Raw genomic sequence first — 115343 nt, 5'->3', positions numbered from 1 at the left:
TACGGGTACAAATGGATAATTTTTAACTAATACATCTCTAATATCATCACCATATGAATAAGAGTGATCAAACTGTTGTAAGGCCATATTAATATCCATCCGATAATCAATTAAGATTTGGCCACTATTGTCAATAAGTAGTGGTAACTCATTTCCAAAATAAGGGGTTCTTACAGTTGGTGCTTCTTTGTATTTAAGTTTATCAAATTTTAGTGTAAACAATCCTGTATCAATCATTTCATCAATTGGCGCCAAATCATTTTTACGCATGTATTGATTTAATTCCATTTGTAACTTTTGAATCTCACGCATTACAGATAAATCAATAAGTTTAACTTCAGCCTCGTCTTCTTCGACATTTACTAATACATACTGATACACTCCACCATTTTCAAACGAATTTCCAGGTGGATTTTGTAAATAACGAGGCACTAGTTGTCTAAAATCGACAGGATACTTCTGGTAGACTGGTGTATCCATTTCTCGATTTTGAATCGGTAGCACTCCTGTATCAGCTTTATATTGATTAACTGCCTGTTGGACGGACATTAATTGATCTGGATACGGAACTTGATTTTCTACTCGCTGTTCACTCGGATAAAGACACCCCGTTAATAAAAATGTTACTAATATCATAATAATGATTCCGTCGAATTTCTTCATAATATATCCATCCTATTTTTTTATAATGTAGCCGTTGGTCCTCCAATTACAATTAAAAATACGATGAGACCTGATACCATAAGACAAATAAAAGAAAATGCAAGAACAATTCCTTTAAATACCCCTTTTAGTTTTAATCTGCTAAAAACAGCTGTAGCAACTGAAACAAACATCAAGAACATGGCAAAAAAGGATATATACATATTGATCATCGCTTGTGACATTCTCTCAGACCTCCTTAATAAACAAAATCTATTATATCATAGCAAAACTTTTCGATGAAGACTTGTCCAAAAAGAAAAAAGCTGGAGAATAGGGGCACCTATCTCCAACCTGACTAAATACTCCACCCTCGGGTTACAGCCTTCATGATAGCCGTTCGTTACATTATATGCTATAGGTGCTTTCTTGTCTTACACAGGAGCCTATTGTTCCACCTATTTCTTACCAAACATTTTCGATAATGAGCCTAAATCCATCGGCATGTTATTATTAATTATTGCATTTACGATTTGATCTTCTTTTTCTTTGGATACAGGTTTATTTGCTAGGCGAGCCACTTGTGCAATTAATTGTCGAACTGTTTTCTCATCTTTTAGGTTAGCATTACTTACTGATTGAGCCAGTTTAAAAATATCTTCTTGCTTAACATTTGTTTTCTTTTCGATATTATCAAAGAAATTAGACAATGTATTGTCCTCCCTCATGAGTATTGTCATCATATCGTATGCGAACCAAATTTCGCATGTGCATGACTACTCATAAATAGGAAAAGCGGCCCGCTAAGCATTACCATTACTAGTATTAGGAAGAAGACCTGATAAGTCCTCTCCTTCATGCTTCTTTACACGGCCCATTAATTCTTCAACTGCGTCTTCAGGTTTTTTACCATTGAATAATACATCGTACAATGCACTTGTAATGGGCATATCAACATCAACCTTTTTTGCAAGTAGATGCGCAGCCTCTGTCGTTCGTATTCCCTCAACGACCATCCCCATATGTTCAAGTACTTCATCGATCGATTTTCCTTTACCTATCATGTTTCCCGCTCGCCAATTTCGACTATGAACACTCGTGCAAGTTACAATAAGATCACCTAATCCAGATAGTCCTGAAAAAGTTAATGGGTTCGCCCCTAATTTAATTCCAAGCCTTGCAATCTCCGCTAACCCTCTTGTCATAAGAGCTGCTTTTGCATTATCTCCAAATCCTAGACCATCAGTTAACCCAGCACACAATGCTATTATATTCTTGAGTGCTCCTCCAAGTTCCACACCAATTAAATCAATATTTGTATAAACACGAAAACTTTGGTTCATAAATAAATCTTGAACATATTCAGCGGCATCCATATTTATTGACGAAACGGTTACAGTCGTAGGCTGTCTGCAACTAACTTCTTCTGCATGACTAGGCCCCGATAAGACGACAACAGGGTTTGGATATTCTGATGTTAACTCCTCTTCAATCATCTCAGAAATTCGCTTTGATGACGATGGTTCAATCCCTTTACTCGCATGAATAATTGGCACGCCTACCCGTATATGAGGAAGAATTGCTTTTACAACCGTTCGTATTGATTTCGTCGGTACAACGAGTAAGATGGCCTCACTCTCAAATAAAGCCAATTCGATATTTGTGAATGCTGTAATATTTTGAGGGAGATCCACCCCAGGTAAATACTGTTTATTTGTATGCAGTTCATTGATTTCTGTTACTTGATCCTCTCTTCTTGCCCAAAGACGAACGTTATGACCATTATCAGCTAAAACCATTGCTAAAGCTGTACCCCAACTCCCTGCACCTAATACTGCTATTTTTGACATATAACAACCCCCCTAACATTCAAATCCGTTGAACTAAGTCGTAAAGAGAGGGAGAAAAACGTAATCTCTCCCTAGCTATGAATGTTATTTTATAATATCAACTTGTCGCTTTTTTACCTAGTTTATTTTCTTTACCTTGGAAAAGGCGAACAACATTTTGACGATGTCGCCAAAATGATAAGATTGTTACAACCAAGCTTAAATAAAAATAGGCCATTGGGTACTCATATATGTTCGATAATGCTATCGTAGCAATCGTTGTAGCTACCATAAACAATAATGAGCCTAGAGAAACATACCGAGTTAAAGCAATACTAACGATTGCAATTACTCCACCAATTAACGCTGGAATAAAAACGATGGCAGCCATAACACCAATTGTAGTCGCAACACCTTTCCCACCACGAAACCCATAATAAATAGGCCAGTTATGTCCGAGTATTGAAGCTAGTCCAGCTAGAGCAGGTGCCCAGCCAGGACCGACAATCCATAATGTGACTAAAACAGCAAAGATCCCCTTAGCCATATCTAATAATAAAACTGTAACTGCTGGACCTACACCAAGTACGCGTAATGTATTCGTCGCTCCAGCATTACCACTACCATGTTGACGGATATCAACTTTTTTAATCTTTTTCGTTATAATATAACTAAAACTAATTGAACCAATTAAGTAAGAAATGACAATTGCAATAAAAATTTCCATTCAACTCTCCCCTACTAACGATAAAGTGAAACAACACGTGAGGTATCCTTTGTAGTCTTACATTGTAGTTTAACTGCTATTAAACTACAGAGAAAATCAGAATTCATCAATCACTTTTCTTTCGAGCGAAAATTTTAATTGGTGTTCCTTCAAATTCAAATGTTTGTCTTAAACGATTTTCTAGAAAACGTTGATAAGAAAAATGCATTAGCTCAGGCTCATTCACAAAGAAAACAAAAGTTGGAGGACCTACAGCTACTTGAGTCGCATAATTAATTTTCAGACGCTTTCCTTTGTCCGTCGGTGTTGGATTCATCGCAACAGCATCCATAACCATATCATTCAACACACTTGTAGGTACACGTAGGTTGTGGTTTTCTGACACTTTTTGAACCGTTGGCAGTATATGTTGCAGCCGTTGTTTTAGCTTCGCTGAAGTAAACAAGATTGGCGCATAACTTAAAAATAAAAAGTGATCACGAATTTTTTGTTCGAAATTTTGCATCGTCTTGTCATCTTTCGCAATCGCATCCCATTTGTTAACAACAACAAGAACTGCTCGACCTGCTTCGTGGGCATAGCCAGCAATTTTTTTATCTTGTTCGATAATACCTTCCTCAGCATTTAACACAACAAGAACAACATCTGAACGTTCAATTGCCTTTAAAGACCTAAGGACACTATACTTTTCTGTTGTTTCATATACTTTTCCACGCTTTCTCATTCCAGCCGTATCGATCAACACATATTCTTGACCATCTCTTTGGAATGGAGTGTCTATCGCATCCCTAGTCGTTCCTGGAATATTGCTAACAATGACTCGCTCTTCACCAAGTAATGCATTGACTAACGAAGATTTCCCTACATTCGGACGACCAATCAAAGAAATACGAATAGTATCTTCATCATATGGATCTTCTTCTTCATCCGGAAAATGTTTAATTACTTCGTCGAGCAAATCGCCTAGCCCTAAACCGTGTGACCCAGAAATAGGTATAGGATCCCCTAGTCCCAAAGAATAAAATTCATAAATTTTCTCTCTTTGTTCTGGATTATCAATTTTATTCACACCTAAAACAACAGGTTTTTTCGACTTAAACAACATTTTGACTACTTCTTCGTCAGCACCTGTAATTCCTTCTCTTCCGTTTACAATAAAAATAATTACATCAGCTTCTTTTATCGCTAGTTCAGCTTGTGCACGCATTTGAACTAATAATGGTTCATCACTAAGCTCAATTCCACCGGTATCGATTAAATTAAAGTCGCGATGTAACCATTCACCTGAACTATAAATTCGATCACGAGTCACTCCCGGCATATCTTCTACAATTGCAACTCTTTCTCCAACAATTCGGTTAAAGATCGTTGATTTTCCTACGTTAGGACGTCCAACAATGGCAACCACTGGTTTGGGCATATCCTCACTACCTTTCTTTCTATAATTGCACTTACGAATAGTGTTGTATTGTAATTGTCCTACGGATGATTTTGGTAACACAACTAATCTATTCTAACAAATTTACACACCATTCGACAATTAGATTATTTTTTTCACACACTGATATAAAGGAACGGCCTCTAATATCATAAGTTCAAGTAAGACATCCACTAATAGTATTAACGAAAAACACGGATATCTTTCCCTCTCGTCGTAGGTAGTTTTTTTACATAATGACTCATATACTCACAGAATTGCTCAAACATGTGCCAACTAATAATAAACACACAAGAAAACGCAATTAAATCAAAGAAAGTACCTGTTCCAATCGTTTGTACCCCATAAATGGTCGATAGAAATTTTTTAAACAAAAATTCACCTTGAATAAGACCTGACATCGAGATTGCAAGTCTCCCACGGAAATCCTTAACTAAAATAATTGTTACAATAACAACTAAAGTAGAAATAACCCACCTTTTATCAACGATTAAATACATTACTGGATCATAAAGTTCTATTAAATGAAGGCCTGCAAATAAAAATGTAATAATCATGGAAATAAATAGCAAATATAAAATCGTCAATGACTTATATTTTGATAAACACCAATAACAAAGAAGCGCTGCTATCATATAACCTAAAGAAACTTTGTATATAGCAACGGAAATATATTTATTAAATACAATTATGAGAACGAGTAACCAAAAGGCTAACCACGTACGTTTTTTAGATTTTTTTAGATAAAAGGTACATATTATCCAGCTTATCCACATAAACCAAATAAACCAAATCCCCTCCATGCGCTCACCACCTTATCTTTAACATTATGTACAATTCTAAAAATACTAATCATCGATGTATAAAATAAGACAGTCTGTGAGACACTACACAAGATTCATAGTAAGAAGGAGGAATAGTAAATGGGAAAAGATCGTCAAGAGACAAAACTAAGGAAGTCTAATAAAGTCGAACTTGACCGAGATCAAGATTTAAAGTATAGCGGCGCAACAAAGCTAGAAGGGCCGGATGAAGCACGAAAACGCCAACGAAGCTGACAGAAAGAATAATTTTTATCAAAACCTTCAAAGTAAAAAATTATAACGCGACTACTAACGTCCTAAGTGAAGTAAACCACTTGGGACGTTTTTTGATAGCAGACTACTATTACGGCTTTTGAATTTTCCTATGCAAAAAAGAGACTGAATCAGCCTCTTTTCTGCTTGTCTTCAATTTGATTACCTTCTACTGTATTCCTCTGTTGCAAATCCTCTTTGCTTCAGCCAATGGTCTGTTGGACCACTAATGACAAGGGGAACCTTTTGCAAATCAGCAATCGTATTCACACCAAGCGCTGTCATTAACATTCTAATTTCTTGATGCATATCTTCCAGTTCTTGAACGACACTTTCTTCACCTTGATCGATTAAAATTTTCAAGAGAAAACCAGCTAATCCTGTAGCTGATGCACCTAGAGCAATCGACTTGACGATATCAAGAGAATTTTGTATACCACCTGAAGAAATGACATTCAAACCTGGCTGACTTTTTACGACTTCAACGATAGAAGCTGTTGTTGTGATACCCCAATCATTAAAAAAACGAAGCGCCTTTTCACGTCTCTTATTTTCAATTTTTGAAAAGTTAGTACCCCCAAAGCCACCAACATCAACAACAGATACGCCAACATCAGCTAATTTTTTAGCTGTTTCTTTACTCATCCCATATCCGACTTCCTTAACAATGATAGGAATGGGTAGTGCATGAACGATTTTTTCAATTCGGTCAAGAGCTCCTATAAAACTTCTGTCACCTTCAGGCATAACCAGTTCTTGCACGACATTAAGATGAATTTGGAGCGCATCGGCTTCAAGCATATCTACAGCGACCTTTGCTTGTTCAACCGTTGCTTCACTACCTAAATTTCCAATCACAATTCCTTTAGGATTTACTTTTCTAACAATACTGTATGTATCTTTTTCTTCATCATTTTTGATAGCCGCCATTTGTGATCCAAGCGCCATACCAATATTTGCAACTTTTGCAATTTCAGCTAATCGCTTATTTATTTTTTTCGTACGGTCCCCACCACCACCGGTCATTGCATTGATAAAAATCGGCGAACTCATAGTAAGTTCGCCGACATTTGTAGAGATATCAACACTTTGGGTGCTACTATTTGGTAGGCTTTGGTGAACAAGCTGAATATCACTAAACCCATGAGTTCTTTCTTGTCCTGTTTCTATCGCATGAACAAGATGTTCATTTTTTCTGACTGAACGAAGTGTCAATATCATCACCTACGACTTATACTTTTTTAATTGATCTCCAATCATATCACCTAAAGAGAACCCCGAATGTTCCTCTTCCTGTTTTGTATATTGCTCTGGGACTTCTTCAACAGCATCATCCTCAAGAAGAGCACGAATACTTAGAGAAATTCGTTTTTCACTAATATTAATATCGAGAACTTTCGCCTGTACTTTCTCACCTTCAGTCAGAACTTCCTGAGGTGTACCAATGTGTCGATTTGCAATTTGTGAAATATGAACAAGCCCTTCTACACCAGGAGCCACCTCAACAAATGCACCAAATGAAACGAGACGTTTAACCGTTCCTTCGATAACATCACCTGGTTTGACATCATTAGCAACTGTTTCCCATGGACCTGGTAAAGTGTCCTTTAGTGAAAGAGATACTCTCTCTTTTTCTGGATCCACAGATAATACTTTCACCTTTACTTGATCTCCTTCTTGAACGACATCAGAAGGTTTTTCTACTCGGTGATGAGCTAGTTGCGAAATATGTACAAGTCCGTCAACTCCACCTAAATCAACAAATGCACCGAAGTCTGTTAAACGTTGAACGGTACCTTGTACAACGTCACCTTCATTTAATGAATTTAGAACCGATAACTTCTTAGCGTTTACTTCTTCATCTAACACTGCTCGTTGTGATAAGATTAATTTATTGTTTTCCGGTTCCATTTCTACAACTTTAAGACGGAGAGTGCGCCCTTTATAATCAGAAAAATCTTCTACGAAGTGTCTTTCAACTAAAGATGCAGGAATGAAACCTCTAACACCTACGTCGACGACAAGTCCACCTTTAACAACGTCTGCAACTTGTGCCTCAATTGTTTCTTTATTATTAAATTTTTCTTTTAATTCTACCCAAGCCTTATCAGCTTGAACGGCACGTTTAGATAATACAAGTTCATCATCTTGTAACTTTATAACTTTTAACTCAACTTCATCTCCAACGTTTAAAACATCACTTACCTTTTCGACGTGAAGGCTTGACAATTCACTAATTGGAATAATGCCATCCACCTTAAAACTAACGTCTACAAAAGCTTGTTTATCCTCTACTTTTGTAACTTTTCCAGTTATAGTGTCACCTACGTTAAAAGACTTAATTGTCATTTCACTGTTCATTTCTTCCACCATTGACGATTGCCTCCTTCAAAGTCCTCTGCATTGGGACGATAATTACTAATTTTTTATTACACCTTTCACTAAGTGAAAGAGCTGTGCCAAGAAAAAAATCTTTATTGTGATTTATGTTTATGTAATAACTCTCCAATTGCCTTCATAATGTAATCTGTTACATCACCTGATGATGCTTTTGCTGCACGTAAACTTTCCATTTCTAGCGGTTCTCCGTAGATCACTCTTAATTTACTATAGGGTTTGTAAGATCCGATAATTGCACAAGGAATAACAACAGCATCAGAGCGTAAGGCAAAAAAGCCAGCTCCGGCTAACCCTTTTCCAAGTTTCCCATCTTTGCTTCTTGTTCCCTCTGGAAATAGTCCAAGAGCACCACCGTCTTTTAAGACCTTCAATCCAAGTTTTAAAGCTTGCTTATCTCCAGATCCTCTTTTCACAGGAAATGCACCTACAGCAGAGACTGCACGACCGAGTACAGGAACCTTAAACAGTTCTGCTTTTGCCATGTAATGAACTTTTCTTGGAACATACGAACCTAAAAAAGGAGGATCAAAGTTATGAATATGATTACTACAGAGTATAACTGGACCTTCATTAGGTATGTTCTCTAATCCTATCGTTTCTACTCGGTATGTTGCAGAAAAAAACGTTCTACACAAACCGCGGCCTAATACATATAAATCCATTAAATTCAGAACCTTTCCTCAACTAAATGTAAAATATTGTCCACTACTTCAGGTATTGTCATATGAGTTGAATCGATAACAACAGCATCTGCAGCTTTCTGTAATGGCGCAAACTCACGATTGGAGTCTAATTCATCACGACGAGCAATTTCTTTTTTCAATTTTTCAAAATCAGAGGGAAATCCTTTTTGAATGTTTTCTTCATGTCTTCTTTTTGCTCGTTCTTCAACTGATGCTGTAAGAAAAACTTTAAGTTCAGCTTGTGGTAGAACAAAAGTACCAATATCTCTGCCATCCATAACGGTCCCACCATTTCCCGCCATTTTCTGTTGCTGCTTAACCATCTCTAATCGGACTTCTTCATGACCAGCTACGATTGATACTGTATTCGTAACTCCACTTGACCTAATCTCTTCTGTTACATCTACATCATTTACGTACACGAGAGTTCCAGCTGAAGTAGGTTTAAGAACAATTGAAATTTGATCAAGTAATTCCCTTAATTTTTCTCCATCTGCAGGATCAACCGAACGTTCCAATGCAGTGTATGTCAATGCCCGATACATTGCACCCGTGTCAATATATAAATACGCTAGCTGTTCAGCTACCATTTTTGCAACAGTACTCTTCCCAGCTCCAGCTGGTCCATCAATTGCAATATTTCTTTTTCGACTCATAAAACACCTCTACTACGATCTCTGTCAGTTATTCATTTGTTGTACCAATAAAGGGAAAATAATCTAATATCACTATCATATCATACCATATTGAGCCAACAAAGGTCTAACTATTCCAACTAATTAACAAATCTTCTTAATATTTTTACAGACTATTGATCTCGCTTCATCACTAGTTGTTTTTCAAAACAAAAGCGGATGACTTTTTGTCGATCTTGGTCTTTTATATCAACGAACTGTAAAGAAACACGATCACTTGCTTCAGGATGTGTTTTAAAAACTCGTATAATCTTGCAAATCGTTGGAATATAATGGATTTCTCCAGATTGCATATGAAGAACAAACCAACAATGAATTTCCCCACTTTCTGGTAATGTTTTTCCTGATGGTATAGTAACTGCTGCCCCTCCACCACTAATATCCATTGTTAACGCTACAAAAGGACTAAATGAAACACTTTTTGGATGGAGAGCGACATCTATAGATGTATTTATCCGGACGTAATTCCTTCTTTGGATCCTAATATATGTTTCAATCCCTGGGTCAGAAAGAATAAGCATAGGTATATTTCCTCTTTTTCGACCTTGTAAAGCAGTTTCAAAAGAATAAACCGCTTCATCTTTTCCTACATACCATGCGTTAAATTGAAATCCCTCGTAAAAAAAACCTAACTTACCAGTAGTTTCATTAATCGGATGATCTATAATTAATGAATTTTCCCCTTTATCCACTAAGCGACACTTAAAGTAATTATTTTTACTATCTGATTCCTCTAATTCGTTCTTAGGTTCTAGATGTATCGTTGTTCCTATTTCTATCAACGGAAAAAATCCTCCTAATATGTATGTTTCTCCTTTTATTATTGCATGAATTTAGAAAAAGAAGAAGCAAATAATCGCTTCTTCTTGTAAAAATTATGCAAAATCATATACCGGTTCTGCATGTTTCATTTTTTCGACTAACTCCTCTTCACCATCATCCGCATTGATAAATATACGGAATGTATTATCTTCAAGGACGCCATAAAACTCATAACACAACACTTCTTCCCCTAGCTCATTTTTAATGATGGCTACATGATCCTCCATCACTTGAATACGAGGATTTAATGATTTTTTAGCTTCTTCCATCGTTAACTTTGGATCTTCTACCTTACGCTTTTTATGGTTGAGAAGATAATCCTCTCCTTCATAGGCAATTATATCTCCATCATCAAGCGCCACTTCTATAATGACAGAGTCAGCATACACTCGAATATTATCGATTAAATATGAGAATTGGAATACTCCAATATTACTATACTGTTTACTATCGACGAGCTGCATGCCATCAATATCATTTTTCTTAAGAAATTCTTTTGCTTTTTCAGCTGCCTCATTTAGACTTAAATTTTCTTCTTTGATTTCACGAGACTGTAATGCCCAAACTGGATGGCCACCCTTTTTAGTAATGTCCAAAAAGAAATTTGCCTCATGCTCAGGGTCATCAATCGTTATACTATAAGCTGAATAGGCTAAACCTTTACCCGTTTCATCAATATGAACAGGTGCATTTTCATCAAGTCCTAAAAATTGAAGCGCTTTTTGCTTTGCTTCTTCTTCTGTAATGTCTTTGCCGTCTAATTTATCAGCTAAATCCTCATCGTTTTGAACGCCTAATTGTGAAAATCCAGCACCCCACTCAACTTCATCGTAGCCCTTTACTTTTTCGTTAACAAGATGAAACCCATCAACTACTGCATTATCGAGTGGTTCGTCTTCAGCCATTTCTTCTTTTTCTAAATCAAGCCAATGTAAGCCTTGTTGAAGAACCGTAGCTTGTGTTTTTCTGAGCTGCTGTTGAATATCTCGAGAGCATTCGTATAATTCTTTTAATGTTTCATATTCCTTATCGGTTATTGGAGATTTTTCTAAATCACGCACTGATGTTTTATAACTAAATGTCCCCAATTTATATAAGAATTCTTCCGTATCCGTAAAATCGACAAACCCTAGTGGTAATTGTCCTAATTCTTCATGAGCTAATGATGTCACTCTCCAAACATCAGCAAGTTTAGGTGAAAGCTGCCTTTGTGTATTCATCGCAAGGACCGTTCCCAAATTATCTTCTAATTGGTCAATATGAAAAACTAAATCATGAAAGGCTCTTTGATAATTGTTTTCTGCACTTTGAACAAGCACTTGGTTTTGTTTATTTTCTTGAAAACCCCAATACGCTGTACCTATTAAACCTACTGCAAGAATACCGATAATAATGGATCGAATCACGTTAAATCACCTCCAAACGTTATTTACAGAAAATATGTTTTCCAATTTTCTTAATTTGTGGTCTTGACCAAATCCATCCTGATGTAGCCGTATCAGGATTAAAGTAGTATATCGCACTACCTGTAGGGTCTTGACCATTAATTGCATCTAATACTGCTCTTCTCGCTGTTTCATCTGGGTCCATCCAAATTTGACCATCAGCAACTGCAGTAAACGCCCTTGGCTCAAAAATAACGCCTGAAACTGTATTAGGGAATGTTGGACTATTAATACGATTTAAAATAACAGCTGCTACTGCTACTTGCCCAACGTATGGCTCACCACGTGCTTCACCATATACAGCCTGTGCCATAATACGAATATCATTTTCTGAAAAGCCATTAGGAACATTCATCGCTTTTTCGATATTCGGATCATCTCCTTGTTCTTCCGGCACTTCTTCATATGGAACAGGCTCTTCTGCTTGTGGATCTTCAGGTGTTTCCGGTGTTGGTGTTCCTGGGGCCGGAGAGTCTGGTGCTTCTGGTGCCCCTGTGCCTGGGCTACCAGATGACCGATCTTCTGGCTGTGCTTGCTGACGAGCCTTTGGGTTTGCTTGCGGCTGTCCTTTTTGCCCTTTTGTATCATTACTTCCTTTTGGCCCTTTTTGAATATGTAGCGGTGTTGTCCCATAATGCGTGAATGAACGCCCTTCATTTAAAGCACGATGAACAAAATCTTTGTCAAAATTTGTAGACCGTTCAAGCATTTCCTTCATTTTGGGACCAACAAGACCATCCACATCGAGTCCGAACTCATTTTGATAATTACGGACAGCCCAATACGTACTCCATCCGTAAACTCCATCAATCCTACTATTATAAAAACCAATGTATTGAAGTCTTGCTTGAAGCTCAACAACATCATTGCCAGTTGCGCCACGCTGGATGACTTGGTCTGTAAATGCTTGAGTTGTTGGCTGTAAAACACCCCCAAACATGATGATAAAGCTTAATATTGAAACAAGGGGGTATTTTAACTTGTTCGCCAATCTCTTCATGATGTTTTACCTCCTTAAATATGTTGCTTTTTCTTGGACATGGATATCTAACCATTTTGTATGGTTATTGTTTGTATTTGACTACTTTTTATACAAATTCACGTAATAAATGACAATGTTAACAATTCTAGTAGGAGGCTTACCTAAAAAATGGTACAAAATAGACATACATTTATAACTGCGGGAGAGTGTTGACTTATCGTATGGAGGAGAGCGAAGTCCACTAGACGCTAGGGACTGAAGCTAGACATCCTCGAAATTTATGCTTTCTTATTCTTTTAAAAAAAAGAATGCCGTTAAACGACATTCTTTTTCTTAAAAAGCTTTCATAATTTATATAGAAGACAATACATTAAAATAGCGTCCTTCAGGATGGGCAAATACCATCGCTGTAACTGATGCTTCGGGTTCCATCATAAATTCTTCTGTCAAATTTATTCCAATTTTTTCAGGTTGAAGCAATTTAAACAACTTTGCTTGATCCTCTAGATTAGGACAAGCCGGATAGCCAAATGAGACTCGCACTCCTTGATATTTAGCTGAAAAACGATCTTCCATCGACATGTCAACTGGATCAGGGAACCCCCATTGATCTCTCATTAATTGATGGGTACGTTCAGCAAATCCTTCAGCTAATTCAAGAGCTGTCGCTTGAATTAAGTGACTAAATAAATAGTCCCCTTCTTCCTTCGCTTTCACCGCTTTATCACGAACCCCGACTCCTGCTGTAACTGCTAGAAAGCCAACATAATCCATTTCACCGCTGTCTTTCGATCTTAAATAGTCTGCTAAGCACAAGTAAGGTTCATGATTTTGACGAGGAAAAGAAAATCTTTCAATTTCCGTTTTTTCATCCTTAGGATCATAAATAATGACATCATTACCGTCACTTTGTGCTGGAAAGAATTGATACATGCCTTGTGCTTGTAATAATCCATTATTCTTTGCTTCAAATAATAAGCTGTCCACTTTGTCTTTGAGAGAATGAGCTTTCTCATCTCCCTCAGCAAGCAACCGGCTTACTTTTCCTTGTAAACCTAAATGCTTTCCGAGTAGCATTTGCAAATTAATATAAGGTTCAAGATGTGAGATTTTGTAATCCTTTAAAATATGCGGTTGTAAATCATTTGGTTTTTTTACTGGGACAACTTGAGACACTTTTGAACGCGGGATCACTGTTTCGACTTTATTTTCATTTCCTGTTTCTTTAACACCCGCTTGCAGCAGCTTCGTTTGTTTTTCTTCTTCAAATTTTTTCAGCTCATCTTCTCTTACAAGTTTGTTTGCTAAATCAAGACCATTCATCGCATCCTTTGCATAAAGAACAACACCTTTATACTCTGGTGAAATACGGTTATCCGTGAACTTACGTGTTAACGCCGCTCCACCGACAAGGATTGGTATCGATATGTTTTGTTCTTTTAAATCTTGTGCTGTAAGTACCATTTGTTGAGCGGATTTAACTAACAATCCTGATAAACCAATCGCATCTGGATTTTCTCTCTTGACCGCCTCAATTAATTCATTAGACGTCACTTTAATGCCTAAATTCACAATTTTAAAGCCATTGTTTCCAAGTATAATTTCAACAAGGTTTTTTCCGATATCATGAACGTCACCTTTGACAGTTGCTAAAAGGATCTTCCCTTTTCCATGATCATCCGATTTTCTTTCCATATATTGCTCTAAAAAGGCAACCGATGCTTTCATTACTTCAGCACTTTGGAGAACTTCGGCCACAATTAATTCATTGTTATTAAACAACCTACCGACTTCATCCATACCATTCATCAACGGACCGTTAATAATTTCTAACGGTTCTGCATATTTTTCTAACGCTTTTGTTAAATCATCGATTAAACCTTCTTTTGTTCCTTCGACAATGTAACTAGCTAACCGCTCTTCTAGCGTTAAGTTTGAAGCTTGAACTTTCTTTTCAACTTTTTTTCCACGATAAAAAGCCGTAAACTCTGCTAATGTTTCATCATTCGTTTCAAATAAAAGTTTGTCAGAAAGTAGTTTTTCGTTTTCTGGTATCGAAGCATATCGCTCAAGTTTTTCTGTATTAACGATCGCATAATCAAGACCGGCTTGCGTACAGTGATATAAATAAACAGCATTTAACACTTCTCTACCGACAGGAGGTAACCCGAAAGAAACATTACTTACCCCTAAAATCGTCAAACATTCAGGAAGTGCTTCTTTAATCATGCGGATCCCTTCGACCGTCTCGTTTGCAGAACCGATATATTGCTCATCACCGGTCCCAACTGGAAATACGAGGGGGTCAAAAATTATATCACTCGGTTGCAATCCATATTTATTAACTAATAAATCATAGGATCGCTTAGCAATCTCTAATTTTCTCTCGGCTGTAACAGCCATTCCTTCTTCGTCAATCGTACCAACAACCACAGCTGCCCCGTAGCGATGAATAAGCGGAACCACTTTCTCGAAACGCTCTTCGCCATCTTCTAAATTAATCGAATTGATGATCGCTTTACCTTGTGAGTATGTTAGCGCCAGTTCAATGACTTCTTCATCTGTCGAATCAATCATTAACGGCACTTTCACCTTGTTCACAACAAACTTTAAAAATTGTTCCATGTCTTCTTTTTCTTCTCGGTCAGGATCTGCTAAACAAATATCGATTATATGAGCACCCTTTTTCACTTGTGAACGAGCAATTTCAGACGCTTCTTCATAAAGGCCATCGGCAATTAAATTTTTAAATTTTCGAGAGCCAATAACATTCGTTCTTTCTCCTACAAATAGCGGTCTCATACTTTCATCATAGACTAACGGTTCAATACCAGATACAGCATGAGGGTGCCCCTCATTTATTTGTCTTGGTTTATAAGCTTTCATTGCTTCGGCCATCGCTTTAATATGGGCTGGTGTCGTTCCACAACAGCCACCCACTAAGTTCAACCAGCCTTTTTCCGCAAACGCGGCTAATTTTTTCGTCAGTGATTCTGGCGTTTCATGATATTTACCATCTTCATCAGGTAATCCAGCATTCGGATAACAACTCACATAAGTTGTAGAAAGGTCAGAAAGTGAGCGAATGTGATCTTGCATAAATTCTGGCCCTGTCGCACAATTTAATCCAACAACCGTAGGAGCCATATGCTCAATGGACAAATAAAATGCCTCAATATTTTGACCAGCTAATGTTGTACCCATTGGTTCAATTGTCCCCGAGACAACAATAGGCAGCTTCACATTTAATTGTTTAAAAGCACGCTCAATTCCTAAATAGGCCGCTTTGACATTTCTCGTATCTTGGCTCGTTTCTAGTAATAAGACATCAACGCCACCTTTAATTAGACCGATGACTTGCTGTTCGTATGCTTCAATCAACTGGTCAAATGTAACCCCACCTGTGACTGATAACGATTTTGTCGTGGGGCCCATCGCTCCCGCAACAAAACGTGGATGTTCTGGTGTAGAATATTCTTCTGCTACTTTTTTAGCAATTTGTGCAGCTTTAATATTTAACTCTTCCGCTAAATGCTGCAAATCATAATCTTCTAAAACAATATTCGTGGCCCCAAATGTATTCGTTTCAACAAGATCAGCACCTGCTGCAAAATAAGCACGGTGAATATGTTCAATCACATGAGGGGCTGTTATATTTAAATACTCATTACATCCTTCATACTCCTCTCCACCAAAGTCCTCAGCAGTTAAGTTCGCATCTTGAAGCATAGTACCCATTGCACCGTCAAGTACAAGGATCTTTTTCTCTAATTGTTGTTCAAACTTGCTCTTCCCCATAAAATCGTTCCTTTCTAGCGTCAGGAGTACTTCCAAAGATTATTTTCAGTATCGTTCTTGTTCAAAACGAGGACAGAAAGACCCGCTGTTTCATGCAGAGATTTCTGTCGGACTTTTGCACAGCCTTTTATATTTGATTTTGCAGTGAATTGCTTTGCTTCACCTGTTCATGTATATACTGTGTTAATGTTACCGTCATTTCATAGCGAAGGAAAGGAGTAATTAAATAAATTCCATTAAAATATTTTATGGCTGTATCAATAAGTGACTTGGCAATCTTTAACCCTTCAAGTTCCGCTCTTTCTTTATCATCACCACAAGCCGCCATTCTCTTACGTATATCATCTGTCAATTTAATCCCAGGTACTTCATTATGAAGAAACTCTGCATTTCTTGAACTTGTCAGTGGCATGATTCCAAGGTAAATTGGTTTATTTATATGACGAGTCGCCTCATATACATCAATGATTTGCTGTTCTGAATACACAGGCTGTGTCATAAAATAATCAGCACCGGCTGTAATTTTTTTCTCCATTCTAATGACTGCTTTTTCTAATGATCTTACATTTGGGTTAAAAGCTGCTCCAACTGTAAAATTCGCTTGTTGACCAAGTGATTTTCCCGAAAATGAAATTCCTTCATTTAGCTGTTTAATTAAAGAAATTAAATCAAATGAGGTTAAATCATAGACCGAAGAAGCACCAGGGAAGTCGCCGACTTTCGTCGGATCACCTGTGATTGCTAATACTTGATTCATTCCTAGTGTGTGAAGTCCCATTAAATGTGACTGTAAACCGATTAAATTTCGATCTCGACACGTTAGATGAACTAATGGTCTCGCACCGGCTTGCGACTGCATCAGTGCTCCTAATGCCATATTATCGACTCTTGGAGAAGCTAATGAATTATCAGCTAGAGTGACCGCATCTACTCCAGCCTCATGTAGAGCTTTTGCTCCATCAAGAAATTTATTCACATGCAATTGCTTTGGTGGGTCAAGTTCAACGATTACTGCCGTTCGCTCGTTTGCAATTTGATCAATCGGCTTTTCGTTTTCGATTCGGTTTTTTCTTACTTGAATGACCATCGGTTTTTTCTTAATATCTTTTTCTGTGATCGGTTCATAGCCTTTTAACGCATTTGCCATGGCACGAATATGTTCAGGCGTCGTTCCACAACAACCACCGAGTAAGCGGACACCTTGATCACGAAATTGCAAGGCGCTTTCTCCAAAATAGTTAGGATTAGACTGATAATAATACCTTCCATCTTCATAGTCCGGCAAGCTTGCATTCGGATAACAAGATAAGTAGGCATCTTTGTACAACGGCACATTTTCTAGAGAGCCGATCATATGATAGGGTCCCATACGACAATTGAGCCCAACGACATTTGCCCCTAAATCAATAAGTGTACGAAGTGCTTCATTCACTGGAGTACCACCATATAAAACACCGATATCTCCTAATGCAACTTGGGCAACAATCGGTTTATCCGTTTTTCTTCTAGCTAATGTAATTACACTTTTTAATTCCTCTAAATTATAAAAGGTTTCAAATAACAAGCCATCAGGATCTCCACCTAATAAAGCATCAAGCTGCTCTTCAAAACTCCGATCAATTTCTTCTGTAGTAACATTTTTCGTTTGCAGGCCAGTAATTCCACCGACTGTAGCGAGTACGTATGCATCGAGGCCTTGAACAGCTTTTTTGGCAATTTCCACACCTTTACGATTTAGCTCTACTACCTTTTGTTCTAAATTATAGTTTGCTAGTTTAATCGAATTTGCAGCATACGTATTCGTCTGAATGACATTTGCCCCTGCTTGCAAATACTCTTGGTGGACTTCGAATACTTTATCTTCAGCACTAATATTCACATTTTCAAAACAGCTTTCTGTAATTCCTTTTGAATAGAGAAGGGTTCCTATCGCTCCATCTCCAATTAATATCCGTTCCTTTAGCTCATTAAGAAAAGCCATAACCTTCCCCATCCTTTTATTTTTTAGGCTCTGTTAAAGTAGTGTTGATTATCAACAAAGTACTTAACACAGCCAGTTTTTTAGTTATTTCGTGATTGCTAAGCTTTCAAAAGCATGAATGAAATCTTTTTTAATATCCTCAATATTTTCTAAGCCTACTGATAGTCGCAAAAGACCATCACTAATTCCCCTTTGAAGTCGTTCTTCACTCGGCATTGCCGCATGTGACATCGTGGCAGGATAAGATAAAATCGATTCTACTGCTCCAAGGCTAACCGCAAATACGGGTACCTCCACTTGACTGACAAACTGTTTTACCGTTGCTTTATCTGTTAATTCGAAAGATAAGACTGCACCAAACCCATCTGCTTGTTCTCTTTGGATTCCATAACCAGGATGCTCTTCTAACCCTGGATAATACACCTTCTCAATCGCTGGCTGCTCTTTTAACCATAGCGCTAGCTCATATGCTGCTTTTGAAGAATGCTCCATACGTACATGTAAAGTTTTAAGACCACGTAATACAAGCCAACAATCTTGCACCCCTAATACCGAACCGAAGGAATTTTGCAAGAACGCTAACTGATTTCCTACTTCTTCATCTTTTGCAACAGCAAGACCTGCAATAACATCGCTATGACCACCGATAAACTTCGTTGCACTATGAAGAACAACATCTACACCAAGTTCAATCGGACGTTGTAACGCTGGCGTCATAAACGTATTGTCTACGAATGTTAAGCATTCGTACTTTTTGGCTAAAGCTACCACTGCTTTTAAATCTGTTATTTTCATCGTCGGGTTCGATGGTGTTTCTACATAAATGACTTTCGTATTTTCTTGAATACTCGCTTCGATCTCATCGATTTTTGTCATATCCACAAACGTATACTCAATCCCAAGCCGACTTAATACTTGAGTCACAAAACGGAACGTGCCACCATAAACATCTGTCGTTACAACGACATGATCTCCTTTTGATAAAAGCATAAATGCCGTCGAAATGGCTGCCATTCCTGATGCGAAAGCAAAACCTCTCGCGCCACCTTCTAATTCAGCAATCGTTTCCTCTAATGCTGCCCGAGTTGGGTTCCCTGAGCGGCCATAGTCAAAAGTACCGAACTGATCGAAGTCAAATTGATGAAATGTTGAAGCATGTTGAATCGGGACACTTACAGCCCCTGTCTCTTTATCTACTTTTTGATTATTATGAAGTAAGCGCGTTTGCAACGAAAATTGTTCGCTCATCTTTTTTCATCTCCTCTATGAATTTACATGGTTAAATGCTTGATCTAAGTCTGCAATTAAATCCTGACTATTTTCTATTCCTACTGAAAAACGTAATAAACGATCACATACTCCATTTGCAAAACGCACTTCTTCTGGTATATCTGCATGTGTCTGGGTAGTTGGGTATGTCATCAGACTTTCAACCCCACCTAAACTTTCTGCAAATGAAATTAATTTTAATTGCTGTAAGAATGGATTTACCCATTTCGCATCTTTAATACGGAAAGAAAGCATACCGCCACGTCCTGGATAAAGAACATCTGTCACTAGTGGATGACTTTCTAAATATGCAGCAATTTCCCGTGCATTCTTTTGATGCTGTTCCATTCGTAACGTTAAAGTCTTCATTCCTCTGATTAGTAACCACGAATCGAATGGACTTAATATTGCCCCCATTCCATTATGATAATAAGCAATCCGCTCACATAATTCCTCACCTTTTCCGACAATCAAACCAGCAATAACATCATTATGACCACCTAAATATTTTGATGCACTATGAATAACGATGTCTGCCCCTTCGATAATCGGCTGCTGTAACAGTGGCGTATAAAAGGTATTATCAACAATAAGTAATAAATCATATTTTTTGGCTAATTGACCTAACTTTGTTAAATTCGCTTCCTGCATTAATGGATTTGTAGGACTTTCTATAAATAACGCTTTCGTATTTTGATTGATTAGCTGTTCAAATTTTTCTAAATCTCTCGGGTCACCGTAAGTAAAAGATAATCCCCAGTTTTTCCAACCACTCTCAAATAAACGATAAGTCCCACCGTATAAATCACTAGAAGCTAAAATTTCATCCCCTTGTTTAAACAAAGAAAACACCGTTTGAATAGCTGACATACCTGAACTACAGGCAAAACCTCGATCCCCTGCTTCCAGCTCAGCAATCGCATTTTCTAATACTAATCTCGTTGGATTACCCGTCCTTGAATAATCAAAACCCGTCGATTCTCCAATCCCAGTATGACGATACGCTGTCGAAAAATAGACCGGCGTATTAATTGTGCCTGTGTGATCTTCCAGGCGATTCCCAATTTGAACCAATTTCGTTTCTAGTTGTTCTTTATTCATTAGCTTCTCCTCCACTCATATCGATGCAAAAAGCCTTCTTCTTATAAATAAGAAGAAGGCTAAGAAATCAATTTCTATGAACTCCGCTCCTTCTTATCTATCAAGCCACAAGTTGCTTGCTGGAATTAGCACCTGACTGTACTTGTCATACATACAGCTGGTTGCTGAGACTTCACTGGGCCATTCCCTCCGTCTCTCTTGATAAGAAAATTATATATTTTTCAATTTTCACTTGATACTAAATTACATGAATTGTACAAAAAAAGCAATAGGTTTTATAAGAATTACTTATTTTTATTACAAAAAAGGGCAAGTCGAACAACTACTAGAGATGCTACTCTGGGGTTGCATCTACTTGTAAGTCTTTCTCATTACCGCAAACACAACGAATAAAGCCAGTCTCATAGTTTCCATCCTTACCCTGACTTCCTCGAAGGATAAATTTTTCTCCACATTTCGGACAACGAATTACGACTCGATACCTTATGTTTTCAGTCAAACCTACCACTCCTTACCCTCATACTAATTTGCAATTTTCACTTTGTGTATACTAAACGTCCAAAGACCAATCATAAATAGAAGTATTGTTATATGAATATACTTATCCATTGTCAATAATATTAAATCATAACTGCCATGAAGGAAAATTGGCAAGACTAAAGAAAGTATAATAAAACGGTGACGATATTTTGTTGAAAACTTCGCTTTCCCTAAATAAAACCCCATAATAACACCAAACAGCGCATGGCTACTTACTGGAAATAACGCCCTAAGCCAGGCTGTTTGTAATCCATTTGCAATAAGATAAAAAAAGTTCTCAACCGAAGCAAAACCTAATGATAAAGAAACGCCGTAAATAATACCATCATATGTTTTATTAAAGGTAGCATGCTTATACGCAAAGAAAAAAAGCAAAAACCACTTAAAAAACTCTTCCGTAAAAGCATACCCGAAAAACGCTAACATAAACTCCGATTGAAATACCTCTTCAACTTCTAATGCATATTGGATGACCATAATAGGAAAAACCAAAAGTCCACCAATAATAAACGATTTAATAATCATAAGCAATGCTTGTTTACTCACATCGTTTTTTAAATAAAAATAACAAAATAAAGCCATAGCTGGACCAGTGGTTGCGGTAATGAGTGAAAACAACTTTTTCCAATCCTCTCTAAATCTTCGGTTAACAACCTATATTTTAAATCCTTTCTCTATGTCTCCACCGGATGAAATTAATACGGCCAGCTTTATTCTTGCCTTTTTTGAATCGTAGTCTTTTCCAAGAACAACTCCTCTTAACTTCAAGTCATAGGCGCTACCACGATAATCATAAGAAGTGTGAACTTGCCCTTCCTCAGCACTCGTAGTTACGACGACTTTGACGCCAGATTTTATAGCATCCGAAATATCATCTACCATATGAGGTGAAACTTGTCCCCTCCCTACTCCTTCTAAGACTATGCCTTTCGCTCCTTCTTTAACCGCACATCTAATAAACTTTCCATCCGCTCCTGAATAGCATTTAATAATCTCAACTTGTGGAAGGTTTGCGTCTATTTGATAATAATCTCTTTGTAGTGGCTTTTGATATACACTTACAACATCATTATCGATAATTCCTAAATAGCCATATCCAAATGATTCGAAGCCTTGCATATTGGAAGCATGTACCTTTTTTACATATTTCGCTGACCAAATCCGCTCATTGAACACAATTACTGTCCCTACATTATCTAAGCTTTCATCTACAGCGACGTAGATAGAATTCCTTAGATTCGAGTACACATCCGTACCGATATCATCTGGAGACCTCTGGGAGCCTGTCACTACAATCTTCCTTTGATCTTTAACAGATAAATCTAAAAAGTAAGCCGTCTCTTCTAATGAATCCGTCCCATGTGTTACTACGATCCCACTAATCGTTTTATCTTCAAACACTTCATCAATCTTGTTCTTTAATTCAAGCATCCTCTCAAAGTCAATATGCATACTAGGAAGTTGAAATAAACTATGTACTTCAATTTGAATATCAGATGGTAAACGACAAAGTGAAGCTAATTCTTCACCTGTTAGCTCTCCCGATGATAATAATCCACTTTCAATTTTTTTTGAGGCGATTGTTCCTCCTGTTGTAATTAAAGCGACCTTTTTCATATATCCATCTCACCCAATCATATTATATTTTTTTACTCACTCGCCACTCTAAGTATTACGCATTACTTACACTTCTGCGTATAATTTCTTTTGCAATCAATTTACCGTGAAATCGCCCATTTTCAATAAAAATTTCATTTGCATTATTTCCAGCAGCGATAACACCTGCAATGAAGATTCCATCCACATTCGTCTCCATCGTTTCCTCGTCAAATACAGGGCGACCTGTTTCACTTTCGCTACTTACTCCCATTTTGTTTAAAAAGGAGTGATCAGGGTGGTAACCTATCATCGCAAATACAAAGTCAGCCTTTTCTTCTCGGGTTGATCCGTTCACTTCATATACGATCGTATTTTTTGTAATCTCAGTCACATCCGCATTAAAAACCATCTGGATTTGGTCATGATTGATCAGAGAAACAAATTCAGGCAAAATCCACGGCTTTACACTTTTTGAGAATTCATTACCACGGTATAATACCGTTACCCTTGCACCGACTCGTTCTAGTTCAAGTGCTGCATCAACCGCTGAATTTTTTCCACCTATAACGACAACGTCCTTATCAAAATACGGGTGGGCTTCTTTAAAGTAATGAAACACATGATCTTGATTTTCACCTTTTACCCCCATCATATTTGGATGATCGTAATACCCTGTCGCAATAATAACATAATTACAATTGTATTCTACAATAGTTCCTTGATTTTTATTTGTGATCACTGAAAATGTTCCATCTGCTCTTTTCTTTACCCCTGTAACTTGTTCAAAGGCATTTACTCGAATCCCTTTCCGCTTAACAACTTCTCTGTAATAGGAAAGAGCTTGATTTCGCTTCGGCTTCCTTTCCACCGTCACAAATGGCACCCCACCAATTTCAAGCTTTTCACTTGTACTAAAAAACGTTTGATGTGTCGGGTATCGGTATATCGAACTAACGATATTATCTTTTTCAATCACTAATGGGTTATAGCCTTGGTCAATTAATGAAATAGCTGCCGCTAAACCACAAGGGCCTCCACCAACAATAATCACTGTATCCTTCATCATATTTTTCCACCTCTTGTTTCATCTCTAACAACTATAAACCCTTGCATCAATTCGATGCAAGGGTTTAAGGTGATTATCTAACTGTTGATTAAACGACTAGCAAAATTACACCCAGCCTCTAAATCTAGAAGCTTCAGCCATTTTTCGAACCCCGACCATATATGCAGCTAATCGCATATTAACCTTTCTTCCTCTAGAAAGATTGTAAATGTTATTAAATGCTTGAACCATTACCTTTTCTAATTTCGCTTCAACCTCTTCTTCAGTCCAATAATACCCTTGATTGTTTTGCACCCATTCAAAATAAGATACAGTCACACCACCGGCACTTGCTAACACATCTGGTACGATTAAAACATCTTTTTCAGTTAGAATACGAGTTCCTTCTAATGTTGTTGGACCATTAGCAGCCTCAACAACAATTTTTGCTTTAATATCAGCTGCATTCTCTTCTGTAATTTGGTTTTCAATTGCAGCTGGGACTAGAATATCACAATCTAATTCTAGCAGCTCTTTATTAGTAATTGTATTTTTAAAGAGATTAGTGACAGTACCAAAACTATCACGACGATCAAGTAAATACTCGATGTCCAATCCCTCTGGATCATGTAATGCACCATATGCATCAGAAATACCGATAATTTTTGCACCTTGATCATGCATAAATTTAGCTAAATAACTTCCTGCATTACCAAAGCCTTGAATAACAACACGAGCTCCATCTATATCTAACCCTTTTTTCTTTGCCGCTTCCCGAATACAAATCGTTACACCTTTTGCCGTTGCCGATTCGCGACCGTGGGATCCACCAAGAACGATTGGCTTTCCTGTAATAAAACCAGGAGAATCGAATTCACGTATTCTACTGTATTCATCAAGCATCCAAGCCATAATTTGTGAATTCGTAAATACATCCGGCGCCGGAATATCCTTTGTTGGTCCTACTATCTGACTAATGGCACGTACATACCCACGACTTAATCGTTCTAATTCCCGAAAAGACATATCACGAGGATCACAAACAATACCACCTTTACCTCCACCATAAGGTAAATCAACAATCCCTGCCTTTAGGCTCATCCAGATTGACAACGCTTTCACTTCGGTTTCTGTAACACTCGGATGAAATCTTACTCCGCCTTTAGTCGGGCCAACGGCATCATTATGTTGTGCACGAAACCCTGTAAAAATTTTCGTTGAACCATCGTCCATTCGAACCGGAATTCGAACCGTTAACATTCTAACTGGCTCCTTCATTAGTTCATACATTTCATCGGCATAACCGAGCTTATCTAATGCCTCTTTTATTACTTTCTGCGTGGAAAATAAAACATTCATATTTTCCTTCTCTTTAGTAGCTTCCTGCATGTCCTTCTCTACCATGAAATTCACCTCGAAGATATGATCAAACATAAGTGTGTGATATTAAACTTAACATCTTTAACTATAAAGAAAAAGATATACATTTTCCACCATTGTTTTAAAAAAAATAAAAAATAAAATGCCTGCCCCTTGTCATTAAGGTAAACAGACATTTTTTAGGTCAATAACCTATTTATTTTTAGATAATTCCACTAACTTTTCAATCATATCTCCATAAGATAAGCCAATTGCTCTCGCTGCATCTGGATACAGACTCGTTGATGTCATGCCTGGCAGTGTATTTACTTCTAGAATAACAGGCTCTCTACCATCTTTTGGTACGATAAAATCAACACGAGAATAAATATCACAGCCTAACACTTGATGAGCTAAAACTGCATTCTTTTGCAGCAATTTCGTAATTTCATCGTCTACCCGAGCTGGTACGATATGCTCGCTCATTCCTGGCGCATATTTTGCTTCATAATCATAATACTTATTTTTCGGAACAATTTCGACGACAGGCAAAGCCTTTTCTTCGCCTTTATTGCCCATCACAGCAACTGTTACCTCAACGCCATCGATAAACTCTTCAAGTAATACCGTGTCATCAAAACGAAAAGCTTCTTCAATTCCATCTCGTAATTCTTGTTCATTTTGAGCGATCGTTAAACCAATCGTTGAACCTTCTTGATTCGGCTTTACAACAACAGGAAAGTTCGTATCCCAGTTCAACTGCTCTTTTTGATAGTTATGTTTATACAAAACCATTTCTTTCGCTACCCGAATCCCATTCTTGTAAAAGAACGTCTTCGCTTTTGCTTTATCCATCGCTAAAGCTGATCCTAAAACGCCAGATCCTACATACGGAATATTTAGCATTTCAAGTAGAGCTTGAATTCTCCCATCTTCCCCGTAGCGTCCATGCAAACCAATATATACGATATCGACATTCAAATCGATAATATCTTTAATGCGTTGTGGGTGAAAGTCAATGCCAACCACTTCATGTCCTTTTTTAGAAAGAGCCTCGATGATTCCTTTGCCTGAAGATAAAGAAACCTCTCGTTCTGCAGATGTTCCACCGTACAATACACCAATCTTCATATTGAGTATCACTCCTAAAAATAATCTATCCTCATTATATTCGCCTATTTAGTTGTTGCCACAGCACAGCATTATTTTCCATAACCTTTACTATAATAACACGAACACAAGAAAAGCGTAAGCGTCCGTTTTGCGACGTAAGGACTGGAGCACTCCACTTGGAGATAAAGGAAACACGGCGAGTGCAACGAGACGATGTTGACTTATCGATCAGTGGAAAGCGAAGTCCTCTAGGCGCTGGACGCTGAAGCTAGACAAAGAAAAGCGTAAGCGTCCGTTTTGTGACGTAAGGACTGGAGCTGGACATCATGAAAAAACGCCCCCTTTTGAGGAGCGCACGCTATGAACGATTGACAAATGTATGGTATAGCCGGTATATCGCTTCTAATTCCATTAATTTTTTTCCATACTCGGCAATTCTGTATGTCGTAGCTGTTGATGGATTACCAAATTCAGATAATAATGCGATAAAAGAATCGTCATCGACTCCAATGAGATCGTACTCTTCAAATTTCAAGTAAAATTTATTCTCAAATGAAAATAATGTTCCACCAACAACTCCAAATGGAAAAAGACGAGAAGATAAAGCGATGACATCTTCAAAACAACTAAATTCATAAAAGACTTCATCACTTTCATCAAGTGTAACTTTCATTTCAATATATCCATCATCATAATCATCTTCAAACTCTTCATCGTCTATCGATCCTTTCGTGACAATGATGACCATACCTTGGGCTGGCATAACGAATACTTCAACAGCCACCGGCCCATCCGCTTTAAAGCCTAATTCATCATCGGCTTCCAACATCATTTCACGAAAAAGATCATGTACTTTTGGACCATCCATCCACAAGTCTTCCTTTGTCATTCCTCTTTCTTTAAGGTCATCAAAAGTTAAAAAAATTTTTATTTTATCCATGGTTAAACGCTCTAAACGCATTTATGACCCTCCCTGTGCAAGGCTTTTCGCCCCAGACCGTTAATTGAACGGTTAATGCGCATAATGTACCGATTGTTGTCATAATGATTACTATAAGATATGTCAGAGGAACGCTGATGGTTCTTTGAAGACAACCTTTTCTAGAGATTAGATTACCGATTTAAGTGAGTGGATAACCAAATTTCCCATCTGACAAATTGCTTTAATATTATATTTGCCTTCTTTTGAAGACATTATCTGCCTCCAAACCGTCTCGCAAAATCACATTAAGTATAATAGAGGAAAATACTTGTGTAAACTTTGTATAATAAACGTTAAACGCAATCATTTTTTGAAGTACGTAAAGTGATTAAATGCGTCTCGGCCGGGGCTCCTAAACGTAATGGTAAGCTTGTTGTTCCATATCCATTACTAATAAAAAGCAATGTATTATTATGTCTTTTTAACCCACCACGTTCACCCAAGCTAAAGCCAAATATCCGAATTTGTCCACCATGTGTATGCCCCGACAAAACTAAGCTTATATTATGTTCTATGCTCACCTTTTCAACAATACTAGGATTATGACTAATTAACAAACGAAATCCTTCATCACTATCATGCAGCGCCAAATCTAATTGGTCTCGATCACAACCGACGTCATCTACCCCAAGAAGAATGACTTTCTCTCCACCATTTTCATATGTAATTGCTGTATTATCTAATATTTGCACTCCTTTTTCAAGCAAAGTAGCATCTAATTTTCTGAAATCACCTTCATAATCATTATTCCCCCATACAAAATGTACAGGGCCTAGACGTTGAAGTAAACTAATATTTTTTTCAACATTTGAAAAAGGTACGTTTTTTTCCATTATGTCTCCACCAACAATTACTAAATCTACTTTTCCTGAAACTCGTTCAATGATCCTTTCATCAATGATCCGAAAGTGAATATCAGAAATAAAAAAAATCCTCATCCCGTCAAATGATAAAGGAAAATTTGTAAAAGCAAGTTCAGTTTCAATCACATGATTTCCGAAAGCTTCTTTATACATATAAATGAGTAATATCGTACCGAACAAAATAGCAAAACTACAAATAAAAGTAAAGATCACAATCATTCGTTTCTCCTTTATGAATCGCTATCATAAACTTTTCCTTCATTCGCCTCCATTATACCATAAGCAATAGCAAAAATGACCGCTAGAGCACCTGTTAATGGATGAAGTGCAACTTGAAAAAAGAATGAGACTAACATCATAATGGCTACTACAACTTCGCTAGTGTTTATTGATCTTTTCTTCATATAAGGATAAACTACTTCGATAATTGTTGCTTTCACTAGAAAAGCAAATGCCATAAAACCTACTATAAATAAAATCACTGCCCCCAATAACGAAAACGGGGAAAATACTAACTCTCCTAACCATTCTGAAAATGTTAATAACTTTGGAGATGGAAAAGTCCGAGAAGAAATAATAATACAGACATTACCAATAATAAATAATAGCACTTTTCTACTTACCCAATTGTTCAACTTCCATCATCTCCTAACATTTTCAAGTAAGAAAAACGCAAGCGCCCGTTTAGCGGCGTATGGACCGGAGCCCCTCCGTATGAGATAAAGGATACACGGCGAGTGATAACGAGGCGATGTTGACTTATCGTAAGGAGGAGTCCGAAGTCCACTAGACGCTGGGCGCTTGCGCTAGACATCTCGAAAAGCAAAAGCGTCTGGCACCTCAGCAACGAAATATAGATGCCTTAGTTCAAGGCAGCAACTATATTTCACTCATTTAGAGGGACACAGACACTTATCTAATCATTTTCTATTCATTTATGAGTATATTCTATCTTAATTACCAATATGACAACTTAAATAGACATTATCTCGGATCGCCGATAATCTGCGTGTTCTTGTCGCGACCTCCTCAGGATTCACCAGTTTCCTGGCTACTCCCGTTTCTAATGCAGCCTGCGCAACACTTTTCGCTACGATCGGAGCAACTCTCGGATCAAATGGATTCGGAATGATATAATCAGCTTTTAGTTCACTCTCTGATACTAAGCTAGCAATAGCATAAACGGCTGCAATTTTCATCTCTTCATTTATATCTGTAGCAAAGACATCTAAAGCCCCGCGAAAAATACCTGGAAATGCGAGAACGTTATTCACTTGATTTGGAAAATCCGATCTTCCAGTTCCGATAACTTTTGCACCAGCTTCGATGGCATCACTCGGCATAATTTCTGGATTAGGATTAGCCATTGCAAAAATAATTGGATGTTCGTTCATTGAACGGACCATCTCTTTCGTCAAAGCTCCGGCAACAGAAACACCAATAAACACATCTGCACCTATAATGATTTCATCTAAAGATCCTTCTAATCGATTCAAGTTGGTAAACTCTGAAACCTCTTCTTTCACAGGATTCATACCATAGGATCTATCCTTGAAAATAGCACCTTTTGAATCACAAAGAATAATATTTTTTACTCCCATTGAGTGCAATAACTTTAAGACTGCAATACCTGCTGAACCCGCTCCATTTATCACTACTTTTATTTGGGACAAATCTTTTTTAGTTAACTTGATAGCATTTAATAACCCTGCCGCAGTGACAATCGCTGTTCCATGTTGGTCATCATGAAAGACAGGAATGTTCATTTCCTTTTTTAATCTTTCTTCAATAATAAAACAATTTGGTGCTGCAATATCTTCTAAGTTGATTCCTCCAAATGTAGGTTGAAGAAGCTTTACAGTGCGAATGATTTCTTCAACATCGTTCGTGTCAAGGCAAATTGGAAAAGCATCTACACCAGCAAATGATTTAAATAATAATGCTTTACCTTCCATTACTGGCATTGCTGCTTCTGGACCAATATTCCCTAAGCCCAATACTGCAGTACCATCAGATACGACAGCAACTGTATTCCCTTTCATCGTATAATCAAAGACTCGACTTCGATCATCAGCAATTTCTTTACAAGGTTCAGCTACTCCTGGTGAATACGCTAAGCTTAGATCTCGTGTATTTTGCACAGGCACTTTTGAAATTACTTCAAGCTTTCCTTGATGCATTTTATGCATCTGCAACGCTTCTTCCCTTAAGGTCATTTGTTCTCTCACTCCCAATAATATCTTTCTGATTTTTTTAAATATTTATACTATTTTAATACATCAGTTTGTTAAAATCAACCAAGAATAGTAGCACAAATGTGTTATTTTTACGAACATTTTATTATATAAATACAAAAAGGGGTGACTAAGTCACCCTCTTTTATTACTAAGAGTTATTAATATAGATTTATACATCATCTAATCAATGCCATTGAAAGTGCTGTTGCATTAAATTTAACCTAGCTCCTATTCCTTCAGAATATTCCCCAAAAAATGTTTCTGTAATTTCATAGATTTCTCCATTAATCTCAAAAAGATTAATAGCTACTGCCATATCTTTTTCTGGATGCAAGAAAAAGAATGCTTCATTCGAACCCCAAGTCGTTTTGTAATCCTCATCGTTCTCAACAAAACCTTGCTCCAAATAGTCATCTCTCACTTGCTGTATATACTTCTCCATTGTTACTTGTTTGTTACCTGCTGCTCGGTAAACTGTAAAGAATGGGGGTTCAACTGGATCATTCGTATAGTTAGCAAATACCTGTACTGAGTAGCCCTCTTCATCCGATACCGTATCAACTTCAAATTGTTCAGGTATATATGTCGAAAAACGAAGTTCTTCATCTACCAAAAGTCTTAAATTGATCTCCTCTTCCGTCCCCTCAATAAGAAGCGTATCGACAATACGATCATCGCGATGGATTGTAGCTGAATCAGCTGCTTCGTCTTCTACTATAAATGTTTCAGCTCCCCTAAATTCGGTTGTATCGGCCTCTGGGACTGCGCTTTCTTGGTTTTCACTTAATAATAGGATACTGCCTATTCCTAAAACAGCCACAATACTAGCCGCTATTCCTAATCCTTGCAATTTCTTAAACGGGCGAAATTTTCTTGTCTCTTTAGTCTTTATATACTTCATTATATCTTCAGGGGACGATTGAATTTGCTTTTGATCGTACGCTTTTTTAAGTTCCTTTAATGACCTTTCAAATTCTTGATCATTCATAGTATTTCACCTACCCGTTCTAATCGTTCCTTAAGCATCTTTCTCCCTCGTAACATTCTCGTTTTAACAGCACCTTCTGTCACACCTAACACATCACTAATTTCCTGATAGGATAGATCATGAAAGTAATGGAGAATAACAGGGAGTTTATACTTATCAGCTAATTGTTGTATCGCCTCATGTACTTCAGGGAGGTTTGAATTATCAACAAAATCTGGAGCAACAGCGATCGCTGCCTCATTCATATACGCTTTCGTTTTACGATCAAACCGCTTCTTTTTCCGATACAAATCCCTAACGACATTTAGCGTTATTTGATAAAGCCATGTTGTAAATTTCCCATGTGTATGATTACTCAAAAAGCGATAAACTTTTAAGAATGTTTCTTGTGTAATATCTTGAATATCATTTGGATGAACCCCAAGTTGAAAAGCAAATTTCTCAACGGTAGAAATATGCTTTTTCATTAATTGATAGAAGGCATCTTCGTCACCTTGCTTAGATTTTGCTAGTAATTCTTCATCTTTCATAAAACAACCCCCAAAACTTGAACCAAGTTTAATAAACGGCACCATTGTATTAACCTTTAATTCATTTATGAAACGACACAAACTCACTTTAGGTTACAAAATAAAGCTTACGATATAATGTAGTAACCCATTCATTCGTCTGTGTTCGAGCAAAAATTTCAAATCCAACGTTTTTAAAAAAATTTTTCACCTTTTCTTCATTCCAATCAACCACTCCAGAAACTAGAAAATACTTTGATCGCTCATACAGACGATATTGTTCAATAATCTTAACCGACTCATCCGCTCCAATATTAATAATCGTCCAATCAAATTGTACGGGAAATTCATACCCTTCTTCTAAAATATTAACTTGATGAACGTTCACATTTTCAACATTATTTAATTTAGCCTGATGTAACACTTCTCTTTCAACTGGTTCAATATCAATCGCTGTTACTCTTGAAGCTCCTTTTAACAGAGCAGCAATAGCCAGCACACCTGAACCTGTTCCAATATCCAGCACATGACATCGATCAAATGAGTGATCCGTAATCATCTTTAAGCAGCCTTGTGTCGTTTCATGAATACCTGTTCCAAATGCACCTTGTGGGTCAAGGTAAATGGTTTTTTCTTGTCTGTTTTCAACCGCTTCTCCATAACGTATTTTCCATCCATTCCCTAAAGGAATATCATCAAAAATCACGTTTTCTAATTCAAGATTGATATCCTTTTGAGCGACCTCTTTAGGTAAAATACTTAGCGTCTTACATAAAAGGTTTAATGTATCCATCACGTCGTGCTCATCTTCCACAATAATATGTAAATCAATTTTCTCATGTTCTTTTAATTCAAACCCGTAACCATTGTTATTCATGGTCGTTTCAATCGGTTGTTCATAATACAAATTAATTATTCCTATTGCATTTAAATGTTCAATCGTGACATCCACAGATTCACCTGGAACGACAATCGTTAATTGTTTAGCCATAGCAAATTTTCCACCTTTTTCTGCAAACCTATGAGTTTAGTTCTTCCCTAATCTACCCGTCTAGATAGTGACTGGATATGGGACTCGATATTTTGAATATACTTATCACTTAAATAGCCTTTACCACCACGAATAATTTCTTCAGCATAATGGTCTGGAGGCCCTAATTCTTCTTTTTTTGACCTATAACTATAAATGTTAGTACGTTTGTTTACCTTTATAGTATAAATATTCTTTCCAATCACCAAGCGGTATTTCTTGCCTTAATTTGGTCAATTGATCAGACGCTATGTACAAGAAAGCTTTACATTCCCCACTATCTGTAAATACAGATTGAATGATTCGATCATATAAATTGCTCGATCTACTTTCCTTGTAGTCTTCCAACCTATCAATTTCCCTTAATTGTTCTTCATTAACTTCATAAACTTCACCATATACATACTTAGAAGAACTCGCTTTCATCGCAGGATATCCACATCCTGTATCATACAATACACCTTTTGTCCAAGCTTGTTCTGTAACACATTTAGCTTCCTTTAAGAACTGTGAATTATTTTCATGCTTTCTTAATGTCCCGTATACAAACAAAAAATGCTTACTCATACTTCTCTCCTCATAACGCAAAAATAAGACCTCATGCCTCTAAGATTACTACAAGGTTCCCAAAATAAAAAGCCTTCATTTCAATTCCCCAATGAAATGAAGACCTTCTATTTAACTCTTACTCTACTTCGTGTCGCAAACACTTTTCACATTGATGAAGGTACGATTCGTGTTGTTCGTCAATAACCTCACCACAATCAGTGCATTGCTTTGGTGGTAAATTTCTAAAAAACTCTGTGCTTGGTGTCATTTTTTATTCCCCCTATTTCTTTTGTTAAAACCATTGTATTATAACACGGTAAATATTGCAACCCCTGTATTAAAACAAAATCAATAAAAATTCGCCTATTTTTTATATTCAAGCCTTTTCTGTTATATAAAAGAAGAGGTTGACTCACATCTAAGCTTCCTTACATAAGGACCTTACATTCCATGAGCCAACCTCTTCCATCTCTTTTTCTAATAGAAAACATTATCCAATATCTTCTTCAGCAACTTTGTATAAGGCAATTGCCATGGCAATACATACTACAAAAATTAAGAATGTAAAACCAATCACTGCGATTAGAGCAGTTGCAGTCATTACCCTCACCCCACAATCTTTTTATTTACTCCCAATTTTATATTGGCATATATTACCCTTGCGTTTATATTAAAAATGTGACAAAATAATAAGTTTATACATTAATAATATAAACACTGTAATTACACAGTAAATGCAATAAATTATTTTTGAAAATTCACAATTGCATATTTACTTTAACGCAGATACGTGTTAAAGTAGTAAATGTAAATGACCTCTTATTTTTCTCTCTTTGATGAAAGCCAGTTAATTGGCTTTCTTTTTTTTGAGGCATTTTGTAACGTTAACTCAACCTAAATTTAATCAGCCTTGTGATTATTTCTTCCATGAAGGAAAAAACAGGTCTAAGGTCTTAATTTTTTTTGTGTTATTGAAAATTCTGTCTTTTATGATATACTTTAATTACTGAAGTAAGCGCTTACAATATTGTTCATTTTATTCTTTGCTGAAAGGAGCTGATGAACAGAATGTTACTTCATAAACTAAAAAATAAATCAATAATAACAAACGAAGACATTGAATTTAATATAAAATATGGATTGCCTATCGAAGTTTATTGTCCAGTCCAGAAACAAACAATTGCTTTTGGACGGATCGAAGAATATAACCACTATTTAGTGCAAATTAACGGTGTTGAATATTGTAGAAGCCAAAATGCTTTATTTGGTCATCCATTCTTAACTGCGTAAATGTAAATATATTTTATATGACAATTTTTCCTATGAGAAGCTAGTTATTGTTTCTGTAGAGTAAAAGAGGCTGCGCAAGACAGCCTCTTTTACTTATGAAATAAATTCACGCTATATTCTTCATTTAAGAATATAAATAACTCATGCCGTTTTTCCCATAACTCTCTCGTATCCCATAATTGTTCCTGTCGATCAATGACTTCAGAACGTAACTCCTCATACTCCTTTTCCGCTTTATCTAACTTCTTTTTTGCGTGTTTCATAGATATGGAGCAAATAAGAAACAAGCCGATATAAAGATAGAGAAAGCCATTCGTTATTAAAGTTAGAAAGTCCAAAGAAGCCCCTTGTAAAATAATGTAAACTACACCTAAACCTAGGCATAATAAGGTTGCTAATGAGGCTCGTTGTAAAAGCTTTTCCGCATTTTGTTCTGTTGTTTTTCGTTCGATTAACGTTTCGACCAAAACTAAGCCCGTATCGGAAACATAAGCATATTTATTAAATTCTTGTTTTGATGCCATGCGTAACCTCCTTCATACCAACTTGTACTTATCTTATGCTTATGAAGGAAATCCGAGTTTTAATACCGGTAACTATGATTGTGAAAGATATTCTAACCAAATGGGAGATGTCAAAGCTAAGACAACAATTATTAAAAATAAAACTAATAAAAAACGGATTAGCGGGAACTTAATACGAAATTTTCGATTTTTTGTTTTTTTCACTTTATGATATTCACTTCGTGGTGGTAAGGAAGACATTTCCCCATCACCATCTTCTCTTAATTTCACTTGCCTTCTTAAATCTTCCGCCTGGTCTATTGAAGATTTTGTAGCCACACTACCACCCCATTAACATTGATACGTTTTACAAAACATGTTTTCTTGCTTTATACATAATAAATAATCCTAACACAAAGTCAATAAGAAAATGTGTAAAGATAGGAACGAGTAAATTATTAGTTAGCGCAAATAACAGTCCTAGTCCAAAACTCAGAACGACTGCCATGGTAAATAATATGATTTTAGAAAGGTATCGAAAATGAATCAGAGCGAATAATAAACTAGCTGGGATAAGTCCTAATTGTGTTTGCAGTATTCCACGAAACAACACTTCCTCACATACTGAAACAACAGCGGCTATAAAAAAAATGTGAATGACACTTCTTTTAGCAAACACTCTTTCATTAATTCCACCATCGTCAACCCATTTCTTTGGTAAGAAATACTCAAACAATAAATCAATAGTAATAACAATAGCTGCTATACTACCACCAATAAGGAAAATTTGAGCAGGATTCCATTTAAATAATTGCCACACAGCTGATAGGTCTTCCATCCAAATAAAACCTAAGCCGATAGCACTGAGTAACATGATTGCCTGGGTGATATAAAGATTTAGTAAGATTTCTCTGTCGGTCATTTCTTGAATCATTTTTGCTTGCTTATTCATACCCATCACCCTAATTTATTTTTGATGAAAAATTTTCTTTAACTCCTGCTGCCACGGAAGTAGCTTAAGTAAATCACTGGATGGATCGTGGTTACTTTTCATATATTTTTCTATCGATAAGCCACATTGATCACAACAATTGTCAGGTTGATTTTTCAGCTTTTCATCAAAGTAAGACAGATAATCCATTCGGCGACAAGACTTACTATTAATAAAATCGACCATCTCTTGCACTTTCTTTACTTTTTCTTCTAGTCTTGCCGCGACTTTTCGTTCAATGACAACAAATGCTTGTGATATAAGTTGTTGATTGACATTTCCTAGATGAATGACGTTCAGTTCCTGTAAATGAAAGAGCAAAAACCTCCAAGCCCCTTCGGTTAAGCCCATTTGTGCTTGAATATACAGCTCATCGTCATTTGTTAATAAAAGTCTACTGGACTCCATCATTTCTAAATATCTTTTTACACCTTGCAGTTGTTCTTTACTAGGAAGCTCATGTTCAATTAATGACAATGGCAAAAAACGATCGTCTTCACAGTACAATAAAAGAGCTAAACTTCTTTCTCCATCCCTTCCTGCACGACCAATTTCTTGCAAATAGGCTTCCATATGTTGTGGAAAATGAAAATGAATGACATATCGTACATTACTTTTATTAATCCCCATCCCAAACGCATTTGTACAGCAGATAATATCCAGTTGGCCATTAATAAACTGTTGCTGTATTAACAATCGGTCTTCATTTTCGAGTCCACCATGATAATAAGCAACATTTTGGATTCCCTCATTTTGTAAATGAATTGTAATATTTTCAGCCCAAGCTCTTGAAGATACATAGATCAAAGCAGGCCCTTTTAATGTTTTTACATATTTGACTAAATTATAAATTTTTTTGTCTACATCATTATACTTCTCAATTTGCAGTGCAATGTTAGGACGATGCACACTGTAAATATAAGGGGTGAATTGTGACATTCCTAGCTGTGTGACAATATCTCTTTGCACTTCTTTCGTTGCTGTTGCTGTAATTGCTAAACATGTAGGCTTCCCTAACTTTTCCCATACTTCACCAAGCTTTAGATAATCCGTACGAAAATCATGTCCCCATTGCGAAATACAGTGAGCTTCATCTATAACAAATAGGGAAACCTTAATTGAAGATAATGCTGCAATAATATGATTTGACATCAGACTTTCAGGGGAGATGTATATCATTTTATATTGCTTTAGTTGGTCAATGACTGCCCTTCTTTCAGATAATGACAGGAAACTGTTAATCGCTGCAACCTTTTTTATTCCTTGGCTTTTTAATTGTTGTACTTGGTCCTCCATTAACGACAACAATGGGGAAACAACTATCGCAGTCCCTGATAATAATAACGCCGGCAATTGAAAACAAATCGACTTTCCCGTCCCTGTTGGTAGCATCGCTAATACATTTTCATGATTCATTAATGATTCAATTACTTCTTTTTGTCCAGGTCTAAACTGCTGATATCCAAAATGTGTATATAATTTCTTTTCTAACTTCATTTTCGGTCACCTAATCTTTATAGTCCGTTAGACGAGCTAATGTGAGCCTTATTTTAAAATAGCTAATTTCACGTGGTAATTGTTCTTTTATATGGCTGAGCTTTAAATGATTTGTATTCTTTTTTATCACTTGTAAAATTTGTCCTAGTTCTTTATCTGTAATAAATGAAGCAAGTTTAGCTGTTTTATCTTCCAACATAATTTCTATAATATGATCTTCAATTGTACTTACCTTTAACTGACGTCTAGTTGCTATTTCTTCAATGGAAAGTCCACGTTTCATCATTTGATACGTTTGGCGTGTCGAGTTTGTCATATGCATCGTTCGATTTAAATCAGAAATAATCGAACTTAAAATCGGAAAGTCTTTACGATCTATGTAAAGTCGTTCAAGTATTCGATGGACGACTGACAAATGAATAAGCTCCATCATCATTTTTTCCTTTCCATAATAAGTAGCTAACTGTTCATTAGTTAGACCAATTCGATGTGAACCGGATAATTTATAAGTAAAAATTTCGGCCTCCAATTTAGATAAGTCGTTTATTAATGTTGATAGCTCGCTATATAATTTCATACTGAAATGACTTCGCTCATTTGGTTTTGGAAAATGATTCTTGACCCACAACTTTACTTGCTGATCTTTAATAACCGGGAAAAAATTATAGTTATGATCGTTAATACATGAAATAGACTGTACAATTAGTACTAGCCTCGACCAAAACACACTCGAATTTTCTTTATATTTCCATCCATTAATGTAAAAAATAAATTGGTAATCATCAAGTTGACGTTTTAAAGTTTCTTCGCCTATTTTTGTAATTCTAAAGGTCATTTCTTTTTCTTTGATAATATAATGATTACTGAGCAAATCGTCCAACTCTTTTTCTAGCCAGTTTCGTTTGAACCGAGGTAATATCCCAAACAAAAATAAACATCGATACAGATGTCCATCTTGGATCGTTTGCGAAGATCGTTTCCCTTGAAGCAAATGATATATTCCAGATATCGTACGATCACCGTTGAAAACGGATATTAAATATAGCAGTATTACCGAAATTATAGACACCATCTTCCCCACTCTTGTCATTTGATTTTATTTATAGGGTATAACTATATAATAACAAATCGTGAATAACAACATGAAGAAGTTATTCAAAAAGTCCGGGAATAGTCTCTGTCGAATTTCTTCGTTGGTTTGCTGCTGCGTTCCTCACGTATTAAAAGCATACGCTGTGGTACTCGCAACTGCACCGCCTCGAACTTCTCGGATCTTTTTGTCCTCCTGTTTGAACACAAACATGTGGAAGTTTATTTTTTGCGGTATTCGGCAATAAATAAACTGCGAGACCCCTTGTATGATAAGAATTCTCAATGGATTTAACTGTTGAAATGTTGGTCAAACATCTATACAATATGAGATAGAAACTGTATTCCTTACAGTGGCAACACTGACTAATGCATCTTATCATACATAGGGGAATTACTAAGGAATGCTTAATTTAAAACCTACTTGGAGGGATTTATTATGGCAAAATACACAATTGTTGACAAAGACACTTGTATCGCTTGTGGTGCCTGTGGAGCTGCTGCACCAGACATTTATGACTACGATGATGATGGTATCGCATTCGTAACACTCGATGACAACCAAGGAATCGTAGAAATTCCAGATGTACTAGTAGACGACATGAACGATGCGTTTGAAGGTTGTCCTACGGATTCAATTAAAATTGCTGATGAGCCATTTGATGGTGACGCTTTAAAATTTGAATAGGAATGTAGAGAAGAGGCTGAACGTAATGACAGTCTCTTCTTTTTTTATTTGGCTGTTTTCGTAAACTTTATTGCTTTTGGACCGTTTTTTGAAAATAAAATAGCCTTTACGCTATGCGTGAAGAGCCAAGCATCCGCTTGGCTTACGGTCCAAAAGCTAAAAGCAACAATCTTTGAGAAAAGAGCCTTTTATTTTTACTTTAACAAAAGATTATTAATTAATATTAAATTTTTCTTAAAACAATGTTAAATAATTCGTTAAAAAAGAGGCTGACAACTAAGTCAACACCCCTTTTTACTCATTATCTTGTTTGGAAAATAAACCTTGTTCTACACCAATAATATGTTCCATCATTGCTTCAAATGCAGCTTGTTGATCCTTTTCTTTAATCGCTTCATATATACGTAAATGCTCTTCGTACAATTGATTCATTCTCCGTTGTTCTGAATACAACAAAAGCTTTCTCGCTTCTCTCATCGATTGATGCATTACATCTGAAACATTACCTACAAGCTTAGATAACATCTCATTCTTTGTCGCTCTAACAATTGCCTTATGAAAATTAACATCAGCCTTTTCGCCAACACTCCCATTTCCCTCGGCTTGTTGCATTTCTTGAAGAGCACCCTCCATATCCTTTAGGTCCTCATCTGTTCGATTGACGGCTGCAAGAGAAGCTGCTCCCGTTTCAATTACTTTTCTTATCTCAAAAAGCTCTCGTACATCTTCCTTTTGCATAAGTTGTATACCTGGAATAATACTTCCGATTAAATCGAGATCTAGTTTTTTTACAAAAGTTCCTTCTCCTTGCCGCATTTCAACATACCCCGTTGCTTTAAGAGCACTTAATGCCTCTCTTATCGCAGAACGGCCTACATTAAACTCTTCAGCAAGTTGTTGAACAGAAGCTAACCTTTCACCTGGTTTTACTTCTCCCTTTTTAATCATATCCATTAATTGCTCTGCAACAATTTCATATATTTTTTTTGGCTTTACTTCTCGTATTGCCACATTTCCACCTTCTTCACTATCTTATCTCCTGAATCACTTATTATTTATCTTTTACTGTAAACTAAAAAGAAACGCTTTCAAATAAAAGTAATCTGAATAAATTGTACCGATAATATTTTGAATTAGCAACAATTATTAACAGCTCTCAGTTTATCGTTTTTGCTTATTTCTTAAAAGGTACTAGGAAAACGAAATTATAATATTAAACCTTCTAATGCTAGTAACACATTGTTCGACCATATCTCAGAAAAGGAGGATAGTGGGAGGGGGTTTGTACCAACACCAACTTCTATCGTAAAGCCAGGACGCCCGGTTTCTTGAATAAACCAATCTTTATACCCTCCATCACTTTCAGCTGTATGAATAGGTAAATATGAGCTAACAAGCGAAAGGCGTTCAACCATCTCTTTACTTTCAGGTGGTTCATACCCTCTGTACCCCCAATAGATAACTTGCCCTTGTGAATGAAAGGCAAATATGTGAGAAAAATCATGCTTTTGTGTAAAATCATACACCGCTCTAGCTTCAGGTTCTGTAAATGGTGCTGTACCACTATAATGCCTGGGCCAGGGTTGTTGAGGGCTTTCATCCGCTTCGATATCCCAGCCTGCTGGCCATTGATGATTCAAATCCACTCCCCTTATATTGCTCGACCAATGATCAAACTGACGACTTCCTTTATTAATCGTTAGTACTTCTTTATACATCGGATGCTCTGGATAAATCCCTTGTTGAACTAATTCGACACCATCAGGATTTACAAGTGGAACGATATACAAAGAAACTTGTTGAAATAGTCTTTCAAGGTCATACCCGTGCCATCTTTGTTTTTTCTTTAAATGCAAAAGTAGCTCACTAATGAACGTCATGAGAAACTTACTCGTTAACCACTCATTAGCATGCCAGCCACCAGAATAAAAAATTTTTTTCTCGCCATTTCCAATCTTTAAACTTATTAGAGGATAAGATAAAACTGAATGACCAATCGTTTCAATTGAAACGTAGTTAGGATAATATTCTTTCAAGAACTGAATATCAGTAACTAAATCCACAGGACCATATTCACATAAACATTGAAAAGGTGAATAGGAAATTGCTGCATCTTTTGTGGTTTCTGGAATTTCTAACACTTCTCCAGGATAAATATAGGATTTTTCATTAATAATTTGCCGATTATATAACAGGATATCAAAAGCTCTAATTCCAAATTTAACGGCTACTTTTCTAACCGTATCTCCTTTTTGAACAGTGTATACTCTCATAACTTCCCTCCTCACCTTTACTTTATGAACCTTTTATCAAAATAAGAAGATGCCATTTGACAGAAACGTTGCAATATGGTAAATTATCAAACAATTAGATCCTTAAATTTCAAAAAACGATGATGAAGAGAAGGAAATGTCAACCAATTCAGAGAGCTAGTGGTTGCTGTGAACTAGCTTGGACCGTTTCTTTAAGCACTTCTGAGTTGATGCTCTGAAACGAACTATCGGATTAGGAGTATCCGGATGATCCGTTATCTTTAGAGAAAAATTCTCCTGAGGCACGTTCACCAAATGAGTGTGTAAATGAGGGTGGTACCACGGAACAAACCTTCCGTCCCTCACGACATATCGTCGTGCGGACAGGAGGTTTTTTTAGTTTAGCGCTTTCAAAGTAATTTTCAACATGAAGCTTATGTTTCATATCCATTGCTAAAAAGCTGTACATTATTAGTTAATTAGGCTCATAAACGAATAAAAAAAGACTGTTTATCTAAGCCTTTTAAAATAAAGAATGGATAATGAGGAGTGGAGAAAATGATCCATCAAGTTGTAGTAGAACCAGTTGAAAAGAAAGGAAGTCAAATCATGTACAATATCTTAGTTTCAGATTCTATGAGTAAGGAAGGTCTCCTTCCTCTACTAGAAAGTGAGCAAGTGAATTGTGTCCAAAAAAATGTGTCTGAAGTGGAAGATGAGTTGCACACGTTCGATGCTATTCTAGTCCGTAGTGCTACAACTGTTACTGCTGAATTAATCGAAAAAATGTCAAACTTAAAAATTATTGCTCGCGCTGGTGTTGGTGTAGATAATATCGATATCGATGCCGCTACAAAAGCTGGTGTAGTTGTTGTCAATGCTCCTGATGGCAATACAATCTCAACAGCTGAACATACATTCGCCATGATTTGTGCCCTTGCTCGAAAAATTCCTCAAGCAAATCAATCGATTAAATCTGGTGAATGGAATCGAAAAGCATTTCAAGGAACAGAGCTCCACGGTAAAACTCTTGGTATCGTTGGATTTGGTCGAATCGGATCACAGCTTGCTAAACGTGCGAAAGCATTTGAAATGAAACCGCTCGTCTTTGATCCATTCTTAACTAAAGCTCGTGCTGAAAAACTAGGCGTTGTACCAGCTACACTTGAGGAAGTATTAACGAATGCCGATATTATTACTGTCCATACTCCATTAACAAAAGAAACGAAAGGTATTCTTGGTATGGAGAATATCGGCAAAACGAAAAAAGGAGTTTATTTAATTAACTGCGCACGTGGTGGAATTATTGATGAAGTTGCCCTAAAACACTATTTAGAAAATGGCCATGTTGCTGGAGCTGCTTTAGATGTATTCGAGGAAGAGCCAGCTATAGAAAATGCCTTACTTGAACTTGATAATGTGATCGCAACTCCACACATTGCAGCTTCAACAAAAGAAGCTCAATTAAATGTTGCCGCACAAGTTTCAGAAGAAGTCGTTCGCTTTCTCGAAGGAAATCCTGTCAGCAATTCTATTAACTTGCCTACACTTTCAAAAGAAGTTTACGAAAAGGTTAAACCTTATTATGAGTTAACAAAAACCATGGGAAATGTTTTATCACAGTGCATGAAAACTCCAGTACAGGAAATTGAAGTTTATTATGGTGGAGAGGTTACTCACCTTGAAACATCGATTACCACTCGCAGCTTAATGGCTGGTTTTCTTTCTGCTCGAGTAGATGCGCCAGTAAATGATGTGAATGCATCATTTATTGCAAAAGAACGTGGTATTGAATTCGGTGAAAAGTCTTTAAATAATGCATATGGCTATGCTAACATCATTCACGCAATTGTTCACGGTGAAGATCGTACATTTGAAATCAAAGGAACATACGTCAAAGAATACGGCCCACGCATTGTTAGCATTAATGGATTTAATGTTGATTTCTTCCCAGCAGGACACCTTATTTATATCCAACACAATGACCGTTTAGGTGTTATCGGAAAAATGGGGCAATTACTAGCAGAACACGACCTTAATATTGCTACGATGCAAGTAGGTCGTAAAGAAGCTGGTGGAGAAGCAATTATGATGGTTGCCGTTGACAAACCATTAACTGATGAAGTTCTTAACGCTGTCCGTTCAATCGACGAAATTACCCTAGCAGATAAAATTGAACTGTAAATAAGAAAAGCGAAAGCGTCCGTTTAGCGACGTAGCCCTTGCGCCCTCCGAATGAGATAAAGGAAACACGCAGAAGCGAAGCAATGCGATGTTGACTTATCGTAACGAGGAGAGCGAAGTCCACTTGGCGATGGGCGCTGTAGCTAGATAATATTAAAAGAAGCTGACTAAAAAGAAATAACTTCTCTTAGTCAGCCTCTTTTTCTATTTACTTTGTAACTTGAAGCACATCCCCAGGATAAATCAGATCATTTCTCAACTCATTCTTTTCTTTAATTACTGTAATGGAAACTTTATACTCGTTCGCAATATGGTGAAGTGTTTCACCTGGTTGGACTACATGAACGAGCTCATTTTCGTTCGGATGAAGGACTAACTGTTGATCAACATGAATGATATCATCTGTAAGTTGATTCCATTCTTTTATTTGCTCAACTGCTACTGCATGTTTCTGCGCTAAGCTCCATAGTGTATCTCCTTTTACGATCGTAATAATCAATTCCCCGTCCCAAGCATTATGTTTTTCATTTGGGGACTTTGTTTTAATCGCTGAATCCGAATATGTATTATGTTCACTTACTTCTTCTTCTGCCTCTTCGACTAGTTGATATCTAGCAGATAGTACCGCTTCAAAATCCTCTTCTTTTAGTTCTTCATCTTCTAGGGTAACTAGTGAATTTTGTTCATCATTTAATACTAGCAATGGATCAATTGAATTTGTTTTACTTGTATTCCATTCCCCAATATGGACTTCGAAATGCAAATGATTACCAGAAGAACGCCCCGTATTACCTACTGTACCTATAACTTGTCCTTTCTCTAGTCGTTCTCCTTCACTTACATACCTTTTATGCATATGAGCATACACCGTTTCTAGTTTATTATCGTGTTTAACAAAGATCACATTCCCATAGGAATCGGAATAATACGATCTAAAAACTGTGCCCTCTTTTATCGAAACAATCGGTGTTCCTTCTGGAGCTGCAATATCAATACCAAAATGACGACCATCTCTCGTTCCGTAATGGTCAGACACATCACCTGAAGTTGGCCATATGAGTGAATTTATTAAATCTTCTTCTATTGATTTTGCATATGTAGTTGCTGAGCCTATAAATAGGATCCCGATAAATACCGCAATAGCAACGGCAATTAATACTCGTTTAAAAAAATCTAACATGTTTGCCTCCTTAATTTTCAAAAAAGATGTGTGTAAAGTAAGGGTCACACACAATGTATACTATGGAGGCTTGCCCCATTTTATTACAAAAATTTTATCTATTTGATGTAAGGTCTCGTTAAGGATATTTCCTTATTCAATTGCACCAGATTGTACAATTTCGACATCAAATGTTAACTTCACTTCAATGTTACTATATAATTCTTTCCATTTTTCAGGCTGCCAATCCCTCGTTCGACTTCGATATTTTTCTCCTAATCCTAAAGGATCTATTTCTTTCTCTTTAAATTTTTCAACTAGTACGGTTGCTGTTTCCTTTAAATTTTCTTCCATCTGTTTTTCCAATTCAGCTGTTAACTTAGGATCATCTAAATTCATCCGATCAGAAGAATCGGTTATTTCCCCCCTTACCTTTACATGATAGTCAAAGGTGGGGTTATCTCCCTTTTTAATTAAAGAATTTTTATATGTAGATGTAATATTTTCAACAACAACATAAGCCTCTTTATCGTCATGGTTGATTCTGTATTGTTGAGAGCCTCCCACTCCTTTTGTTGTCAGTAACCTGAAAACAAATGATTCCTCTAAATCTAATTTATCTACGTATGTATCGTGATCAAACAAGGCTATTCCAACTACTTTTAACTCTCCGTCTGCTTTTAGAAGTGGTAAAAAAGCATCCCTGCCATCATTGTACATACTAAATAAAAACAAATGTAAATTAGTAATCGGAATGGATTTTTGTTGAATTTGATCAATTAAATCTGGAATAAATACCCCGACTCTATCATCACCTTCTTCAACTGCATCAAAAGCGTCCTTAGCTTTTCCTTCAGTTACAGCTAAATGAACACGATTAGGCACAGATGGATCACGATAAAGAGAATCGACCAAATGTTCGATACCACCTTCAGCAATTTTATCGCTAAATAGAAAAACTCGTGCTTGCCCTTTTTTCAGTGGTTTTTGTGTTTTTGCATTAATTAGATCAGTTGCCCCTTTTGTTGTTTTTCCGACTGCTGATATTGTTTTTTGGTGTAATGCACTTTCTTCGCCTTGCTCGATAAAAGTCGGATACGTAACTGTAACTTCAAGTTCATTATTCTCAGCTTGATCATACCCGACTGCATAAATAAGGGCTAACTCATCGATAATATTTGTTTGAATACAACCCGTTAACAAAACTGTTGAAAGCATGAACACTAGAGTATAACTACTAAACCGCTTCATTTCTCGTTTTCCTCACTTTATGAAAAAGTTTCTGAACAACGAATAATATTGGTATATAAATGAATATAATCCCAAAGCCAATATAAGAGTAATAATCATTTAATTGATTGACTTGTTGTCTTCCTTCAATAAAAGTAGTTGCCACCGCCACCACTAACAATACTGGTAGCAATATAATCTTTTGTCTCCATTTGAATAACTCTTTACAACCTCTTGTAACTGCCCAAATCGATAAAGCAATGTTTGGGGCAACAATAATGAGCCATAATGAAATACTAATATACTCAAACCGTTCAATAAACGGTAGTTCAACAACTTTATACAATGTTAATGTCGCCCAAATCGTTCGATTTAACTGTTCTTCGCTATAGAAAACTAAGCTCACAATCATAATGAAAGTATATAGAAAAGTCGTATAAAGGGCTCCTAAGTGAGCCCATTTTTGTGATTTTTCTTGGTGCTTTATGAATGGAAAGTACATTAATAATAATTCAAATCCTAAAAACGACAATGTTGTATCTTTAGCCCCTGTCAACATTTCCATTATCGAATGCTTCCAAATTGGAAGTAAATTAATAAAGTTAGCAAATTCGAGCGGCATAACGAGGAGTAAAAATAACGGCATGGGGAGAAATACACTAATGACAGCTAACCCTACGACCGCACGAAAGCCACCACTTATTAAATACCAGAAAAATAATACGGCAATACAACTAAGAAACCAGGTAGGGACTTCAGCAAACATCCATACTTGAACAACTTCAATATAGGTTCTTAACACAACAACAGCTAGTCCTAAAAAATAGACAATGAGAAGCAGGCTCAAAAAACCGCCAATCCACTTTCCAAATAATTGCTGGTGAACATAGACGATATCCCCACCGCTCGGTTTCAAGGTGTTATAGATCATCCATATTAAAATATGAATAACGATACCTGCTATAATCACTGCGATCCAACCATCAAATCCAGCCGTTTTTACGATGATTCGTTGGAAACTGAGAACACCTACACCAATTTGCATGGCATGAACAATAAAAAATACCAAATGGGGGGATACTTGAAAATTTTCCTTTATTTTAGGATATGTCATTGTCTCACCTACTTCCTTTTTCGCATTGCAGAGATCATTATTCATCAATATCCTTCGTTTTCTTCGCACGTGAAAAGTTAAATCGCTTTGAATCCCTAGGCCTCATTAAGACGGGACGTGAGGAAAAGAAAGGGAACGGTAAACGAAAAAACGCATCTTTCCAATCCTTTATCCGTAAAGGATACACAGGTTCTAAATAAGGCCGACCAAGAGAAGTTAATCTAATCAGATGAGCAATTGTAAAGAGTAAGCAAATTACGATCCCCACACCACCAAATAAAGCAGCCGCAACCATGTAAGGGAAACGAATAATTCGTATCGTATTGCCCATTTGATAAACAGGAGTTGTAAAAGAAGCTAACGCAGAAAGCGCAACGATAATTAATAATATATTACTTGTTAACCCAGCTTCTACTGACGCTTGTCCAATGACAATACCGCCAACAATACCTATCGTTTGGCCAACTTTTGTCGGAAGCCTCGCCCCTGCCTCACGTAATAACTCAATCGTAAACTCCAAAAATAAGGCTTCGATAATCGGAGGAAAAGGTATATTACTCCGAGATGATATAATTGTTGCCAGTAAATCTTTTGGAATAAGCTCATAATGAAACGTCAAAACCGCAACATATATTGGCGCAGCTAGCACCGAAAAAGCAACCGAAAAAAAACGAAGTATACGGACAAATGACGCAATATGCCATGGTAAATAGTAATCCTCTAATGATGAAAAAAATTCAATAAGCGTCGTCGGTCCAAAAAACGATTCAGGTGACCCAGCGCTCAAGATGACAACCTTCCCTTCGGTCAAAGCACCTGCCACACGGTCTGGTCTTTCTGTATTTACAAATTGCGGGAATATCGAAAGTGAGCTATCAGAAACCATTTGATTTAACATTGAGCTATCAAGAATTTGATCAAATTCAATATCCTCAATCCGCTGTATCATCGTTTTTACATTTTCTTGATCAGCGATCCCTTCAATAAATAGGATAGCTACTTTAGACTTTGTTATTTTGCCAACTTCTAGTTCTTTAATTTGTAAATTAGGGAGCGGAAGTCGTTTACGAATTAAATTAATGTTCGTATCGAGTGATTCAATAAAGGATTCTTGTGGGCCCGTAACTGTAAATTCAATTTCCGGAACGCCGACATCTCGTTCTAAATTAACACTTGCTTCAATGAGCATACATTTTTCTTTATCCGCTAAAAGTTGTAAGAGAATATACCCTCGTAATACTTTATGTTTTATATCTCTTGGATCACTAGTAATTGCTATTTGTTCAATTGGTATTTTGTCCTTAAGAACTTCTAAGCCCTCAGTAATATACTTACTAATATAGGGGAGGACATCTTTATGGAGACGATCAGGATCCACTAATGTTGAAAAGAACATCAATTTATAAGGAACTGCTGTATTTTGATGTTCATACACACTAAAATCAGACGACTTTTGAAAAGTATTCAATACAGAAGTAATCGTTTCTTGCTGTTGCTGATTACTATGCATGTGTTTAGCGAGCCATTTTATAAACATAGTCACTTCTCCTAGCTTCGAATACTTCAGTTTCGTCTTAGTATTAGAAAACAGTGGAAACGTTATGCGAATTTGGAAAAAAAAGAACAACTTACGATGTTAACTTCCTTAAAAAAGTAAAAAAACTACCATTTAAGGTAGTAGTTCCAATACTATGGAGAAAAGTAAAATAGGGCCTTTTTTAGCAAATATGGAACCTAGTGTCCGTTTGCCCCATTAATTTGCTTGTTTTCTATAAAAAAGCTATCAGGGACAAATCTGGCCCCTTACTCTTGATGTCCGCATAATTAAGAAAAGCGCAAGGTGTCTGCTTATCGCGACAAGCGCTGGAGGGCCAGCAATTAGTGTCTTGACTTTTAGAAACGTTTGATGGACCGAAGCGACCTCGAGGCGATGTTGACTTATCGTAAGGAGGAGGAGCGAAGTCCACTAGACGCTGGGCGCTGCAGCTAGACAAGAAAAGCGCAAGGGCTTCTAATTGATACGTTATCCGTAAGTTTCTCCACGACAACAGACCCTCTTAACTGTATGCCAGCATTTACACTATTATAAGTCAGCTAACACTTCACTATTGAATAGAAGCAAGCAATTGATCTTTATTTTGTGAAGAATACACTTCGACGGTTATTTTACCGGACTTCAATGAAACTTGTGTTTTTAATAAAATAGGGAAATTATACGGATTGGTAAAAACAAAATCTGGCCCTCCCCATGAAACTGTAGCATCTCGATTCGGAGGAACATATCCGATTTCTTTTGAATGACTATATCTTTCTATTACTTCTAGTCCTGCAGCATCTATCGCATTATATAAAGTCGATGAAGTCTGACAGATACCGCCCCCAATTCCCATTACAAATTCTTTATTTACAATTTCTTTTGCTTCCCTGTAGCCTCTCTCAACGGTTCGTTGTCCTACTACCTTATTAAAAGAAAATTCATCACCTGGTCCGAGTACGAAATGTTGAAACGACTCAGCGGACAGCTTGATATTGACAGACCTTCCTTCAACACTAGGGTTAAAATAGGTCGAATAAGTACCGATCGAAACATCTAAAATACCAGCTAACTCCTCTTCTGATACAGTCGGTTCTGTTTCATAGATTGGTAGAACCAATTCACGATCTCGATAGTCTAATTGTTGAATTTTCGAAACAAGCTCTTTCTCTGATAGGATTATTTGGCTTTGTCCTGGAATAATCGTTCCATCTTGAGTAACCGTTGGATTACGCATCGGCTGATCAATCGTTCGAGCTAACTTTGCGGCAAATTTAGCTAAGGATTTCTCATCTAATTGTTCTAAATCAGGAAGATAACCAAACTCATTTAATAAGATAACCTCTTGTTCAGCAGTTCGCTCGTCAATCAATGCTACTTCCCACTTGATGGGCTTCTTAAAATATTCTACTTCATTATTAGCTAGGCCATGCTGCCTCGAACTTTTTTCTTCTGCAGCAACCATTGTAGTTAAACTAACTGTAAAAGCAAAAATAACAACAAAAAAGACCCAGTATTTCTTCAACCTTACTCCCCCTTAAGTATCGTTCCCACTCGTTAATGTATGATGGAAAATTATAGAAATGAATAAAAATCATTTAAATTTTTTTTCTACTTATAAGACGTATTTTACCATTAAATGGTTTCATTTTTTTCTAAATTTTCTTAGAAATACACAAATTATGTCCTATAATGACGAAAACGGTTGTCTTTTTATTTAAGTTAGACTTTATAAGTCCATGAAAAAAACACGTCATATTTAAACGTGTTTTTTTCATGGACTTATTTTTCTTTTCGTTTTCCTTCTCGAAAAACGATTGCACTTCGTTCATATTCTACATCTTTTACACCTAAACGATGATTGACAACTCGTGCAATGGCAAAGAAGTAATCAGATAAACGATTTAAATATTTTAGCACAACTGGATTCGTTTCTGCTTCTCGTTGCAGCCTTGTAACATAGCGCTCAGCTCGTCTTGTCACTGTTCGACAAACATGAAGGGTTGCTGCAGCTGGAGAACCTCCAGGAAGAATAAATCGCTCTAACTCGGGTGCTTCTTTTATATATTCGTCAATTCTCTCCTCTAAGTACGTCACAATTTCCTGCTTCGCTTTAAAGGGACGTTGTTCTGTTTCCTTTAACATTGCTAAATCTCCACCACAATCAAACAATTCATGTTGAATTTTTACAAGCTCATTAATGATATCTTGGAATACTTCTGGATCAAGTTGCGTAATCGCCTGCCCTACAAAACAATTCACCTCATCAGTAGTCCCGTAAGCAACTACACGCGTATCATCCTTCGTTAATCTACCACCTACAACACTCGTTTTTCCTTCATCACCTGTACGTGTATATAAACGCATCTCACATTCCCCCATTTATTTTAGTTGTTCTGAAATCCCATACCATATCCGGTAAACTTTATTTGCCTGCTTTACAATATCCTGATAACACCAACCAACTAAATCTCGCCACATTCGGTCATCTGAAGAAATCGGTACGATTCCCTTTCCAATTTCACTACCGACTAGAACCAAAGTTCGGTCTACTCGTATGCGCTCCCATTCCAACCATTGCTCTAATAATCGATTAAATTCAGCACGTCCATCATTTAATAAAAAATAACGTTTAATAATTCTTTCAATCCCAAAAATGACACAAAGGTGCCGATCAGGCACATTATTAAGACCTTTAAGGATATCTTCTTGCTCATACCCATTATAACAAACAAACTCATTGACATGGTCTATTTTATAGTGTGAATAGACCCACTTTCTTTTTCCGTGAAAGGCGCCTCCTGTAATAAATTCCATCGTTCCCCCCTCCTTATCCTATCAACATCAGTACAAAGTGAATAGCCTTGACCGTAAGCAACATTCCATTCCCAAAAATCTTTTTTGATAGAAGCATAATAAGAAAGAATGAAACGAATTGGGCCTCCATGGCTAACAACGACTAACTGAGACACACTGTGATCAATTGCATCCGTAACAATGTTATTCCAACTTTCCAAAATTCTTGACCGAAAATGTAAGAATGCTTCTCCATTCGGAGGAACTACTTCATATGGATTATTTAACCATTCTCTATACAGTGGATCGCCTTTTAGTTGCTCATACGTTTGCCCTTCCCAATCACCAAAATGGATTTCTCTTAAGCTACTATCCTTTTTAACGAAATGGTTAGGATAGAGGATTTCTGCAGTTGTTACACAACGTATCAAGTTACTCGAAACAACAAGGTCAGCCTTAGGATAAATATAATTTTGTTTAAGAAAATAAAGACGCTCACGACCCTTTTCATTTAATGGAATGTCCGCCCATCCTAAGTATTTTTTTTCCTCGTTATAATCGGTTAAGCCATGCCGTAATAAAGTAACAACCATGCGACGATCCATAGTACAGCCTCTCCTCCTTCCACTAACGCACCTAATGTATCGCCAGTAATTCCACCAAATTGTTTTCTAAAAAAAGTAAAACTACATAGCAAAAGAATGACCGAAGTCATCGTTAGCAAAAGAGCCAAAATAATGAACTTCGAAAAGAAGATAGCTATACCAATTAAAATAAATATTCCCCATAGATGAAAGCTTACCTTCGTTCGTGGTATGATACATTGTTGTACTGAATAAGCCATCCCTTCTTCACGAGCTGGCTTACCGTACATCAAAGCCCCTGCCATCAACCATCTAGCAAAAAACGGAATAATTAAAAAGTAAAACCAATAAGCTTCTGCACTTTCTAAAACTTGAAAAATAAAGATATACTTTCCAGCTAGTAAAAAGAATAAAGAAATGACCGCAAATGCTCCAACTCGAGAATCCTTCATAATCGTTAATTTTCGATCTTGATCCTGTCTTGAAAAATAACCGTCACTAACATCCATCCACCCGTCAAGATGAAGCCCTCCAGTTAAGGAGACGATGAGTAATAATAGCAAAAAACTACTCACAGCTGTTGGAAGTAACATCCATTCAATCATTAAAATAGAAGCACTCATTGCAATACTACCAACGATTAAACCAATCAATGGATATAATGCAACAGAAACAGAAGCGGTTTGCTTAGTCCACGGCACTTGCCTTCTTATTGGAATCGTCGTTAACAATTGCAGGGCTAAAATCAGTCCGGCGATTCCGCCCACTTTATGATTATCGCTCATTTTCAATTTTCCAGCCTTCAATAACATTTATGATATAGTCAACATCAAGATACGTTTCCACATGATTAGCGAGGTTTTCATACGCTAAATCTCTCATGACTTGAAGATTTACGACTTCTCGCTTTTGAAGTCCTCTCTTTGTACGTAATTTGTTTAGCCACGAAGCCCGCCATTCATCATTGTGAAATAAATGATGAAAATACGTGCCAACCACTTTCCCTTCCTTCATACAAATTCCTTCTGGACGATTATCAATCATAAGAAATGGTTCAACACTTTGTGCTGTTGTCATCGTTCTTCCTAGGTGAATTTCAAAGCCTGTTATCGCCTTATTACAGCCCCAATGATTGGATACTAGTCTTCCTTCTGAACGAATCGTTATTTTTTTCTTGTTGAAATATGTTTTCAAAGGAGCAATTTTTAGACCTTCTATTTCATTTCCTATAACATCTGTATCTGTTCCAGCTTCATCAATTAATACTTCACCAAGCATTTGATATCCGCCACACAGTCCAATGATCGTTCCACCTTCATTGATATATTGCTGTAAGACATAATTAAGGCCAGCACTTTTTAAAAATTTCAAATCATGAAATGTACTTTTCGTTCCTGGAATAATAACTGCATCAGGATGACCAAAGTCTCGTTTATCTTTTACAAAGCGTAAAAAAACATCTGCTTCCTCAGCAAGTGGTTCGAGATCTGTATAGTTTGAAACATAAGGCAGAGCAATGACTGCAATATCTAAATCATTTTCGCCTTTTCTCTCGCCTTTAATCAAGTTATTATGAATAGAAAGAGAATCCTCACCTTCTATTGAAATATGTTCATAATAAGGAATAACTCCTACCACTCTTATTCCCGTGTACTCTTCTAGCCACGAAACCCCGTCCGTAAATAAGCTAATATCACCTCGGAATTTGTTAATAATAATGCCTTTCACACGTTTCCGCTGTTCTTCTGAAAGAAGCTGAAGCGTACCGACAACACTAGCAAATATACCGCCACGCTCTATATCAGCAATTAAAATGACAGGTACATCGGCTATTTCAGCAACCTTCATATTGACCAGTTCACGGTCATTTAAGTTGACTTCTACAGGGCTGCCCGCTCCTTCGATTACGATATATTCATGGTCTTTTGCAAGAACAGTTAATGCTTGTTGGATTGCTTCTACTCCCTTTTGATAAAACAACTCGCGATAACTTCTGCCTGAAAAAGTCGAATACACTTCCCCAAATAAAACAACTTCAGAATCCATACTACTACGTGGCTTTAAAAGTATAGGGTTCATATAAACACTTGCTTCGGTCTTTGCCGCCTCAGCTTGAACACCTTGAGCTCGACCAATTTCTTTACCATCAATCGTTACATAAGAGTTATTTGACATATTCTGTGACTTAAAAGGAGTAACTGATTTATCTATTCTGGCTAGTATTCGACAAAGTGCCGTTACTAAAACACTTTTTCCTACGTCTGAGCCCGTTCCTTGAAGCATAATTCCTTTCATCTAAAACCCCACCTTCTTTTTTAATAGCGGAAGCCCAGCTTCAACTAGGTAAGCTTGATCACAAAGAGCCACAATATTTTGATGAAGTTCACCGATGAGCTTCATATAAACAATCGTACTTTCATCATTCGGAACGATATCTTCAAACAATTCATTGGTTACGACAATACAAGGAATAGGAATTCGTTGTAATTCTTCAAATGTACTAGAAAGACGAATATATAACTGTTGTAGAAATTCAGGCTCCTTCCATAACTCAAGCCCTTTTTCAATTCCTTTAAAAAATTCTTGTGTTAAGAGCCCAGTTAAACAATCAAGGATAACGACATCCTCTTTTTTGAAGTTCGGTATTAAATCTTCAATATGGGTAGGTTTTTCGTGAGTCACATACACTTTTTCACGCATTTGACGCTCCTTGATATGCCGATTGATTCGTTCTTCCATCTCCGAATCACTTCGTCTACTCGTCGCTATATAATGAATCACACCGTTTGAAGTTACATTTTTCTCTGCAACTTGTAATGCAAATGAACTTTTTCCGCTCCTAACTCCTCCTGTAATAAAGATGATCATCGACGTGCCCACCTCTCTAACACGTCCAAAAGGAAATCATTTTCTTCACTTGTTTTAATGGCTAAACGAATGTACTTGCCTTCAAGTCCTAAAAAGTTATACGTATGGCGAGGAATCACACCATTCTCAATCAGAAAAATGATCAATGGTTTTAAGTCTTCCCTTGTACCTTTTGGTTTTAATAAATAGAAGTTTACGACCGATGGGGAAAACTCGTAGCCTAGCTTCCCTAAGATTTGAAATACTCTCATTCGTTCCCCTTTGATAAATGATCTCGTCCGTATTACATGTTGATGATCATTAACACAGTCCAATCCAACTTGCTGAGCAATGCCATTTACACTCCATGGTTGTTGGAGTTTTTTCAGTTCAGATATATTCGCGTTACTGGCAACAACATACCCTAACCGAAGCGCAGGAATCGAGTACATCTTCGTTAACGACCTCAAAATAACTAAATTTTGAAAATCTTCTATGTAAGACATCATACTTAAATCCTCGGAGCTAAAATCATAGAACGCTTCGTCAATGATCACGGTTACACCTTTTTCTTTTGCCGTTTGCAACAGCCTTAACAGAGTTCCTTGTTCCATTGTCGTTCCGGTAGGATTATTGGGATGACAGAGGAACATTGCATCTACTTCATTTAATGCTTCTAGAAGCTTTCCAATATTAACGTCCCAAGTCTCTTCTGAAAAAATCTCGTACCGAACTACTTCACATCCATACGTGAGACAGGCGTCTCGATATTCTGAAAATGTTGGTTCAACAACAAGTATTCGTTTTTCACGAAAATAATTTGCGATTAGTAAAATAAGTTCAGCTGCACCATTTCCTATTAACAATTGATCGATAGAAAGGTTAAAATCCGTAGCTAACTTCTCACGTAATTGTGAAGCATATGGGTCTGGATAAGTTTGAATAGTTTCGATGTATTGATTCCATTGAACTTGAACAATTGGCGGTACTCCTAATGGGTTCACATTTTCGCTAAAATCTATCACCTGTTCTGGTAACTGTAACCCTAACGCTTTTACAAAGTAATGTGGGTTTGCCCCATGATTAGGTAGCGACATAAATAACCCCTCCTATCAACCAAAGTATGTATACAAATGAAATGACGGATTTATTCATAATTTGGATGGCTTGCTTTATATGTATGGCTGAAATAGGCATCAATGGCACTCCCATTTTAGCACGGTTGGATATAACGCCCATATATTGATTTTGTCCACCTAATTGTATGCCTAGTAAACTAGCAACAGCCGCTTCTCCCCAGCCACTGTTCGGACTTGGATGTTTTCTAGCATCTGTCCATAAAATTCGATAGCATATCGACTTTTGTTGCTGGCAAAAGCTTTCGTTAAATGTAATCATTAATAATCCAGTTAACCGACTTGGTATAAAATTTAAGACATCATCAAACTTAGCAGACGCCCAACCAAAATCTTTGTATTTATCATTTTTATAACCTACCATCGAGTCACACGTATTAACTGCCCTATAAAGCATTGCAAGTGGTGCCCCACCAACTAGGGCAAAAAAAAGTGGAGCGGTTACCCCATCACTCGTGTTTTCAGCGACTGTTTCAACGGTCCCACGAATCACTTCGGCTTCAGAAAGTTGTTCAGTATCTCTTCCTACGATATATGACAGCTTTAAACGTGCTTCCTCAATTTCACTTTCTTCTAACGGTTTCAATACATCTTCTGCAGCTTCTCGTAAACTACGCTGGGCAATCGTAAATGAAATAATGATCCCTTCAATTAAGACGCCTAACCATGGATGGATAATATAAGCTAAGATAACTGGAACAAGAGTAATACAAAATACCGATAAGATAATAATTAGTAAAAAAAGAACTCCTTTTGACTTTTTCTTGCTTGCAACGTTTAGTTTTTTTTCAAAAAAAGAAATTAACTTTCCAATTCCGACAACAGGGTGTGGAATATTCCTGGGATCACCAATCATTCGATCAATAAGTAAAGCTAAGGAAAGGGCTATTAAGTGGTATACAATCATCATTCGACTTTCCTTCTTTCTTTATTTCTCTTAATTGCTTCACTCGTTGCTTCATAAACCGCTCTTGCAATCGATTTTCCTAAAAGGGTTATCGTTCCGGCATATGGTTGCTCTATCCCTGTTTGTGAAGCCGCGACCATGATGCTATCTGTAGAGGTCCCTGTTGCAAGAGTATGTGTCTTTGGATCTTTAATACCTTCATCAAAAAGCGCCTTTGTCTTTGCTTCTGTTGCCGTCATAACAGTTTGAACAAATGCAGCATCTGTTAGGTTTCCTTCGATAAAAATCCACGTATTAATCGTCCCTACCGAATGCAACGTATTTTTTTGTAGATAAGCCTTTGAAGCGTCCACTGCGTTAGAAACACCGGCTGTAACAACAACGAAAATTATAAATGCCTCATTAGCATACGTTCTATCAGCTGCGTCTTCTAAAACAGCCGCAGTCATCATACCTACTGAACCTTCACAGTCTATACCTAAATGATTCAAATATTGTTTATACTCTTCCTCTACACAATCGCAATTATAGTCTTTATGGACATGTCTATTAAGAAAAGTCGTATTCCAGCCAAATCCTGCACCAACCACTGCTGAAGAATACGTCTTTAACGGGATTGGACTCGTAATCTTTATTAGATCGGGAGTTTTCTCAATCTTAAAACGGTTTATGAGCGGACGCTCAGTTGATGTCGATTGCTTAGGCTGAAGTGTGATTAATGGACTTGGAACTGATGGATGTTCTCGTCTCCCTACTTTCGCTTGATACACGTCTTGCAATTTTTTTTCATTCATGACATGGGCAGGGCAATCGAGTGAGCATACCTTTCCATTGTCTAACAACAAAATTCGATCACAATATAAGCTCGCCATATTTAAATCATGCAAAATTGTAATTACAGTTAGCCCTTTTTCTTTAGACCATTGTTTTAAAGAGTCTAGTAAACTCATTTGATACGAGATATCTAAATGATTTGTTGGTTCATCTAAAAGTAACAGCTGTGGTTCTTGTGCTAACGAACGTGCTAACATGACACGTTGACGTTCACCACCACTCAATGAGTGAAGTGGTAAATCTTTAAATTGATAAACTCCTGTTAGCTTCATGGTCTCTTCTACCATTTGGTTATCCTTGCTGTTCGCAACTTGAAACCAACCTTTTTGATGAGGGTAGCGTCCTAAATGAACAACTGCTTCAACCGTATAAGAAAATGATGTATCAGATTGTTGCGGTAACACAGCCATCCATCTTGCTAACTCTTTTGATCCATAAGCAGAAATGCTTTTATTTTGAAGAAGAATTTCACCAGACTGCACAGGAATTAAACCACTAATCATCTTTAATAGTGTCGTTTTTCCACTACCATTTGGACCAAGAATCCCAAAAATTTCGCCCTTCTCTACGGAAAAGGAGACATCGTTTAGTATATTTATATTTCCATAGCCACCTTTAGCGTTTTTCACTTGTAAGATCATAGTTTCCCTCCATTCATCCAGTTTATAATCTATGACGTTGTCGGATTAAGATGATCGCAAAGATAGGACCTCCGACAAGAGCTGTGATTACACCGATTGGCAATTCGGTTGGGGCAATTAAGGTACGGGCGACTAGATCTGTTAAAACAAGAAAGCCTCCACCAACTAGAACAGAAAGAGGTAATAAATGACGATGATCTGGTCCCCATATTAATCTCGTTAAATGTGGTATGACTAAACCGACAAAACCAATTGTCCCTGATACGGCTACAGCTGAACCTGTTAATATTGCAGCTCCGAATAGGATCATCGTTTTACGTGCTTGAATATTTACGCCAAGATGTTTAGCTGTTTCTTCCCCAAACGCTAATGCATTTAGCTCTTTTGCATTAATAAGTAATATAACTAATCCTGCTAGAAAGAATGGAACAATTAAATACACATAGTTCCACCCCCTCATTGAGACACTCCCCATTAACCACCCGATAATTTGTCTAAGCTCTTCACCTGTTAAAGCAATCATTAATGAAATAAACGAACCTAAAAAAGAACTTAAAATAATTCCAACTAAAATAACTGTATGAGCAGCCATTGAACGATTAAGCAATCGTGCAAAATAGATAACTAAAAAGAGCGTAAAAAAACCTGAACCAATACTAACTACTGGTAATGTGTAAGCGCCTAAAAAAGGTATGGTAATCCCGAAAAATAATACAGCAACAGCTCCGACCGCAGCACCTGATGAAACACCTAGTGTATACGGGTCAGCTAGAGGATTTTTTAAAAAACCTTGGAAAGCAGCCCCTGCTAATGCAAGGGCTCCTCCTACAAACATCGCTAACAACACGCGCGGAAATCGGATTTCCATCACGATGTTTACATACATCGGTTCTATTACTGCAGCTATCGGTAGGCTAAGCCATTCCCTTCCTAAGATTGTAAGAACCTCAAGAAAGGATATCGGTACACTGCCAATAGCTATGCCTAACACGACAGAGGTGAACATAAATACAAAGCAAACGATATAAGCTAATAAGGTTTTAGTTTTCGAAAACATCTGGGTAAATAAGTTTTGCAAGTTGTTCCATTCCTTCCGCAAGGCGTGGACCCGAGCGTGTCACTGTATCATTTTCTACATCGTAAATACGTTCATTCACTACAGCATTCACATCTTGCCAAGCTGATCTACTTTTAATTTCTTCACTTGGATTTTCGACATAATAGCCGTATGTTGTGATAATAACATCAGGATTTAAACTAACTACGTCTTCCTCAGTAAATTGTGGCCATCCTTCTTGGTCTCCTGCAACGTTAGTACCATTTAACAATTGTAACATTTCATCAAGAAATGTATTTTTCCCAGCAGTGTATAACTCTGGCGAAACTTCAACCCATACACTTACATGTTCGCCTTCAGAGATTTCTTCAGCCTTTGTAGTAAGGTCTTCTATCGTATTTTTCATTTCGCTAATTACAGTTGCTGCTTGATCCGTCTTCCCTGTCACTTGCCCAATCATATCAATACTTTCGTACACGTCTTCAATTTGTTTTGCATCGTTGATAATAATAACTTGAATTCCTGAATTTCTTAATTGGTCTAGTCCATCAGCTGAACTATGTGCTCCTGACGCATGAGCTAATATTACATCCGGTTGTAAAGAAATCACTTTCTCAACATCAAAATCCATTCCACCAACCGTTTCGACATCTAAAACAGCTGGAGGGTAGTTACACCAGTCTGTACGTCCAACTACTTTATCACCTGCGTTAAGAGCAAAAACCGTTTCTGTAATACTTGGAATTAATGTAACAATGCGCTCTGGTTCTTCTTCTAAAGTGATTTCGTTATCTAGTGCGTCTACAATGGTTACAGGAAACGCTGCTGCTTCCTCATCACCTGTTGTTTGTTCTTCCGTTTCTTCTATTGGTGCTTCTTCTGTTTGTGGCTCTTCTTGATTCTCTGTACCACATGCTGTCATTAACCCAATGATAAGTAATGAAGCTACTAACCACATATACCATTTTTTCAAAATTTCCAACCCCTTTTTATATATGTACTTTTTCTGTATCCAATGAATAAATGTTTTTTCGAAAGCTATGTAGAAAAAAATGGCTGTTTTCGTAGACTTTGTTGCTTTTGGACCGTTTTTTGAAAATAAAATAGCCTTTTTAAGACAAATTCATTTGTTTGATCGGCTATTTTATTTTCAAAACCTTCACACTATGCGTGAAGAGCCAAGCATCCGCTTGGCTTACGGTCCAAAAGCTAAAAGCAACAATCTTTGAGAAAAGAGCCAAAAAAATAAAAGCTCTCCTTCAAGGAGAGCTTAGGTTTCAGTTTAATAGATCACCTAGTAACACTCGGATGCTATAACATTCGAATAGTCGTTCTCAGAAAGAACAAAAGGTCACTCTTTTTCAAGAGTAAGATCTTATCACACTGCTCCCCTTTTCCGCGAAGGTTATGCAATACTTTAAGGCAGGTCTCCTGACTCGTACCATCACACTCCTTTACCTTCCCATCTAAATTGACAGTGGTATGCTAAAAAGGATATTAGTACTTACAGTGGCGGGACCGTGTTGGAATTTCACCAACTTCCCTTTTCACACTTCAATAAGTGACCTTAAAGTTCATAAATTATTTAATTCATTGAGATACGACCTTATTATACAGAATAATAGAATATACGTCTATATAAAACTTAAACGCTCGTTTTTAAATTAATAGCCTTAGCGAATTGTCTACCAAACTCTTTGCACGTTTCTTCTTCTCCATCCGGACTAAGCTCGATTTTAAGCCCCTGTTGAACAACTACACCATTTCTTTCTTCAACCATCGCTTCTAGTAAATCGACTGCTCCACAAAAAATTTCATACGCGGTATCCCCTGATCCAAATACAGCAAATTGTTTATCCGAAAAATCTAAGGTTGCCATTTCATCGTATAAATCCAAAAATTCGTCTGGTAACTCTCCATCTCCCCAAGTATAGGCGCCTAATACGATTGCATCGAAAGCATTTAACATATTTGGATCACAATCAACAACATCGACCTTCGTTACATTCACCTTTTCTTCCTTTAGTCCTTCTTCGATTAAATCAGCAATTGCTTCTGTATTTCCTGACATACTAGCATAAACCAGTAAAACATCCTTCATAACATTGCCTCCTTCAAGTTATTAATGTAAAACGCGCTTTAAATTACTGTTTCTAAAAGTTGCTTGTTCGTATAGTTGACTTGAATGTTTTATTTCATAATGACCAGCGACGACATAATGTTGTTTATCATTTGCAATTCTCCAACCGTGACCTTTTACTGTATTACACGGTACGACAATATTATTTTCAAAATAGACTCGTGAAACCGTAGAAACTCCCTTTTTGTCTTGAGATGAAGTAGCATATATAAACCCATCATCCTCGGTAACATCTAAGAAACTAGCTTGACTTTCTATCTGCTCTAATTCGTTCCAAAGATATTCGTATTGTCTCCCTGAAAGATAACAGTACTCAATTTTTCCTTTTGTACCATTGCATGACCCACCTGCAGCTATTAAATATTTTTCATAAACGACTAAACTCGAGACCATAAAATCCTTTTCTTTTTTCATCCATGTCATTTTCAAGCTCTTTAAGTCTAGTTTCCATATCCCTCCATATTTAAGATGAATTTTTGTACCGATGAATAAGGAATGTCCTAATAAACATAGTGATCGAATAGAGGGCATATTCTCTCTCAATCTTTCAAACGGCTTCACCTGACTCCAAGTCACTCCAAAATCATAAGAGAAAAATAAACAATTGTTACCATGAGTAATCACTAAGCCTGAAGCATCACCAACTACACTCCAAATCGTTGTTGTCGTCGGTAAAAACTTGTGATCCCATGTTTTACCCCCATCACTACTTTTAAGAAAAACACCTTTTTCTCCGACCGCATAAAAATTTGAACTGACTCTTATTAGCTTAACTATACGAAAAGGAAATGGAAAAAGACTTTTTAAATGATGGTCAATCATACGAAAAATCCCTTCTCTTCCGATGGCGACTATGTATTGCCCCTTTTCTACCTTACAAACAGCTGTAGCACCTCGGACAGTGTTTTTCATTTTGTTCACAATCCATTCCTCCACCGATAATAATAATGAAAATCATTTTCAATTAAATTATAAATGATAACGATTTTCATTGTCAACACTTTTGAAAGAACACTCGAAAAACACAATATCCATGAGCTTCAGTAATCATAATAATTGGCACATGAAGGATATAGAGGATACCATGTCCTATATACCATTGAAATGAAGAATTTCGTATGAATAGTGAGTTATCTGGCTTTCAAAGATAGATTCTTATGATGCGCGGAGTTCAATAAAGCGACAATTTAAATAAAGAAAATAAAAAAAGATGACTCATAAGTAAGTATCTGCGTTCCACGCTTACAAAAAATATAGTTGCTGCTACAAATTTCAGCAATTATATTTTGAGCTTGAGGACCTGACACATAGCTGTTGAGTCACCCTGTTTGTTGTATTTCGAAGTGAAATACGTTGCTAAATAAGGTTAAAATTCACTTTTAATAAGATAAATTCTTTTAAATTTTCTTTCCATAAAGTGCACCGGTGAATTGATCACCTTCTCTTTTTGGTGATTTTTTGTTCCTTATGAAACAAGATTTTTCGTTAAATTCCCTCTTTATCTTCTGTTTTTCGAGGAATTTGAAACGTAAATGTCGTACCTTCGTTTATTTTACTATGAACGGAAATTTCCCCTCCATGAGCCTCTACGATATTTTTCGCAATTGCTAAGCCGAGTCCTGTACCTGATCTCCCGCGAGTCCTAGCTTTATCAGCTTTATAAAACCGTTCAAACACAAATGGTAAATCTTCTTCAGGTATCCCTGAACCACTATCCTCTATATCGAACCGTAAATAGCTTTCAATAGGTCGGACTGATAACTGTACCCTTCCACCTTTATTTGTATGGCGTATTGCATTATGAATTAAGTTTGTTAGTACTTGTTCAATACGGTCAGGATCAAATTGAGCAGTAGTTAAATCGTCGCTAATCGTAGCCGATAACTCGATCCCTTGCTCTTTCGCTAGGCCTTGGAACTTTCTTGTAATTTTTTCAGATAATTCTTTGGCGTTAACCGATTGAACTTGCAACTCGATATGCCCTGCTTCCATTCTTGCTAAATCAAGTAATTCATTTACGAGACGGCCCATTCTTAATGATTCATCATAGATGATTTGGGCAATTTCTTTTTTCTCTTCATCCGTCTGAGCAATATCATCTATAATCGCTTCACTATAGCCTTGCAACATCGAAATCGGTGTTCGCAACTCGTGAGATACATTAGCAATAAAATCTTTACGAAGCTTATCTAGCCTTCTTTCCTCTGTTATATCACGAATGACTGCAACAGCTCCACGAACGAATGTTTTATCGTATAGCGGAGAAAGAATAATAGCCCAACTTCTTCCTTGGATATCAATTTCCATTGCTTGCTCTTTTTCAAGTGCTACTACTTGTTGAAAAAGCTTCTTAATTGCTTTCGGTAAATTATCGACCTTCCCATTTAAACCTTGTTCATAATACCAAGCTTGTAAAAAGCGCTCCGCTGGTGGGTTCGTAACAACAATTTTACCCTTCCGATCAATTGTTATTACACCATCTGCCATACTACTTAAAATTCTCGATAATTGCTCTTTCTCTTGATTTAATGCCATCAAGTTTCGATTTAATTCTCTTCTCATGCGGTTAAATGCGATCGCCAGCTGACCAATCTCGTCATTTGTCAAAATCGGAACTTTCGTTTCAAATTTACCTTCAGCAACTTCCATCGATGCTTGCCGCATTTTTCTAAGAGGTGCAGTAATTCGTGACGATAAAAAAAAGGCAAAAATAGTCGTTAAAACAATCGCAATCCCTGCTGAAAAATAAATAATTCTTTTTGTTTCTCCAGTTGTTTCTTCTAAAGCTGAAAGTGATTGATATAAAAACACAGCCCCAGTATTATTTGTCATTTGAACAGGTCGTCCGACGATCATGACTTCTGTATGTACTTCTACCCCATTTGAGTAAAATGGAAAATCTCCTTGACTCACAACCTGCTCTTCTTGTTTAAACACTTGAGAGAGGGTAGGATCGTTATAAAAAGTCTCAATCGGTAAATCAACATTTACAGTCTCATTTGCAGAATACCAATAATCATCACCATCAATAATAACAACTTTTGTCTCATATGATTCTGCAATTTTAGAAATCGTTGATAGCGCTGTTTCTTTACTTTCATATTCTTCAATAATCGTTGCAACCATCTTAGCATGATTCATCAACTGAGATTCTGCTTCATCCACATGAAACTTTTCAAAATATTGAAGTAGCATGACCATTAATACAGACAAAACGACCGAAACTAATAGTAAAATCGTAAACCAAAGCTTACCAACAACACTACGCCAAAGCATTACCCTTTCACTGCCTCGAACTTATATCCGACTCCCCATACCGTTGATATCATACTTGCCGCATCAGGTGAGACGCGATTTAACTTTTCGCGTAATCGTTTTACATGAGTATCAACTGTTCTAAGATCACCAAAAAAGTCGTAGTTCCATACATCTTTTAATAACTGTTCACGTGAAAATACTTTATCTGGTGACAATGCTAAATAGTGAAGTAATTCATATTCTTTCGGTGTTAAATTGATTTCTGTACCCTCGACTGTGACACGGTGTGCATCATTGTCAATCGTCAAATGTGGAAAGACGAGTATATCTTTTGATCCCGTATCCGTTTGCAAAAACTTAGTTGAAGAAGAGCGGCGTAGTAATGCTTTAACGCGAAGAACCACTTCCCTTGGACTAAAAGGTTTCACAATATAATCATCTGTTCCCACTTCAAAACCTTGAACACGGTTTGCTTCTTCCCCTTTTGCTGTTAGCATGATAATCGGTGTTGCTTTCACTTTACGTAATTCTTGACAAACCTCAATGCCATCTATTCCAGGCATCATAATATCTAATAAAATTAGATCATAATCTTTATTTATTGCCATATCTAAAGCTTGTTCACCATTTTCAGCGTCCTCTACTTGATAATTCTCTCTTTCTAAATACATTTTAAGTAAACGGCGAATACGCTCCTCATCATCTACAACTAAAATTTTAGCCTCAAATTCCATACGACGACTCCCCCCAAATAAGCTCTTTAATTAATTTTAAATGTTAATATTACTTTATTTTACCACGTTTCTATCATAACCAAAAAGATACAATGATGAGGCTGACTCTAAATCCTTGAGTCAGCCTCACGAAGATTATGCATACGAATGTAAGCCAGCAATGACTAAATTTACAAAAATAAGATTAAACATAATGATTGCAAAGCCAATTACGCATAACCACGCTGAACGCTCGCCGTGCCAACCACGAGAAAGCCGTAAATGTAAGTAAGCTGCATAAAATAAAAACGTCACAAGGGCCCACACTTCTTTTGGATCCCATCCCCAAAAACGGGTCCAAGCAATTTGCGCCCAAATCATTGCGAAGACCAGCCCACCAAGTGCAAACACAGGAAACCCAATCGCAATCGCACGATAACTTAATTCATCAACACGATCTGCATTTACTCCTTTTAGAATCGGCTGTAAAGCCGCTCCAATTGGCTTTCTTACTATTATTCGTAATAACCAGTATAAGACTATACCAGCTAACAATGACCAAATGACCGTATTGGCATCATCACTTCGTAACCAAGCTGGCATATCTAGTAAAGGACTCATTCTGTTTTCTGTTAACAATTGTCCTTCATTTGGACCTAAGAGGGCGGGTAAGTTATACACCATTTCTGCAGATTGCTCATTTTCATTAACATATGAAAACGTCGCTTCATAGTTAAGCGCACTAAAAATATAACCAATTAATATGAAGCCTATTGTCGTAAGTATACTATATAAAATAAATTCTAACGCTCTCGTTTTTTTATTTCTTTTTGAGTAATCAATCGTTCGAAGTAAATAAATCAAACCTGCTGCAAAACCAATCGCTAAGATCCCTTGACCTAAAGCAACCGTTATGACATGAATTTTTAGCCAGTAACTTTGTAAAGCAGGAATTAGCGGTGATACATCACTTGGAAATACTGATGCATACGCGATAATTAACATCACTGTTGGCATTGTAAACAACCCTAAAATGTTAGAACGGTAGATTGCGTATATAATAATAAAAGCAAGACCCATTGCAATCCCTAAAAAGGTCGTGTATTCAAACATATTACTAACAGGGGCATGGCCTGCGACGATCCAACGTGTAATAAAGTAACCCATCGCAAATAAAAATCCGACGATCGCAGAAATAAACCCAAACGTTCCCCAACGGTTACCACTCATTTCTCCTTGTTTATTCCGCCACTTCTTCCCTGTAATCGAGACAGCAAAGAAAATCGTTGATGCTAAATACAAGAAGAAAGCAACCAATAATAAATTACTACTTAAAGCTGCCATCTTACATTTCCTCCTTAGGATGTTTCTCTTTTTCCTTTTCGGCTACTTGGTCAACTGGTGAGGAAAGTTCAGTTCCTTTAATCATTCGATCGATTTCATCTTTTAGTGAACCCCAATTTTTATTCGTATGACCAGCTAACCATAATTCGCCATTTATACGTTGCACCCAAATTCTTCGATGCACCCAATAAGATCCTTGTATAAGTCCAATCATGAAGATTAATCCACCAACCATTAAAATGCCTAATGTATAATCTTTACGAACAGTTAGTGCCGTCACATGTTTAGTTTCCACACCATTAAAACGTAATTGATAATCATTTTCTCCAAATGGCTCCAAGTTTTGTCCAATAGCTAAGAAACTGACTTCACCATCTGGATGTTCTGGAGAAACCATTTCAAAAATAAAGGCAGGGTTATTTGGTATCCTAGACTTACTAGCAGGTTGTCCTTGTTCATTAAAAAAATAATCAGGAAAATAATGGCGAACTTTCACCTTATACCCCTCTCCCAGATCATACTCTGCTTTCGGATCAAATAAATTGACAGAAAAGTTCCCCATTTGATCTTGTGTTTCTTTATGAATTAAATTAAAATTCATTTCGTTTAATTCATGTAATTTATAATCGACTTGGTATAATGCATAACCATCAAATTTAAATGGATCATTAACGAGAATGTCATGTCTATCGACTTCTATTAATTCACCCTCTGCCCCAATCGTATCTGAGGGCTCCTTTTTATAAAGAACAGCGGATGTTTGGTATGTTTTTACAACATTAGCTCCGGAATTTCTAAGCGCTTCTCCAAACACTTCATCATCTTCATCATACAACTCGACAACGAATTTTTCATTTTTCAAATAATACTCTTGGTTTGTACCTGGTATCACTTCGGTTTCACCTTCACGAATCCAAACAAAATCGTCAATATACATTCCTGGAAAATAACGTAACATACAACCAATTAAAAAGATAATAATTCCAATATGATTTACGTATGGACCCCAACGAGAAAATCGGCCTTTTTCACCAACAATGTTTCTATTTTCTTCTGAAACATTATACTTCCTTTTCGCTAAATTCTTTTTTACTTGCGCAATGGTTTCATCTTCATTGCTTACCTGTGAAACTCCAAAAATCCGTTGACGTTTTAAGAAATTTTCATGGCGAGTGACGCGTTGTGTTTTTAATGCTCGATGTAAAGGTACTACACGATCTAGACTACAAATAATGAGTGAGACTCCTAGCGATGCTATTAATAGCATATACCACCAAGACCCATATAGGTCATGGAACCCAAGTTGATAATATAACTGACCTAAAACCCCATATTCTTCTTCATAAAATTGTGCTGGGTTAACCGTAGGTGGTATATACATTTCTTGCGGGAAAATAGTACCGATTGATGACGCGACGAGTGTAATCACGATAATCCAAATTCCTACTTTTACGGATGAAAAAAAGTTCCATATTTTATCGATAATCGTCCGATTATAGGTTTGCGAACGGCGAGCCACACCTTCATACCTCATATTTAACAGTTCAACTTTTTCCCCTTCTAGTGGCTTTCCACACGACTCACAAATGCCCGTACCAAATGGATTGACGTGACCACATTCGCATTTAACTTTATTCATGTGAACACCTCATTAAGATTGCGGTTTTATCTCTTCTAAAAATCCTCGAATAATCCTCTCATCCATGCCTCCAGTATGCACACGAACAACTTCGCCATGTTCATCAATTAAGATTGTTGTTGGAAGTGGACGGATACCATATGCTTCAGTAATTCTTCTCCCTTTATCAATCGCCACTGGAAACGTTAATTTGTACCGATCAACAAAGGTTTGAACGACTAAATCTGACTCATCAACATTCAGTGCAACCATTTCTATACCTTGATCTTTATATTCATTATAAAGATCTTCCATAATCGGCATTTCTTTTTCACAAGGAGGACAAAATGTACCCCAAAAATTCAAGAAAATGCCTTTACCCTCTAATTCCCTTAATTCAATTGATTCGCCAACTAAGTCCGTTACAACGAAATTCTTTGCTTTATCTCCAGCACGAACGACCGACTGATCAGAAAAAAAATTAATATAAAACGTATATCCGATAGCGATCGTAATAATGGCTAAAATGGAGCTACGAATAATTAGTCTCCTTTGTTTCATTATTCTCTCCCCTCTCACAAGAAAAGCGCAAGCGCACGTTCAGCGGCGTATGGACTGGAGTCCTCCAATCGAGATAAAGAAAACACGACGAGTGCTAACGAGGCGATGTTGACTTATCGTAGGAGGTGAACGAAGTCCACTGAACGCTGGGCGCTTTCCTTAGACATCATTTAAAAAATATACTTTCTAAAAGTGAGAAGTAGGTATGAGATTGGTAGAAATCGTCGGATTGCCACCTTTTTCTCAAGCCCCCAATTACCCACAAATATTTTGATTATGTGATTGTTACAAATAAGTATGAAAAAAGTTTGAAGAGATTTTTCAACAACTAAAAAAACTTTGTAAATGTTTACTTTCCCCGACAAGCTTTTCATCTAATAGCCTTATTATAACGATGGTCATGCTCGTTATTTAGTCTTTATTATGACTTTTGTGTGACAGCTATCTCCCGGAAATGTTTCACTTCAATCGGTTTTAAAGGACGAAATTCTCCAGGAGTTAATCCTGTGAGATCCAAAAATCCATAGCGCTCTCTTTTTAATTTCATCACCTGGTAACCGAGTGCTTCAAACATCCGTCGTACTTGACGATTTCTTCCTTCGTGTATCGTTAATTGAACAATTGAAGTCTGGTTTTTTTTATTAGCAGAAAGTAGCTTTACTTTTGCTGGTGCTGTTATACCGTCCTCAAGACGAATTCCCTCTTTTAATTGTTTTAATTGTTCACGCGTAGGAATGCCTTTAATTTTAGCGACGTAAACTTTATCAATCGTATGTTTAGGATGCATTAAGAGATTAGCAAACTCTCCGTCATTCGTTAAAAGAATAAGTCCAGACGTATCATAATCTAGTCTTCCTACTGGAAAAATCCTTTCATCAACTTCGATAAAATCGGTTACAACCTTACGACCTTTATCATCTGAAACGCTCGAAATGACACCCGACGGTTTATATAGCAAAAAATAAACCGGTTGTTCCCGGTCAATTGGTACTCCATTTACTTCAATTTCATCTTTATTTGCGTTAACTTTAACACCTAATTCACGAACAATTTGACCATTAACTTTTACCTTTCCTTCAACTATTAATTGTTCTGCTTTTCTTCTTGATGTCACACCTGCCTGAGCAATAACCTTTTGTAATCGTTCCATATTTTCACCTCATTGAACATCTTAATGCTTATCTTACAAATTCTCAAGTTTTCATTATTATAGGCAAATTTTTGTCACTTTTTACACCTTACAAAAGAAATATCAGTCTAATTAAGAAAAGCGCAAGGTGTCTGCTTATCGGCGACAAGCGCTGGAGGGCCAGCAATTAGTGTCCTGACTTTTGGACACGTTTGATGGACCGAAGCGACCTCGAGCCGATGACACCTGCAGCTAGACAAGAAAAGCGCAAGCGCCCGTTTAGCGGCGTATGGACTGGAGCCCTCCCGTATGAGATAAAGGAAACACGGAGAAGCGCTAGCGATCCGATGTTGACTTATCGTAAGGAGAGGGAGCGAAGTCCACTAGACGCTGGGCGCTGCAGCTAGACATCCTCGAAATTTAAACTTTCTTATTCGTTCAAAAAAACACTAACGAATGTTAGTGTTTTCACCCAAATACAATTGTTACTATGATGATTGAGGCAATAATTCCAATCACATCAGCTAATAACCCTACTTTTAATGCGTCTCCCATTTTCTTTATGCCTACCGCACCAAAGTAGACAGTTAATACATACAACGTTGTATCTGTACTACCTTGCATCGTTGAGGCTAGTCTCCCGATAAACGAATCAGGTCCGTAGGTAGCAATTAGGTCTGTCGTCATTCCTAAAGCACCTGTTCCTGATATAGGTCGTATCATAGCAAGGGGGACGATTTCACTAGGAACTCCAACCGCTTGTAAAAAAGGTCTTAAGGAATCAATGATAAAGTCCATCGCTCCTGATGCCCGAAATACAGAAATAGCCACTAGCATCCCAACTAAATAGGGAATGATAGAAACTGCCATCGTAAAGCCTTCTTTAGCACCCTCAACAAACGTCTCGTAAGTTGGAATCTTTTTATAAGTTCCATATAATAATATAAAAGCGATAAGCATAGGAATGATCCATATTGATATAACGGTTATCCATCCCATACTTACCTCCTCCTCGTTCGACGATAATAAAAATACCTATCTATTAATATTGCGCCTAATGTTGAACATAATGTCGCTAGTATGGTTGTCCCGACAATTTCTGTAGGTGACACAGAATTATAGCTCATTCGAATGGAGATGACAGTCGTTGGAATGAGCGTAATACTTGCTGTATTGATAGCAAGTAAGGTAATCATTGAACGACTTGCTTCGTCCCGGTCACCATTTAACCTACGTAATTCTTGCATCGCTTTTATTCCCATCGGGGTTGCTGCATTGCCTAGACCAAACATATTGGCTGTCATATTTGAAAGAATATAACCCATAGCAGGATGATTACTAGGTACTTCTGGAAATAGCCTAGTAGCAATCGGCCTAAGTATTTTAGCTAGCCCGTCTAATAAGCCTGCACTTTGTGCTATCTTCATCATTCCTAACCAAAAGACAAGAATACTAATTAAACCGAAACAAATCGTCACCGCATCCTTTGCACCTACAAAGATTGCCTCATTAACTTGAGACATTTTTCCATTAATTCCTGCAAAGATAAGTCCTATTACGAGCATGGATACCCAAATGATATTAATCAATGATTTTCACTCCCAATGTGAGAAAGAAAATTTGCTTTATTCGAGACCAAAATCCTTGTTTTTCCTCCTCAATAGGTGTTAAAAAATAAAGCGGGATCGTATTTAATGTTTCACCTTTCATCGAAATCGATAGCTTTCCTACAGGCTGGGGCATATAAATATTTCTTGCTTCTTCACCTTTTGGTGGCCGATATAATGTAATATCTTTTTTTACCTCACCTTTTTCCGCTTCGGTTAACGGGTACTTAAAAGTATATGGTATATACACTTTATCTCGGTAAAACTCATCTTGAATTCCGTCAACCGTTCCTTCCTCTGCGAGCGTTTCCAGCTTATAACGATCAAATGCCGAATTAAAAAGATTCATATGATCATGCCAGTCACTAGGTGCATTTAAAGTCACACAAATTAAATCAAGACCTTCTTTAGTTGCCGTCGAAACAAGAGTACGTTTTGCTCTTTTTGTAAACCCCGTTTTTCCACCCGTTGAATATTTGTATAACTGAGTTAATAGCCTATTTTTATTTTGCCAATAACTGTATACATCCCCTTCTCTAGCAGCTTTATATGTTTTAGTAGCTGAAATTTTTTGATACTGTTCGTTTTGCATCGCATATTGCGTTAAAATCGCCATATCATATGCAGTTGAATAATGCTCTTCATGGTCATCTAATCCATGCGGGTTAGAAAAAACCGTTCGACTCATCCCTATTTCTTGTGCCTTAACATTCATTAAGTAAACAAACCCTTCTAAACTACCACCGACATGTTCTGCAATAGCAACAGCTGCATCATTTCCCGAGCGAAGCATAAGGCCATATACTAAATCTTCTAATTTTATTTTTTCACCAGCTTTTAAGTAAAGTGAAGATCCCTCTGTCCCTTCCGCTCGGCTTGAAACTTTTACGTATTCATCCATATTTCCTGATTCAATAGCAAGGATAGCTGTCATAATTTTAGTAATACTAGCGATTCTCATTTGTTGGTGTTCATTTTTTCCATATAATACACGCCCAGAAGACTGTTCTATCAGAATTGCACCTTGAGCGGAGACTGAAAAAGCTTCTCCTTGATCCGAGAATGAAAATGTAGAAAATAATAAACTAATAGATAAATATAATATTAGTGCTTTTTTTCTCATGTACATATAAATCCCCGCCTGAATAGTAGTTTGTACAAGTGTATGCGAAAGAGAATGAAGTATGAACAAATTTGTCCATGAGTTATACAATATAAATGGAATATCCAGTAACAAATGAGGATATAAAATTCAAAAGAAAAGCAAGAGTTTATCTCACCTCTTAAGTCGTAGAGGATAGAAAAGAAAATAAGAGGCAGACTCCATCTACCGCCTCTTATTTTAACAGTGGTTTTAATTTTTGCATTACATCTTCCATTTCTTTAGCACATCGCTGGTACATTTTTTTTGTTTGTTTACACTCTGTTTCCATTGAAAAAACTTCTAAGTCAGCTTGGCATTTTTTAACCGCTGCGAATAATAATGGTTTTTCAACTGGCTCTGGAATTTCGATCAAATCATCAAATACATCTACAGTTAACTCACCATAAGAATCAACTTGACCTAAATACACATTTTCAATCGCTACGCCAATTTTATCTAATTCATGCTCTAGCCACCTGCGATTAAAGCCGATTGTCGATAATGGTTCATCTAATATTTTGCCATCCATGATAACTGTTTCTGGCTGCTTGATCGGAGCCACTTGAATTTGCATATCTTTTGGCGTTAATGGTTGATAGTCTTTTTTCAATAAAACATTAAGATTACCGCTCGGTTCTAATACCGCGAACTCCACATCCGCAACCCGAAATACATTTTTTGTCCGTAACTTACTAAGCAACTCATCGGTTGTATAACGATGTTGTTTCATATTGTCTTCAAGTACTTTCCCATCTTTAATGATCGGAATCCCTTTACCACCGACGATATTTCGAAACGTTAAGCTCTTCATTGACAGGATACCAAATAAATACGGAATTAAAATCCATAAAAGTAAAGCGATTACAAGATGACCTGGTGGAATACTTAAGGCGATCGAACCAACGCCAACAATAATTGCAACTGCGGCAGCTGCGATAAACTCAAAATAAGAAAGCTCGCCTAATGCTTTTCGTACAAAAAGTTTCGCTCCAAACAAAACGATAATTATCCCCAAGGTGGACCGAATAACAATTTCTAACCAACCTGGCAATTGAGCACCCTCCTTTCATTCGTTCATCCGATCTAGAAGCCGTTATATTGAGGCTCTTCTCGTTCAAGCTCTCCAATCCTCTTTTCGACATCACCAATCACTTTTCTAGTCGTTAAACACGTTTCATGAAAAACTTTGCGTGCTTCTTCGTTTTCCGTTTCAATCGAAAATGTATTTAATGAAGCTTCAATCCCTTTTAAGGTAGAAAGACATTGTTTCACCTGTGAAGCTACTGTCATATTAATCCCTCACTATCCTTTTGGCCTAAATATTAACGCTGCAAAAAAACCAAATATAATAGCAGCTGAAATCCCTGCACTTGTTACTTCAAAAATTCCAGTGATGACCCCCACTAAACCATGCTGTTCTGCTTCAGCCATCGCTCCATGAACAAGGGCATTACCAAAGCTTGTTATTGGTACTGTTGCTCCAGCACCCGCAAAGTCAATAAGCGGTTCATACAATCCAAAACCATCAAAAATTGCCCCAGTCACTACTAAAGTACTCATCGTATGGGCAGGTGTTAATTTAACGACGTCCATTAAAACTTGACCAAACACACAAATAAGTCCTCCAACAACAAACGCCCAAAAGAATATCATTCTTCATTGTCACCTCCCTGCTTCTATTGCAACTGCGTGGGCGATACATGGAATCGTTTCTTTTTGCTGAAATGATAAAGGTGATAATAGAGCTCCTGTTGCGACGATTAGCATCCTTTTAATTTCTCCTCGCTTCATACGATTGATTAAATGTCCATATGTAACTGCGGCTGAACATCCTGATCCACTTGCTCCAGCTAGCACAGGTTGACCTTCACGGTAAATCAACAATCCACAATCTTGAAATTGCTCGTCTGTCAGCTGAAATCCATGTTTAGCTAGTAAATCAATCGCTATTGAATGTCCGATCTTTCCTAAATCTCCTGTTGCAATAAGATCATAATAGTCAGGACGAATCTCTAAATCCCTTAAGTGAGCTTCAATCGTATCTACAGCAGCAGGTGCCATCGCTCCTCCCATATTAAACGGATCACTTAATCCCATATCAACAACCCTTCCGATCGTTGCAGAGGTAACTCTCGGTCCGCTACCTGTTTTTCCTAATAAACCAACTCCTGACGCTGTAACTGTCCATTGAGCAGTAGGTGGTTTTTGCGCACCGTATTCAGTAGGGTATCGAAATTGTTTCTCTACAGCTGCATTATGACTTGAAGAACCCGTTAAAATATAGTTTGCTCCCCCGCCATTTAAAATAAAGGCTGATAGCGCTAGCCCTTCCATTGATGTAGAACAAGCTCCAAATAACCCAATATATGGGATACTTAACGTTCGGCAGGCAAAACTCGTTGGTGTAATTTGATTGACTAGATCACCAGCAATAATAAATTCAACTGACTCTTTTTCTATTCCGCTTTTTTCAATCGCTTTACTACAAGCTTCCTCAAATAATACACGATGTGCTTTCTCATATGAGTCTTGTCCCATCCACAAATCTTCATGGAGTGTATCAAAATCATCGGGGATGCTTCCATTTGCTTCAAAAGGTCCACCGATCGTGCCAGTAGATAAAATAACAGGTTTATTTTCAAATACCCAAGTTCGATGACCTGTTAGCATTTATAATCCCCCCCATTGGATTAAAATCGTTTTAATAATAGCAATCACAAAAGCTGCTACCGTCCCAAATACGATGACAGAACCTGCTAACTTAAACATATTCCCGCCTACACCGAGTACATAGCCTTCTGTTCGATGTTCAATAGCAGCACTTGCAATAGAATTGGCAAAACCTGTTACAGGTACTGCTGTTCCTGCACCCGCAAACTGTGCAAATCGGTCATAAACTCCAAATCCAGTTAATATTACAGCAAGAAAAATCATAAATGCCACGGTTGGATTTCCAGCTGTGCGTTCTGTAAAATCAAAATATGTGTAAAAAAAAGTTTGTACAAACTGTCCAATTAAACAAATAAGCCCACCAATAAAAAACGCTCGGATACAATTCTTAAAAACAGGTCTTTTTATTTCATGTTCACTAGAAAATTTTTGATATTCTTGTTGTACTGGGGTTAGATTTTTTTTTATTTGATCGGACATTTATTCTCACTTACCCTTTCATATCTTCCTCTAATTTTTTTAAACGCTTAGTAAAATCTTCTTTTGAAATTCTTTTTTCCTTCAGTTCGTTCTCTAACTTTTCAAGCTCCATAAATATTTTTTTATCCGTAGAAACATGAACTTTTGCGTTTGGATACCGTTTTTTTATTCGAGCAAACCCATCAGAACGAATACCATTTAGATGCAATCGATCAAAGTGCTTAACGGATGGAGCAATGTAGATATTTTCTTCATTTGACACTCCTCGCACTTCAATCACTTCATCCATCGAAAGAATAATCTTTTTTGCATGATCGGCTTTCGTTTGATCAACCATTGCTTCTTCACCAACAAAAAGAGGTGTTATCTCTTTTTGCTGCAAATTCATTTGACCACAACCGGTGAAAATACTAGCTATAACCAATATGTTCAAAAAAAGCAAATAGTGATTATTCATATAAACCATCCTATTCTTAGCTTCGTATTAATGATAGTTTGACAAATATCCCTGTTTATTATGTAATCGTATGATTTCACTGTTATAATTGGTAGAACAAGGTTGACGTGGATACATCAACCTTGTTTAATAACGTATTAATCATTATATTGTGGTTCTTCTTGCTGGATTTCTTGTAAGCGTGGGGTTAATGTGTCAACAATACCTTGTGTCTGTTGTGCTAAATTTTGAAACATTTGTTTTGCTTGTTGATTTTCTGTCTGAAGCGCAAATGTTTCAAAACTTGCTTGTGCACTTTTTAACCCAGCTAGTGTTTGTTTTACTTGACTTGCTACCGTCATAATAGTTCCTCCTTGATATTAAAAATTGGTACGGTGTTAATATTTGATTATAAGCGCAAAAAAATAGTAGTAAAAAACTGGAATATGCTTGGAGTGTCAAAAATGCTTTTACTTATATCTGCCATACTTCTTGTCAATTTATTTATTTTAATCATGCTTATTCGACTATGTCATTCCATAAAAACACAACAAAAATTTTTAAAACAGCAAATTTACTTATTGGAAAATTCCCAAGTCCTTCAACTACAAAAAAATGATCAACTTATTGATGAAAGAAGATCCTACGTTTTTCTTCAAGCCTTACAATTGCGTGATGCCATAGCAAAACAGGTGAGTAACCTACACCCAAGAGCGATTGAGGATGCTCCTTTTTCACACGGTTTAACCGCAAAAGAACTTAGTGAATCTTTTTCTCCGATGCAGCTTGAAGCCATCGCCTCTATTTGGGATCTATTTCACCAGTATGTTGATACTTATTGGAGAACTGAGCAAGGGAAAATTAAAACAGTGTTTAAAGGAGCCGTGGATTTAAAAGGAAGCGAAGTTCACACCATTCTAAATGCATCTAACCAATTAATTCCAAAGATTGATCACTTACTTAAACAAATGAAAGGAGTTGAGCATTAACGCTCACTCCTTTTTTTTGAGTAATTATTCCAATGATGGGACATTCTAAAAGAAACTTTTTATGTTGAGGGAAAACGATTGAATACAAACTTTTTCTATTTGACGACTGAACTTGTTATTGGTTTTTTTGCACTGTTATTGATTACAAAAGTTTTAGGGAAAACGCAAATCACACAGCTTACCCCCTTTGACTTTATTTCTGCACTCGTTTTAGGGGAACTTGTTGGTAACGCAATTTATGATAAAGAGATCGGTGTTCAATATGTGCTTTATGCCGTTTTAATCTGGGGAACACTTATTTATTCTGTTGAGTGGGTTACACAAAAGTATAAATCAACAAGAAGTATTTTAGAAGGGAAACCAGCAATTGTTATTAGAGAAGGAAAAATCGATTATCAACAATTAAAGGATAACCATCTCGATATTAATCAACTTCAACACTTATTACGACAAAAAGATGTTTTTTCAGTTCGTGAAGTGGAATATGGCATTTTAGAATCAAATGGTTCTGTAAGTATTTTAAAAAAATCGAACTATGATCAACCGATAAAAAAGGATTTAAACCTAACACCACAAAAGGTTTATCTCCCAATAACGTTAATACTAGATGGTGAAATTCTTTATAACAATTTAAAAGAAACTGGATATAACTTAGCATGGCTGAAACATCAATTGTTTGCACACGGGATTACAGATGAAAAGGAAGTGCTCTATGCAGAATGGCTGGAAGGAGAATCACTTTATATTAATACCTATCATAAGGAGTGAGAATATGCGTCTTCGGATAATTATCTTATTAATCCTTTTATTCGTATCAGCATGTCAAGGAGCAAACAACCAAGGTAATGCATCTATCCAACAACTTGAAAAAGATGAAATTAAGCCAAATAAAAAAGTCATTCTTGTTATGATTGATTCTATGATGGGATCATTAATTGATAATAGCCTTGAAAAAGGAAAAATTCCCGCCCTTGAGTTTTTAATTGAAAATGGCCAGTATCATAAAGACTTAGTAGCTCCGTTTCCATCTATGTCTGTCGTTATTGAGAGTACACTCATGACAGGAGAAATGCCGAGTAAACATCATGTCCCGGGGCTCGTTTGGTACAAACCAGATGAAAATCGCATTGTTGATTACGGTTCAACTTTTGGAAAAATGGTCAAATTAGGAATGAAGCAAAGTTTAATGGACTCTTTATATCACCTAAACAACTCACATTTAAATCCTAAAGTGACAACTATTCATGAAGCATTACAACAGAAAAAATATTCTACAGGCTCTGTTAACTTTTTAATTTATCGCGGTCAAACAATGCACGATATGACACTTCCTGTACTTCTCGATCAATGGTTAAACTTAAACGAATCCCTCCAAACAAAAGGGCCTGACTTATTAGCATTCGGGAGTGCTGTCAAACCGAAAGTCATTGAAAATAAAGAATTACCCGACACCTTCATATCTAATTTTGGCTTAAATGATGAATATTCGGTGAAAGTAGTAAGTGAAATGATAAAAAAAGGGGAACAACCTGATTTTTTAACTGTATTTTTACCTACCTTCGATAAGGACGCTCATAATCATAGTCCACATTACCGCGCCGGCTTTGAAAGAGCAGAAAATTTATTTCAAGAAATATTGAATAGTTATGAAAGCTGGGATAAAGCATTAGAGGAAAATATATTTATCGTTTTTGGAGATCATAGTCAAGATAAGATGTTAGATGATGAACTGTCTATGGCAATCCCATTAGATGAAATCTATAGTGAATATTCAATAGCCCCCTTAACGGATCACATTGGTCATGGAGAGATTGTAATTGCTAACAATCACCGAATGTCCTACATCTATCCGATGCAAGAGATTGAGTTATTACCTCGACTAGCAGAAGCAGCCATGGTTGATAGACGCATCCAATTTGCTTCTTGGATGGATGAAAATTGGGTATATGTGATTTCACCAGATTATAATGAAGGGTTTCGATTCAGGCCTGGGGGACAGTGGGTGGATCGGTACAACCAGACTTGGGAATGGGAAGGAAATGAAAAAATAGTCGGAATTGACACTGAAGTCAATCAAACAACCTTGAAGTACACTGATTATCCAGACGTTTTAAATCAACTCATTAGTGCATTAAATAGTAATTCCCATCCAGCTGTTGTTCTGACAGCAAAACCAGGTCATACTTTTCACTCAGAAGGAGCTCCACTTCATGTCGACGGTGGTGAACACGGTGGTTTACACAAAAATGATACGTTAGCAGCCATCGTGATTGCCGGTACTGATAAACAGCTTGACAATCCTCGGATTGTTGATTTAAAAGAATATATCCTTCAGTTTTATAGATAAGCAAAAACGAGAGTCACTCTTTAATATCTAAGCTGCTTTTTTACACACTGTCCTAATAGTGCCTAACTCCATTCAAGTTGTATGGTGCATGGCACTTTTTTAGGGCAGCGTAATTAAAGTGATTACTAAGTCACTATCTTCAATTTAATAAGGTCGCCAACGTAGCTCTTTCGCCTTTTTAAATCGATCATTTACATCTGGCCAATTGACTACATTCCACCAATTTTTAATGTATTCTTTACGCTCATTTTTATATTGAAGGTAATAGGCATGCTCCCAAACATCAAGAACCAATAATGGAATAACATCCCATTGACTTAAATTTTGATGTTTTTCTGCTTGCAAAATTTCTAATCGATGCGATCTTGGTGACCATACTAAGATTGCCCAACCGACAGCTTCCACGTTTTTCGCTGCTTCTGAAAAATGTTTTTTAAACTGCTGAAAGCTTCCGAAATCTTTTCTTATCTGGTGAGCCAATTCTCCAACTGGTTCACCTCCACCTTTAGGACTCATATTATTCCAAAAGATCGTGTGTAAATAATGTCCAGCTCCGTTAAATGCAGCCTCTCTTTCCCAATGCTTAATGAGGTTAAAATCACCTGTTTTTCTTGCCTGCTCCATCATTTTCTCTGCTTTGTTTAAGCCATCTACATAACTTTGATGATGTTCTTGATGATGTAATCTCATAATTTCAGCAGCAATATACGGTTCAAGAGCGTCATAACGATATGGTAATGGTGGAAGCCGATGTCCACCGATCGGAACAGGTTGAAGTGGCGTACTGTTCATTTGATTACCTCGATTGCTATCCATACTTTGATAAATTTCTTCCCAAGTATGATATAAAGTTTGTGCTTCAATTTGTAATGTCTCTATACTTGTTCGTTGTTCCAACAACTCTTTGAAGCCCAATAATTTTCCTTCAAAGCTTTGGACTATTCTCTCGTCTATACTTTGTTTCACCTTCTCATCTAATTGATCCCAAGCTTTCTCTACGCTTTCGGCCCATACATTAAATTGATCCTGATAGGTTTCCATTTATTGTAGCCTCCTTCAACATTCAGTCATCGCATTACTATATGCCTAAACAACCTCCATTTGTGATTAAGTCACAACCTAGGCACATATGGCAAGAGAAGAGTGCTATTACTTAATGAAATTGGCGGAGTCTAGTGAAACAACGATGCCTGAATGCGACCCAACTTCACCGAGAAATGAGTAGCAAATAGCAAGAGCGAAGCCATGGGGGCTTCGCTCTTGGTTTACTTGGAATGAATCATTTTAGTATGAAAGTCTGTTTCGTAATACTCTAGTTCTTCACGGATCGTTTGAAAGGGACCTTCAATCGTCTTCATTAATTCTCTTAATGAGTTCGGTACCGCTTTAGAAAATTTAATTGCATTTTTTCCCGTATACGCCGAGCGGCTATCTTCATACCAATTATCGATACGAGGGTTAAAAAACTCCTCAATGCAATGATGGTAAATCCAATATAACGTTTTTTCAGCTGCTGCTTTACGGAATGTTTTTCCATTTAATATAACTTCACTCGCTTCTTTACCTTCTTCACAAAATACAAGAACACGACGTAAAGAGGAAAGAACAGCTTTAAAATAATCCTTATCAGATTGATTATCTTCACTTAACAAATCCGTCAGCGTGTTTTCATTTAAAAATTCACTAACCTTTTCACAAATATCTCTTAAAGTCTCATGTGCTAAAGTCAATTGGCTTTCAACCAATGTGTTTCCCATTGGTGACACCTCCACTTTTATGTTAATTATATTATACGACACATTGGACAAGAACGCCTTCTTAAAATTCAAGGAAATCTTCTTATGTACATCTTACAATCGACTTTTCCCTTGTGTGATGAGTTCTGTCATAATTTTTTTTACTTTTTCAATATCGACCTTTCTAAAGATCGTCTCTAATTCTTTTAATTCATTAATGTAAATTCGCTTTTTTTCCTTATTACCTGGATTTTGCAACAAACAAACCAATGCAACTATATCTTTAAAAGAGACTTCCTTTTGATCAATCGTCATAATCGGATTTTCCGCAAATGGAGATATTTCTGATGATTTCTCATCAAAAAAACGAACATATAATACATTCAGCTCTTTTTCTTTTCCGTTGTCCGTATAAATTACAGTAGAACGATTGAAGAAATCTTCAGACGTGTTGGGCTTCTCCTTTTCAAGTTCAATTCCTTCAGCCTTTATTATTATCACAACAACCACTCCCACCTGTAAACTTTATTTATTTACCATTATAACATGTCTTCTTAGATCTTATTTTCCCTAGTTTCGTCACCTAATAGAGTCTCCATACCTTCCTCAAACTTCTTAAAAAACAGATCCGCTTCTTCACCTAGCAACCCTTCATCTACTTGGTCTGGTAAAGGTGGTAACTCTTTTAATGACTTTAACCCAAAGCAATCTAAAAATTCTTTTGTAGTTCCATATAATATCGCCCGGCCACTGCCTTCTGCTCGTCCTACATCTTTTATTAAAAGTTTAGCTGTTAATGTTTGGATGGCTTTTTCTGTTTTTACACCACGTATTTCTTCAATTTCGACCCTAGTGATCGGCTGCTTATAAGCAACGATAGCTAACGTTTCAAGTGCAGCTTGAGACAAGCCAGTATGTCCTGGGGCTTCTACTAGCTGTTGATAATAAATGGCATGCTCAGGCTTTGTTGTTAATTGATAAGATCCTGCTATTTCAATTAATTGAAGTCCTCGATTTACTTCTTTAAAGTCCCTCTCTAAGTCATTAAGTGCATCTTGTATCGTCTCTCGTTCAACTTTTAAAATTTTTGCTAACTGCTCTTCCGTAAGTCCATCTTCGCCAGCTACAAATAATAATCCTTCAATAATCCCTTTTATTTCACTTAAACTGATTGGATTAAATAGCGTCAATGAATTGACCCCTCCTCTTTGATGTAGATCATGATGTCTGAAAAATTATTTTCCTGTTCACAAATGATTGCATTTTTCTTCATTAATTCCAGCAGTGCTAAAAAAGAAATAACGATATGAGCTCTCTCTCGTACCGGAAACAAGGAGTAGAAATTTCTTTTCCCTCCTGTTCGGACTAGATCTTCCATTATTTCACCCATTCTAGCCTCAATTGAATACTCTTGCCCTCGTACCGTTTTAGCAACTGGGGCTTGCATTTTTTTACGCTTAAGCATCGTTTGATAAGCATCTAACATATCAAAAAGAGTGATACCTTTTAGCCTTACTTCTTTTCTTTCCTCTTTTGGAAAATATCTTTCCAGATTAACAGGTGGTTTCGTATGAATTAATGAACGCTCAACTTGGCGTTCTTGTAACTCCATAGCAGCCTCTTTAAACTTTCGATATTCGATTAAACGCATCATTAGCTCTTCACGAGGATCTTCTTCATCTGCTTCAAAGCTCTCTCCATCGTCATCCCATTCTTCTTGTTGCTTCGGTAATAACATCTTACTCTTAATGGCTAGTAGTGTAGCTGCCATTACTAAATATTCACTTGCTATATCTAACTGTAATTCTTGCATCGTTCGAATATATTGCATATATTGATCCGTAATTTTCGCTACTGGTATATCATAAATATCTACTTCTGCTTGTTTTATTAAATGAAGCAGTAAATCTAATGGACCTTCAAATGCGTCCAATTTTACACTGTATTGAATACTCATCTCATCACCAATTTCTATTAAAAACCGTTGCTAGACAGGATTATATCACAATTTCATCCTCCAAAGTTGTATATTTTCGATCTATGTCATTTTCATAACTAAATAACATATGATACACTTTCACTAACTTTTACTACTCTACGGAGGAATCATTTCATGGGATATCCACAAGCATTTATCGATTATTTAATTTTTTTTCATGGTGAGCGTGATTTTTTTGAGTGTCATGAAGTATTAGAAGAATATTGGAAATCAAAAGAAGGGGCCAAAGAAAAGGTTTGGGTTGGTTTTATACAACTTGCTGTTGCTCTTTATCATTTTCGCCGGAGCAACTATGAAGGTGCAAAGCGTATGATCACTAGTGCACAGAAGCTTTTAGAAAAAGAGAAAACAAGAGTTACTGATTTAGGTGTGAATAAGGAACAACTTTTAATCGACCTGTCTGAAATCAGAAAAAATATCGAAGACAAATCACCTTATCAAGACTACAACATTCCGATTCAAGATCAAACTCTTCTCGAATTATGTACGGACCATTGTAAACTACACAAACTTGAATGGTGCACATCTAGTGATTTCAATAATAATTATCTCATCAACAAACATTCTCTTCGTAATCGGGAAGACGTCATTAATGAACGGGCAAAACAACAGAAAATCAAGAACAGAATTATGTCCAAATTAAAAAAAGAAGACTGACTCAATAAGTGTATGCGCTCCTCAAATTTATACGATATATAGCTGCTAGGAATTATAGCATCTATATATCGGCTTTGAGGTACACTTTACTACCTGAGTCAACCTCCCGTGACATCTAACAAACATGCTGCATAAAACTCTTTCGTATCTTGATTTGGTCGTAACGTCCCTTTAATTTTCTCTTGTACCGCTTGCAGCATCTGCTTTCCGATGCCTTCATCACGAAAAGAAGGGTTTACACAAACATGACACAATACATAGTCGCCATCTCCGTCTTCATATATACCGATTACACCAACAATATCCTCTTTTTTCCACAAAAATAACTGCCATCTGTCATCATGCTCATACTTCTCAATCGTTTCCTGTAACAATTTAATTTCTTTTTGCTTCGGCATGTACGACAATAGCCCCATCGCAATCTTTCTGTAAGTAGATTTATATTTTATTAACATACCAATCCCTCTTCAATCTTTCTTAAACTGTCATGCGTAAGCTATCAAACTAAATTTTATCACATTCTTATCAAAGATTGTGTGATGTTTATGAAAAATTACGATAAACGTTACTTATAAAATATGTCAATTTGCTAAAAAGGTTAATAGGTAAAGGTATTTTTTTATGTAATAAAAAAAGAACATGGCGTTTTTTTTCAACCATGCTCTTCCTTAAAACTATATATTTATTGATTAAAAGAGCGACTTAAATTTGCCATTTCAATTGCTGCTGCTGCAGCTTCCCAACCTTTATTTCCTGCCTTTGTACCAGCTCGCTCAATCGCTTGTTCGATTGTATCTGTCGTTAACACTCCAAAAATTACTGGAATCCCCGTTTGAAGTGATAAACTTGAAACCCCTTTAGCCGCTTCATTACATACAAAATCAAAATGAGGAGTTGCGCCACGAATGACGGTTCCCAGAGTGATTACAGCATCGTACTTATTCGTTTCAGCCATTTTTTTTGCCGCCAAAGGAATTTCAAACGCTCCTGGTACCCATGCGATATCAACATCTTCCTCTGCTACTCCATGTCGTTTAAGCGCATCTTCGGCACCACCTAATAATTTACTCGTAATAAATTCATTAAATCGACCAACTACAATTCCTACTTTTAAGCCTGAACCTACTAAATTTCCTTCAAATACTTTTCCCATTATTATTTCCTCCTTATGTATATGAAGGTTTTTTTCCCCTTCATATCCGTAGTTATTTTTTCTAAAAATGAAGCATATGACCTAACTTTTCATGTTTTGTTTTTAAATAACCTTCATTATTAACATTGTGTGGCAATTGAAGGGGTATTCTGTCCACTACTTCAAGACCGTAGCCAGCTAACCCTTTGATTTTCCTTGGATTATTCGTTAATAAATTCATCTTTGTTATGCCAAGTTCCCGTAAAATTTGTGCGCCAATCCCGTATTCTCTTAGATCAGGGGCAAATCCTAATTTCAAATTGGCTTCGACCGTATCATAGCCTTCTTCCTGTAACTTATAAGCTTTCATCTTATTGATCAGACCGATCCCTCGACCTTCTTGACGCATATAGAGAAGGACTCCTCTTCCTTCTTGCTCGATTTGAGCAAGAGCTGCGTGTAATTGTGGACCACAATCACAACGATGTGACCCGAATACATCTCCTGTTAAACATTCAGAATGCACACGGACAAGTATGGGTACATCAGGAAGAATTTCTCCTTTTACTAATGCAACATTTTCTTTTCCGTCTAGAACATTCGTATAACCAATTGCTTTAAAATCACCAAATTCGGTCGGTAAGTTAATTTCAACTTCCCTTTCAACTAACTTATCTTTACGATGGCGATATTCGATTAAATCTTTAATCGTAATCATTTTTAGATTATGTTCATCAGCAATTTTACGTAAATCAGGTACGCGAGCCATCGTTCCATCATCTTTAATAATTTCACAAATAACGCCCGCCGGCTTTGCTCCAGATAGTCGAGCCAAATCAACTGCGGCCTCTGTATGACCTGCCCGGCGCAAAACTCCACCATCTTTCGCTACTAAAGGAAAGATATGTCCTGGTCGTTTAAAGTAATGTTTTTTCGTATCTTCATCAATTAATGCTTGAACCGTTACCGATCTTTCATGAGCACTAATTCCTGTAGTTGTAGTATGGTGATCAATACTAACAGTAAAAGCCGTTCCATGTGGATCTGTATTATGATCAACCATCGGGAATAGGTCTAATTGCTTTGCACGTTCCTCAGTAATCGGTGTACAAACTAAGCCTCTTCCATACTTGATCATAAAGTTGATCACTTCCGGTGTCGTTTTCTCTGCTAATGAAACAAAATCACCTTCATTTTCACGGTCTTCATCATCACATACGATAACTACTCTACCTTGTATTAATTCATAAATGGCTTCTTCAATTGGATCAAACATGTTATCCCCCCCTTTTTTATTTAAACCCATGTTCCTCTAGAAAGCTTTCTGTTAGTGAATGATTGGTTCCTTGTTGTGGCATCCGTTGAGTAATAAACTGTTCAATATATTTTCCGACAATATCACATTCGATATTTACAATATCCCCAGGTTGCTTCCCGCCTATGACGGTTTCACTTAATGTGTGAGGAATAATTGAAACTGTAAAAGAGGTTTCATCGACACCAAACACTGTTAAACTTGTACCATCAACTGCAATTGACCCTTTAAAAAGAATATATCTTCTTAGCTCTGGGGAAATCTCTATTTGATAATAGACAGCATTATCGACAGCTTCTCGCTTTTTTATTTTCCCAACACCATCGACATGACCAGATACAAAATGACCACCAAATCGGCCATTTGCAGCCATCGCACGTTCTAAATTCACCTTTGAACCACGTTGTAAATTTTTTAAACTTGTGCTTCTCACCGTTTCAGGCATAAGATCAACTGTAAACCGATGAGTATCATAAGATGTAACGGTTAAACAAACTCCATTTACGGCGATGCTATCACCTAAATGTACATCTTTTAAAATCTTATTGGCTTCAATTGTCATAACAACTGCTTCATTATTTTGTCTGATATTCCCAATCGTACCTAATTCTTCGATAATACCTGTAAACATGTTATTCTGCCCCCTTTGGAATCGAAATTATTTTTATGTCAGGGCCTAGTTGATCGACTCGCTTAATATCAAGTTCTAGCACGTCAGCCATCGTTTGAAAGCCTTCACCACCAAAAGAGCTTGGTGCCGTTATCCCACCGATGATTTTAGGAGCAATGTACGTAATGACTTGATTTACGGCTTTCACTTTTAAGAAACTAGCGTTTACTGTGGCTCCACCTTCAACAAATAAAGATGTAACACCCTTTTCTCCTAAACGTTCAAGAAGCTTTGTAATCACTAAACTTTCCCCTAAAGAAAGCACCGTAACACCTAATTGCTCTAATTGTTGTTTTTTGTTTATATCAGCACGATCTGTTGTTATAATCCATGTTGGGGATCTGCCATCAGTGACAACCGTCGCTTCTAGCGGAGTTCTCAACATCGAGTCAAGTATGATCCGAATTGGGTTTTTGCCCCCGCCTGATATTCTCGTTGTCAGAGATGGATTATCTGCTAGAACTGTACCTACTCCGACTAAGATAGCATCATGTGTGTGCCGGAGATAATGAACATCTTCTCTTGCTTCACTACTTGTAATCCACTTGCTATCTCCAGTAACTGTTGCAATTTTCCCATCAAGACTAACCGCGGATTTTAACGTGACAAATGGTCGTATCGTCTTAATATAATGGTAGAAAACTGCGTTTAATTCGTCAGCTTCCTTTTTCATTAAGCCAACCTCAACTTCAATGCCGGCGTTCTTTAGTTTTTCAATTCCTCCTCCACTCACTTTAGGATTCGGATCCGTTGTCGCAATGACCACTCGCTCTATGCGTGAATGAATAATTAAATCGGCACAAGGTGGCGTTCTTCCATGATGACTACAAGGCTCAAGGGTTACATAAATGGTCGCCTCTTCAGCATTTTTTCCTGCCATTTGGATTGCATGAACTTCTGCATGTGCTTCACCTGCTTTCAGGTGAGCACCCATCCCAATAACTTGTCCATCCTTTACTACAACTGCTCCGACAAGTGGATTGGGCGATGTTTGCCCATTTGCCGAACGGGCAATTTGAATAGCTAGTTCCATATACTGTCGGTCATTCATTCTTCTAGCCTCTTTCTATCATGTAGTAACAAACATGTAGTAACAAAAAAAGGCGGTCCCATCGGCAATATAAGCGCACATTACCCATAATAAAACATAGGGTATGTGACTTAGTCATTGCTTTAGGACAGCCTCTTTATTATAAGATTCGAAAGAAAAGTCAGCACTAAATAAACGTTCGTATTGTGTACAAAAAACAGAATTCCTTTCTTAGAAAGCATGCTAAAAAAGACAGATTCCACCTGTGTACACATACACGCTCTTCTCTTCCTTCTCCCATCCAGACTCTCACTGTCGGCCCTGGAGTTTCACCAGATCCACCGCTATGAATAAACATAACGGGTCACGGACTAAGAAACAAAATCGTTTCATCACCGCCGGTAGGGAATTTCACCCTGCCCCGAAGGAATAACTATAAAACTTATTTATTTTCTAAATTGTATATCTAATCAAGGACATTCGTCAACTATAAAGATATTTAAGAAAAGCGCAAGCGCCCGTTTACCGACGTACGGACTGGACTGAACCGCAGAAGATAAAGGAAACACGTTGAACGTTAGTGAGGCGATGTTGATTTATCGTACGGAGGTGAAGGAAGTCTCGCTAGTCGGTGGGCGCTGAAACTAGACATCATCAAAAATTATTTAAAAGAGGTTGACTCTATGCCAACCTCTTCTTTCTATTACTCTTCCCACACTTTTACTTCTGACATTACATCCCCTTGATGAATGCGTAATACAGTATCCATTCCCTCTACCACTTGACCGAATACAGTATGTACACCATCAAGGTGAGGCTGTGGTTCATGAACGACGAAAAATTGGCTGCTACCTGTATCTTTGCCTGCATGAGCCATTGATAAAGAACCTGCTACATGCTTATGTGGGTTCCCTTCAGTTTCACATTTAATCGTTTTTCCACTCCCACCTGTACCATTACCAATTGGGCAGCCACCTTGTGCAACAAAACCTGGAATTACACGGTGAAATGTCAGGCCGTTGTAAAACCCTTTGTTCGCTAATTCCTCAAAGTTGGCTACTGTATTCGGAGCTTCTTCTGAAAATAATTCGAAAACGATTTCTTCACCATTTTCAAATTTAATACTTCCTTTTTTCATTATGTATTTCCTCCTAAAATGTTAATTTCACATTCGCTTCATTTTACTATAAAACAAACACAATGTGAAATTTTATAATACAAGTTAATTGACTTAGCACTAACTTTGATTATTGACCTGCATCTATTTCGACTTTTGATGGAGTAGCGGGGTAATTACTCCTTACCATCAACAATGTGAACAAGAACATATATATATAGTTTACAATATAAATCAAAATTAAAGATTCGATAGGTTTATATTCATATATTACTTTTATTGTTGAATTTCAACGTTTTTAATGTTAACCTTTCTATTAAAATATGTTTACTAAAAAGAGGTGTAATTATGGCTGGTTTTTTTATTACAGGAACAGATACGGATGTCGGAAAAACAATTGTTACCGCTCTTTTATCTGTTGCCTTAAACGAAAACAGGATTAAAACGATCCCATATAAACCTGTTCAGAGCGGTTCCATTTTGAAGAATAGTCAATTGATTGCCCCTGATGTTGACATATACGAAAAAATTAACCAATGCCATTTCCCCGACAGCGTCACCTATTTATTTGAGGCTCCTGTATCTCCACACCTTGCAGCAAAATGGGATCAGGTTATAATCAAAAAAAAACGAATTGATGAGGATTACAATAAACTTACCCATTTGTACAATTGTATTCTCGTCGAAGGTGCTGGAGGAGTGGCTGTCCCCCTAATCGATGAATCGTATTGTGTGTCTCATTTAATGCAAGAGCTTCAACTCCCAGTCATCATCGTTGCAAGAGCTGGCTTAGGAACGATCAATCACACAACTTTAACTGTTCATTATTTACGACATCTTGGACTTTCAATTACCGGTATTATTATGAACGGATTCCGATATAGTGAAAAGCTTGCACAACTGGAAAATGTAAACATGATTGAGAAAATGACTAACGTACCAGTTATAGGTCAACTGCCTTATTTAGAAAACATAGATCAACTACTTAATGACAATGAGCTCATATTGGAATTCACCCAACAATTAAACATTAATTTTATTATCGAAAGGTGGAAGGAACAAGTTTATGAAGGAATCAAATAATTGGATTGAAAAAAGCAAACAACACTTATGGTTACCATTTACACAAATGAAAGATTACGAAGAAGACCCTTTGATTATTACTGAAGGAGAGGGCGTTTATTTAACCGATGTTAATGGAAAAAGATACCTCGATGGCTACTCTTCCCTTTGGCTCAATGTTCATGGTCATCGTAAACGTGAAATAGATGAAGCAATTACTAAACAGCTCAAAAAAATTTCTCATTCTACACTGCTTGGTGCAACAAATATTCCTGCAACTGAGCTAGCTGAGAGACTAGTTTCAATTACTCCTGCAAACCTCACACGTGTATTTTATTCCGATAGCGGTGCAGAAGCAGTTGAAATCGCTTTAAAGCTCGCGTTTCAATACTGGAGAAACATAGGAAAAACCCAAAAACAAAAGTTCGTTACGACAAAAAACGGCTACCACGGTGACACGGTCGGTGCAATTAGTGTCGGGGCAGTAGACATATTCCATACTGTCTATCACCCATTAATGTTTGACAGTTATAAAGTGCCATTTCCAAATGTATACCGTAATGAGAGTTCAGACCCAGAAACGATCAAAGCAGAAGGGTTACGTGAAATCGAGAAATTATTTTCTGAAAAACATGAAGAAATTGCTGCATTTATTATTGAAGGAATGATTCAAGGAGCTGGGGGCATGAACGTGATGCCTAATGGTTATTTAAAGGGTGTTGAAGAGCTTTGTAAACAATATAACATCTTACTAATTGTTGATGAAGTTGCAACTGGCTTTGGAAGAACCGGGAAAATGTTTTCGGTAGAACATGAAAATATTCAACCTGATTTAATGACAATCGCCAAAGGAATTACTGGCGGATATCTTCCTATAGCTGCAACTATGACAAACGAAAAACTATATGAAGCTTTTTATGGTGATTACACAGAACTAAAAACGTTTTTCCATGGCCACTCTTATACAGGTAACCAACTAGGATGCGCTGCTGCTCTAGCCAATCTCGAACTTTTTGAGAAGGAAGAAATTATCCTTAATGTACAAATGAAATCGAAATATGTCGCAGAACAATTACAAACGCTCAACGCACTCGAACACGTTGGTGATATTCGTCAACTAGGATTAATGATTGGTATAGAACTCGTTAAAAATAAAGAAACAAAGGAGCCATTTCCATGGGGAGATCGAATGGGTTATAAAGCAACGTTAAAAATGCGTGAACTCGGAATGCTTTCTCGTCCATTAGGGGATGTAGTTGTATTTATGCCTCCTCTTGCTAGCTCTTTTGAGGAACTAAATCAAATGATCGCCATTATGAAGCAAGCCATTAAAGTAACAACCGAAGCAGTCGTAGCTCAATAATACCAAAGAAGCTGAAGGTCCTACCTTACACCCTTCAGCTTCTATAAATGCTTATACTTTTTCTTTAGTATTTAACGGCAAATCATAGCGAACTAAATCTTCATACGTTTCTCTTTGAATGACTAGTTGCGCATCGCCCTCTTCTACAAATACAACAGCAGGACGAGGAATTCGATTATAATTATTGGCCATTGAGTATCCATATGCCCCCGTACAGAAAACAGCTAATATATCTTTAGGTTGCGCTTGCGGTAGAGGTAAATCCCAAATTAGCATATCTCCACTTTCACAACATTTTCCTGCAATTGAATATTTCATTTCTGCTTTATCAGTTGCGCGATTAGCTAGAATTCCTTCATATTGTGCTTGATATAAAGCCGGACGAAGATTATCTGTCATGCCACCATCCACTGATAGGTAATGACGAACATTCGGAATTTCTTTTTGTGATCCAAGTGTATATAACGTTGTTCCAGCATCTCCAACGAGCGACCGACCAGGCTCAATCCAAATTTCAGGCATCGCTAGGTTTAACTTCTTCACATGATGTTGGACAGCTTCAATCGTAGCCTTTACGTATTCTTCAACTGGTAACGGTTCATCACCTTCAATGTAACGGATTCCAAACCCTCCACCAAGGTTTAATACCTTCAAATCGAAGTTTAACGTCTTAGACCAACTGTCAATATAGCTATAAAGCTTTTCAACAGCCATAACAAAACCAGTCGTTTCAAATATTTGTGATCCAATATGACAATGGATGCCTAGAAGCTCAAGGTGCTCACAACCCATTGCCCACTCAATCGCGCGATTGACTTGACCACTCAATAAATCAAAACCAAATTTTGAATCTTCTTGACCAGTCGTAATATAATCGTGAGTATGAGCCTCTACACCTGGTGTTGTTCTAAGTAATATAGACACTTTTCGTTGATGAGCTGTCGCCGCTTGTTTTAATAATTCTAATTCATAAAAATTATCGACAACGAAGCAGCCTATATTAGCGCGAACGGCCATATCTATTTCTTCTGGGCTTTTATTATTCCCATGAAAATGAACTCGCTCCATTGGAAAACCAGCAACCATAGCTGTATATAGTTCCCCACCAGATACGACATCTAAACTTAAATCTAATTCGTTTGCGAGTTGAACCATTGCAACACAACTAAATGCCTTACTTGCATAAGCAACTTGACTTTTTACACCTAATTCACGAAATGCATCTTTAAATGCTTTTGCTTTTTCACGAATTAATGCAACATCATAAACAAAAAGAGGAGTACCGTATTTATTCGCGAGTTCAACTGTATCGATACCACCTATTTCTAAATGACCTAAGTGGTTAATTCTACTTGTACCATGTAAGTGCATTGTTTCTCTCTCCTATCTTCACATCAACTAACAACTACTTATAAAAAAAACAGCTAATGTAGTTACACTAGCTGTTATGACCACGCCATAGCAAGAGTAACCTCATTTAATAGAATAGTACTCCACTGCAGTTACAGTGCTTCATAAAGAAATGAGGGACTTATATAATTATTAGGTTCACTTTAACATAATCCTTGCTAGGTGGCAATATGCTTCCTTTATATCTTTTAAGATTGTTTAATTGGATCTTCTGGATTAACGATACTAGGACGACGTTTAACAGATGGCACTGAAACACGAACAAGTATTTGCCAAAAGGCAGATGGGTTGAAAGGTAATAATGGCCATAAATACGGTTTATTTAAACATTTAATGCTTGCTAATATTAATATAAAGATGGCTGTTCCAATAACGAAACCAGGTAATTTAAATACTGCTACAATTACTAGTAAGACCAGTCGAGCCATTTTAATCGCAACACCTAATTCATAACTTGGTGTTGCAAATGTTCCTACTGCACCTATGGCAACATATAGGATAACCTCAGGAACGAATAAACCAACTGTAATTGCAATATCTCCTATTAATAATGCTGCAACTAAACCTAATGCAGTTGCGAGCGGTGATGGTGTATGAATGGCTGCCATCCTTAATAATTCTATTCCGATCTCCGCAAAAATAATTTGTGCAAAAATTGGGACGTTTTTCGTTTCATTTGGTCCAATATATTCTAACATTTCAGGTAGTAAACTCGGCTGTATAACCATCAGTAACCAAAATGGAAGAATAAATATAGAAAAGAGCATTCCTAAAAATCGAACCCATCTTAAGAAAGTACCTACAGCAGGAGCTTGTCGATATTCTTCAGCATGTTGAACATGGTGAAAAAAAGTAGTAGGTGTAATAATTACACTTGGTGATGTATCAACCATTATGACAACATGACCTTCAAACAAATGTGTTGCTGCAACATCAGGTCGTTCTGTATAGCGGACTAAAGGGAATGGATTCGCCCCTTGTTTAACAATATATTCTTCAACCACTTTATCTGCCATAGTTAGTCCGTCTATTTCTATTGCTTCTAACTCTTTTTTTATTATTTTTATAAGATCAGGATCAGCGATACCTTCAATATAGGATATACACACATCTGTTTTTGAACGGACCCCAATTTGCATAATTTCATGCCTTAATCGTTCATCACGAATTCGTCTACGGGTAAGCGCTGTATTTTGAATGATGTTCTCAGTATAACCATCCCGCGAGCCTCGGACCACCCGCTCTGTATCTGGCTCTTCTGGACCCCTCCCAGGATAGCTTCGTACATCAACTATAAATGCCTCGTCTTCTCCTTCAATTAGAATAGCGATTAGGCCTGAAAGCATTTGAGTGATAGCATCGTCTATTGTTTTTACCGTCTCGACTTGTTGATGCATTAAATGATTTTCAATGGTTTGCTTCACATTTAGCGTTTTTTCATTCCTTGCATCAAGCAAGCTTAATTCTCTAAATATTTCAATCATGTACTGGGTATCATTCAAACCAGTTACAAAATAAATGTGCACTTGCTTACCTAGTATATTGAATTTTCTAACCCCTACATCAAAGCTCGTACCGATACCAACACGACTTTTGATAGAAGCCTCATTATCGAAGATGTTATTAGTTATCGGTTGTTTCTCTGGATTCACTAACCTTTTGCTCATGCTTCCATCCCCTCCGTTCTAAAATCGTTTCGACAGCCTTCTTCGTAATCGGTGCCCCTTTTTCAACAGTATCAAAACCACCCATTTTCCCAATATCTCCAACACCTACAATAATTGGAATATTTAATTCATCTAAAATATAGACTGTATCGCCATCTATTCTCCCAACTTCAATATCTTGTAATCCATTTTTATCGACACCAAATTCTGTTAAGTTTCCAAATCGATCGATTGAAACATCTACTTTTGTCCACTCAGCAAAGCGAGTATGAGATGCCACTGCAATAGCCCCAATTACATCAATATGAGGATGGTTAACTACATATTTCATCGCATGTTCTCCTGGGCCTTCCATCTTAAAGCCACAATCATCGAACATTACAAGAATGGGATCATAGGGGGTTTTCTCAATTAGTTTAACAATTTCCTCGCCGGATAACGTCGACGGATTCCCTGCAGAGCTTGAAATACAGCGACCACCAATCTCTTTTGCAACATATTGTATAGCTTTTTTAGCTGAGTCATCTCCATCCGTAACTAAAATTACTTGTTTTCGTGGTTTCATACAATTACCCCTTAGGTTTAAATATAACGGCAACAATAAAACCAAATAGTATTGCCGTGGAAATACCAACAGAAGTGACTTCAAAAATCCCCATTCCTACCCCTAAAAATCCATAACGTTCAGCTTCTGTCATAGCACCATGGACTAAAGAATGCCCGAAACTTGTAATCGGAACAGTTGCACCAGCACCTGCAAAATCAATGAGTCTGTCGTATAAGTGAAACCCATCTAATAGTGCACCAGCAACAACTAATGTACTCATCATATGCGATGGTGTCATCTTAAAAACATCAAGGAGGAGTTGCCCAATGAAACAAATGACTCCCCCTACTGTGAATGCAATAAAGTATTCCATCACTCCTTCATCACCTCAGACTCAAAAACAACACCGTGAGCAATACACGGGATCGACTCTTTTTGTTGCATCATTGTTGGACTCATTAATGCTCCTGTCGCAACAACTAGCATTCGCTTGATTTTTCCTAATTGCATCTCCCCTAATAAGTGACCATATGTAACTACAGCAGGACAAGCACATCCACTACCTCCTGCAAACACAGGTTGGTCACGACTAAAAATCATGACACCGCAATCTTGATAATTATTTTTTAATATGATGCCTTGTTCTCGAAGTAATTCACTTAAAACTTTGCTCCCAATTGTAGAGAGGTCACCTGTTACGATTAAGTCATAATCGTTCTCCGACCTACCTGTGTCCTCTAAATGTGTAATGATCGTATCTACTGCAGCAGGTACCATCGCTGTACCCATATTGAAAGGATTTTTAATCCCCATATCAACAACTCTTCCGACTGTAGCGTGTGTAATTTTGATCGAAGAAGGCTTTTTACTAAGAAGTAATGCACCAGCTCCGGTAACTGTAAATGTAGAAGTATCAGGCTTTTGCCCTCCAAATTCAGTAGGATATCGAAATTGCCGTTCGGCCGTTGCGTTATGGCTACTTGTTGCAACGATAATACTTCTAGCAAATCCACCATTTATTAAAGATGAACCTACTGCTACTGTTTCCATTGAAGTGGCACAAGCTGAGAACATTCCTAAATATGGGATCTTCAGCTGTCTAGCAACATAGTTAGAAGTAACGTTTTGATTAAGTAAATCTCCAGCTAACAATAAATTAATTTCTGTTTCTTTTTTATTCACTTTTTGTAAACAAAGGGTAATTGCATCTGTCATTAACCTACGTTCTGCTAACTCCCAGTTTTTCTCGCCACAATACAAATTGTCATAGCACTTATCAAAACTCTCACTCAGCGGTCCTTTGCTTTCATAAGGTCCAACAGCAGTACCCGTTGCTTCCACATAAATGTCCTCCGTGAAATGCCATGTTTGTTTCTCATTCATATTCATCACCATTCCTCCCATTCATTACGATTAAAAAGGAGGACAAACTGAACATCCTCTATTCGGTAATAGTTCCTTTCACAGTCTTTTTGATTATCTTTACTAAGTAATTAACGTTTGGACTAATAGCCTCGTTAACCCAACTAAGTAAGCAGAAACAACTCCAAATGCTATAACTGCCCCTGCAATTCGAAACATATTCGCACCTATACCGAGGACGAGCCCTTCACTCCGATGTTCTAAGGCTGCGCTAGTAATCGCATTGGCAAACCCCGTCACAGGAACGATTGCACCGGCTCCGGCAAACTGACCAAGTCGATCGAACCAGCCAAAACCTGTTAATAGTGCTGCTATGAGAATGAGTGTGGCAATTGTTGGACTTACAGCAGTAGATTCTGTTAAATCAAAGATTCGTAAATAAACGTTGGAAATTCCTTGTCCTAATGTACAAATGATCCCACCTACTACAAAAGCTTTGAACCCATTTTTCATATATTGGACTTTAGGTTGGAAGGGTTTTATTTTTCTCTGAAATTCTTTTTGTAGCTTCTTATTATCGTCCATCTCTCCATAACCTTCCTTCTACAGATCTACAAAATAAATCCAATGAAAAAGAGAACCACATACCTTACCTAAAACAATAGCCATTAATAGAACAATTATTTTTTCAGCAATTCCTAATCGTTTAGCTAAAATTGGTAACACATTTAAAACTTCGGTTAATGCAGCAGCTAATAAACCAATGAATATTCCTTCTGCTAACCCTATTGGAATTAGAAAATAGGCACTTAAATATAATGCGATATCATTCAAGCTAATTATTGAGCCTGCTAAAGCACCTAAAACAACTGCCCACTCATATATGTGAATATATTTTCCAGTTTTTGATAATTGGGTTAGCCTCGGAACAATACCGAGAACAGTTAAAAAAGCGACAAACCCACTTCCAACCGCAAGTCCTCCAGCTAGACCAATTAAAATGGTTAATACTGCCTCAATTGTCATTCAGTTTCGTTTCACTTTCAGTATTTTCATGGTGCGTAATGTATTGATCTAAATCTTGTTGATACTTAAACATTTCTACTTCTAAAGGACTTGGCTCTTCATTGAGTCGTTTACGAAAGACATGATTGAAAAAAATAATCATCCCTAAACCTAAACCGATCGAATAAGGTATTTGCAGTAAGAGCGGTTTAACAGTTTCATTACCGGTTACAGTCGTAAACATACGTTGATGAACCTCTCTCATACTAACATCCTCATGGAAATTCATAACCGCCATCCCAGCCCCAATAAACAAAAGCAACCAAATAAATACAAAGTAAACAGGCTCAACCTTTTTAGTACTCATTTTTACTTCAAGGATCGTATGCGCAGTACCAATCGACTGAACATCACTATTCGGAATAGCCTTACTAATCGCTAAGATCACCTTCATTACATCAATTAAGACAAAATTTTTATCACTCGTCTCCACTTTGTGTATCGGAAGATTAATGACTTTTTTTCTAAGAGAAGGTTCAGCGATGACTTGTGCTAAATCACCAATCCTGACATGCTGATTCACTTTAACCTCTACCTTATGCCTCATTCTGATATAGATTAAAAGCTCACTCATCCCTCTCCCTCCATAGAAAAAATACTTATAGGTAAATAAAATCCAAAAGAGCCAACTTTTTATAAATTGCCCTAGTATGGTTAGGTTTTGCATTAAATACTAAATTATGTATAGAAAAGCGGAAGGTGTCTGCTTATCGGCGACAAGCGCTGGAGGACCAGCAATTAGTGTCTTGACTTTTAGACACGTTTGATGGACCGAAGCGACCTCGAACCGATGACACCTGTAGCTAGACAAGAAAAGCGGAAGCGCCCGTTTAGCGACGTATGGACTGGACTGAACCGCAGGAGATAAAGGAAACTCGGGTGTTCGTTAGTGAATTGATGTTGACTTATCGTACGGCGGTGAGGGAAGTCTCACTAGTCGCTGGGCGCTGCAGCTAGACATCCTCGAAATTTAAACTTTCTTATTCTTCAAAAAAGACCAAAGGACTAATCGTCCATTTGGTCTCTAATTTGTTCAAGTATTTTCTTTTCTAGCCTTGAAACTTGCACTTGAGATATCCCTAAACGATCGGCAACCTCAGATTGAGTTTGATCCTTGTAATACCTTAAATACACAATCAATCGTTCTCTTTCATCTAAATGCCGGATTGCCTCAGTTAATGCAATTTTATCAAACCATTTATTTTCCGTTTGATCGGCAATTTGGTCTAATAAAGTTATAGGGTCTCCATCATTTTCATACACAGTCTCATGAATAGACGTTAACGAACGACTTGCTTCCCCTGCAAATACAACTTCCTCTGGAGAAATTTCTAATTTCTCAGCAATTTCATTTACAGTCGGAACTCTACCTAATGTCTTCGAAAGCTCGTCTTTCACTTTACGAATTTTGTTTCCCAATTCTTTAATAGAACGACTCACTTTAACCGTTCCATCATCTCGTAAAAATCGCTGAATTTCGCCAATGATCATCGGTACCGCATAAGTCGAAAACTTCACATCATATGAAAGATCAAATTTATCGACCGATTTGATTAGCCCGATACAACCAATTTGAAATAAATCATCCGCTTCATATCCACGGTTTAAAAAACGTTGTACAACTGACCAAACGAGGCGTGTATTTCGATTCACTATCAAATCCCTAGCTTCTACATCCCCTGCTTGGCTTCGTTCAATCAACTTTTTAATTTCATCATCTTTTAAGTAGGCATCGTTATTTCCATGCTTAACCTCCACATCCATAGGCAGGACTCCTTAATTGCACATGGCTTTGCTTTTTGATAGAAATTTCTTTAAGTGTACGGTTGTACCCATCATCGGTTCAGAGATGACTTGAAGTTCATCCATGAAGTTTTCCATTATCGTAAAGCCCATTCCAGACCGTTCTAATTCGGGTTTAGTCGTATATAACGGCTGTTTAGCTTCATCGATATTATCGATGCCTACACCTTCATCACGAATAATGAGTTCAACCGTATCTTGTTCAAGAGTTACAGAAATGTAAACAATTCCTTCGGGCTGGTTATGGTAGCCATGAATAATCGCATTGGTAACCGCTTCGGAAACGACTGTTTTTATTTCTGTAATTTCTTCCATTGTTGGGTCCAGCTGTGCTACAAATGCACCAACAGTTACACGGGCAAACGCCTCATTTTGACTTAAAGCAGAGAACTTTATCTCCATAGAATTCTTCACGATTAAGCCACCCCCAACGTTTGCAAAGCAAATTGTTCGTTTTCTTCAAGCCTCACAATTTTAAACAGGCCAGACATTTCGAACAGTCGTTTTACTGCTGGTGAAATTGCACAAACAACCATTTCGCCACCCAAGTTCTTCACTTGCTTATAACGTCCTAATATAACACCTAGACCGGAACTATCCATAAATGAGAGTTGTTCAAGATTTAAGACAATATGCTTCAATGCTTGATTCTCAAACTGCTCTTCTACTTGTGTTCTCAATTGCTCAGCGGTGTGATGATCAAGTTCCCCTTCAAGTCGAACTAATAAAACACTGCCTCTTTGTTCTAAATCAACGATTAAACTCACAGGTCTCACTCCCTCAATGGTAGTAGGAACATATATTGTTATGTCCCGAATGTTCTGCTTAGAGAGAGTTTCTATACAACAAGTTATTACTCCTGCTCAGTGACAAAACTAGTGTAATTTAGTGTTAAATAGCAAAAGTTTTGTTACGTTTCGTCAAAACGCAACAAAGTTTCACAAAGGTTCAACAGTCATAAGAAAAGCGCAAGAGCCTTGGTCAGCCACTACAAGTGCTAGAACTAGACACCTTCGAAATTTATATTATTACATAAGAAAGCTATTGAACTTGCCCAAACTTTCCTAATGTTCTTTTGAATAGCTTCCACCATGAAGCATTAGGAACATCTTCTGCAGCTACAAGGTCTGTTTCAGAAACAATTTGTCCTTGATTTTCAATGATAAGCGTTCCTACTTTCTCACCCTTTTTAATAGGTGCTTTTAAATCATCAATTATAGTGACCTTTTCCGTCATATCTTCAACGGTTTCACCTTTTTTCGTTAATAATGAAATTGGCTCAGCTGTCACTGCACCTACTTTATTTAGTGCACCTTTACTAACTTTGACTTGTGCTAATTCATGGTTTCGGTCGTATAACTTATGTGTCATATATTGACTAAATGCATAGTCTAGCATTTCAGTTATTTGCCGATTACGTTCTTTAGGAGACGGTGCCCCCATAATAACTGCAATTACACGCATGCCTTTTTTCTCTGCTGTAGCGGTTAAACAATATTTTGCTTCATTTGTATATCCTGTTTTCAATCCGTCTACACCAGGGTAAAACTTTACTAACTTGTTCGTATTCACGAGCCAAAACTTCTTTTCTGTGTTTTGCCTCAGATAATCCTCATAAATACCTGTAAAATTTGTAATGTCCTTATACTTTAATAATTCCTTTGACATTAACGCTAAATCTTTAGCTGTTGTGTAATGATCTGGTGAAGGTAATCCATTGGAATTATTAAAATTAGTATTTTGAAGTCCAAGCTCTTTTGCTCGTTCATTCATCATACGCACAAATTCTTCTTCCGATCCCGCAATATGCTCTGCCATTGCTACGGACGCATCATTCCCTGATGCTACTGCAATTGCCTTTAACATTTCCGTAACCGTCATTTCTTCACCAGGCTCTAAAAAGATTTGCGAACCACCCATTGAAGCCGCTCTTTCACTCGTACGGACTTTATCATCATATTTAATCTTACCCTTATCAAGTGCCTCCATAATTAAAAGCATTGTCATAATTTTGGTCATACTTGCCGGCGGTAATTCTTTGTCACTATTTTTTTCAAATAAAACGGTCCCGGTATCTCGTTCAATTAATATCGCAGAAGAAGAATCCGGAGCTAATTTTACCCCCTTTTCTGCAGCTAAACCATTTGTAGCAAACATACTCATTAAGAGTACGAACGATAACACTGATGAAATGATAGCCCTCATTGTCCTCATGACCTCCAATTTTGTTATTAAGTTTCAAGATAGAAAAGACAATTGCTTTTCTAATAATTTTTTCCAATTTATAAAGGTTTATACATATAAAATATAAAGAGGCAGGGAGTAATAAAGCATGTAACAAAAAAAAGACTAACAATTGTTAGCCTTATGAAAACTATAATTATTTAATTGTTTTATATATTAGTGTTGGCGGTTCGACTTTTTCTTGAACAATCGAATAGGAGTCAGTAATCAATTGAACTACATGTTCGACGTTTTCACTATTACTGTAAACCGTAGCAATAGCTTCGTTCTCTTTTACAGAATCACCAATTTTTTTATGAAGAATAATCCCGACAGATAAATCAATTTCAGATTCTTTTGTTGCTCTTCCTGCTCCTAACGTCATTGCTGCTAAGCCAATTTTGTCAGCAACAATTTTTGAAATGTATCCACTTTCATCAGCTTTAACAGGAATAGTATACGATGCATTCGGTAATCGATCGAGAGTATCGACGACAGATGGATCGCCACCTTGAGCAGAAATAAATGTTTTTAATTTTTCAATTGCGGAGCCGTTTGAAATTGCTTCTTGCAGTTTTTCTCTTGCCTCTTCAATAGATGACGCTTGTTTTGCTAAGTAGACCATATAACTACCTAGTGTTAAGCATAGGTCTAATAGATCGTCTGGACCGTCCCCTTTTAACATTTGTATTGCTTCTTTTACCTCTAACGCATTTCCAACTGCATATCCTAGTGGTTGATTCATATCCGAAATAATTGCCATCGTTTGTCTACCAAGTTTATTTCCGATTTCAACCATAGCTTCCGCTAATTCTTTAGATTTTTCCAATTCTTTCATAAATGCACCCGATCCGGTTTTCACATCTAGTACAATCGCATCAGCACCTGATGCAATTTTCTTACTCATAATCGAGCTAGCGATTAGCGGGATCGAGTTAACTGTTGCTGTTACATCTCGGAGTCCATAAAGTTTTTTATCTGCCGGCGTTAAATTCGCTGTTTGACCGATGACAGCTACTTTATTTTTATTAACTAATTCACTAAATTGGTTTGTATCTATTTCAACATGAAATCCAGGAATTGATTCGAGCTTATCGATCGTCCCACCTGTATGTCCTAAGCCACGTCCAGACATTTTAGCAACAGGAACACCAACAGCAGCTACTAGTGGGGCTAACGCAATCGTTGTTTTATCACCTACTCCACCTGTAGAATGTTTGTCTACTTTAATCCCCTCTATCGAAGACAAATCAATTTGGTCTCCAGACTCAACCATCGCCATCGTTAAAAAAGCGCGTTCCTGTGGTGACATATCTTGAAAAAAGATTGCCATCGCAAGGGCTGAAATTTGATATTCAGGAATTTCGTCCTTTGTATATCCCTGAATAATAAATTCAATTTCTTCTTTTGTTAATTCGGCACCGTCACGTTTCTTTTCGATCAAATCTACCATTCTCATCGAGGGTTACACCTCCAGTTCAACATCAGCTACAATTTGCTTTACAAGCTTAATAAATCTAGGCTTCGTACGATTTGCTACCTCAACGACCTGTTCATGAGTAATTCCTTCTAACTCCTCACCGATCGCCATATCGGTAATACACGAAATACCGATTACTTTTATTTGCGCATGGCTAGCAACGATTACTTCTGGAACCGTTGACATTCCAATTACATCTCCACCTAAATTTCGTAACATAATCAATTCGGCCCCTGTCATGTAAGTAGGACCAGTTACCCCTGCATATACACCCTTTTGCAATTTAATATCAAGCTGATTTCCGACTTGTTCAACAAAGCGAACTAGTTCTGATGTATAGGCGCTACTCATATCTGGAAAACGTGGTCCTAATTCATTATAGTTTGGTCCGATCAGTGGATTATCGCCTGTCATATTTAAATGATCAGTAATAATCATTAAATCGCCCGGTGCAAAGTCTTTATTCATTCCACCGCAAGCGTTCGTTACAACAATTAACTCAACACCTAATTTTTTCATGACACGTACAGGAAATGTAACTTCTTGCATCGAGTAACCTTCATAGTAATGAAAACGACCTTGCATCGCAATGACTTGCTTACCATTCAATTGTCCAACCACTAATTGACCCGCATGACCTTCTACTGTAGAAACAGGGAAATTCGGAATTTCGTCGTAAGGAATTTGCACTGGATTTTGAATTTCTTCCGCCAATTCTCCGAGACCCGATCCGAGAATTAAACCGATCTTAGGATTACCAGAAATTTTTCCCTCAATAAAAGCTGCTGATTCATTAATCTTTACTAACATGTTTTCCATATGTAAATCCCCTTCCTTAAATATCTTTCACAATATTCTTTACTAAAGATAGAAAGTGCGCTCTCACTTGTTCCGTTGTTTCCATCACCTCGTCATGAGTTAAAGGCTGGTCTAAAATTCCTGCTGCCATATTTGAAATACAAGAAATTCCTAGTACTTCCATTCCTGCATGTCGTGCGACAATTACTTCAGGTACAGTCGACATGCCAACCGCATCTCCACCTAATTTACGTATCATACGTATTTCAGCTGGTGTTTCATAGCAAGGTCCTGTATTTCCAACATAAACTCCTTCTTGAATCTTGATATTTAGCTTTTCTGCTACACTTTTAGCTAAACTACGTAATTTGGGAGAGTATGCATTAGACATATCTGGAAAACGCACACCAAACTCTGGGTCATTTTTCCCGATTAAAGGATTTTGGTTCATATTATTTATATGGTCACTAATGATCATTAAATCGCCTGCTTTGAAGCTTTCATTTACCCCACCAGCGGCGTTTGTCACAAGCACAGTTTGTACTCCAAGCTCTTTCATCACTCGAACAGGAAATGTTACTTTTTCTAATGCATATCCTTCATAGAAATGGAATCTTCCTTGCATCGCAACAACATTTTTACCTTGTAACGTACCTAACACGAGCTGACCTGCATGACCTTCAACCGTAGATACTGGGAAATTTGGAATTTGATTGTATGGAATCTTAACCGGATTTTCGATTTCATCTGCTAAAACTCCTAAACCTGAACCTAAAATCAAACCAATTTGCGGCGTTGCATTATATTTTTCACGAATATAATTTGCAGCTTCTGTCATGAATTGCTTGTTCATCACCATAACCCCTCTTCCTTAAATTTCTTTAAAAAAACTAGTACCATGCGCTGGCATTTTTATAGAAAAATTGTCTGCAACAGTCGCCCCTACATCAGCGAATGTTGTTCGAATCGATAAATTTTTCCCGTCTTCAATGTCCTTGTAATAGACGAGAAGCGGGACATACTCTCTTGTATGATCTGTTCCATGATGTAGTGGGTCATTTCCGTGATCTGCTGTAATAATTAATAAATCGTCTTTCGCCAATTTTTCTAAAACTCCTGCTAATTGATAATCAAAAGCTTCTATTGCTCTTCCATATCCTTTTGGATCTCGTCTATGGCCAAAGTTAGCATCAAAGTCAACTAGATTCAAGAAACTAATTCCTGTAAAATCCATCTTCATACTTTCTAATAATTTATCCATCCCGTCATCATTTGACGTTGTCCGGATAGACTTTGTAATTCCTTCACCATCAAAAATATCACTTATCTTTCCAATCGCTACCGAATCAAATTGAGCATCCACCAATTCATTCATTACTGTTCGCCCAAATGGCTTTAACGCATAATCATGACGATTTGCTGTACGCTGCCAATTTCCTCCTTCACCGATAAATGGTCTTGCGATAATTCTGCCAACCATATATTTAGAATCCATCGTAAGTTCACGTACTTTTTTACAAATGTCGTATAACTCTTCAATTGGAACAACCTCTTCATGTGCCGCGATTTGCAGCACTGAATCTGCTGACGTATAGACAATAAGTCCACCAGTATCAACATGTTCTTGCCCTAACTCTTTTATGATTTCAGTTCCGCTTGCTACTTTATTTCCTATTACTTTACGTCCAGTTAAGTCTTCGATTTTTTCTATTAAATCTTTCGGAAATCCGTCTGGGAATGTAAGAAAAGGCTCCTGAATATTCAAACCCATTATTTCCCAATGCCCTGTCATTGTATCCTTGCCATTTGATGCTTCTTGCATCTTTCCATAATGAGCCATTGGCTTATTTGCTTTGGCAACACCTTTTATTTCCCTAATATTACCCAAACCTAACTTTTCCATATTTGGCACATGTAATCCATTCATATGTTCTGCAATATGTCCTAAAGTATCTGAGCCTTCATCGTTGAATTTTGCAGCATCAGGTGCTTCACCGATACCAACTGAATCCATAACGATAATAAATATCCTCTTAAATCGATATGTTGACATAATATGACCTCCATGACAGTGAAACTTCACTTAGTTGGGATTTTATTTTTCCCACTTAGTGTTAATTGAATCAATTAGATTGTTATTCTATTCTTCTTTTACTATACCCTAACGTTCCAGGAAATAGTATGAACTAAAGACAGTTATAACCAAATGAAAAAACCAATGATTGTATTGCTATTTTTTTACAAAACTCTTTGTTTTACACACCTTGTTTACATTTTGCACACACATAGTTGTCTGATGTCAGACGACTAATACAAAAAAAGAAATTACGCCCTTGGATGGTACTGAGCGTATACATCTTTTAATCTTGCTTTCGTTACATGCGTATAAATTTGTGTTGTAGAAATATCAGCATGTCCTAACATCTCTTGTACTGCACGTAAATCCGCCCCATTTTCTAGTAAATGTGTAGCAAAAGAATGCCTTAACGTATGGGGAGTTAACACTTTTTTTATATTTGCTTTTTGTGCTAGGCCTTTAAGGATTTTCCAAAACCCTTGCCTTGATAACGGTTTGCCATGATGATTTACAAACACTTTTTGATGGTTATCTTTTTTCAATAACTTGGATCTAGATTCTGTTAAGTACTTTTCAAATGCTTCACTTGCTTTTCGGCCAAGTGGAATAATTCTTTCCTTATTTCCTTTTCCAATGCAGCGAACAAATCCCATTGTAAGATGTACATCTTGCAATTCAAGCTGACATAGCTCTGATACACGAATGCCTGTTGCATAAAGCACTTCTAACATCGCTCGATTCCGAAGATCTAATTCTGAATTTCCACTAGGTGCTTCAAGCAAAGACTCAACTTCTTGTGTAGACAGAACTTTTGGTAAGCGTTTAGTTGCTTTAGGGATTTCAATATGAACGGAAGGGTCTCCTTCGGCAATTTTCTCTCGCAAACAAAATTGGTGGAAAGAACGTATGGAAGCAATAGTTCTGGCAATGGTCGTATCTGCTCTTCCTTTATCTTTCAAAAAATATAAATAGTTTAATATTGCATTACGATCGAACGCATCAATTGTTTTCAATTGCTCTACTTCTTTCATATATTTCATATATTGACGTAAATCTCTGCGATAAGACTCGATCGTATTACTTGAGAGTCCACGTTCTACCATACTATAATGGATAAAATCTTCAATATACTCTAGCATGGCCATTTCCCCTAACCCAAAATGTAATCCTATTCACCAAAATGGTAGAAAAATAATAACCTATCAAACCAACTCGGCTGTTCACTTAGTTGTTCCATTTGAATGACTTTTACGGCTCTTCCTTTAGGCTCATCATATCTATGATAACTTTCATATTCTGCGCTTACCCATAGAATACCATAATAAAACAAAAGTGTGCATCCCATAAATAAAATAAATACTTTAAATGTATTCCAAATACCTTCTATCCATGTATTCATCCACTCAACCTCCTCCTAGCAACTGCATTTTACAGCCCGTAAAAAGCAAATCTCTTATTACAAGGTATGCCACGATAAAATGTGTTTATACCTTATTGTTACAAGTTTTTTTTACAACTACTAAGAATAATTATTTATTAATATTTTTTATTGAGTGGATTAAACTTAGCTTATTTTATAAGCCGGTGATCATTTTATTAATAGATAAAAGATAAAATAACCCTTTTATTATGAAGTAAAAGGGTTATTCATTCTTTTCTGTTGTTTTTTGATCATGACATCTATGACATATACCATGGAAGGTTAGTCTGTGATCTTTTATTTGAAAGTTCCAATCTCGTTCTACTATTTTCTCTACATCTCCAAGAAGGTCTTCTTGTATTTCATCCACTGAACCACATTCAATACAAACTAAGTGGTGATGAAAATGGTCTGCTCCTTCTTTTCTTAAATCGTATCGTGAAACTCCGTCCCCAAAGTTAATTTTGTCTACTACTTTTAGTTCAGTCAATAACTCTAACGTTCTGTAAACAGTCGCTAGACCAATCTCTGGTGACTTTTCTTTTACTAGAAGGTAAACATCTTCAGCACTTAAATGATCTTCTTCATGTTCAAGAAGAACTCTCACCGTCGCTTCTCGTTGTGGTGTAAGCTTATAACTTTGTGAATGAAGTTGTTTCTTTATCCGTTCTACTCGTTTCTCCATTCGTTTACCTCCTCCCTGAAAACACACTAATATTAATATATTATAATGTTTCCAATTGAAGGTGTCAAAGGATAATCATTATCAACAACTAACAATAATTATTATTATTTGATAGTCACATTAAATTGCTAATAACAACTTTCATTAAAAATGGAGATACATATGCTTCAAAAGCTGAAGCCACTGCAAGGACAGCACTTACACAAAGGATTAACATCGAGTATCTCATAAAAAGAGGAAAGATGGGCTGGTTGCTTCTTTTTATAAATTGATTTCGGATCATAATTAACGAAAAAGATATTGCACCTGTTCCTACAATAATAAATGCTGGAACGAGTACAAAGTTTTGCGGCATGATCGAAACAAAAGAAAGAAAAAAGCCTGACATCCCCATTTGATTAACTAAAAATCCAACCGTAAACCCTACGACTATGCCTTTTAAAAACAGTAATATGAGGATGACTGGAAGCCCGATAATCGATAATCCAAGGATCCACATTAAACCTACATATTTGGCATAATGAGCAAAACTTTGTGTAAACATGGCTGAAGATTGAGCAATTTGGCCTTCTTCCACTTGTCCGAAAAACTGAGTTAAGTACATATATAAGTCGTGTTTCTGAGTTAGACTAAGGCTATTTACAATAATTGCACCAAATATAATTCCCATTAAAAACAATATGATTGTAAAAATATAAATCGAACGATTTTCATCTATATGACCGGCAACAACTTGTCCAAAGCGATTACGATTCCCTCTCATAACTGCCCCTCCTAAACACCTGTTAGTTCAATCTATGATGTTTACTAGGGGGCTATGACTGTAATCTATTAATTTATTCGATTTTACCATACTTGCCAGCACCGCCTGCTACGATAGATAACTTCCCTTTACGGCTTTGTACTATGGCATCTGCGATTTCTTCATGAACGACTTTTTTCAATTGATTATAGTTTGTGAAATGAATGATGTTCATGTCGTTTCCAAAGTGATTTCTTAATTTCATCAACGTTTTAGGCCCTAGCTTTGGTATAAATTCTAATGGAATTTGATGAACATAAGGTGGCCTCTTATTTATGTGCTTTTTTTGGGAATTTGCTAATTCCTGTAGTCTTTCAAATACACCTTTTGTCAACTTTGTACTCGAGCAGTTTGGACATGCTTTACTTTCTCGAACATGAGTGAAACACCTCTCACAAGTTGTGCGATAATACTTTCCTAACCTTGGATCTAACCCATAGTTTTTTACAATGTGTCTGCCTTCTTTATTATGTAATGCAAGAGCAAGTTCAGAAAAAGTGGCTCGCTTTATCTTTATCTTTTGATACTCTCGACCGATTTTTTCAAGGGAATGGGCATCTGAGTTCGATAAGAATGATATTTTAGCTAACTCAGAAATTTCTTTTACTAGATTTGTATCTGAGCTTAAGCCCAGTTCAATCGCATCAATATCCGTCAGTTGAAAAACTTCAGTTAAACTCGTTTTTACACCTTTTCCGTAAACCCCTTTATGAGGTGTAAACGCATGAGCTGGAATGAACAACCCATTGAGTTCCTTTACTTTCAATTGAATAATTTCACTTTTTTCATACACTCTTTGCGTACTTAATGTTAGATTAGTTACTCGTTCTGAAAGCCAGCTACTAAAAATTTTTATTGAATTAATATTTGGAAAATACGTTAATACATGAAATGGCCCGTTACAATTTTCATGGTAAATTTCTAATTCTGCTCCTAAGATAAGCGTCAGCCCATTACTAAACAGAATGCCTCCCCCATCGATTTCTTCCGCCTTAGAAGCATCGATATACGCTTGAATTTCTTCGATCACTTCCGGTGAGTGACAATCTATTACACCAATTACATCTAGCCCTTTAATTTGCTTACTGTAATCAATAATATTTGGTAATGTTAATGATTTAGATGCAGTGATTTTTACTGGCTTACCAGTTTTTGTTCTTCCAATATGAATATGTAAATCTACAAAATACTCTTGCAATGGGATTCACCTATTTTTGTTTTTTTAACTTCAGCCATTGGACAGCATAAGCCGTTTTTGCATCGAAAATCTCGTTGGTTTCAATCATTCTTTCAGCTTCTTCCACTGTCACTTCTAATTTCTCAACGAACTCATCTTCATCTGTATTAACAACTCCTGCCTCAAGCTGTTCCGTATAAAAAATATGTACAAACTCATCTGCAAATCCAGGAGATGTATAAAAAGAAATGACTTTTTCCAATTGGTTGGTTTTGTAACCCGTTTCTTCTTCTAATTCTCTCATTGCACAAACTTCAGGCGCTTCTCCTACTTCTAGCTTCCCAGCTGGAATTTCTACGATCGACCGTTCTAGTGCTTTCCTATATTGACGAATGAGTACTAATTTTCCCTCTACTGTAACAGGAATAACCGCCACTGCTCCGGGATGCTTTACTATTTCACGACTGCTCGTTTTTCCATTCGGTAATTCCACATCTTCAAGTACAAGGTCAATAATTCGTCCTTTATACAACGTTTCTGATTTGAGTGTTTTTTCAAAGAATTGCTTCGACATTTAATCTCCTCCCAGTTCTAAATGGTTTTAACCTCTCATACAGTCTATCATAGTCAATTCTACTAGAAAATCTTACCTTTTACAGGAGGTGTTCTAATGAAAGTTTATGTTACCAATAAAGGTGTGACAATTGTGGGAAAAGGCTGGCAAGTTAAAACGATCCTTAAACAGTATATGAAGAAATATGAGACCATTGAGCAGTGGCATAAAAGTATTAAGAAATGTTAGTATCATTTATAGTAAAGGCCGAATATACAGCTGCTGCTACAGTATAAAAAAATACAGGGTCATCTTCATAAGTTCTTCCCATCGTTTTAATTTGCTTCGGATAACTAACGAGAGCGTTCTCTAATAATGATTTGAACCTCTTTTGTTCAACCCAAATGACTGAATGTTGCTTATTTAAATTATTTACTTGTTGTTCAAGTAAGAGTTGTTGTTCATTTGTTAAGGTAGGTAGAGGAACAAGACTTTTTGAAAACGTAAATTTCGTTAAAGGGGTTAGGGTATGATGACTTATTCCTTTATGTCTTTCTCTATCGTCAGCAAATGAAACTCTCGGAATCCAAATAGGCTTTCCGCCTAAGCCACCAACAATATTTGCCCAGTTAGCCAATTCCATACCACTAAATCCATAAACAGTTCCTGTTCCAACGACACCAGGACCTAGACTAATTAAGATCAGGTCACTTTTCAACTTCTGGACTGCATATTGTAGCGCTGTAACGATATTTACCGCTTCAAATTCTCCACCAAATGCCTGTCCTACAGTTATAGAATGGAAGTGTTTCTCCTTTTTCAACACCCTAATATGCTCACTTAGCATAAGTGGTAATGCTGCTTCGTCACTAATAATGACCGTTAACTTCATTTCTGGAGCATACTTTCTCATAAAAACATATACGAGTGGAAGCATACTATGTAATTCTGCTAATAAAATTGACTGTCCATCTAAACAAAACGATGTTTGAAAAAGTGAATGGTCCTTGCTTTCTTGTGCTTCAACTGTCAGAACACTATGTTGGTTAGGCATGTACCTTGCTTTCATGATATGACCATTTCCAGCTGTTTTTTTATAAGGTAAAGCATTTGGTACTGCTTTGACAATATCCCAGCCTCCTGTTCCTAGCTGAAGTGTAGTCGCCGTCACATTGACGACAACCTCATCCCCCTGTTGTACTTTCTGAAAAAATGTTCGATATAATATCGCTTTCCCCGCCCCACCTATCGTTTCCAATAACTGTATGCTTTCATCTTCAAATAGAACTTTTTTTACAATTACTACTTCATCCACATACATAACAACACTCCTACAAGAAAAGCGGAAGGTGTCTGCTTATCAGCGACAAGCGCTGGAGGGCCAGCAATTAGTGTCTTGACTTTTAGACACGTTTGATGGACCGAAGCGACCTCGAGCCGATGACACCTGCAGCTAGACATCCTCGAAATTTTTACTTTCTTATTCTATAAGAAAAGCGCATGCGCCCGTTTAGCGACGTACGGACTGGACTCGGCCGCAGAAGATAAAGGAAACTCGGGTGGACGTTAGTGAGTCGATGTTGACTTATCGTACGGCGGTGAGGGAAGTCTCGCTAGTCGCTAGGCGCTTGCGCTAGACATCTTCGAATTTAATACTCACCCCTACTATCATATCCAATTATTAACAAATTATGTATGGTGACAGGCACTAATAAAGGAGACTGATATAATCAGTCTCCTTCAGCTATTGGAAGCACTAAATGTTCGAGCATTTCATAGTTCACTTCACCACGTACAACTTGTTGAATGACTCGGTCTCTATCGATAATAAAAGTCATCGGAAATCCAGTTGGTTTATACGTATTGTTGACTTCACCTTCAATGTCTAATAACGTTGGTAAGGTAACATTTACTTCTTCCATAAAGCTTTGTATATCTTCTTCAACCGTCGCTTTTCGTTCATAATAGTACATATTCACAGTTACTATCTCGATACCAAGGTTCCCATAATCCTCTTGAAATTGCATAAAATCTGGCATTTCCTTCTTACAAGGAGGACACCAAGTTGCCCAAAAGTTTAACACAACCACTTTGCCTTCATAATCAGACAGTGAAGCCTCTACGCCTTCTTCGCCCCAGACAGGTAAGGTAAAGTCTATTGCTTTCGCCCCTTTTTCAACGCCTAAAGGCTTTTCTCGTTCGCTAGCTATAATAAAAACGATTAACGCAGTAGCGATCACTAAAGTTAAAATACTTATTAAACGTCTATTCTTCAATCCGATTACCTCATTCCTATCCGAACTCTGTATAACCAATATTTATCATAACACGGTTTACATTAAATTACGTAAAAAGAGATTGACAATCTTTTTACACTCTTAACGCTAGTTAAACGAAATAAAATTGTTTCTTTATTAATCTCTTATTATTTGCTAGAATAAATTTCGGCTTAGTTTATTTTTTGTAATGAAGAAAGGGGCTTTATATGTCTATCATCGAAGCATTTATTTTCGGTCTCGTCCAAGGAATCACTGAATTTCTACCCGTATCAAGTTCAGCTCATATCGTTATCACACAAATGGTTTTTGGATATACATTTCCAGGCCTAGCCTTTGAAATTTACTTACACTTAGCTTCAATTTTAGCTGTAATGATTTATTTTAGAAAAGATATTTTTGATGTCGTTACAGGCTTTTTAAAATTTTTAGGCAACCGCTCTAAAGAAAATAAAGTCCATTTTTTCTTTGGAATATATATTATTATAGCTACCGTAATTACTGGTGGACTCGGTCTCCTTTTAAAAGATGTTGTTGGAGACACTATGAAAACCCCTTATTTTATAGCAGCGGCTTTAACAGTAACAGGACTGTCACTTATATTTATTGAACGATTCCATAAATACGGTTCGCGCACAGAAAAAGACATGACGTTTAAAGATTCGATCATCGTTGGCTTAGGACAAACGCTTGCTGTATTACCTGGCATTTCGAGGTCTGGTGCCACTTTGATTGTAGCCCTTTTAGCTGGTTTAAGTCGAGACACTGCTGTCCGCTATTCTTTTTTACTCTCTATCCCAATTATTCTAGGGTCGTCAGTACTAGCACTAGATGAACTCGGATCAGGAATGTTTAGCTCGATCGGTACACCAGCTCTATTTGTTTCTTTTATTTCTACTTTCGTCTTTTCATGGTTAGGAATCGTATGGCTCATTGAATTCTTAAAGAAAAGTAAGTTATTCTACTTTGCGATTTACTGTTTCATTGTTGCAATCCTTGTTGCACTCTTTATTAACCCAAATACAATTATGGACATATAGTATAGAAAAGCGGAAGCGTCCGTTTACCGACGTACGGACTGGACTGAACCGCAGAAGATAAAGGAAACACGATGAACGGTAGTGAGGCGATGTTGACTTATCGTACGGCGGTGAGGGAAGTCTCGCTAGTCGGTGGACGCTGTAGCTAGACATTAAGAAAAGCGGAAGGTGTCTGCTTATCGGCGACAAGCGCTGGAGGACCAGCAATTAGTGTCCTGACTTTTGGACACGTTTGATGGTCCGAAGCGACTTCGAGCCGTTGACACCTGAAGCTAGACAAGAAAAGCGGAAGCGTCCGTTTACCGACGTACGGACTGGACTGAACCGCAGAAGATAAAGGAAACACGATGAACGGTAGTGAGGCGATGTTGACTTATCGTACGGCGGTGAGGGAAGTCTCGCTAGT

Annotated in this window: 121 protein-coding genes, 1 pseudogene, 3 riboswitches and 1 other annotated feature (1 of these 126 running past the window's edge); of the genes and pseudogenes, 13 read left to right on the top strand and 109 right to left on the bottom strand. The window is 37.0% G+C overall.

The annotated features are described in order from the left end of the window. From J0N78_RS08345 to J0N78_RS08315, 7 genes are all read right to left on the bottom strand, one after another. Window positions 1-663, bottom strand: partial view of a hypothetical protein gene (locus tag J0N78_RS08345; RefSeq protein WP_209122583.1) — the 5' portion only. The gene continues 87 nt to the left of window position 1, outside the view; only the first 663 of its 750 coding nucleotides appear in the window; it begins with the start codon at window positions 661-663; its stop codon lies beyond the left edge, outside the window. A 20-nt stretch (window positions 664-683) separates the two neighbouring features. Further along, a complete protein-coding gene (locus J0N78_RS08340; protein WP_209122582.1) occupies window positions 684-887 on the bottom strand; it encodes a DUF2768 domain-containing protein in 204 nt (67 codons plus the stop codon). A 213-nt stretch (window positions 888-1100) separates the two neighbouring features. Further along, a complete protein-coding gene (locus tag J0N78_RS08335) occupies window positions 1101-1370 on the bottom strand; it encodes a stage VI sporulation protein F (RefSeq protein WP_209122581.1) in 270 nt (89 codons plus the stop codon). Between the two features lie 75 nt (window positions 1371-1445). Next, window positions 1446-2492 carry an NAD(P)H-dependent glycerol-3-phosphate dehydrogenase gene (locus tag J0N78_RS08330; RefSeq protein ID WP_209122580.1) on the bottom strand — a complete coding sequence of 349 codons (1047 nt, stop codon included), beginning with the start codon at window positions 2490-2492 and terminating at the stop codon, window positions 1446-1448. A 97-nt stretch (window positions 2493-2589) separates the two neighbouring features. Beyond that, window positions 2590-3198: a glycerol-3-phosphate 1-O-acyltransferase PlsY gene (gene plsY / locus J0N78_RS08325; RefSeq protein WP_209122579.1), complete on the bottom strand. Its 609-nt coding sequence runs from the start codon at window positions 3196-3198 to the stop codon at window positions 2590-2592. Between the two features lie 106 nt (window positions 3199-3304). Further along, entirely contained in the window at window positions 3305-4618 is a 1314-nt protein-coding gene (der, locus tag J0N78_RS08320) for a ribosome biogenesis GTPase Der (protein ID WP_209122578.1), read from the bottom strand. 200 nt (window positions 4619-4818) lie between these two features. Continuing rightward, window positions 4819-5439 (bottom strand): YphA family membrane protein, encoded by a 621-nt coding sequence (locus J0N78_RS08315; RefSeq protein ID WP_209122577.1) that lies wholly within the window; start codon window positions 5437-5439, stop codon window positions 4819-4821. Between the two features lie 120 nt (window positions 5440-5559). On the opposite strand from J0N78_RS08315, the gene J0N78_RS08310 reads away from it, so the two are divergent. After that, window positions 5560-5694 carry a YpzI family protein gene (locus J0N78_RS08310; protein ID WP_209122576.1) on the top strand — a complete coding sequence of 45 codons (135 nt, stop codon included), beginning with the start codon at window positions 5560-5562 and terminating at the stop codon, window positions 5692-5694. 180 nt (window positions 5695-5874) lie between these two features. Here J0N78_RS08310 and fni read toward each other — a convergent pair whose 3' ends face one another. The 26 genes from fni to yhfH all read right to left on the bottom strand — a co-directional run bounded on the left by fni (window position 5875) and on the right by yhfH (window position 33970). Beyond that, window positions 5875-6933 (bottom strand): type 2 isopentenyl-diphosphate Delta-isomerase, encoded by a 1059-nt coding sequence (gene fni, locus J0N78_RS08305; RefSeq protein WP_209122575.1) that lies wholly within the window; start codon window positions 6931-6933, stop codon window positions 5875-5877. Window positions 6934-6936: 3 nt separating this feature from the next. Continuing rightward, complete coding sequence (rpsA, locus tag J0N78_RS08300) at window positions 6937-8085, bottom strand: 30S ribosomal protein S1 (protein WP_209122574.1); 1149 nt, start codon at window positions 8083-8085, stop codon at window positions 6937-6939. A gap of 101 nt (window positions 8086-8186) precedes the next feature. Next, the gene (locus J0N78_RS08295; protein ID WP_209122573.1) at window positions 8187-8774 is read right to left on the bottom strand and encodes a lysophospholipid acyltransferase family protein; all 588 of its coding nucleotides are present in this window, start codon (window positions 8772-8774) and stop codon (window positions 8187-8189) included. Window positions 8775-8779: 5 nt separating this feature from the next. Further along, window positions 8780-9451: a (d)CMP kinase gene (gene cmk, locus J0N78_RS08290; protein WP_209122572.1), complete on the bottom strand. Its 672-nt coding sequence runs from the start codon at window positions 9449-9451 to the stop codon at window positions 8780-8782. Between the two features lie 152 nt (window positions 9452-9603). After that, on the bottom strand, window positions 9604-10272 hold the full coding sequence (locus J0N78_RS08285) for a flagellar brake protein (protein WP_209122571.1): 669 nt from the start codon (window positions 10270-10272) through the stop codon (window positions 9604-9606). A gap of 93 nt (window positions 10273-10365) precedes the next feature. After that, a complete protein-coding gene (gene ypeB, locus J0N78_RS08280) occupies window positions 10366-11718 on the bottom strand; it encodes a germination protein YpeB (RefSeq protein WP_209122570.1) in 1353 nt (450 codons plus the stop codon). Between the two features lie 19 nt (window positions 11719-11737). Then, window positions 11738-12757: a spore cortex-lytic enzyme gene (gene sleB / locus J0N78_RS08275; RefSeq protein WP_209122569.1), complete on the bottom strand. Its 1020-nt coding sequence runs from the start codon at window positions 12755-12757 to the stop codon at window positions 11738-11740. Between the two features lie 333 nt (window positions 12758-13090). Beyond that, window positions 13091-16537, bottom strand: a complete 3447-nt coding sequence (gene metH / locus J0N78_RS08270; RefSeq protein ID WP_209122568.1) for a methionine synthase — start codon at window positions 16535-16537, stop codon at window positions 13091-13093. A 127-nt stretch (window positions 16538-16664) separates the two neighbouring features. Continuing rightward, window positions 16665-18518, bottom strand: coding sequence for a bifunctional homocysteine S-methyltransferase/methylenetetrahydrofolate reductase (locus tag J0N78_RS08265; protein WP_209122567.1), 1854 nt, complete (start codon window positions 18516-18518; stop codon window positions 16665-16667). An 84-nt stretch (window positions 18519-18602) separates the two neighbouring features. Beyond that, the gene (metC, locus tag J0N78_RS08260) at window positions 18603-19766 is read right to left on the bottom strand and encodes a cystathionine beta-lyase (protein ID WP_209122566.1); all 1164 of its coding nucleotides are present in this window, start codon (window positions 19764-19766) and stop codon (window positions 18603-18605) included. Between the two features lie 15 nt (window positions 19767-19781). After that, window positions 19782-20888, bottom strand: a complete 1107-nt coding sequence (locus J0N78_RS08255; RefSeq protein WP_209122565.1) for a methionine biosynthesis PLP-dependent protein — start codon at window positions 20886-20888, stop codon at window positions 19782-19784. A gap of 90 nt (window positions 20889-20978) precedes the next feature. Beyond that, a riboswitch (SAM riboswitch) is annotated at window positions 20979-21096 on the bottom strand. A 126-nt stretch (window positions 21097-21222) separates the two neighbouring features. Beyond that, window positions 21223-21387 carry a hypothetical protein gene (locus J0N78_RS08250; protein ID WP_209122564.1) on the bottom strand — a complete coding sequence of 55 codons (165 nt, stop codon included), beginning with the start codon at window positions 21385-21387 and terminating at the stop codon, window positions 21223-21225. Window positions 21388-21410: 23 nt separating this feature from the next. Beyond that, window positions 21411-22046 (bottom strand): glutamic-type intramembrane protease PrsW, encoded by a 636-nt coding sequence (gene prsW / locus J0N78_RS08245; protein WP_209122563.1) that lies wholly within the window; start codon window positions 22044-22046, stop codon window positions 21411-21413. A 36-nt stretch (window positions 22047-22082) separates the two neighbouring features. Beyond that, window positions 22083-23045 carry an asparaginase gene (locus J0N78_RS08240; protein WP_209122562.1) on the bottom strand — a complete coding sequence of 321 codons (963 nt, stop codon included), beginning with the start codon at window positions 23043-23045 and terminating at the stop codon, window positions 22083-22085. Window positions 23046-23100: 55 nt separating this feature from the next. Further along, a complete protein-coding gene (locus J0N78_RS08235) occupies window positions 23101-24093 on the bottom strand; it encodes a YpdA family putative bacillithiol disulfide reductase (RefSeq protein ID WP_209122561.1) in 993 nt (330 codons plus the stop codon). Window positions 24094-24198: 105 nt separating this feature from the next. Then, window positions 24199-25476 carry a Glu/Leu/Phe/Val family dehydrogenase gene (locus tag J0N78_RS08230; protein ID WP_280637194.1) on the bottom strand — a complete coding sequence of 426 codons (1278 nt, stop codon included), beginning with the start codon at window positions 25474-25476 and terminating at the stop codon, window positions 24199-24201. Between the two features lie 168 nt (window positions 25477-25644). Then, window positions 25645-26562, bottom strand: coding sequence for a D-alanine--D-alanine ligase family protein (locus J0N78_RS08225; protein WP_209122560.1), 918 nt, complete (start codon window positions 26560-26562; stop codon window positions 25645-25647). 340 nt (window positions 26563-26902) lie between these two features. After that, complete coding sequence (locus J0N78_RS08220) at window positions 26903-27505, bottom strand: genetic competence negative regulator (protein WP_209122559.1); 603 nt, start codon at window positions 27503-27505, stop codon at window positions 26903-26905. A gap of 314 nt (window positions 27506-27819) precedes the next feature. Further along, window positions 27820-28608 (bottom strand): metallophosphoesterase, encoded by a 789-nt coding sequence (locus tag J0N78_RS08215; RefSeq protein WP_209122558.1) that lies wholly within the window; start codon window positions 28606-28608, stop codon window positions 27820-27822. A gap of 11 nt (window positions 28609-28619) precedes the next feature. Next, window positions 28620-29024: a hypothetical protein gene (locus tag J0N78_RS08210; protein ID WP_209122557.1), complete on the bottom strand. Its 405-nt coding sequence runs from the start codon at window positions 29022-29024 to the stop codon at window positions 28620-28622. Between the two features lie 318 nt (window positions 29025-29342). Beyond that, window positions 29343-30605: an NADP-dependent malic enzyme gene (ystJ, locus tag J0N78_RS08205; protein WP_209122556.1), complete on the bottom strand. Its 1263-nt coding sequence runs from the start codon at window positions 30603-30605 to the stop codon at window positions 29343-29345. Window positions 30606-30810: 205 nt separating this feature from the next. Then, window positions 30811-31614, bottom strand: a complete 804-nt coding sequence (locus J0N78_RS08200; protein ID WP_209122555.1) for a hypothetical protein — start codon at window positions 31612-31614, stop codon at window positions 30811-30813. Then, window positions 31611-32144, bottom strand: a complete 534-nt coding sequence (locus tag J0N78_RS08195; protein ID WP_209122554.1) for an RNA polymerase sigma factor — start codon at window positions 32142-32144, stop codon at window positions 31611-31613. Before J0N78_RS08195 ends, J0N78_RS08200 begins: the two co-directional genes overlap by 4 nt. 88 nt (window positions 32145-32232) lie before the next feature. Continuing rightward, window positions 32233-33114 (bottom strand): 50S ribosomal protein L11 methyltransferase, encoded by an 882-nt coding sequence (locus J0N78_RS08190; RefSeq protein WP_209122553.1) that lies wholly within the window; start codon window positions 33112-33114, stop codon window positions 32233-32235. Between the two features lie 198 nt (window positions 33115-33312). Beyond that, window positions 33313-33720 (bottom strand): gamma-glutamylcyclotransferase family protein, encoded by a 408-nt coding sequence (locus J0N78_RS08185; RefSeq protein WP_209122552.1) that lies wholly within the window; start codon window positions 33718-33720, stop codon window positions 33313-33315. A 118-nt stretch (window positions 33721-33838) separates the two neighbouring features. After that, window positions 33839-33970: a protein YhfH gene (gene yhfH / locus J0N78_RS08180; RefSeq protein WP_209122551.1), complete on the bottom strand. Its 132-nt coding sequence runs from the start codon at window positions 33968-33970 to the stop codon at window positions 33839-33841. A gap of 791 nt (window positions 33971-34761) precedes the next feature. Here yhfH and J0N78_RS08175 point away from each other — a divergent pair. Then, the gene (locus J0N78_RS08175; RefSeq protein WP_247747195.1) at window positions 34762-34992 is read left to right on the top strand and encodes a hypothetical protein; all 231 of its coding nucleotides are present in this window, start codon (window positions 34762-34764) and stop codon (window positions 34990-34992) included. A gap of 89 nt (window positions 34993-35081) precedes the next feature. Here J0N78_RS08175 and J0N78_RS08170 read toward each other — a convergent pair whose 3' ends face one another. The 5 genes from J0N78_RS08170 to J0N78_RS08150 form a co-directional block, all read right to left on the bottom strand. Beyond that, the gene (locus tag J0N78_RS08170) at window positions 35082-35516 is read right to left on the bottom strand and encodes a DUF2663 family protein (RefSeq protein WP_209122550.1); all 435 of its coding nucleotides are present in this window, start codon (window positions 35514-35516) and stop codon (window positions 35082-35084) included. A gap of 72 nt (window positions 35517-35588) precedes the next feature. After that, entirely contained in the window at window positions 35589-35834 is a 246-nt protein-coding gene (locus J0N78_RS08165) for a hypothetical protein (protein WP_209122549.1), read from the bottom strand. 28 nt (window positions 35835-35862) lie between these two features. Beyond that, window positions 35863-36447 (bottom strand): type II CAAX endopeptidase family protein, encoded by a 585-nt coding sequence (locus tag J0N78_RS08160; protein ID WP_209122548.1) that lies wholly within the window; start codon window positions 36445-36447, stop codon window positions 35863-35865. 15 nt (window positions 36448-36462) lie between these two features. Beyond that, a complete protein-coding gene (locus tag J0N78_RS08155; RefSeq protein WP_209122547.1) occupies window positions 36463-37983 on the bottom strand; it encodes a RecQ family ATP-dependent DNA helicase in 1521 nt (506 codons plus the stop codon). Between the two features lie 10 nt (window positions 37984-37993). Next, the gene (locus J0N78_RS08150; protein WP_209122546.1) at window positions 37994-39055 is read right to left on the bottom strand and encodes a YpbB family protein; all 1062 of its coding nucleotides are present in this window, start codon (window positions 39053-39055) and stop codon (window positions 37994-37996) included. Window positions 39056-39511: 456 nt separating this feature from the next. Here J0N78_RS08150 and J0N78_RS08145 point away from each other — a divergent pair, with 456 nt between their 5' ends. Beyond that, a complete protein-coding gene (locus J0N78_RS08145) occupies window positions 39512-39760 on the top strand; it encodes a 4Fe-4S domain-containing protein (protein WP_209122545.1) in 249 nt (82 codons plus the stop codon). A gap of 294 nt (window positions 39761-40054) precedes the next feature. Here the strand turns inward: J0N78_RS08145 and J0N78_RS08140 are convergent, their stop codons facing one another. Then, the gene (locus J0N78_RS08140) at window positions 40055-40771 is read right to left on the bottom strand and encodes a FadR/GntR family transcriptional regulator (protein ID WP_209122544.1); all 717 of its coding nucleotides are present in this window, start codon (window positions 40769-40771) and stop codon (window positions 40055-40057) included. Between the two features lie 194 nt (window positions 40772-40965). Beyond that, window positions 40966-42033: a M14 family metallopeptidase gene (locus J0N78_RS08135; protein ID WP_209122543.1), complete on the bottom strand. Its 1068-nt coding sequence runs from the start codon at window positions 42031-42033 to the stop codon at window positions 40966-40968. 110 nt (window positions 42034-42143) lie between these two features. Beyond that, window positions 42144-42378: a binding site (T-box leader), on the top strand. A gap of 243 nt (window positions 42379-42621) precedes the next feature. Between J0N78_RS08135 and serA the strand changes: the two genes are divergently transcribed. Beyond that, a complete protein-coding gene (gene serA, locus J0N78_RS08130; RefSeq protein ID WP_209122756.1) occupies window positions 42622-44196 on the top strand; it encodes a phosphoglycerate dehydrogenase in 1575 nt (524 codons plus the stop codon). 208 nt (window positions 44197-44404) lie between these two features. Here the strand turns inward: serA and J0N78_RS08125 are convergent, their stop codons facing one another. From J0N78_RS08125 to J0N78_RS07960, 34 genes are all read right to left on the bottom strand, one after another. Beyond that, complete coding sequence (locus J0N78_RS08125; protein ID WP_209122542.1) at window positions 44405-45376, bottom strand: M23 family metallopeptidase; 972 nt, start codon at window positions 45374-45376, stop codon at window positions 44405-44407. A gap of 132 nt (window positions 45377-45508) precedes the next feature. Next, window positions 45509-46606: a Ger(x)C family spore germination protein gene (locus tag J0N78_RS08120; protein WP_209122541.1), complete on the bottom strand. Its 1098-nt coding sequence runs from the start codon at window positions 46604-46606 to the stop codon at window positions 45509-45511. Further along, the gene (locus tag J0N78_RS08115) at window positions 46593-47744 is read right to left on the bottom strand and encodes a GerAB/ArcD/ProY family transporter (RefSeq protein ID WP_247747194.1); all 1152 of its coding nucleotides are present in this window, start codon (window positions 47742-47744) and stop codon (window positions 46593-46595) included. Before J0N78_RS08115 ends, J0N78_RS08120 begins: the two co-directional genes overlap by 14 nt. Beyond that, on the bottom strand, window positions 47737-49236 hold the full coding sequence (locus J0N78_RS08110) for a spore germination protein (RefSeq protein WP_209122540.1): 1500 nt from the start codon (window positions 49234-49236) through the stop codon (window positions 47737-47739). The genes J0N78_RS08115 and J0N78_RS08110 overlap by 8 nt, the downstream gene beginning before the upstream one ends. Before the next feature lie 568 nt (window positions 49237-49804). Next, entirely contained in the window at window positions 49805-50758 is a 954-nt protein-coding gene (locus J0N78_RS08105; protein ID WP_247747193.1) for a VanW family protein, read from the bottom strand. Between the two features lie 257 nt (window positions 50759-51015). Further along, complete coding sequence (locus J0N78_RS08100) at window positions 51016-51600, bottom strand: cob(I)yrinic acid a,c-diamide adenosyltransferase (RefSeq protein WP_209122539.1); 585 nt, start codon at window positions 51598-51600, stop codon at window positions 51016-51018. Window positions 51601-51615: 15 nt separating this feature from the next. Continuing rightward, window positions 51616-52050 (bottom strand): bifunctional adenosylcobinamide kinase/adenosylcobinamide-phosphate guanylyltransferase, encoded by a 435-nt coding sequence (locus tag J0N78_RS08095; protein WP_209122538.1) that lies wholly within the window; start codon window positions 52048-52050, stop codon window positions 51616-51618. Then, a complete protein-coding gene (locus tag J0N78_RS08090; protein ID WP_209122537.1) occupies window positions 51984-52634 on the bottom strand; it encodes a histidine phosphatase family protein in 651 nt (216 codons plus the stop codon). The genes J0N78_RS08095 and J0N78_RS08090 overlap by 67 nt, the downstream gene beginning before the upstream one ends. Further along, on the bottom strand, window positions 52592-53398 hold the full coding sequence (gene cobS / locus J0N78_RS08085) for an adenosylcobinamide-GDP ribazoletransferase (protein ID WP_209122536.1): 807 nt from the start codon (window positions 53396-53398) through the stop codon (window positions 52592-52594). Before cobS ends, J0N78_RS08090 begins: the two co-directional genes overlap by 43 nt. Further along, entirely contained in the window at window positions 53388-54908 is a 1521-nt protein-coding gene (locus tag J0N78_RS08080) for a cobyric acid synthase (RefSeq protein ID WP_209122535.1), read from the bottom strand. The genes cobS and J0N78_RS08080 overlap by 11 nt, the downstream gene beginning before the upstream one ends. Next, on the bottom strand, window positions 54909-55481 hold the full coding sequence (locus J0N78_RS08075; RefSeq protein WP_209122534.1) for a bifunctional adenosylcobinamide kinase/adenosylcobinamide-phosphate guanylyltransferase: 573 nt from the start codon (window positions 55479-55481) through the stop codon (window positions 54909-54911). Further along, a complete protein-coding gene (gene cobD / locus J0N78_RS08070) occupies window positions 55478-56557 on the bottom strand; it encodes a threonine-phosphate decarboxylase CobD (RefSeq protein ID WP_209122533.1) in 1080 nt (359 codons plus the stop codon). Before cobD ends, J0N78_RS08075 begins: the two co-directional genes overlap by 4 nt. Continuing rightward, the gene (gene cbiB / locus J0N78_RS08065) at window positions 56544-57506 is read right to left on the bottom strand and encodes an adenosylcobinamide-phosphate synthase CbiB (protein ID WP_307794912.1); all 963 of its coding nucleotides are present in this window, start codon (window positions 57504-57506) and stop codon (window positions 56544-56546) included. Before cbiB ends, cobD begins: the two co-directional genes overlap by 14 nt. Continuing rightward, window positions 57503-58978, bottom strand: coding sequence for an adenosylcobinamide amidohydrolase (locus tag J0N78_RS08060; RefSeq protein WP_209122532.1), 1476 nt, complete (start codon window positions 58976-58978; stop codon window positions 57503-57505). The genes cbiB and J0N78_RS08060 overlap by 4 nt, the downstream gene beginning before the upstream one ends. 22 nt (window positions 58979-59000) lie before the next feature. Then, window positions 59001-60056, bottom strand: a complete 1056-nt coding sequence (locus J0N78_RS08055) for a FecCD family ABC transporter permease (protein WP_374193893.1) — start codon at window positions 60054-60056, stop codon at window positions 59001-59003. Further along, on the bottom strand, window positions 60019-61008 hold the full coding sequence (locus J0N78_RS08050) for an ABC transporter substrate-binding protein (protein ID WP_209122531.1): 990 nt from the start codon (window positions 61006-61008) through the stop codon (window positions 60019-60021). Before J0N78_RS08050 ends, J0N78_RS08055 begins: the two co-directional genes overlap by 38 nt. Before the next feature lie 431 nt (window positions 61009-61439). Beyond that, window positions 61440-61620: riboswitch (cobalamin riboswitch) on the bottom strand. Window positions 61621-61680: 60 nt separating this feature from the next. After that, window positions 61681-62136 (bottom strand): flavodoxin, encoded by a 456-nt coding sequence (locus J0N78_RS08045; protein WP_209122530.1) that lies wholly within the window; start codon window positions 62134-62136, stop codon window positions 61681-61683. Window positions 62137-62157: 21 nt separating this feature from the next. Then, complete coding sequence (locus tag J0N78_RS08040) at window positions 62158-63096, bottom strand: WD40/YVTN/BNR-like repeat-containing protein (RefSeq protein WP_209122529.1); 939 nt, start codon at window positions 63094-63096, stop codon at window positions 62158-62160. 564 nt (window positions 63097-63660) lie between these two features. Continuing rightward, window positions 63661-65451, bottom strand: coding sequence for an ATP-binding protein (locus J0N78_RS08035; protein WP_209122528.1), 1791 nt, complete (start codon window positions 65449-65451; stop codon window positions 63661-63663). Then, complete coding sequence (locus tag J0N78_RS08030) at window positions 65451-66167, bottom strand: response regulator transcription factor (RefSeq protein ID WP_209122527.1); 717 nt, start codon at window positions 66165-66167, stop codon at window positions 65451-65453. Before J0N78_RS08030 ends, J0N78_RS08035 begins: the two co-directional genes overlap by 1 nt. A 135-nt stretch (window positions 66168-66302) precedes the next feature. Continuing rightward, on the bottom strand, window positions 66303-67490 hold the full coding sequence (gene ccsB, locus J0N78_RS08025; protein WP_209122526.1) for a c-type cytochrome biogenesis protein CcsB: 1188 nt from the start codon (window positions 67488-67490) through the stop codon (window positions 66303-66305). A 1-nt stretch (window position 67491) separates the two neighbouring features. Then, a complete protein-coding gene (gene resB / locus J0N78_RS08020; RefSeq protein WP_209122525.1) occupies window positions 67492-69129 on the bottom strand; it encodes a cytochrome c biogenesis protein ResB in 1638 nt (545 codons plus the stop codon). 12 nt (window positions 69130-69141) lie between these two features. Then, window positions 69142-69669, bottom strand: coding sequence for a thiol-disulfide oxidoreductase ResA (gene resA, locus J0N78_RS08015; RefSeq protein WP_209122524.1), 528 nt, complete (start codon window positions 69667-69669; stop codon window positions 69142-69144). A gap of 421 nt (window positions 69670-70090) precedes the next feature. Then, entirely contained in the window at window positions 70091-70819 is a 729-nt protein-coding gene (locus J0N78_RS08010; RefSeq protein ID WP_209122523.1) for a pseudouridine synthase, read from the bottom strand. A gap of 447 nt (window positions 70820-71266) precedes the next feature. Further along, window positions 71267-71797, bottom strand: a complete 531-nt coding sequence (locus J0N78_RS08005) for a spore maturation protein (RefSeq protein WP_209122522.1) — start codon at window positions 71795-71797, stop codon at window positions 71267-71269. Between the two features lie 2 nt (window positions 71798-71799). Then, on the bottom strand, window positions 71800-72387 hold the full coding sequence (locus J0N78_RS08000; protein ID WP_209122521.1) for a nucleoside recognition domain-containing protein: 588 nt from the start codon (window positions 72385-72387) through the stop codon (window positions 71800-71802). After that, window positions 72380-73528, bottom strand: a complete 1149-nt coding sequence (locus J0N78_RS07995; RefSeq protein ID WP_280637200.1) for a D-alanyl-D-alanine carboxypeptidase family protein — start codon at window positions 73526-73528, stop codon at window positions 72380-72382. The genes J0N78_RS08000 and J0N78_RS07995 overlap by 8 nt, the downstream gene beginning before the upstream one ends. 214 nt (window positions 73529-73742) lie before the next feature. Beyond that, window positions 73743-74600 (bottom strand): DUF421 domain-containing protein, encoded by an 858-nt coding sequence (locus tag J0N78_RS07990; RefSeq protein WP_209122519.1) that lies wholly within the window; start codon window positions 74598-74600, stop codon window positions 73743-73745. 32 nt (window positions 74601-74632) lie between these two features. Further along, complete coding sequence (locus J0N78_RS07985) at window positions 74633-74839, bottom strand: DUF1657 domain-containing protein (RefSeq protein ID WP_209122518.1); 207 nt, start codon at window positions 74837-74839, stop codon at window positions 74633-74635. Window positions 74840-74851: 12 nt separating this feature from the next. Continuing rightward, window positions 74852-75202: a stage V sporulation protein AE gene (gene spoVAE / locus J0N78_RS07980; RefSeq protein WP_209122517.1), complete on the bottom strand. Its 351-nt coding sequence runs from the start codon at window positions 75200-75202 to the stop codon at window positions 74852-74854. A gap of 9 nt (window positions 75203-75211) precedes the next feature. Then, a complete protein-coding gene (spoVAD, locus tag J0N78_RS07975; RefSeq protein ID WP_209122516.1) occupies window positions 75212-76219 on the bottom strand; it encodes a stage V sporulation protein AD in 1008 nt (335 codons plus the stop codon). After that, on the bottom strand, window positions 76220-76699 hold the full coding sequence (gene spoVAC, locus J0N78_RS07970; RefSeq protein ID WP_209122515.1) for a stage V sporulation protein AC: 480 nt from the start codon (window positions 76697-76699) through the stop codon (window positions 76220-76222). 10 nt (window positions 76700-76709) lie between these two features. Next, the gene (locus tag J0N78_RS07965; RefSeq protein ID WP_247747192.1) at window positions 76710-77087 is read right to left on the bottom strand and encodes a YhcN/YlaJ family sporulation lipoprotein; all 378 of its coding nucleotides are present in this window, start codon (window positions 77085-77087) and stop codon (window positions 76710-76712) included. 206 nt (window positions 77088-77293) lie between these two features. After that, complete coding sequence (locus tag J0N78_RS07960) at window positions 77294-77497, bottom strand: DUF1657 domain-containing protein (RefSeq protein ID WP_209122513.1); 204 nt, start codon at window positions 77495-77497, stop codon at window positions 77294-77296. Between the two features lie 102 nt (window positions 77498-77599). Between J0N78_RS07960 and J0N78_RS07955 the strand changes: the two genes are divergently transcribed. The 3 genes from J0N78_RS07955 (at window position 77600) to J0N78_RS07945 (ending at window position 80471) form a co-directional block, all read left to right on the top strand. Continuing rightward, window positions 77600-78124, top strand: a complete 525-nt coding sequence (locus J0N78_RS07955) for a hypothetical protein (protein WP_209122512.1) — start codon at window positions 77600-77602, stop codon at window positions 78122-78124. A gap of 78 nt (window positions 78125-78202) precedes the next feature. Continuing rightward, window positions 78203-78892, top strand: coding sequence for a DUF421 domain-containing protein (locus J0N78_RS07950; RefSeq protein WP_209122511.1), 690 nt, complete (start codon window positions 78203-78205; stop codon window positions 78890-78892). A 4-nt stretch (window positions 78893-78896) separates the two neighbouring features. After that, window positions 78897-80471, top strand: a complete 1575-nt coding sequence (locus tag J0N78_RS07945) for an alkaline phosphatase family protein (RefSeq protein WP_209122510.1) — start codon at window positions 78897-78899, stop codon at window positions 80469-80471. Window positions 80472-80615: 144 nt separating this feature from the next. On the opposite strand, the gene J0N78_RS07940 is transcribed toward J0N78_RS07945, so the two are convergent. Beyond that, complete coding sequence (locus tag J0N78_RS07940; protein ID WP_209122509.1) at window positions 80616-81512, bottom strand: superoxide dismutase; 897 nt, start codon at window positions 81510-81512, stop codon at window positions 80616-80618. An 85-nt stretch (window positions 81513-81597) separates the two neighbouring features. On the opposite strand from J0N78_RS07940, the pseudogene J0N78_RS26665 reads away from it, so the two are divergent. Then, window positions 81598-81696, top strand: a pseudogene (locus tag J0N78_RS26665) (DUF2935 domain-containing protein); the annotation flags it as partial. Window positions 81697-81736: 40 nt separating this feature from the next. On the opposite strand, the gene J0N78_RS07935 reads toward J0N78_RS26665, so the two are convergent. The 4 genes from J0N78_RS07935 to J0N78_RS07920 form a co-directional block, all read right to left on the bottom strand. Then, window positions 81737-82228: a DUF3907 family protein gene (locus J0N78_RS07935; protein ID WP_209122508.1), complete on the bottom strand. Its 492-nt coding sequence runs from the start codon at window positions 82226-82228 to the stop codon at window positions 81737-81739. Window positions 82229-82321: 93 nt separating this feature from the next. Beyond that, window positions 82322-82708: a hypothetical protein gene (locus J0N78_RS07930; protein WP_209122507.1), complete on the bottom strand. Its 387-nt coding sequence runs from the start codon at window positions 82706-82708 to the stop codon at window positions 82322-82324. Window positions 82709-82761: 53 nt separating this feature from the next. After that, the gene (gene scpB, locus J0N78_RS07925) at window positions 82762-83379 is read right to left on the bottom strand and encodes an SMC-Scp complex subunit ScpB (protein ID WP_209122751.1); all 618 of its coding nucleotides are present in this window, start codon (window positions 83377-83379) and stop codon (window positions 82762-82764) included. 14 nt (window positions 83380-83393) lie between these two features. Continuing rightward, window positions 83394-84164 (bottom strand): segregation/condensation protein A, encoded by a 771-nt coding sequence (locus J0N78_RS07920; protein WP_209122506.1) that lies wholly within the window; start codon window positions 84162-84164, stop codon window positions 83394-83396. 156 nt (window positions 84165-84320) lie between these two features. Between J0N78_RS07920 and J0N78_RS07915 the strand changes: the two genes are divergently transcribed. Then, window positions 84321-84863 (top strand): DUF309 domain-containing protein, encoded by a 543-nt coding sequence (locus tag J0N78_RS07915; RefSeq protein ID WP_209122505.1) that lies wholly within the window; start codon window positions 84321-84323, stop codon window positions 84861-84863. Window positions 84864-84961: 98 nt separating this feature from the next. On the opposite strand, the gene J0N78_RS07910 is transcribed toward J0N78_RS07915, so the two are convergent. The 6 genes from J0N78_RS07910 to J0N78_RS07885 form a co-directional block, all read right to left on the bottom strand. Further along, window positions 84962-85318, bottom strand: coding sequence for a GNAT family N-acetyltransferase (locus J0N78_RS07910; protein WP_209122504.1), 357 nt, complete (start codon window positions 85316-85318; stop codon window positions 84962-84964). A 227-nt stretch (window positions 85319-85545) separates the two neighbouring features. After that, window positions 85546-86016 (bottom strand): 6,7-dimethyl-8-ribityllumazine synthase, encoded by a 471-nt coding sequence (ribH, locus tag J0N78_RS07905; protein WP_209122503.1) that lies wholly within the window; start codon window positions 86014-86016, stop codon window positions 85546-85548. A 61-nt stretch (window positions 86017-86077) separates the two neighbouring features. Further along, the gene (locus J0N78_RS07900) at window positions 86078-87271 is read right to left on the bottom strand and encodes a bifunctional 3,4-dihydroxy-2-butanone-4-phosphate synthase/GTP cyclohydrolase II (RefSeq protein WP_209122502.1); all 1194 of its coding nucleotides are present in this window, start codon (window positions 87269-87271) and stop codon (window positions 86078-86080) included. A 16-nt stretch (window positions 87272-87287) separates the two neighbouring features. Then, window positions 87288-87941: a riboflavin synthase gene (gene ribE / locus J0N78_RS07895; protein WP_209122501.1), complete on the bottom strand. Its 654-nt coding sequence runs from the start codon at window positions 87939-87941 to the stop codon at window positions 87288-87290. A 1-nt stretch (window position 87942) separates the two neighbouring features. After that, entirely contained in the window at window positions 87943-89031 is a 1089-nt protein-coding gene (gene ribD, locus J0N78_RS07890) for a bifunctional diaminohydroxyphosphoribosylaminopyrimidine deaminase/5-amino-6-(5-phosphoribosylamino)uracil reductase RibD (protein ID WP_209122500.1), read from the bottom strand. Between the two features lie 264 nt (window positions 89032-89295). Then, window positions 89296-89443: riboswitch (FMN riboswitch) on the bottom strand. Between the two features lie 270 nt (window positions 89444-89713). Then, window positions 89714-90148, bottom strand: a complete 435-nt coding sequence (locus J0N78_RS07885) for a peptidylprolyl isomerase (RefSeq protein ID WP_209122499.1) — start codon at window positions 90146-90148, stop codon at window positions 89714-89716. A 327-nt stretch (window positions 90149-90475) separates the two neighbouring features. Here J0N78_RS07885 and bioD point away from each other — a divergent pair, with 327 nt between their 5' ends. Further along, window positions 90476-91210, top strand: coding sequence for a dethiobiotin synthase (bioD, locus tag J0N78_RS07880; protein WP_209122498.1), 735 nt, complete (start codon window positions 90476-90478; stop codon window positions 91208-91210). Beyond that, the gene (gene bioA, locus J0N78_RS07875) at window positions 91194-92552 is read left to right on the top strand and encodes an adenosylmethionine--8-amino-7-oxononanoate transaminase (protein ID WP_209122497.1); all 1359 of its coding nucleotides are present in this window, start codon (window positions 91194-91196) and stop codon (window positions 92550-92552) included. The genes bioD and bioA overlap by 17 nt, the downstream gene beginning before the upstream one ends. Window positions 92553-92603: 51 nt before the next feature. On the opposite strand, the gene lysA is transcribed toward bioA, so the two are convergent. From lysA to J0N78_RS07765, 22 genes are all read right to left on the bottom strand, one after another. Further along, entirely contained in the window at window positions 92604-93923 is a 1320-nt protein-coding gene (gene lysA, locus J0N78_RS07870) for a diaminopimelate decarboxylase (RefSeq protein ID WP_209122496.1), read from the bottom strand. Between the two features lie 227 nt (window positions 93924-94150). Then, on the bottom strand, window positions 94151-95629 hold the full coding sequence (locus J0N78_RS07865; protein ID WP_209122495.1) for a spore germination protein: 1479 nt from the start codon (window positions 95627-95629) through the stop codon (window positions 94151-94153). After that, complete coding sequence (spoVAEA, locus tag J0N78_RS07860) at window positions 95586-96194, bottom strand: stage V sporulation protein SpoVABEA (protein ID WP_209122494.1); 609 nt, start codon at window positions 96192-96194, stop codon at window positions 95586-95588. The genes J0N78_RS07865 and spoVAEA overlap by 44 nt, the downstream gene beginning before the upstream one ends. A gap of 4 nt (window positions 96195-96198) precedes the next feature. Beyond that, window positions 96199-96549 (bottom strand): stage V sporulation protein AE, encoded by a 351-nt coding sequence (gene spoVAE / locus J0N78_RS07855; protein ID WP_209122750.1) that lies wholly within the window; start codon window positions 96547-96549, stop codon window positions 96199-96201. Beyond that, complete coding sequence (gene spoVAD / locus J0N78_RS07850; protein ID WP_209122749.1) at window positions 96549-97559, bottom strand: stage V sporulation protein AD; 1011 nt, start codon at window positions 97557-97559, stop codon at window positions 96549-96551. The genes spoVAE (J0N78_RS07855) and spoVAD (J0N78_RS07850) overlap by 1 nt, the downstream gene beginning before the upstream one ends. A 102-nt stretch (window positions 97560-97661) precedes the next feature. Then, a complete protein-coding gene (gene spoVAC, locus J0N78_RS07845) occupies window positions 97662-98123 on the bottom strand; it encodes a stage V sporulation protein AC (RefSeq protein ID WP_209122493.1) in 462 nt (153 codons plus the stop codon). A gap of 18 nt (window positions 98124-98141) precedes the next feature. Continuing rightward, window positions 98142-98564 (bottom strand): stage V sporulation protein AB, encoded by a 423-nt coding sequence (locus J0N78_RS07840; RefSeq protein ID WP_209122492.1) that lies wholly within the window; start codon window positions 98562-98564, stop codon window positions 98142-98144. Continuing rightward, window positions 98554-99177, bottom strand: a complete 624-nt coding sequence (locus J0N78_RS07835; protein WP_209122491.1) for a stage V sporulation protein AA — start codon at window positions 99175-99177, stop codon at window positions 98554-98556. The genes J0N78_RS07840 and J0N78_RS07835 overlap by 11 nt, the downstream gene beginning before the upstream one ends. 431 nt (window positions 99178-99608) lie before the next feature. Then, window positions 99609-100367 (bottom strand): RNA polymerase sporulation sigma factor SigF, encoded by a 759-nt coding sequence (sigF, locus tag J0N78_RS07830; RefSeq protein ID WP_209122490.1) that lies wholly within the window; start codon window positions 100365-100367, stop codon window positions 99609-99611. Between the two features lie 12 nt (window positions 100368-100379). Continuing rightward, a complete protein-coding gene (gene spoIIAB / locus J0N78_RS07825) occupies window positions 100380-100820 on the bottom strand; it encodes an anti-sigma F factor (protein WP_209122489.1) in 441 nt (146 codons plus the stop codon). 2 nt (window positions 100821-100822) lie between these two features. Beyond that, a complete protein-coding gene (spoIIAA, locus tag J0N78_RS07820; protein WP_209122488.1) occupies window positions 100823-101173 on the bottom strand; it encodes an anti-sigma F factor antagonist in 351 nt (116 codons plus the stop codon). Window positions 101174-101447: 274 nt separating this feature from the next. Further along, window positions 101448-102611 carry a D-alanyl-D-alanine carboxypeptidase family protein gene (locus tag J0N78_RS07815; protein ID WP_209122487.1) on the bottom strand — a complete coding sequence of 388 codons (1164 nt, stop codon included), beginning with the start codon at window positions 102609-102611 and terminating at the stop codon, window positions 101448-101450. 175 nt (window positions 102612-102786) lie between these two features. Continuing rightward, a complete protein-coding gene (locus J0N78_RS07810) occupies window positions 102787-104088 on the bottom strand; it encodes a pyrimidine-nucleoside phosphorylase (protein ID WP_209122486.1) in 1302 nt (433 codons plus the stop codon). Between the two features lie 6 nt (window positions 104089-104094). Further along, complete coding sequence (locus tag J0N78_RS07805) at window positions 104095-104928, bottom strand: purine-nucleoside phosphorylase (protein WP_209122485.1); 834 nt, start codon at window positions 104926-104928, stop codon at window positions 104095-104097. A gap of 16 nt (window positions 104929-104944) precedes the next feature. After that, window positions 104945-105760 carry a purine-nucleoside phosphorylase gene (locus J0N78_RS07800; protein WP_209122484.1) on the bottom strand — a complete coding sequence of 272 codons (816 nt, stop codon included), beginning with the start codon at window positions 105758-105760 and terminating at the stop codon, window positions 104945-104947. An 18-nt stretch (window positions 105761-105778) separates the two neighbouring features. Next, entirely contained in the window at window positions 105779-106960 is a 1182-nt protein-coding gene (gene deoB, locus J0N78_RS07795) for a phosphopentomutase (RefSeq protein WP_209122483.1), read from the bottom strand. A gap of 272 nt (window positions 106961-107232) precedes the next feature. Next, complete coding sequence (xerD, locus tag J0N78_RS07790) at window positions 107233-108123, bottom strand: site-specific tyrosine recombinase XerD (RefSeq protein WP_209122482.1); 891 nt, start codon at window positions 108121-108123, stop codon at window positions 107233-107235. Between the two features lie 29 nt (window positions 108124-108152). Continuing rightward, on the bottom strand, window positions 108153-108383 hold the full coding sequence (locus J0N78_RS07785; protein WP_209122481.1) for a YqzK family protein: 231 nt from the start codon (window positions 108381-108383) through the stop codon (window positions 108153-108155). A gap of 244 nt (window positions 108384-108627) precedes the next feature. Beyond that, on the bottom strand, window positions 108628-109089 hold the full coding sequence (gene fur, locus J0N78_RS07780) for a ferric iron uptake transcriptional regulator (RefSeq protein WP_209122480.1): 462 nt from the start codon (window positions 109087-109089) through the stop codon (window positions 108628-108630). A 115-nt stretch (window positions 109090-109204) separates the two neighbouring features. Next, window positions 109205-109852 carry a stage II sporulation protein M gene (gene spoIIM, locus J0N78_RS07775; protein ID WP_209122479.1) on the bottom strand — a complete coding sequence of 216 codons (648 nt, stop codon included), beginning with the start codon at window positions 109850-109852 and terminating at the stop codon, window positions 109205-109207. 73 nt (window positions 109853-109925) lie between these two features. Continuing rightward, window positions 109926-111089 carry an endonuclease Q family protein gene (locus J0N78_RS07770; RefSeq protein ID WP_209122478.1) on the bottom strand — a complete coding sequence of 388 codons (1164 nt, stop codon included), beginning with the start codon at window positions 111087-111089 and terminating at the stop codon, window positions 109926-109928. Between the two features lie 10 nt (window positions 111090-111099). After that, on the bottom strand, window positions 111100-111642 hold the full coding sequence (locus tag J0N78_RS07765; protein WP_209122477.1) for an NUDIX domain-containing protein: 543 nt from the start codon (window positions 111640-111642) through the stop codon (window positions 111100-111102). Between the two features lie 96 nt (window positions 111643-111738). Here J0N78_RS07765 and mciZ point away from each other — a divergent pair, with 96 nt between their 5' ends. Beyond that, window positions 111739-111870 carry a Z-ring formation inhibitor MciZ gene (gene mciZ, locus J0N78_RS07760; RefSeq protein ID WP_209122476.1) on the top strand — a complete coding sequence of 44 codons (132 nt, stop codon included), beginning with the start codon at window positions 111739-111741 and terminating at the stop codon, window positions 111868-111870. On the opposite strand, the gene J0N78_RS07755 is transcribed toward mciZ, so the two are convergent. Both J0N78_RS07755 and J0N78_RS07750 read right to left on the bottom strand, forming a co-directional pair. Next, the gene (locus J0N78_RS07755; protein WP_209122475.1) at window positions 111857-112942 is read right to left on the bottom strand and encodes a DUF3866 family protein; all 1086 of its coding nucleotides are present in this window, start codon (window positions 112940-112942) and stop codon (window positions 111857-111859) included. The genes mciZ and J0N78_RS07755 overlap by 14 nt on opposite strands. Window positions 112943-113351: 409 nt before the next feature. After that, on the bottom strand, window positions 113352-113897 hold the full coding sequence (locus J0N78_RS07750; protein ID WP_209122474.1) for a TlpA disulfide reductase family protein: 546 nt from the start codon (window positions 113895-113897) through the stop codon (window positions 113352-113354). Between the two features lie 209 nt (window positions 113898-114106). Here J0N78_RS07750 and uppP point away from each other — a divergent pair, with 209 nt between their 5' ends. Next, the gene (uppP, locus tag J0N78_RS07745) at window positions 114107-114937 is read left to right on the top strand and encodes an undecaprenyl-diphosphatase UppP (RefSeq protein WP_209122473.1); all 831 of its coding nucleotides are present in this window, start codon (window positions 114107-114109) and stop codon (window positions 114935-114937) included. The last annotated feature ends 406 nt before the right edge of the window (window positions 114938-115343 follow it).

This window comes from Alkalihalobacillus sp. BA299, from assembly GCF_017745675.1.
Lineage (GTDB): Bacteria > Bacillota > Bacilli > Bacillales > Bacillaceae_F > Alkalihalobacterium.
Note: the sequence above shows the minus strand (reverse complement) of the source record. Positions and strands in the feature narration are given on the sequence as shown.

What these genes read in the sequence shown, in the direction of transcription:
- metH (WP_209122568.1), bottom strand. Translation starts at nt 16,537, where the DNA reads ATGGGGAAGAGCAAGTTTGAACAACAATTAGAGAAAAAGATCCTTGTA.
- spoVAD (WP_209122516.1), bottom strand. Translation starts at nt 76,219, where the DNA reads ATGCTAACAGGTCATCGAACTTGGGTATTTGAAAATAAACCTGTTATT.
- ystJ (WP_209122556.1), bottom strand. Translation starts at nt 30,605, where the DNA reads ATGACCTTAAGGGAAGAAGCGTTGCAGATGCATAAAATGCATCAAGGA.
- J0N78_RS08155 (WP_209122547.1), bottom strand. Translation starts at nt 37,983, where the DNA reads ATGAAGTTAGAAAAGAAATTATATACACATTTTGGATATCAGCAGTTT.
- J0N78_RS08315 (WP_209122577.1), bottom strand. Translation starts at nt 5,439, where the DNA reads ATGGAGGGGATTTGGTTTATTTGGTTTATGTGGATAAGCTGGATAATA.
- J0N78_RS07985 (WP_209122518.1), bottom strand. Translation starts at nt 74,839, where the DNA reads ATGACAGTAGCTTCACAGGTGAAACAATGTCTTTCTACCTTAAAAGGG.
- J0N78_RS07995 (WP_280637200.1), bottom strand. Translation starts at nt 73,528, where the DNA reads ATGAGAAAAAAAGCACTAATATTATATTTATCTATTAGTTTATTATTT.
- J0N78_RS08200 (WP_209122555.1), bottom strand. Translation starts at nt 31,614, where the DNA reads ATGAATGATCAAGAATTTGAAAGGTCATTAAAGGAACTTAAAAAAGCG.
- J0N78_RS07945 (WP_209122510.1), top strand. Translation starts at nt 78,897, where the DNA reads ATGCGTCTTCGGATAATTATCTTATTAATCCTTTTATTCGTATCAGCA.
- cobS (WP_209122536.1), bottom strand. Translation starts at nt 53,398, where the DNA reads ATGAGCGATAATCATAAAGTGGGCGGAATCGCCGGACTGATTTTAGCC.
- J0N78_RS07840 (WP_209122492.1), bottom strand. Translation starts at nt 98,564, where the DNA reads ATGACAATTGAGGCAGTATTAACCATTTTAATTGGTCTAGCTGGAGGA.
- xerD (WP_209122482.1), bottom strand. Translation starts at nt 108,123, where the DNA reads ATGCTAGAGTATATTGAAGATTTTATCCATTATAGTATGGTAGAACGT.
- J0N78_RS08335 (WP_209122581.1), bottom strand. Translation starts at nt 1,370, where the DNA reads ATGAGGGAGGACAATACATTGTCTAATTTCTTTGATAATATCGAAAAG.
- J0N78_RS08185 (WP_209122552.1), bottom strand. Translation starts at nt 33,720, where the DNA reads ATGAGTAAGCATTTTTTGTTTGTATACGGGACATTAAGAAAGCATGAA.
- J0N78_RS08190 (WP_209122553.1), bottom strand. Translation starts at nt 33,114, where the DNA reads ATGGCTAAACAATTAACGATTGTCGTTCCAGGTGAATCTGTGGATGTC.
- sigF (WP_209122490.1), bottom strand. Translation starts at nt 100,367, where the DNA reads ATGGATGTGGAGGTTAAGCATGGAAATAACGATGCCTACTTAAAAGAT.
- resB (WP_209122525.1), bottom strand. Translation starts at nt 69,129, where the DNA reads ATGAATAAAGTTAAATGCGAATGTGGTCACGTCAATCCATTTGGTACG.
- J0N78_RS08035 (WP_209122528.1), bottom strand. Translation starts at nt 65,451, where the DNA reads ATGCTTTGGCGTAGTGTTGTTGGTAAGCTTTGGTTTACGATTTTACTA.
- J0N78_RS08235 (WP_209122561.1), bottom strand. Translation starts at nt 24,093, where the DNA reads ATGATGAAGGATACAGTGATTATTGTTGGTGGAGGCCCTTGTGGTTTA.
- J0N78_RS08265 (WP_209122567.1), bottom strand. Translation starts at nt 18,518, where the DNA reads ATGGCTTTTCTTAATGAGCTAAAGGAACGGATATTAATTGGAGATGGA.
- J0N78_RS07915 (WP_209122505.1), top strand. Translation starts at nt 84,321, where the DNA reads ATGGGATATCCACAAGCATTTATCGATTATTTAATTTTTTTTCATGGT.
- J0N78_RS07900 (WP_209122502.1), bottom strand. Translation starts at nt 87,271, where the DNA reads ATGTTTGATCCAATTGAAGAAGCCATTTATGAATTAATACAAGGTAGA.
- J0N78_RS08095 (WP_209122538.1), bottom strand. Translation starts at nt 52,050, where the DNA reads ATGGAATTTATTACAGGAGGCGCCTTTCACGGAAAAAGAAAGTGGGTC.
- J0N78_RS07920 (WP_209122506.1), bottom strand. Translation starts at nt 84,164, where the DNA reads ATGAGTATTCAATACAGTGTAAAATTGGACGCATTTGAAGGTCCATTA.
- J0N78_RS08160 (WP_209122548.1), bottom strand. Translation starts at nt 36,447, where the DNA reads ATGAATAAGCAAGCAAAAATGATTCAAGAAATGACCGACAGAGAAATC.
- fni (WP_209122575.1), bottom strand. Translation starts at nt 6,933, where the DNA reads ATGATATTGACACTTCGTTCAGTCAGAAAAAATGAACATCTTGTTCAT.
- J0N78_RS07815 (WP_209122487.1), bottom strand. Translation starts at nt 102,611, where the DNA reads ATGAGGGCTATCATTTCATCAGTGTTATCGTTCGTACTCTTAATGAGT.
- J0N78_RS07865 (WP_209122495.1), bottom strand. Translation starts at nt 95,629, where the DNA reads ATGAGCAAAAGGTTAGTGAATCCAGAGAAACAACCGATAACTAATAAC.
- rpsA (WP_209122574.1), bottom strand. Translation starts at nt 8,085, where the DNA reads ATGGTGGAAGAAATGAACAGTGAAATGACAATTAAGTCTTTTAACGTA.
- J0N78_RS08005 (WP_209122522.1), bottom strand. Translation starts at nt 71,797, where the DNA reads ATGGGATGGATAACCGTTATATCAATATGGATCATTCCTATGCTTATC.
- spoVAC (WP_209122493.1), bottom strand. Translation starts at nt 98,123, where the DNA reads ATGGACGATAATAAGAAGCTACAAAAAGAATTTCAGAGAAAAATAAAA.
- J0N78_RS08220 (WP_209122559.1), bottom strand. Translation starts at nt 27,505, where the DNA reads ATGCGTTTAGAGCGTTTAACCATGGATAAAATAAAAATTTTTTTAACT.
- ribE (WP_209122501.1), bottom strand. Translation starts at nt 87,941, where the DNA reads ATGTTTACAGGTATTATCGAAGAATTAGGTACGATTGGGAATATCAGA.
- J0N78_RS07955 (WP_209122512.1), top strand. Translation starts at nt 77,600, where the DNA reads ATGCTTTTACTTATATCTGCCATACTTCTTGTCAATTTATTTATTTTA.
- cmk (WP_209122572.1), bottom strand. Translation starts at nt 9,451, where the DNA reads ATGAGTCGAAAAAGAAATATTGCAATTGATGGACCAGCTGGAGCTGGG.
- J0N78_RS08030 (WP_209122527.1), bottom strand. Translation starts at nt 66,167, where the DNA reads ATGGAATTTGAGGCTAAAATTTTAGTTGTAGATGATGAGGAGCGTATT.
- metC (WP_209122566.1), bottom strand. Translation starts at nt 19,766, where the DNA reads ATGAGCGAACAATTTTCGTTGCAAACGCGCTTACTTCATAATAATCAA.
- J0N78_RS08090 (WP_209122537.1), bottom strand. Translation starts at nt 52,634, where the DNA reads ATGGATCGTCGCATGGTTGTTACTTTATTACGGCATGGCTTAACCGAT.
- J0N78_RS08125 (WP_209122542.1), bottom strand. Translation starts at nt 45,376, where the DNA reads ATGTTAGATTTTTTTAAACGAGTATTAATTGCCGTTGCTATTGCGGTA.
- plsY (WP_209122579.1), bottom strand. Translation starts at nt 3,198, where the DNA reads ATGGAAATTTTTATTGCAATTGTCATTTCTTACTTAATTGGTTCAATT.
- spoVAE (WP_209122750.1), bottom strand. Translation starts at nt 96,549, where the DNA reads ATGGAATACTTTATTGCATTCACAGTAGGGGGAGTCATTTGTTTCATT.
- J0N78_RS08230 (WP_280637194.1), bottom strand. Translation starts at nt 25,476, where the DNA reads ATGGTAGAGAAGGACATGCAGGAAGCTACTAAAGAGAAGGAAAATATG.
- J0N78_RS08145 (WP_209122545.1), top strand. Translation starts at nt 39,512, where the DNA reads ATGGCAAAATACACAATTGTTGACAAAGACACTTGTATCGCTTGTGGT.
- J0N78_RS08330 (WP_209122580.1), bottom strand. Translation starts at nt 2,492, where the DNA reads ATGTCAAAAATAGCAGTATTAGGTGCAGGGAGTTGGGGTACAGCTTTA.
- spoVAE (WP_209122517.1), bottom strand. Translation starts at nt 75,202, where the DNA reads ATGATATTCTTTTGGGCGTTTGTTGTTGGAGGACTTATTTGTGTGTTT.
- ribH (WP_209122503.1), bottom strand. Translation starts at nt 86,016, where the DNA reads ATGGGAAAAGTATTTGAAGGAAATTTAGTAGGTTCAGGCTTAAAAGTA.
- J0N78_RS07960 (WP_209122513.1), bottom strand. Translation starts at nt 77,497, where the DNA reads ATGACGGTAGCAAGTCAAGTAAAACAAACACTAGCTGGGTTAAAAAGT.
- uppP (WP_209122473.1), top strand. Translation starts at nt 114,107, where the DNA reads ATGTCTATCATCGAAGCATTTATTTTCGGTCTCGTCCAAGGAATCACT.
- bioD (WP_209122498.1), top strand. Translation starts at nt 90,476, where the DNA reads ATGGCTGGTTTTTTTATTACAGGAACAGATACGGATGTCGGAAAAACA.
- cobD (WP_209122533.1), bottom strand. Translation starts at nt 56,557, where the DNA reads ATGTCGCTACCTAATCATGGGGCAAACCCACATTACTTTGTAAAAGCG.
- J0N78_RS07965 (WP_247747192.1), bottom strand. Translation starts at nt 77,087, where the DNA reads ATGAATTTGCAGCAAAAAGAGATAACACCTCTTTTTGTTGGTGAAGAA.
- yhfH (WP_209122551.1), bottom strand. Translation starts at nt 33,970, where the DNA reads ATGACACCAAGCACAGAGTTTTTTAGAAATTTACCACCAAAGCAATGC.
- J0N78_RS07810 (WP_209122486.1), bottom strand. Translation starts at nt 104,088, where the DNA reads ATGAGAATGGTAGATTTGATCGAAAAGAAACGTGACGGTGCCGAATTA.
- J0N78_RS08150 (WP_209122546.1), bottom strand. Translation starts at nt 39,055, where the DNA reads ATGGTGTCTATAATTTCGGTAATACTGCTATATTTAATATCCGTTTTC.
- J0N78_RS08135 (WP_209122543.1), bottom strand. Translation starts at nt 42,033, where the DNA reads ATGAGAGTATACACTGTTCAAAAAGGAGATACGGTTAGAAAAGTAGCC.
- J0N78_RS08215 (WP_209122558.1), bottom strand. Translation starts at nt 28,608, where the DNA reads ATGATTGTGATCTTTACTTTTATTTGTAGTTTTGCTATTTTGTTCGGT.
- J0N78_RS08255 (WP_209122565.1), bottom strand. Translation starts at nt 20,888, where the DNA reads ATGAATAAAGAACAACTAGAAACGAAATTGGTTCAAATTGGGAATCGC.
- J0N78_RS08080 (WP_209122535.1), bottom strand. Translation starts at nt 54,908, where the DNA reads ATGAAAGGAATTATGCTTCAAGGAACGGGCTCAGACGTAGGAAAAAGT.
- J0N78_RS07910 (WP_209122504.1), bottom strand. Translation starts at nt 85,318, where the DNA reads ATGTTAATAAAATATAAATCTACTTACAGAAAGATTGCGATGGGGCTA.
- serA (WP_209122756.1), top strand. Translation starts at nt 42,622, where the DNA reads ATGTACAATATCTTAGTTTCAGATTCTATGAGTAAGGAAGGTCTCCTT.
- ccsB (WP_209122526.1), bottom strand. Translation starts at nt 67,490, where the DNA reads ATGGCAGCTTTAAGTAGTAATTTATTATTGGTTGCTTTCTTCTTGTAT.
- J0N78_RS07835 (WP_209122491.1), bottom strand. Translation starts at nt 99,177, where the DNA reads ATGAGTGAGCTTTTAATCTATATCAGAATGAGGCATAAGGTAGAGGTT.
- J0N78_RS08170 (WP_209122550.1), bottom strand. Translation starts at nt 35,516, where the DNA reads ATGGCATCAAAACAAGAATTTAATAAATATGCTTATGTTTCCGATACG.
- J0N78_RS07885 (WP_209122499.1), bottom strand. Translation starts at nt 90,148, where the DNA reads ATGAAAAAAGGAAGTATTAAATTTGAAAATGGTGAAGAAATCGTTTTC.
- J0N78_RS08110 (WP_209122540.1), bottom strand. Translation starts at nt 49,236, where the DNA reads ATGTTTATAAAATGGCTCGCTAAACACATGCATAGTAATCAGCAACAG.
- lysA (WP_209122496.1), bottom strand. Translation starts at nt 93,923, where the DNA reads ATGCACTTACATGGTACAAGTAGAATTAACCACTTAGGTCATTTAGAA.
- deoB (WP_209122483.1), bottom strand. Translation starts at nt 106,960, where the DNA reads ATGTCAACATATCGATTTAAGAGGATATTTATTATCGTTATGGATTCA.
- mciZ (WP_209122476.1), top strand. Translation starts at nt 111,739, where the DNA reads ATGAAAGTTTATGTTACCAATAAAGGTGTGACAATTGTGGGAAAAGGC.
- J0N78_RS08060 (WP_209122532.1), bottom strand. Translation starts at nt 58,978, where the DNA reads ATGATCTTACAAGTGAAAAACGCTAAAGGTGGCTATGGAAATATAAAT.
- J0N78_RS07785 (WP_209122481.1), bottom strand. Translation starts at nt 108,383, where the DNA reads ATGAATACATGGATAGAAGGTATTTGGAATACATTTAAAGTATTTATT.
- spoVAC (WP_209122515.1), bottom strand. Translation starts at nt 76,699, where the DNA reads ATGTCCGATCAAATAAAAAAAAATCTAACCCCAGTACAACAAGAATAT.
- J0N78_RS07755 (WP_209122475.1), bottom strand. Translation starts at nt 112,942, where the DNA reads ATGTATGTGGATGAAGTAGTAATTGTAAAAAAAGTTCTATTTGAAGAT.
- J0N78_RS08100 (WP_209122539.1), bottom strand. Translation starts at nt 51,600, where the DNA reads ATGCGTTTATATACACGTACAGGTGATGAAGGAAAAACGAGTGTTGTA.
- resA (WP_209122524.1), bottom strand. Translation starts at nt 69,669, where the DNA reads ATGAAACAAAGGAGACTAATTATTCGTAGCTCCATTTTAGCCATTATT.
- J0N78_RS08075 (WP_209122534.1), bottom strand. Translation starts at nt 55,481, where the DNA reads ATGATCATCTTTATTACAGGAGGAGTTAGGAGCGGAAAAAGTTCATTT.
- der (WP_209122578.1), bottom strand. Translation starts at nt 4,618, where the DNA reads ATGCCCAAACCAGTGGTTGCCATTGTTGGACGTCCTAACGTAGGAAAA.
- J0N78_RS08120 (WP_209122541.1), bottom strand. Translation starts at nt 46,606, where the DNA reads ATGAAGCGGTTTAGTAGTTATACTCTAGTGTTCATGCTTTCAACAGTT.
- ribD (WP_209122500.1), bottom strand. Translation starts at nt 89,031, where the DNA reads ATGAATGACCGACAGTATATGGAACTAGCTATTCAAATTGCCCGTTCG.
- spoVAD (WP_209122749.1), bottom strand. Translation starts at nt 97,559, where the DNA reads ATGAATGAGAAACAAACATGGCATTTCACGGAGGACATTTATGTGGAA.
- cbiB (WP_307794912.1), bottom strand. Translation starts at nt 57,506, where the DNA reads ATGATGATTGTATACCACTTAATAGCCCTTTCCTTAGCTTTACTTATT.
- J0N78_RS08115 (WP_247747194.1), bottom strand. Translation starts at nt 47,744, where the DNA reads ATGAATAATGATCTCTGCAATGCGAAAAAGGAAGTAGGTGAGACAATG.
- J0N78_RS07800 (WP_209122484.1), bottom strand. Translation starts at nt 105,760, where the DNA reads ATGAACAAGCAATTCATGACAGAAGCTGCAAATTATATTCGTGAAAAA.
- sleB (WP_209122569.1), bottom strand. Translation starts at nt 12,757, where the DNA reads ATGAAGAGATTGGCGAACAAGTTAAAATACCCCCTTGTTTCAATATTA.
- J0N78_RS08010 (WP_209122523.1), bottom strand. Translation starts at nt 70,819, where the DNA reads ATGGAACGATTACAAAAGGTTATTGCTCAGGCAGGTGTGACATCAAGA.
- J0N78_RS08240 (WP_209122562.1), bottom strand. Translation starts at nt 23,045, where the DNA reads ATGAAAAAGGTCGCTTTAATTACAACAGGAGGAACAATCGCCTCAAAA.
- spoIIM (WP_209122479.1), bottom strand. Translation starts at nt 109,852, where the DNA reads ATGAGAGGGAATCGTAATCGCTTTGGACAAGTTGTTGCCGGTCATATA.
- J0N78_RS07805 (WP_209122485.1), bottom strand. Translation starts at nt 104,928, where the DNA reads ATGGAAAACATGTTAGTAAAGATTAATGAATCAGCAGCTTTTATTGAG.
- J0N78_RS07935 (WP_209122508.1), bottom strand. Translation starts at nt 82,228, where the DNA reads ATGGGAAACACATTGGTTGAAAGCCAATTGACTTTAGCACATGAGACT.
- J0N78_RS08175 (WP_247747195.1), top strand. Translation starts at nt 34,762, where the DNA reads ATGAACAGAATGTTACTTCATAAACTAAAAAATAAATCAATAATAACA.
- bioA (WP_209122497.1), top strand. Translation starts at nt 91,194, where the DNA reads ATGAAGGAATCAAATAATTGGATTGAAAAAAGCAAACAACACTTATGG.
- J0N78_RS08310 (WP_209122576.1), top strand. Translation starts at nt 5,560, where the DNA reads ATGGGAAAAGATCGTCAAGAGACAAAACTAAGGAAGTCTAATAAAGTC.
- J0N78_RS07765 (WP_209122477.1), bottom strand. Translation starts at nt 111,642, where the DNA reads ATGTCGAAGCAATTCTTTGAAAAAACACTCAAATCAGAAACGTTGTAT.
- J0N78_RS08195 (WP_209122554.1), bottom strand. Translation starts at nt 32,144, where the DNA reads ATGAAAGATGAAGAATTACTAGCAAAATCTAAGCAAGGTGACGAAGAT.
- J0N78_RS08045 (WP_209122530.1), bottom strand. Translation starts at nt 62,136, where the DNA reads ATGAAGGATGTTTTACTGGTTTATGCTAGTATGTCAGGAAATACAGAA.
- spoVAEA (WP_209122494.1), bottom strand. Translation starts at nt 96,194, where the DNA reads ATGAAACCACGAAAACAAGTAATTTTAGTTACGGATGGAGATGACTCA.
- J0N78_RS08340 (WP_209122582.1), bottom strand. Translation starts at nt 887, where the DNA reads ATGTCACAAGCGATGATCAATATGTATATATCCTTTTTTGCCATGTTC.
- J0N78_RS08225 (WP_209122560.1), bottom strand. Translation starts at nt 26,562, where the DNA reads ATGAAGATTGGTGTATTGTACGGTGGAACATCTGCAGAACGAGAGGTT.
- J0N78_RS07940 (WP_209122509.1), bottom strand. Translation starts at nt 81,512, where the DNA reads ATGGAAACCTATCAGGATCAATTTAATGTATGGGCCGAAAGCGTAGAG.
- fur (WP_209122480.1), bottom strand. Translation starts at nt 109,089, where the DNA reads ATGGAGAAACGAGTAGAACGGATAAAGAAACAACTTCATTCACAAAGT.
- J0N78_RS08295 (WP_209122573.1), bottom strand. Translation starts at nt 8,774, where the DNA reads ATGGATTTATATGTATTAGGCCGCGGTTTGTGTAGAACGTTTTTTTCT.